General features: G+C 56.3%; 68 protein-coding genes and 1 pseudogene (1 of these 69 running past the window's edge). 26 read left to right on the forward strand and 43 right to left on the reverse strand.

The window, feature by feature from the left end; translation table 11 throughout:
- Positions 1-167: 167 nt before the first annotated feature.
- From J3U88_RS35420 to J3U88_RS25250, 4 genes and pseudogenes are all read right to left on the reverse strand, one after another.
- A pseudogene (locus J3U88_RS35420) lies at positions 168-296 on the reverse strand (transposase); the annotation flags it as partial.
- A gap of 202 nt (positions 297-498) precedes the next feature.
- Complete coding sequence (locus J3U88_RS25240) at positions 499-5,751, reverse strand: ATP-binding protein (protein WP_207861780.1); 5,253 nt, start codon at positions 5,749-5,751, stop codon at positions 499-501.
- A gap of 175 nt (positions 5,752-5,926) precedes the next feature.
- Positions 5,927-6,700 (reverse strand): NRDE family protein, encoded by a 774-nt coding sequence (locus tag J3U88_RS25245; RefSeq protein ID WP_207861781.1) that lies wholly within the window; start codon positions 6,698-6,700, stop codon positions 5,927-5,929.
- A 567-nt stretch (positions 6,701-7,267) separates the two neighbouring features.
- Positions 7,268-8,359, reverse strand: a complete 1,092-nt coding sequence (locus tag J3U88_RS25250; protein ID WP_207861782.1) for a PA0069 family radical SAM protein — start codon at positions 8,357-8,359, stop codon at positions 7,268-7,270.
- A gap of 620 nt (positions 8,360-8,979) precedes the next feature.
- On the opposite strand from J3U88_RS25250, the gene J3U88_RS25255 reads away from it, so the two are divergent.
- A complete protein-coding gene (locus tag J3U88_RS25255; protein ID WP_207861783.1) occupies positions 8,980-10,908 on the forward strand; it encodes a hypothetical protein in 1,929 nt (642 codons plus the stop codon).
- Positions 10,909-11,377: 469 nt separating this feature from the next.
- Here J3U88_RS25255 and J3U88_RS25260 read toward each other — a convergent pair whose 3' ends face one another.
- Both J3U88_RS25260 and J3U88_RS25265 read right to left on the reverse strand, forming a co-directional pair.
- A complete protein-coding gene (locus J3U88_RS25260) occupies positions 11,378-12,202 on the reverse strand; it encodes a hypothetical protein (protein WP_207861784.1) in 825 nt (274 codons plus the stop codon).
- 592 nt (positions 12,203-12,794) lie between these two features.
- Complete coding sequence (locus tag J3U88_RS25265; RefSeq protein WP_207861785.1) at positions 12,795-13,376, reverse strand: ECF-type sigma factor; 582 nt, start codon at positions 13,374-13,376, stop codon at positions 12,795-12,797.
- 695 nt (positions 13,377-14,071) lie between these two features.
- Between J3U88_RS25265 and J3U88_RS25270 the strand changes: the two genes are divergently transcribed.
- A complete protein-coding gene (locus J3U88_RS25270; RefSeq protein WP_207861786.1) occupies positions 14,072-17,401 on the forward strand; it encodes a serine/threonine-protein kinase in 3,330 nt (1,109 codons plus the stop codon).
- On the opposite strand, the gene J3U88_RS25275 is transcribed toward J3U88_RS25270, so the two are convergent.
- Both J3U88_RS25275 and J3U88_RS25280 read right to left on the reverse strand, forming a co-directional pair.
- Positions 17,398-19,695 (reverse strand): hypothetical protein, encoded by a 2,298-nt coding sequence (locus tag J3U88_RS25275; protein WP_207861787.1) that lies wholly within the window; start codon positions 19,693-19,695, stop codon positions 17,398-17,400. The genes J3U88_RS25270 and J3U88_RS25275 overlap by 4 nt on opposite strands.
- Before the next feature lie 194 nt (positions 19,696-19,889).
- A complete protein-coding gene (locus tag J3U88_RS25280; RefSeq protein ID WP_207861788.1) occupies positions 19,890-20,513 on the reverse strand; it encodes a DNA-3-methyladenine glycosylase family protein in 624 nt (207 codons plus the stop codon).
- A 332-nt stretch (positions 20,514-20,845) separates the two neighbouring features.
- On the opposite strand from J3U88_RS25280, the gene lon reads away from it, so the two are divergent.
- A complete protein-coding gene (lon, locus tag J3U88_RS25285; protein ID WP_207861789.1) occupies positions 20,846-23,278 on the forward strand; it encodes an endopeptidase La in 2,433 nt (810 codons plus the stop codon).
- Between the two features lie 47 nt (positions 23,279-23,325).
- Here lon and J3U88_RS25290 read toward each other — a convergent pair whose 3' ends face one another.
- Positions 23,326-24,819, reverse strand: a complete 1,494-nt coding sequence (locus J3U88_RS25290; RefSeq protein ID WP_207861790.1) for a pyridoxal phosphate-dependent decarboxylase family protein — start codon at positions 24,817-24,819, stop codon at positions 23,326-23,328.
- A gap of 1,212 nt (positions 24,820-26,031) precedes the next feature.
- Positions 26,032-26,412 (reverse strand): hypothetical protein, encoded by a 381-nt coding sequence (locus J3U88_RS25295; RefSeq protein ID WP_207861791.1) that lies wholly within the window; start codon positions 26,410-26,412, stop codon positions 26,032-26,034.
- Positions 26,413-26,933: 521 nt separating this feature from the next.
- On the opposite strand from J3U88_RS25295, the gene J3U88_RS25300 reads away from it, so the two are divergent.
- Positions 26,934-30,350: an ATP-binding protein gene (locus tag J3U88_RS25300; protein WP_207861792.1), complete on the forward strand. Its 3,417-nt coding sequence runs from the start codon at positions 26,934-26,936 to the stop codon at positions 30,348-30,350.
- Positions 30,351-30,432: 82 nt separating this feature from the next.
- Here the strand turns inward: J3U88_RS25300 and J3U88_RS25305 are convergent, their stop codons facing one another.
- The 3 genes from J3U88_RS25305 to J3U88_RS25315 all read right to left on the reverse strand — a co-directional run bounded on the left by J3U88_RS25305 (position 30,433) and on the right by J3U88_RS25315 (position 36,650).
- Complete coding sequence (locus J3U88_RS25305) at positions 30,433-30,822, reverse strand: hypothetical protein (protein WP_207861793.1); 390 nt, start codon at positions 30,820-30,822, stop codon at positions 30,433-30,435.
- Between the two features lie 8 nt (positions 30,823-30,830).
- A complete protein-coding gene (locus J3U88_RS25310) occupies positions 30,831-31,604 on the reverse strand; it encodes an RHS repeat-associated core domain-containing protein (protein ID WP_207861794.1) in 774 nt (257 codons plus the stop codon).
- Positions 31,605-32,087: 483 nt separating this feature from the next.
- Positions 32,088-36,650 (reverse strand): two-component regulator propeller domain-containing protein, encoded by a 4,563-nt coding sequence (locus tag J3U88_RS25315; RefSeq protein ID WP_207861795.1) that lies wholly within the window; start codon positions 36,648-36,650, stop codon positions 32,088-32,090.
- A 1,171-nt stretch (positions 36,651-37,821) separates the two neighbouring features.
- On the opposite strand from J3U88_RS25315, the gene J3U88_RS25320 reads away from it, so the two are divergent.
- On the forward strand, positions 37,822-40,812 hold the full coding sequence (locus J3U88_RS25320; protein ID WP_207861796.1) for a TonB-dependent receptor: 2,991 nt from the start codon (positions 37,822-37,824) through the stop codon (positions 40,810-40,812).
- A gap of 93 nt (positions 40,813-40,905) precedes the next feature.
- On the opposite strand, the gene J3U88_RS25325 is transcribed toward J3U88_RS25320, so the two are convergent.
- A complete protein-coding gene (locus J3U88_RS25325; protein ID WP_207861797.1) occupies positions 40,906-41,964 on the reverse strand; it encodes an ATP-binding protein in 1,059 nt (352 codons plus the stop codon).
- 216 nt (positions 41,965-42,180) lie between these two features.
- Between J3U88_RS25325 and J3U88_RS25330 the strand changes: the two genes are divergently transcribed.
- From J3U88_RS25330 to J3U88_RS25355, 6 genes are all read left to right on the forward strand, one after another.
- On the forward strand, positions 42,181-43,611 hold the full coding sequence (locus J3U88_RS25330; protein WP_207861798.1) for a M48 family metallopeptidase: 1,431 nt from the start codon (positions 42,181-42,183) through the stop codon (positions 43,609-43,611).
- A gap of 214 nt (positions 43,612-43,825) precedes the next feature.
- Positions 43,826-46,306 (forward strand): ATP-binding protein, encoded by a 2,481-nt coding sequence (locus tag J3U88_RS25335; protein WP_207861799.1) that lies wholly within the window; start codon positions 43,826-43,828, stop codon positions 46,304-46,306.
- A 551-nt stretch (positions 46,307-46,857) separates the two neighbouring features.
- Complete coding sequence (locus J3U88_RS25340) at positions 46,858-48,234, forward strand: hypothetical protein (protein WP_207861800.1); 1,377 nt, start codon at positions 46,858-46,860, stop codon at positions 48,232-48,234.
- 33 nt (positions 48,235-48,267) lie between these two features.
- On the forward strand, positions 48,268-59,217 hold the full coding sequence (locus tag J3U88_RS25345) for an Ig-like domain-containing protein (protein WP_207861801.1): 10,950 nt from the start codon (positions 48,268-48,270) through the stop codon (positions 59,215-59,217).
- Positions 59,218-59,321: 104 nt separating this feature from the next.
- Positions 59,322-60,035, forward strand: a complete 714-nt coding sequence (locus J3U88_RS25350) for a hypothetical protein (protein ID WP_207861802.1) — start codon at positions 59,322-59,324, stop codon at positions 60,033-60,035.
- A complete protein-coding gene (locus tag J3U88_RS25355; protein ID WP_207861803.1) occupies positions 60,028-60,678 on the forward strand; it encodes a hypothetical protein in 651 nt (216 codons plus the stop codon). The genes J3U88_RS25350 and J3U88_RS25355 overlap by 8 nt, the downstream gene beginning before the upstream one ends.
- A 198-nt stretch (positions 60,679-60,876) precedes the next feature.
- On the opposite strand, the gene J3U88_RS25360 is transcribed toward J3U88_RS25355, so the two are convergent.
- The 4 genes from J3U88_RS25360 to J3U88_RS25375 all read right to left on the reverse strand — a co-directional run bounded on the left by J3U88_RS25360 (position 60,877) and on the right by J3U88_RS25375 (position 65,993).
- The gene (locus tag J3U88_RS25360; protein ID WP_207861804.1) at positions 60,877-61,488 is read right to left on the reverse strand and encodes an integrase core domain-containing protein; all 612 of its coding nucleotides are present in this window, start codon (positions 61,486-61,488) and stop codon (positions 60,877-60,879) included.
- Positions 61,489-61,668: 180 nt separating this feature from the next.
- Positions 61,669-61,950 (reverse strand): hypothetical protein, encoded by a 282-nt coding sequence (locus J3U88_RS25365; RefSeq protein WP_207861805.1) that lies wholly within the window; start codon positions 61,948-61,950, stop codon positions 61,669-61,671.
- A 51-nt stretch (positions 61,951-62,001) separates the two neighbouring features.
- Complete coding sequence (locus J3U88_RS25370) at positions 62,002-62,214, reverse strand: hypothetical protein (RefSeq protein WP_207861806.1); 213 nt, start codon at positions 62,212-62,214, stop codon at positions 62,002-62,004.
- 125 nt (positions 62,215-62,339) lie between these two features.
- On the reverse strand, positions 62,340-65,993 hold the full coding sequence (locus tag J3U88_RS25375) for a WD40/YVTN/BNR-like repeat-containing protein (RefSeq protein WP_207861807.1): 3,654 nt from the start codon (positions 65,991-65,993) through the stop codon (positions 62,340-62,342).
- A 538-nt stretch (positions 65,994-66,531) separates the two neighbouring features.
- Here J3U88_RS25375 and J3U88_RS25380 point away from each other — a divergent pair.
- A complete protein-coding gene (locus J3U88_RS25380; RefSeq protein WP_207861808.1) occupies positions 66,532-68,715 on the forward strand; it encodes a VWA domain-containing protein in 2,184 nt (727 codons plus the stop codon).
- Between the two features lie 35 nt (positions 68,716-68,750).
- Here the strand turns inward: J3U88_RS25380 and J3U88_RS25385 are convergent, their stop codons facing one another.
- Positions 68,751-69,374: a class I SAM-dependent methyltransferase gene (locus tag J3U88_RS25385; protein ID WP_207861809.1), complete on the reverse strand. Its 624-nt coding sequence runs from the start codon at positions 69,372-69,374 to the stop codon at positions 68,751-68,753.
- Positions 69,375-69,532: 158 nt separating this feature from the next.
- Positions 69,533-69,970 carry a universal stress protein gene (locus J3U88_RS25390; RefSeq protein WP_207861810.1) on the reverse strand — a complete coding sequence of 146 codons (438 nt, stop codon included), beginning with the start codon at positions 69,968-69,970 and terminating at the stop codon, positions 69,533-69,535.
- A 130-nt stretch (positions 69,971-70,100) separates the two neighbouring features.
- On the opposite strand from J3U88_RS25390, the gene J3U88_RS25395 reads away from it, so the two are divergent.
- On the forward strand, positions 70,101-70,688 hold the full coding sequence (locus J3U88_RS25395) for an endonuclease dU (RefSeq protein WP_207861811.1): 588 nt from the start codon (positions 70,101-70,103) through the stop codon (positions 70,686-70,688).
- Between the two features lie 116 nt (positions 70,689-70,804).
- Here J3U88_RS25395 and J3U88_RS25400 read toward each other — a convergent pair whose 3' ends face one another.
- The 4 genes from J3U88_RS25400 to J3U88_RS25415 are packed head-to-tail and all read right to left on the reverse strand — an operon-like array spanning position 70,805 to position 73,948.
- Positions 70,805-71,116, reverse strand: a complete 312-nt coding sequence (locus J3U88_RS25400; RefSeq protein ID WP_207861812.1) for a hypothetical protein — start codon at positions 71,114-71,116, stop codon at positions 70,805-70,807.
- Positions 71,113-72,348, reverse strand: coding sequence for a hypothetical protein (locus tag J3U88_RS25405; RefSeq protein ID WP_207861813.1), 1,236 nt, complete (start codon positions 72,346-72,348; stop codon positions 71,113-71,115). The genes J3U88_RS25400 and J3U88_RS25405 overlap by 4 nt, the downstream gene beginning before the upstream one ends.
- Positions 72,345-72,773 (reverse strand): hypothetical protein, encoded by a 429-nt coding sequence (locus tag J3U88_RS25410; RefSeq protein ID WP_207861814.1) that lies wholly within the window; start codon positions 72,771-72,773, stop codon positions 72,345-72,347. The genes J3U88_RS25405 and J3U88_RS25410 overlap by 4 nt, the downstream gene beginning before the upstream one ends.
- The gene (locus J3U88_RS25415; RefSeq protein ID WP_207861815.1) at positions 72,770-73,948 is read right to left on the reverse strand and encodes a type II secretion system F family protein; all 1,179 of its coding nucleotides are present in this window, start codon (positions 73,946-73,948) and stop codon (positions 72,770-72,772) included. Before J3U88_RS25415 ends, J3U88_RS25410 begins: the two co-directional genes overlap by 4 nt.
- A 321-nt stretch (positions 73,949-74,269) precedes the next feature.
- Here J3U88_RS25415 and J3U88_RS25420 point away from each other — a divergent pair, with 321 nt between their 5' ends.
- Both J3U88_RS25420 and J3U88_RS25425 read left to right on the forward strand, forming a co-directional pair.
- A complete protein-coding gene (locus J3U88_RS25420; RefSeq protein WP_207861816.1) occupies positions 74,270-76,909 on the forward strand; it encodes a response regulator in 2,640 nt (879 codons plus the stop codon).
- Between the two features lie 624 nt (positions 76,910-77,533).
- Complete coding sequence (locus tag J3U88_RS25425) at positions 77,534-78,583, forward strand: DMT family transporter (protein WP_207861817.1); 1,050 nt, start codon at positions 77,534-77,536, stop codon at positions 78,581-78,583.
- Here J3U88_RS25425 and J3U88_RS25430 read toward each other — a convergent pair.
- From J3U88_RS25430 to J3U88_RS25465, 8 genes are all read right to left on the reverse strand, one after another.
- Entirely contained in the window at positions 78,580-79,707 is a 1,128-nt protein-coding gene (locus tag J3U88_RS25430; RefSeq protein WP_207861818.1) for a hybrid sensor histidine kinase/response regulator, read from the reverse strand. The two genes, J3U88_RS25425 and J3U88_RS25430, sit on opposite strands and share 4 nt — an antisense overlap.
- A gap of 136 nt (positions 79,708-79,843) precedes the next feature.
- Positions 79,844-82,972, reverse strand: a complete 3,129-nt coding sequence (locus J3U88_RS25435; protein ID WP_207861819.1) for a hybrid sensor histidine kinase/response regulator — start codon at positions 82,970-82,972, stop codon at positions 79,844-79,846.
- Positions 82,973-83,011: 39 nt separating this feature from the next.
- Positions 83,012-84,937, reverse strand: coding sequence for a TonB-dependent receptor plug domain-containing protein (locus tag J3U88_RS25440; protein ID WP_207861820.1), 1,926 nt, complete (start codon positions 84,935-84,937; stop codon positions 83,012-83,014).
- A 138-nt stretch (positions 84,938-85,075) separates the two neighbouring features.
- On the reverse strand, positions 85,076-85,642 hold the full coding sequence (locus J3U88_RS25445; RefSeq protein WP_207861821.1) for a YfiR family protein: 567 nt from the start codon (positions 85,640-85,642) through the stop codon (positions 85,076-85,078).
- Positions 85,639-86,577, reverse strand: coding sequence for a diguanylate cyclase (locus J3U88_RS25450; protein ID WP_207861822.1), 939 nt, complete (start codon positions 86,575-86,577; stop codon positions 85,639-85,641). The genes J3U88_RS25445 and J3U88_RS25450 overlap by 4 nt, the downstream gene beginning before the upstream one ends.
- Before the next feature lie 113 nt (positions 86,578-86,690).
- Complete coding sequence (locus J3U88_RS25455; protein WP_207861823.1) at positions 86,691-87,737, reverse strand: class I SAM-dependent methyltransferase; 1,047 nt, start codon at positions 87,735-87,737, stop codon at positions 86,691-86,693.
- A gap of 25 nt (positions 87,738-87,762) precedes the next feature.
- Entirely contained in the window at positions 87,763-89,622 is a 1,860-nt protein-coding gene (locus tag J3U88_RS25460) for an amino acid permease (RefSeq protein ID WP_207861824.1), read from the reverse strand.
- Positions 89,623-90,175: 553 nt separating this feature from the next.
- The gene (locus J3U88_RS25465) at positions 90,176-90,529 is read right to left on the reverse strand and encodes a VOC family protein (RefSeq protein WP_207861825.1); all 354 of its coding nucleotides are present in this window, start codon (positions 90,527-90,529) and stop codon (positions 90,176-90,178) included.
- Positions 90,530-90,604: 75 nt separating this feature from the next.
- Between J3U88_RS25465 and J3U88_RS25470 the strand changes: the two genes are divergently transcribed.
- Positions 90,605-90,973, forward strand: a complete 369-nt coding sequence (locus J3U88_RS25470; protein ID WP_207861826.1) for a nuclear transport factor 2 family protein — start codon at positions 90,605-90,607, stop codon at positions 90,971-90,973.
- Between the two features lie 55 nt (positions 90,974-91,028).
- Here the strand turns inward: J3U88_RS25470 and J3U88_RS25475 are convergent, their stop codons facing one another.
- The 3 genes from J3U88_RS25475 to J3U88_RS25485 form a co-directional block, all read right to left on the reverse strand.
- Complete coding sequence (locus tag J3U88_RS25475) at positions 91,029-92,939, reverse strand: DEAD/DEAH box helicase (RefSeq protein ID WP_207861827.1); 1,911 nt, start codon at positions 92,937-92,939, stop codon at positions 91,029-91,031.
- 248 nt (positions 92,940-93,187) lie between these two features.
- Positions 93,188-93,868 (reverse strand): hypothetical protein, encoded by a 681-nt coding sequence (locus J3U88_RS25480; RefSeq protein ID WP_207861828.1) that lies wholly within the window; start codon positions 93,866-93,868, stop codon positions 93,188-93,190.
- Positions 93,868-94,644 carry a hypothetical protein gene (locus J3U88_RS25485; RefSeq protein ID WP_207861829.1) on the reverse strand — a complete coding sequence of 259 codons (777 nt, stop codon included), beginning with the start codon at positions 94,642-94,644 and terminating at the stop codon, positions 93,868-93,870. The genes J3U88_RS25480 and J3U88_RS25485 overlap by 1 nt, the downstream gene beginning before the upstream one ends.
- Before the next feature lie 340 nt (positions 94,645-94,984).
- Here J3U88_RS25485 and J3U88_RS25490 point away from each other — a divergent pair, with 340 nt between their 5' ends.
- Complete coding sequence (locus J3U88_RS25490) at positions 94,985-95,914, forward strand: LysR substrate-binding domain-containing protein (protein WP_207861830.1); 930 nt, start codon at positions 94,985-94,987, stop codon at positions 95,912-95,914.
- Positions 95,915-95,957: 43 nt separating this feature from the next.
- On the opposite strand, the gene J3U88_RS25495 is transcribed toward J3U88_RS25490, so the two are convergent.
- Both J3U88_RS25495 and J3U88_RS25500 read right to left on the reverse strand, forming a co-directional pair.
- Entirely contained in the window at positions 95,958-96,542 is a 585-nt protein-coding gene (locus J3U88_RS25495) for a sigma-70 family RNA polymerase sigma factor (protein WP_207861831.1), read from the reverse strand.
- 13 nt (positions 96,543-96,555) lie between these two features.
- Complete coding sequence (locus J3U88_RS25500; RefSeq protein ID WP_207861832.1) at positions 96,556-96,909, reverse strand: hypothetical protein; 354 nt, start codon at positions 96,907-96,909, stop codon at positions 96,556-96,558.
- Between the two features lie 331 nt (positions 96,910-97,240).
- On the opposite strand from J3U88_RS25500, the gene J3U88_RS25505 reads away from it, so the two are divergent.
- The 3 genes from J3U88_RS25505 to J3U88_RS25515 are packed head-to-tail and all read left to right on the forward strand — an operon-like array spanning position 97,241 to position 101,795.
- A complete protein-coding gene (locus J3U88_RS25505) occupies positions 97,241-98,905 on the forward strand; it encodes a CHAT domain-containing protein (RefSeq protein ID WP_207861833.1) in 1,665 nt (554 codons plus the stop codon).
- 11 nt (positions 98,906-98,916) lie between these two features.
- Positions 98,917-100,125, forward strand: a complete 1,209-nt coding sequence (locus J3U88_RS25510) for a hypothetical protein (RefSeq protein WP_207861834.1) — start codon at positions 98,917-98,919, stop codon at positions 100,123-100,125.
- 38 nt (positions 100,126-100,163) lie between these two features.
- The gene (locus J3U88_RS25515) at positions 100,164-101,795 is read left to right on the forward strand and encodes a hypothetical protein (RefSeq protein ID WP_207861835.1); all 1,632 of its coding nucleotides are present in this window, start codon (positions 100,164-100,166) and stop codon (positions 101,793-101,795) included.
- A gap of 107 nt (positions 101,796-101,902) precedes the next feature.
- Here the strand turns inward: J3U88_RS25515 and J3U88_RS25520 are convergent, their stop codons facing one another.
- Positions 101,903-102,484, reverse strand: a complete 582-nt coding sequence (locus tag J3U88_RS25520; protein ID WP_207861836.1) for a hypothetical protein — start codon at positions 102,482-102,484, stop codon at positions 101,903-101,905.
- Positions 102,485-102,836: 352 nt separating this feature from the next.
- On the opposite strand from J3U88_RS25520, the gene J3U88_RS25525 reads away from it, so the two are divergent.
- Positions 102,837-103,283 (forward strand): SMI1/KNR4 family protein, encoded by a 447-nt coding sequence (locus J3U88_RS25525; protein WP_207861837.1) that lies wholly within the window; start codon positions 102,837-102,839, stop codon positions 103,281-103,283.
- A gap of 50 nt (positions 103,284-103,333) precedes the next feature.
- Here the strand turns inward: J3U88_RS25525 and J3U88_RS25530 are convergent, their stop codons facing one another.
- Together J3U88_RS25530 and J3U88_RS25535 are read right to left on the reverse strand one after the other, a co-directional pair.
- Entirely contained in the window at positions 103,334-103,672 is a 339-nt protein-coding gene (locus J3U88_RS25530) for a linear amide C-N hydrolase (protein ID WP_207861838.1), read from the reverse strand.
- Between the two features lie 40 nt (positions 103,673-103,712).
- Complete coding sequence (locus J3U88_RS25535) at positions 103,713-104,183, reverse strand: YybH family protein (RefSeq protein WP_207861839.1); 471 nt, start codon at positions 104,181-104,183, stop codon at positions 103,713-103,715.
- 568 nt (positions 104,184-104,751) lie between these two features.
- Between J3U88_RS25535 and J3U88_RS25540 the strand changes: the two genes are divergently transcribed.
- Positions 104,752-105,357 carry a gamma-glutamylcyclotransferase gene (locus J3U88_RS25540; RefSeq protein ID WP_207861840.1) on the forward strand — a complete coding sequence of 202 codons (606 nt, stop codon included), beginning with the start codon at positions 104,752-104,754 and terminating at the stop codon, positions 105,355-105,357.
- A 175-nt stretch (positions 105,358-105,532) separates the two neighbouring features.
- Here J3U88_RS25540 and J3U88_RS25545 read toward each other — a convergent pair whose 3' ends face one another.
- Positions 105,533-106,117: a SelL-related redox protein gene (locus J3U88_RS25545; RefSeq protein WP_207861841.1), complete on the reverse strand. Its 585-nt coding sequence runs from the start codon at positions 106,115-106,117 to the stop codon at positions 105,533-105,535.
- 228 nt (positions 106,118-106,345) lie between these two features.
- Here J3U88_RS25545 and J3U88_RS25550 point away from each other — a divergent pair, with 228 nt between their 5' ends.
- Positions 106,346-107,047, forward strand: coding sequence for a pirin family protein (locus J3U88_RS25550; protein ID WP_207861842.1), 702 nt, complete (start codon positions 106,346-106,348; stop codon positions 107,045-107,047).
- A gap of 319 nt (positions 107,048-107,366) precedes the next feature.
- On the opposite strand, the gene J3U88_RS25555 is transcribed toward J3U88_RS25550, so the two are convergent.
- The gene (locus tag J3U88_RS25555) at positions 107,367-108,755 is read right to left on the reverse strand and encodes an MFS transporter (protein ID WP_207861843.1); all 1,389 of its coding nucleotides are present in this window, start codon (positions 108,753-108,755) and stop codon (positions 107,367-107,369) included.
- A gap of 569 nt (positions 108,756-109,324) precedes the next feature.
- On the opposite strand from J3U88_RS25555, the gene nirB reads away from it, so the two are divergent.
- From nirB to J3U88_RS25570, 3 genes are read left to right on the forward strand one after another with little or no spacing between them, the layout of a single operon-like run.
- Entirely contained in the window at positions 109,325-111,787 is a 2,463-nt protein-coding gene (nirB, locus tag J3U88_RS25560; protein ID WP_207861844.1) for a nitrite reductase large subunit NirB, read from the forward strand.
- 22 nt (positions 111,788-111,809) lie between these two features.
- On the forward strand, positions 111,810-112,166 hold the full coding sequence (nirD, locus tag J3U88_RS25565; RefSeq protein ID WP_207861845.1) for a nitrite reductase small subunit NirD: 357 nt from the start codon (positions 111,810-111,812) through the stop codon (positions 112,164-112,166).
- The gene (locus tag J3U88_RS25570; protein ID WP_207861846.1) at positions 112,163-114,634 is read left to right on the forward strand and encodes a molybdopterin oxidoreductase family protein; all 2,472 of its coding nucleotides are present in this window, start codon (positions 112,163-112,165) and stop codon (positions 114,632-114,634) included. Before nirD ends, J3U88_RS25570 begins: the two co-directional genes overlap by 4 nt.
- A gap of 240 nt (positions 114,635-114,874) precedes the next feature.
- On the opposite strand, the gene J3U88_RS25575 is transcribed toward J3U88_RS25570, so the two are convergent.
- On the reverse strand, positions 114,875-115,343 hold the end of the coding sequence (locus tag J3U88_RS25575; protein ID WP_207861847.1) for an MFS transporter. 797 nt of this gene lie beyond the right edge of the window; only the last 469 of its 1,266 coding nucleotides appear in the window; its start codon lies beyond the right edge, outside the window — the gene reads right to left on this strand; it ends in the stop codon at positions 114,875-114,877.

Here is a 115,343-nt window from a genome sequence, read left to right on the forward strand (position 1 = left end):
TCAAGGATGCGCGGTGGTATTCCAACCTGGTAGCGATGGCACCAAACATTTGCCTCTGGGATTGACACCGCTCCCGCTGATCCTTATGCTCGCCTTCTGAAATTCCTGTTCACGCTTGGGCCACGCACCGTTTGCTTTCGGTCGTAACCTGTGTACTCAAAGCGATTTCAAAACCTCGCGACGAATTCTGGTAAGAAATGTGGGCTAACTCCCGCCCATGAGCCACACTGGCGGCCTGTCCTGAAGCGGCGAGGATCACCGGCGATGCTGAACACAATCGCCGCGGCCAAAAAACCGACACCGGGGTGATACCTCGGCCGTCTCCCCTGCCGCCTTCAGCACATTCCTCGTGGTTCCCGCGAGAAACAGCGAAACCCAAGGTTCGCTTGGTGCGTCAGGAGAAGGAGAATAGGCCGCACCCCGCCCTGGACGGGTTGTCCCAAAGGTGCCACCGCGCCGGGCCTTCACGACACGTTGAACAACGAGAAGGTGTTGCCTTTATTTGATTTCATCGGGTGGTGTGGCCGAAGCGCTCTCGACAATCTCGGTCTCCTGAGTCTCCGAGGGCATTGCCCGTGAAAAAGACAGCGTGACGGTGACCCCGTCCCCTTCGTTGTTGGCAATCGAAATTTTGCCACCACCGTCTTTCATGGCCGCCGCCGCATAATGCAACCCAAAACCCTCCCGGCCGGGTTTGGTGGAGTATCCTTGCTGGTAGACACGCTCGAGGGAATCTTGGTCGAGACCGACGCCGTTATCTTTTAGTTGGAAAACAACCCAATTCTCATCGGCCTGGGTAACCAAGGTGATGCGGCCACCGCTCTCGCCATGTTTAGAAACCACCGATTCGCGCGCATTCTCAAACAAGCACAACAGCGTGCGCAACGTCCGTGAGCGTTCGATGGCCACCTTGGGGACAGGATGAAGTTCACGTGCCACCGTGATCTGGTTTTTCTGGTAAAGATACCAATCCAAACCCAATGCTTCCTGCACCAAGACATTAAGGTCGGTCGATTCTTTTAACACGCGGGACCCCATTCGCTGCCACTGCTGGCGAATGGCGGCGTTAGTCTGGTCCACTTTCTCATTAATGGCGCGCGATTCTCGACCAATCACATCAAGCTGTTCTTCGGCGGCTTTCACCACGGCCTCCAGGCCGCCGATCAAACGCGCGGTACCGCCTTCCTCGGCCAAAAAGGCGGGTAGCCGTTCTTTTTCGCGACTAAGATTCTCCACCAGCCGCTGTAATCCCACCAGCCAACGCCGGTTACCGAGCCGTTCTTCAATCAGGTGACAAGAGACACTCAGCCCGTTGAGGTTGTTCCCCATGTTGTGCAGAACATAACGCGCCAATTCGGCCATCCCGGCTTGGTGTGCGTTGCGAATGACCGCGGTTTGGGCGTTCATGAGGTCGGTGAGGGTGCGCAGGCGGATCAGCGCGGTTAGAGTATGGTCACGGAACAAATTCAGGCGCTCCAAGTCCTTTTTGCTAAACGCCTTTTCGTTGGCCAGTGATTCCAGGAGCAAACCTCCGGCCAGGCGACCTTCCAGCCAGAGTGGCATGACCATAACGGCGCGTGGCGGCTGGAACGGCCACCAATCGAGCTCGCTTCGGTCAGGATCACCCAAAAAGACGGGCTCTTTGAGTTGTGCCGGATCTCGACTCAACAGGAGGGCAAAGCGCGTTTCATCCAAGGATTGACTGAAAATGGAAGCCGGGTAATGCAAGGCGGCGCTAACCGAAAACTCGTGAATGGCCCGGTCAAACAAAATAATCAGCGCGCGATCGACCCCGGAGAACATATTAAATACCTGATTTAACAATGTTTCCAAGACACGTTCGCTAGCGACCTCGCGGTTGATCGCCTGCACGATTTGGTTGAGGGATTCGAGTTCGCGGTACTTCTGATTAAGATCCAGGTTGCGCTGTTGCAGCGCGGCGGTGCGTTCACGAACCAAATTCTCGAGATTGCGGTTAATGTACATGAGATCGAGATGGGTGCGAATCCGCGCCAGCAACTCCGGTTTGGAGACGGGTTTCGAGAGGAAATCGTTGCCGCCAATCTTAAAAGCGCGAACAAGATCGTCGGGCTGGTTCTTGGCGGTCAAGAAAATGATGGGCAACTCTTGCATCGAAAACCGCTCGCGAATCTTGGCGCAGACATCGTACCCCGACAAATCCGGCATCATGATGTCCAGCAAGACAATATGAAAGTCTTGATTTTCTTCCAAGATTTTAAGCGCTTCTTTGCCGTCTTTTGCCTCGGTGAGGTTGAAGTTCCGCATCGACAGATGGTTAACCAGCACGGCCCGATTCACGTCATTGTCGTCTACCAATAAGATATTGGGCGAACCGGGCTGCATGGGCGATTGCAGCCCAATGGTGCGGGTCCCAAAGCTGAGGGTTTGCCCATCAGGTGTATGCGGGGGCAAATAGGTGTGCTGGGCCACGCGTTCGGTGGGCGCCTCACTGCTGGTTTCACCACCCTCGGCAAGGGCTAAGGTGAAGGAGAAGGTAGCCCCTCGCCCTAACTCGGAATCAACACTAATCACCCCACCGTGGAGTTCAACCAACTGCTTGGTGACGGCAAGCCCGATCCCGGTTCCGGTGTGGATACGGGCGGTATGGCCGTCGGCCTGCTGAAATGATTGAAAAATAACCTCTTGCTGGGAGGGATCAATCCCGCAACCAGTATCACTGACATGGACGATCACCCGCTCCCCATTCACCTGGGCATGAAGACGAATCACGCCTTGTTCCGTAAACTTCACCGAGTTCCCCAAAAGGTTGTAGAGAATTTGTTGAAGCCGGTTGGCATCGGCCAAAACGGGCGGGAAGTTATCGGGAATCTCGTTTTGCAACTCAAGCGGCTTCCCGCCGACAAGCCCTTTTACAATCGAGAAAACGGATTCAGCGGTGCGGTGTAGGTCGGTGGGGAACAACCGCAGTTCCAGGCCGTGCCGCTGTAAACGCGAATAATCGAGAATGTCATCCACGAGACGCGCCAAGCGTCGGCCACTGGAAATAATCATTTTAAGGTTCTTGCGCATAACGGTGTTGGGCTCGCCGGCCACGCCGTCGAGCAAAGATTCGGTCAAGCCGATAATGCCGTTCAACGGGGTGCGCAGCTCGTGGGACGTGTTGGCCAAAAATTGGTCCTTGAGCCGATCCATTTCGAGCAGGCGCGCCCGTAGTTGCTTTTCATTAATATAAGCACGGGAAGCATAAAGCGTGACGGAACCTACGAGACCAAGCAACAGCAACATGGCCAACAATCGGGTCACAACCGACTCGTACCAAAAGGGTAAAACCTGAATGGGTTTGCGGGTGACTTCACCCCAATCACCATTCCAGTTGGTGGCTTTGACTTCCATTTCGTACTCGCCGGGGGGAAGCTCGGCGTAAACGGCCTCACGGCGACTGGGATCGGCATAGATCCAGTCGGGATCGTATCCTTTTAAACGGTAGGCATAACGAATGTTGTCGGAACGAGAATAATAAAGCGCGGCGAAGGAAACGGCCAGATAGCGATCCTCGGGGTTCAACTGCCAAACGTCCTGATACTGGGCGATGGGGCGAAAGGCGCCGTTGCGTTCCGCTGAAGATAAGACGGGTCCGTTGCGCCACCAAGAGAAAACGGTGGGTTGGTGGGAGACGTCCTCCCGAACCTTGCTCGCGGCAAACTGGTTAAAACCGCCGGCACCGCCAAAGAAAATACTGCCGCCGGCATTGCGGTACCCACTCCCCACGGAAAACTCGTTGGCCTGCAAGCCGTCATACACATCGAAGGTACGGATGGTTTCCTGCTCCGGCTCAAACAAGACAATGCCCATATTGGTACTGATCCATAAATCGCCGCGTTGATCTTCCACCACGGCGTAAATGGTTTCGTTGGGAAAACCGTCGCGGCGGCCGTAATAACGAAACACGCCCTCGCGGGGATCCATCAGTTTGTTGAGCCCGGCGAGGGTGCCGACCCAGAGCGAACCGTCGCGGCCTTTATGGAACGCGGTAACGGTATTGTGGCTCAAACTGTTGGGGTTATGGATATCGTGAAAGAAGCGACGGACGCGACCGGTATGGGTATCCATCCGATTGAGGCCACGCACCGTTCCGACCCAAATACGACCCGGGCGATCATCCACCAGCGCGGTAATCATGCTATCGGAAAGGGTGAGATCGTCCTCCGCGTCATGGTGATAAACCTTGAAGTCATTGGTTTCCCGCTGATAGCGACTCAGCCCATGGCGGGTGCCGGCCCATACAACCCCCCCCTGATCAGCCAATAAAGCGAGGACGAAATCATGGCTCAAACTCGTGTCTTGCTCTGGGTCGTGGCGAAAGGTTTCAAAGCCTTGCTGTTGTGCACGGCGTAAACTAAGACCATTTCGCGTCCCCACCCAGAGGTTTTCCTCGGCGTCTCGCGCCAAACACCGCACCATTCCCTCCGCGATGGTGGTGGGATCATTGGGATCATGACTAAAATGTTCGACTCGGTAGGTAAATAAGTCAAAGTAGTCCAACCCGTCGCCGGTACCAACCCAAAGGTATCCGGGACGATCTTCCAAAAAACTCCACACAAAGGGATGAGAAAGGGACGCCGGGTCATTGGGATCGTGACTAAAGGTCGTAAACCGTTTTGATTGCTCCGAATACAGATAAAGCGCATTGAGGGTTCCCACCCAGAGGTTGCCGACACGATCCACCCAGAGACCGGTTAAACCGTCCTCGGAGAATTCGCGGCTACGATCTTCTTGCGAGCGAATACGCAACACCTGTTCCGAATTGGGATTGTATTGAAAAAGTGCGTTGGCGGAGCCCAGCCACAAAAAGTCGTCGTGATCCCAAGCCAGAAAACGGACCTCGGCAAGCCCCTCCAAATTGCGTTTTCGCTGTAGGCCGACCCCGAGGGAACCGGTGAGCGGCATTTCGTAGAGCCCACGGTCCGTGCCAATCCACAAAACCTCGTCGTTCTCTCGCTCTAAAGCCAGGACGGCGGCCGAAACGCCGTCATCGGTCGAGAGAGGGATCACGGTACTGTCGGTCAATTGTTCCCCGCTAAAGGAAAGTACCAACAACCCGTTTGGTCCCCCCAAGAACAGGCGCGATCCATCACCATGGATGGCGTTAAAACCGGCTGCAGTGCTTTCGAAAAGCGCCTGCTTTTGCGACTCGTTAAGTCCCCCGGTGAGGGTTGATAATTCGTGCCATGTCTGCCGACGCGTATCAAAATAGATCACACCATTCACGGATGCAATCCACAAGCGACCGGCATCGTCCATTTGAACCGAAGTTTGCTTCAGGCTGAGCGGAATGAGGGGCAGATCAGCGGGAAGCGCATGGTGGGTCACGGTTCCTTGCCGGGGATCCAAGCGATCCAAACCCGATTCGGGAACAACAACCCAGAGCATGCCGTCCTGATCTTGGGTCACCGCAATGACATAACTGCTGGTAAGTGAACCTTCGAGCCGCGGCTGATGGCGAAAAACCTGGAATTGGTAACCATCGAAAAGATTGAGGCCGTCCTCGGTGGCGATCCACAACAGCCCTTCAGAATCTTGATAAAGATCGAAAATGGTAAGTTGCGAAAGACCTTCGTTTTTCCCGAATCTTTGGAAGCGAATCAATTGCTGTTCTTTCGCGGCGACGGGCGCAAAACCGAAGAGAAGGGCGAGACACAGCGTTGCCCTGCAAGCCGCAATTAAGAACTGGGGCAAACGCTTGACGAATCTCGTGACGTTGTTGGTCATAGGTGCATCACGTAAAGGCAAGTTGAAACTGTCTCGAAACGGAAGGTTTACATCATTATAGAGGAAGCCCGTGAAAAGGTCCAAAGCAAAACAGCGCCATCGGCAGGGGCGGCGTGTTTGCGGGGGATTTCGAAGGCAATCCCGAATGGGAAGCCGCGGTATGACTGACGGTTGTTTACATGTTCGCCAATGAGACGGCCAGCTCAAACCGACGTGGCTCATGAGGGCCGTCACCGTTCCCATAGCTCCGTTCTTCTAGCGTGAGCCGACCGTTTTTCTCCCAAGTAAGCAGCGAACCGACACGACTGCCGTAGACGGGGCTTTCAATATAGAGAGAAGAAAGCAAGCGCTCCCACGCCATGGGGACACCGGTTCGCGGCAGGAGCGCATCGGGAAAGGTTTCTGAATCGGCAAGAAGATCAAATAAAACTTGACCTTGCTGCCCGGGTTGCCAACGACGCAAGCCGTCCATCCCCTTTCGAAGCTTGGGCCAGGGCGCATTGAGCAAGTGATTGCTGAGCCCGTGGTAGCCGGGCGTCAGCGGTTCAACGCCGCCTGCCTGTTGATTGGAAAAGTAAAACAAGGCGTCGAGGCGACCAAATATGAGGTTAAAGCCGGAGTACCGCGCACCTTCCGCGCAAAGTCGCTGGACAAAGGCGTCGTGGGACTGGTGGTGGGCGAGATAATCGCGAACAAGGAGCCCGCGCGAGGGCGCCTGCTCGAGGACGGCGGCTGGATCGCGGAAATTGGTCAAGGCGGCAAAACGGCCGTGCCTGGAAACACCCAACCAGGTGCCGCCCTGTTCCAAATCACGACCCGCGAGCAGGTCGGGGTGGTCATCCCAAAAGGCCAAACGCTGGGTGGGCCGTTTGTAAAATTCATCGCGATTGGCGGCGATGACGAGGGGTACCGCATCATGGACTTGATACGCGATGAGAAGGGTACACATGGGGCCTCCGTTCAGGGTGGCGTCATTATAGCTCGCATTTCTCACAAAGAATTCTGCTACGGGCAAGCCATGCGATGACGAGGGTTTGCCTTCCGCGGGGCGGCCGGCCGCCTTACTCGGTCGCGGCGCCTTCGCCACAGCTGCTAGGCCGAAAGGTCGGGCCCGCGAAAGGTCGGACCCCTGTTCCGTGGCTTGGTCGTCATCTTCGACCTCACAAGGCTTTCAGCTTCTCGCGAGGGATCCTTGCGAGAAATGCGGGCTAACACCAGGATAGCGAGAGAACGGCCTTGGTTGGTCGGCATTTCCGAAAAAGCCATCGATTGTTGCCTGCAGGTCGCCCAAAGATCGGCCGCCGGGGGCGCTTGTATAACCACGCGATCATTGGGTCGCGGCTTTTAGGGTTGATATGCTCTTTGGATAGACCCCTGATCGGTTGCGCACTATTGCATCAGAGAACGGGTCCGGCGTGTGTTCCAGGGGGATCCAGGGCAAGGCTGGGTTTAAACCTAGAAAGCACCATCGTTACTCGGTGGTGAGCACGCGTTAAGCGGGAAAAGGCCGGCAACCTCAGGTGAATAAGGCCATTTGGTCGCCCGCGCGTGGGGGCGGCTGAAAAAGATCGACGCGGAGTTCTCGTCGAACTTGGTTCAGCTTGAATCGCCGGCAAGCGAGTTTAAAGCGCTGCGACAGCAACTGGGCGTAGTTTCCCGTCCCACGCATCCGCTTGCCGAAGGTAGGGTCGTTGTTTTTACCACCACGCACGGATTGAACCAGGCTAAACACATGGTTGGCGCGATCTGGATAGTGGGTGTCCAGCCATTCACGGAATAAGTCTTGTAGCTCAAGCGGCAAACGCAACATGACGTAACCGGCAAATTCAGCGCCGTGACCAACAGCGGCTTCCAAAAGCGCCTCTAATTCATGGTCGTTGAGCGCGGGAATCATCGGCGCGGCCATAACCCCGGTCGGCACGCCGGCGGCGGCCAAGGCGGCGACAGCCTCTAAGCGCCGTTGCGGCGTGGCGGCCCGGGGTTCCATACGGCGCGCAAGCCGCGGGTCAAGCGTGGTCACGGAAACAAATACTTGGGCTAAACCGTCCGCGGCCATTTCGGCAAGTAAATCCAAGTCGCGCATCACCAACGCCGACTTGGTAATAAGGGCAACCGGATGCCGGTAAGCGTGAAAAACCGAAAGCAGGGATCGGGTTATTTGGTAACGGCGCTCAATGGGTTGATACGGGTCGGTGTTGGCGCCGATGGTGACAGCTTTACATTGGTAACCTGGCTTGCGAAGTTCCGCTTCCAATAATTCGGCGGCGTTTTCTTTCTTAAAGAGATGCACCTCAAAATCCAAGCCGGGTGAGTACCCCCAATAAGCATGGGTAGGTCGCGCATAACAATATATACAACCGTGCTCACAACCCCGATAGGGGTTTATCGACTGGTCGAACGGAATATCCGGGCTCTGATTTCGGTTGATGATTGTTTTAGTGGCATCGCGGTGAACCCGCGTCTGAATCGGCGGGGGTGAGAAAAGCGCATCCTCCAAGGTTCCCCAGCCATCGTCAAAAAGATGGTTTTGCTGTTTTTCGAACCGACCGTCGCGATTCGACAAAGCACCCCGGCCGTGGTGCTGTTGCAATACCTCTAAATCACCCATCGCCTCCCCTCCTCTTGTGCCGGTATCTATTCTAGAGGACTGGTGAGCGCAACACCACCTATTTTCCAATTGGTTCACAACTTATTTTTCACTTAACAACTTTTTAACACCACAACCTCCGCTCCGAGGAAAAACCCCACTAGCGGGCAGTGTTTACACAAGGCCGCCAACCGGAAAACGTGTCCTTTATCACAAAATCAACCGGCGTAAAATGAAATCACCTTACTTCTCAGGTGAAAAAACACCCCCAACGAGAAAATCCAGCCAAAGACAAGCTTCTGGCTTCTAAAGCCTTACTTAAGGTCTAGTTAGCAGCTGGTTAGACCAGAGAAACTATCGCTGAAATATCAATAACAGTTCGCTGAAACCACGTTGAAGTCTCGTTTTTCAGGCTGAAAGATCCCGATGGGTGACACCTTTTATTCTTTACTTCGTTTTACACAAGAATTACAATGAGCGCCAATTCATTTTTTACGCCTTGGACCGTTCACTGATCCGAGTTTGATGCAAACCCGATGTGTTTGCCCATCACTTCACTTCGATGCCCCTGTCTCTATGTTCAGGGCTCCTGTTTCCAAAGCACGGGACCCACGGTCCCCCAAGACGAGGAGTTATCTTACATGTTTTCAAATTGCTACCGCATTCTGGCAGCAGCCATGCTGCTCACGGCTTCCCTTTTTGCACACAGCCTGGTTCCGAAACAATTGGCCGGCGCGCCTGATTCGTTCCGCAACAAGCAACCCGAGCAAGCGACACTCGGCGAGCGCTCTTTCTCAGCCATTCTTCCCGTTGAATTGACCGAACACGTCCTTAATGGAAAACGGGCGTTCAGTTGGCACGGCCAATTACCGATCGACAGCCACCAAAACCTGAAAGTCCTCGTCCTCAACCAAGGTAACCCTTGGCAGATTAAAGCGTGGCAACCCGGTCAAAAACGGCCCATGCTGTTAGAAGATGTATCCGAGACGATGGAAACCGGCGACGTGGAAGTGCTCAACAACGGCATCCCCGGTGCCTTCTACCAAGTACCCGAGGCACCCGCGGGCGATTGGTTCTTCTCGATTGAAGCCGACAGCGCCATGGAAAAAGCGCCCAGCGATCCCCATGGTTACCTTTTGGTTACCACCGACAACAACTTCGGCATCCACACCTTCTGGAACAACCGCAACTTCTTGGTTGGCGAAACCCTCGAACTCAATGTTCGCAGCATCTTGCGTGATCAAGAGGTGGCGCTTTCGGCCAAACCGGCGGGCAGCTTAAGCGCGATTCAAGCGGAGATCGTTTCCCCCTCGGGTGAAAAGGTCGTCCTCGACATGACCCACCAAGATGCGGGTGCTGTCATCGGTGCATGGCAACCGGTTGAACCTGGCAAACACCGGGTCACCATCATCGCCCGCGGCCTGAACCATTTCGGTCAGCCGTTCATCCGCACCAGCTTAAGCGGCATTGAAGTGCTGAATCCTAGCCTGGACTGGCGCCCCGAGGCGGTGCAACTCACCAACAACCACGGCACGCGCCTGTCTGTTTGGCTGCCCGCCCAAGACTACTCCGGCGAAAACCGCCATTTCCGCGCTTATGCCGAGGTATGGGGCACGGGCAAAGACGGCGAATTGAAACCGGTGAACTGGATTGGCGGCATGGTCGCCATTCAAGACGGCATGATCGAGCTGGGTATGGACAGCCGTTGGTTGGCACGTGCCGGGGTCGTTTCCCCTCTGGTTCTGAAAAACATTCGCTTGGAAGATCCCAGCACCTACGTAACCTTGCTGGAACAAGACCAGGTCAACGTGGTCGAGAACGACATCGAATTTCCCGAGGCGGCGCGCTTCAAAGGGATCGACCGCGACATGTTGATGGGCCCCAAACCCGCGAGCCTGAACGAGAACAGCAACAAGGCGGGTGGGTTATTCCTGGTCCACGGATTCTGCGGCAGCAATAGCTGGCCGGGCAGTGACTTCACCAACTTCCAGCGCTTCAACGATCCCAAGCAAAACCGCTCTCACGATGCGTTCGCCCGCTTGATTGCAAGCCAGGGCTCCGGCATGTCTTCTTACGGCATTGTCGCCCACAGCCAAGGCGGCGCGGCGGCCTTGCACCTGTACACTTATTACTGGAGTGGTTTGGACAACGCAACCGGCAACCGTTTAATCCAAAGCGTCGGCACCCCGTACCAAGGCACGAGTTTGGCGGGTCTGATCGCGGCCATCGGCGACATTTTCGGCATCTCTTGCGGCACGAACCAAGACCTGACTTACGACGGCGCCCGCGCTTGGTTGTCCGGCATCCCCTCTTGGGCACGGCAAAAGGTCACCTACTTCACCACCTCCGAAACGGATAAATGGTGGCGCTGGGATTACTGCCACATCGCGGCTGAGTTCGTCCTGGACGATCCAGAGGACGGCACCACGGAACGCTGGGCGGGTCAATTGTCCGGCGCCAACAACGGCGGCCACAAAGAGGGCTGGTGCCACACGAGCGGCATGCGCGACGGTGCCCAAGTCAACGACAGCAGCCGAAACCGCGGCATGAACAGCAACGCGGCACGCTAAGCAACGTTTTATCCTGTCAGTCTCCCAAACGGGCCCGGCAAGCATGGTTCTCGAACCGGCTTGCCGGGTTTTTTCTTTCGAATCGCCGGCGATTGGATTTCGTCTGGATTTTTGCCCAAGCGCATAACGCGTGGCAAACGGGTTCGACAGGTGCCGACCCACCATTACTTGGTGATGTCGGAATCAAAAAGTGCGGAGATTGGATGGGCGCAAAAAATCAGAAAAAACACTTCCAAATGAGGGTGCTTTCAATGGTGGTGATGAACGGGGCGCCTCGACTTGCCCGGCCTTTCCTTGCGCCCCCCCCTCCCCTCTGGAAAAAGAGACGGCACAGGGCGCGGGGAAATGTGGCCGGCCGGATAGATCATCATTAATGTGTCGGCACGCCGACATTGACCGCCCCGAACAGCAGCCCGCGCGGACGCCCCCAACAACAGGTCAAGAAGCAGGCGCCTTGGGTTCATGGAGGTTAGGCCACGGCCCGCTCGCCGCCCAAACCTTCCAATAATTCACGGATGCGGGCGACAGCGGGTAGAAAACGAGGCTCGCCCGCCACCAGCTTGGCGGCCATGGACACCACGCAGCGCAACTGCAACACGACCAGTTGACATTCGCTCTGCGTTGTCGTTTCCTCAACCAAAGCGGCAATGCGTTCGGCCTCGGCAGTAAAGCGATGCATTTTGTCGGCAGCGGTCAAATCACTTTGACCGTTAAGGGCGTAACACCGATAAAAATGGCAATCCAATTTATCGGCGAAGGTTTCAGCTTGGCGCAAACGCAAACCAAGTGCGGCAAACATGCCGGAAAAAACCCGGTCTTTCAAAGCCTGACCCACGGCGTTTTTAACCAACTGAATTTGGAATTCGAGCAAATGGTTTAGCGCGAAGGCACGCTCTTCCGGCAGCGCATCAACCCGTACGGCAACCTTTTCCAGAAGCCGGGTGACCCGCAAACAACAAGCAACGACATAGGTTCGTTCGAGATGGTTCAGTTCAATTTGTTGCAGGACTTCAGCGGCCAATTTGAACCGATCACCATGGTTGCGCGATCGTGGTGACAAAGCGGCCGCCGCCAACTCGATCAGCATCGCATTGCGGTCCATCGGGGTCTCAGCCCATTGGGTCATGCGCAGGTAACCTTGAATGGATAGGGGCTGAGAAATGCCGCTGGTCGTAACCGGGGAGGGCAAAAGGGCCTTGGTTTTTTTGGGACGTCCTGAAACGGAGGCCGCGGGGGAAGCCTGGGTGTTAGCGGGTGTGATATCCGATACGATGGGGGAACGGGTCTGGAACATAAGCGATCTCCTGAATAAGGTCAATTGATACGAAATACGCGCGCCGACCAAAACCACATCCAAAACTATTAAATGGCTTACAGAAGGCAAGGTCGGCTGCCAACGTCCCGGCGAGGGGCGTTTCTACTCCCTAACACGCGACAGATCACACTTCGAGCGTGAGCAACGTCACACTCTCAAAAAGTCGCCCGCATCATTTTCAGACCGCCGCTTTTTTTCAGGAATCTTAGCCCGCTTTTCTCACAAGGAATCCTGCTACGGGGCAACCCATGCGATTACGAGGATTTGCCTTCCGCGGGGCGGCCATCCCCATGACTCGGTCGCGCCGCCTTCGCCTCAGCTGCTACGCCGAATGGTCGGCCCCGCAAACGCTCGGCCCCCTGTGCCGTGGCTTGGTCGTCATCTTCGTACGCACAAGGTTTTCAGCTTCTCGCGACGAATCCTATTGAGAAATGCGGGCTAAAAACGGACGGTTCTTGCATTCCGTCGCCCTGCCGCGGGGCGGCCTTGGCCACGGGTTTGGTTTCCTCGGTGCGCGATCAGAGTCACGCAATCAAAAAGGCCCAAAACCCTTCCTTGGACATGCCGCGGCTTATGCCGTGAGCTTGTGGCGAAGGAAGCCGAGCGCGGCTTTTAGTTCCAGAAAAACCTTGGAACGCCCCATGCCGGTTGCTTTGATGATGTTGTCGATGGTCGCGTCTTCAAAAAACCTGAGCTGAACAATCCGTGCTTGGACGGGATCAATTTCACCCAATAAATCCAGGGCACGCTGCAAACCCATGAGCTGCTCGGGGCCGAGGGGCGGACCGCCGTGGGGCAAACTGTCCTGGGGCACATCGACACCGTCAAAACGGGCGCCGTGACGGTGAGCGTATTTTTCGTGGTTCAACAAAACCCATAAAAGGATCTTTTTGGCCATCGCGTAGAACTCGCGACGGTTGCGCCAGGGCCGGTCCGGGTCGCCGCGGTATTCGCTCAGCTTGGGGAAGGCTTGGTGCAGGAGGTCGGTGGTGCAAAGGTCCACATGGCGATGGTTGTCAGAAACAAACTCGCGCAGCACCTTGCGAGACAACTTGCGCAACTCCTGAGCCACGGCGGGCCACAATTCATCCATGGTTCCGGTTTCGCCGTCTTGCCACTTTAATAGAAGTTGCGTAATTTCCTGTTGCCCCATAAAAACCTCACATGCCGAACCCGCCTTTTTTAACACAGATAAGTGTCGGCCGGCGACCCTTGTTCACGCTGATGCGCCGGCCGGCGAGGAAAATCACCGCGTAAAAAGCAAGGGTCAAAAACGTGAGCCACGCCACGTTTCTCCGGCATGGTCACCCGCGCGGCGCGGGCTTCCAAGCATTCCCTCCCCAAGCATCCCCCCCTAACGCGACACAAATCATCAAAAAGCCGGGCATGGCGTCGCCCCCTCTCCCCCGGCGCCTTACGGAGAATCTCCTGATGGATTGGGTGTGGAAGCTAGCCCGCATGTCTCACAAGGAATTCTGCCACGGGGCAATCCATGGGATTACGACGGGCGGCCTTTCGACATACTCGGTCGCGCCGCCTGCGCCTCAGCTGCTAGGCAGGAAGGTCGCCCCCGCAAACGGTCGGACCCCTGTGCCGTGGTTTGGTCGTCATCTTCGTACCCACAAGGCTTTCAGCTTCTCGCGACGAATCCTATTGAGAAATGCGGACTAGCAAGCGCGCCCCCCGCGAGAACAGTTGCGGTGAACGTGATCCGCGATACATCTATACGGAGTTGTTTTGCCGACCGATAAGCAGAAAGGCAAGATCAAACCCGTTCCCTTCTGAGCGCGCCCGCCACCTGGCGCGCGCATCACCGCGGCCGCAAACCAAATCAGGACCTTCACGCACATGGATATCCAACGCGAACGCCACATTCAAAACTTGGTCAAAGCCGTCATTGCCTTGCCACACGCGGAACGCGAGGCCTATTTAGTGCCACTCGCCGAACAGGACCCCGACCTGAGTCACGAGGTGAAGGCACGGGTCGAGGCCTCGGATGCGGTGATTGAAAATTTAACATTGCTAAGCGACGCGGGTACGCTCTCGGGTGTGCGCATCGGGCCGTACCAACTCCACCGCATGCTGGGCGAGGGCGGCATGGGCGACGTCTACCTGGCCAACCGCGAACACGAATTTTCGATGTGGGTGGCAATCAAATTCCTCAAAAAGGGGCTGGATCGCGGCGACGTGGTCGAGCGTTTCCAACGGGAACGCCAAATACTGGCCGACCTGAACCATCCCAACATCGCCGCCATTTTGGACGGCGGCACCAGCGACGGGGGTCGCCCCTATTTCGTGATGGAATACGTGGAGGGCATCCCGGTCGACGCCTATTGCCGTGAAAACCAGCTCGAACTGGAACAACGCCTGCGCCTGTTCCGCAAAATATGCAGCGCGGTTTCTTTCGCCCACGAAAACAATGTGTTACACCGCGACCTCAAACCGGCCAATATCCTGGTCAACGCCCACGGCGAACCCAAATTACTCGATTTCGGTATCGCCGGCTGGTTGGCGCGCGATCCAAACCGGGACCGCGGCGATTTCACCAGCCGCGGCATGACCCTGGACTACGCCTCACCCGAGCAGGTCGAAGGCAAACCGCTCACCCCAGCGTCAGACGTTTTTTCGCTCGGCGTCATTTTGTTCCAGCTTCTAACCGACAGCAAACCCTTTGACTTGCGTGATGTGCCGCTCATTGAAGCGATCCGACGTGTTTGCGACCTAGACCCTCCCAGGCCCAGCATCCAAGTCGCCCGCCTCAAAGAAGACCCCACCTTGTCCATCGACAGCACCGAAGACAAAGAGCCGGCGAATGAACCGCTGCCGACCCGCTGGCAAAAACGCCTGCAGGGCGATCTCGACACCATTGTGCTCAAAGCGCTCAACAAACAACCCCAGGATCGTTTCGCGACGGTCCAAGCGCTTCACGACGAGATCGGCCGGTTTTTGGTGGATCTCCCGCTCCAGTCTCGACCGCGCTCCCTCCTTTACGACGCAAAAAAATTCACGCGGCGCCATCGCGCGGCGGTGATGGTTTCGGGGGCGCTGCTTTCCCTGGTATTTGCGCTGATGTTCACCCTGGTGCAACAGCAACACCAACTTCGCCTAGAACGGGACCGCGCCCGCCTCGAACGGGACCACGCGCAGCACGAACAAGAACGGGCGCTGGCCGCCACCGACTTTCTCAAAGACCTCTTCAAGGGCGCCGACCCTCGGGTAACCGGGGGACACAAATTAACGGCGGCGGATCTGCTCAAAAAAGGGGTCGGTGACATCCAAAACCGTTTTCAAGACCAGCCGGTCTTGCGCGCGGAACTGCTGGAAACCTTGGCGGAAGTCCACCTCAGTTTGGGCTTGTACGAAACGGTGGAAAACCTGTTGCAAGAAGCAAGGGCGATCCAAGCGGTGCAAGGATCGCCCTTGGATTTAGCGCGGCTGGAATACCAAATGGCGAAATGCGCCCTGGCCCAAGCAAAATTTCACGGCGCGAAGACGCTGATAGCGCAAAGCAACGCGGCGCGTGCCGAGCACCTGGCGGCACCCCACCCGGATCGCGCGGCCGGGGTGCTGCTGCACGCCCGCATTCTCCGCGAACTCGGTATGTTCCAAGAGGCGGAGCCGCTTTACCAGGCGGCGCTAGACGAAATTGAAGCCTTCCGTCGCCTCCCCGCGGACGAGGCGGAGACCCGGGCGGCGGCTCTGCAGCACGCGTCAATGATTAACCACACCACGGACTTTTTACTGGCGCGCGGGCATTACCAACGCGCCGGGGCCCTGCAAACCCAAGCCCTAACCACCTTCGAAACCTACCTCAAGCCTCGTGAACCGGAGCGGGCCCAGGCAATGATCCAACTCGCCCTGATCCAAAGCGCGGAGGGCCGCTTCGAAGAAGCCGAGGCCCAATTCCGCACGGTGGAACAGCAACGCCGCGAATGGTTTGGGATCGATCATCCGCTGACCCTGGAAGCACGTGAACTCTTGGCGGTGCTTTACCAGGAATGGGGCCGCTTTCAGGTTGCCGGCGACATTCACAAGGCGGTCCTGATGCACCGCAAACAACGCTTTCAAGCCGATCATCCCGCCATCTGGAACAGCCGCAAACATTTGGCCCTGTTGGCGCAACGCAATGGCGATTACAAAACGGCGGCGGCCGAAATGGCCTTGGTTCTGGCCGCGGAGCGACGTAATTTCGGACTCATCCATCCCACGGTGGCCGAAACGTTGAACCTGATCGGCATCCTTGAATTCGAGCGCGGTCGCTACGAGGCGGCCGAACAGCACTACCGCAAATCCATCGAAATGAAACTGCATTTTTTCGGGGAAAACCATCCCACCACGGCCAGCTCGCTGGACAACCTCGGCGTGCTGTACCAAGAGCTGGATCAATGGGAACAGGCGGAGTCTCTCCATGTACGCGCCCTGGAGATGCGCCGTCGCCTGCTGGGCGACAACGATATCGACGTGGCCTACAGCCACGACAACCTGGGTTTGGTGAACAAAAACCGCGGCCGCTACGCGGTCGCCGAGGACCACTTCCGCGATGCCATGACGCTGTTCGCCACCATTGTCGGCGAGGATCACCCTGATTACCTCAGCACGGTCCACAACCTGGCTGTCACCTTGATCGATCAGCTTAAATACGAGGAAGCGGTACCCTTGCTGCGCACGGTGGTCGCCCTGGAACGCAAAATCTACCAAAGTCACCCAACCGTGGCGATCAGCATGAACAACTTGGCCTCGGCCCTAATCGATACCCGCCGTTATCACGAGGCGGGCATCCTGCTGGAAGAAGCCTCGGCGATTAACGCCCGCCACCTAGATCCAAACCATCCGGGTGTCGGCCAAACCCGCCTGATCCAAGCGCGTTACTTCCTGAAGATGCAAAAAACAGTCGAGGCGGAAGACCATGCGCGCCGTGCCCTGGCCATTTGCCGCCAACACTACCAAGCGGGCCACCAGATGACGGCACGCGCCCAAAAAGTGTTGGGCCAGGCCTTGTTGGACCAAGGCCGATACGCGGAGGCGGAACCGCTGCTGGTACAGGCCGAGGACATCCTCAACCGCGTGGCTGATTACCACCACCACGAAAAACGCGAACTCTGGTTGTTGTTGGTTCGGCTCTACCAGAAAACCGGTGACCAAACTCGGTTGGAAAAATACCAAGCCAAGCTCAATTAAGCATTAATCTGCTGGGTAATGCGATCCAGTTTACTCGGCCAGTTTTGATGGGCAATTTCAGCGAGTTTGTAAGAAGTGGTGAGTTTGCGGCCTGTTTGCGACTGGTGTCCCCGCAGTTCCCGGCGCACACCCACCAGGGTCTTTTTCAATTTACCCAAATCATTGATCGTTGTTTGGAATTCATCGCGTTTCCGCTCAAGTTGTTCCAATTGGATCTTGGCCTGGTTAACCGTCTCACGCAACTCCTGAAGTTGCGGCGTCTCCTTGGCCCGATTGAGTTTGATCAGATTCTCGTGGTTCTTGATCAAATTTTCGTTCAAGCGAATCTGCGCCTTAAGCCCGCGAATGGACGTGTTGGTTTTGGCCTTTGCCCGAGTCAGTCGGGTGACCTGGTGGTTCACGCCACTAATAACGCGCCTCAAATTCCCGCGCGTTCTTTGGAGATCGGACCTCATGACCCCCAACTCCTTTTGGAGCACGGTTTGAACATCACCCTGACGGTACTTTCGCGTCTCTTTGCGTAGCGTCTTGGATGCCTGAATTTCGTCTTTTGACTGGCGAATGAGAGAACGCTGTTCCTTTACCAAACTTTTGGTACGCTCGCGCAGCTCACTTTGGGTGCGCAGCACAATCGGCGGCGAATCATCATTTTTGGCCAAGTTCAACACATCGTCAAAGGGGGAAACCTTGGGCGGCATGGGTTCCCGCTTCAGGGACTCCAATTGTTGGCTGATCTGAGGCGGCATCAAATGATCCATGAAGGTCGTCTCTTTTTGGCTCTGGTGATGGGTGGTCGGGTTCGATTCCACCATCGTTTCGTGATCTTTGCGAATCTCTTTAAGCACATCAATACGCGGCCGGTCGACCTTGGTGGGATGGGTAACCACCACCTGGTGTTCGTCTTTCTGGGTTTCAATCGGCGAAGGGGTAACCCCTAAATTCTGGGGCGTTTGCCGTTTGGTGGGGTTTTGCGTCGGCGTCAGCGTGGGATAACTGATCTCATCATCCAACGTTTGCTTCGGCGTCACGGTCGTGCTGCGATCATCGCGCTGCCGCTGCCCGTAGCGCGTGCGCGGGTTTTCATCCTTTGACAAGGTTGGGTAACTTATATCGTCTTGCTCAAGCGGGACACTCGGGGTCTTCATGTCATAAATGGACTGATCCAGGGTTACCAGACTGGTTTCGGTAAATTGGGTGGGTGGTGGACCGTTACCCCGGTGCGGTGTCAGGCCGAACGCCTGTTCCAAAAACTGTTTGGGCGATTGTTTTACCTCGTTTTTGCCGTCAAAACGAACCCACTGGTTCTGTTGGTCACGGGTAAACACAAAACTTTTGTTGGTTTTGGTCGCCGGATCAAAACCGGTCATCAACACCTTAGCCGCGTTTTCGGTTTTGGAAGCAAACTGCGCCACGTCGGCGCGCAAGTTGCCGAGCCCGCCGATTTGGCTGGGAATACGATCAAACTTGGGGGCAATTTTGCCTTGCTGCTGCGCGCGTTTTTGCACCATGCGCTCAACCACCCCGGGATCGGAAACCACTTTTTCGGAGCGAGGATCGGGGCCGCGCGTCGAAAACAAACTGTTTTCGGGCACCTTCTGTTGGCCTTGGGGCATTTGCGAATAGTGGTTGACGGCGGTTTCGGCCAATTGATTTTTACTGATCTTTGGATCGCCCAGGAAGCGATTGAGCACATCCAGCGTCGGTGAGCCGCCAAAATGTTGCGGACTGGTTTGGGGCGTTTGAATTTTGTTCCCAAACACCAGGCGACCGCCGCGACCCATCAGGTCTTCGAGGGGCAAGGCGCGGGTATCCATCTCGGTGGGCACCCCGTTATCCATCATAAACAGACGAAGATCGGGATTGTTGAGATCGTCGGAGACGTTTTTGATCAAAAAGACGCCTTGCCCGTCGCCGTCAAAGCCATGGGCGATGGCGGCGAACTCACGACCGCGCATCATTTCCTTCATGCTATCGCCGTTAATGTCTTGGCGAATGTCGATTCCGTTTTTGCCGGCGGTTTGCGGGGTCAAGGTATTGCGCGTTTCGCTGCCCTGGAATTGGGTGTCAAAACCACCCAGGGCGCGCGCGAGTGTGAAATCGCCGACCTTTTGCTGTTGGGGGCCTTGTTTGGTGTTGATGTTGGCCAAACCCGCCATCAGCATCAGGTCGCGATCACCGAACTGCTGCAGCGATTGAGAACGCCGCTGCTGTTGCGGTTGCTGGGTGCGGACCTGAGGTACAAGACCTTGATTACGACCGACCCGCGACTGATAAGAATGCGGAAATGATGGCATAAATCCTCCCAAACGCGACCCAAATTCCGACGGGCCACAACCCGATGAAGCTAAACTAACGTCCCAATATGGAGAAAATAAGGTGAAGCGCCGCAAATCCAAAACAGCGCACAATGCCCACAATCACCCTAACAACCTTGGTCCAGTGAAGTTCTGAACCAAAACACGCTAATAGGGCCAAAATTACAAATGAGTTATGCTTCTTCTTTTTGAATTTTAGGTTGGTTATCGAGCCAGCGCCACAGATAAATACAGGCATAGCTGCGGTAAGGTCGCCAGCTTTCCGCAAGCGCGATACAAAGCTGACGGCGGTCTTTGCCGCGCTCTTCAATCTGATAAAGGCGCGTCATGGCATTGACCACCCCTTGATCGCCGGCGGGAAAGATATCGGCGCGGGCCAGGGAAAACATCAGGATCATCTGAGCCGTCCACTCGCCTACCCCTTTGATTTGGGTCATAAAAGCCAGCGCCTCGTCATCGCCCATGTTTTTGACCGTGGCCAAATCATGTTCGAGCGCAAAGGCGGCCACATTTTTGACGTACTTCGCTTTTTGCCCGGACAAACCGGCACCGCGCAGGGCCTCGGTTTCGATGGCTACCAGCGCCTTGGGGTCGGGGTACTCGCGGTCAAACAAGGCCAAAAAGCGGCCGCAGATGGTGTCGGCGGCTTTGACAGAAAGCTGCTGACCCACAATCGCGCGTACCAAATGGAAGTAAATATCGGCCCGCGGTTGTTGTTGGGGTAAAGGCGCATCGGGCAGGATCCGGGCAAGCACGGGATCGCGCTTGAGGAAATCATAAGCACTCTGGGCAATCAAACCCGCCTCCTTGAACGACAACCATCATTATTTGAGGAATGAAGCAACCATAACACAGCCATCCAAAGGGCGCGTCAAAGAAAAAAGCCAAAACCTTAGTGTAAGGGACTAAGGTTTTTAAAATCCACGAAAACGGTATCAAGCCCTAACCCAAAAAAAGAAGCAAAACCCTCGAGCCTGGGTTTATCTCACAAACCGCTGACTTCATTGAGCATAAGCAAACAAAGCACGATAAACACACACCAAAAAGAAGAAAAAAAGAACCATCCATCACTTGCGCCCGTATGTGTTTAGTGATTAAGTTGAACAAAATTTGAGCGAGGTGATATCACATGAACGAACAACATGAAGATCACATCCAAACAGCGGATTACCCGCTCCTTGCCATTCGCAATGTGGTTGTGTTTCCCGAAACACCCAAACGACTGTTTTTTAACCGACCCCAATCCTTAGAAGCCATTAAATTCGCCGCGCGCATGAAACGCCCTGTCGTGGTCGTCACGCTTCGCGGCCCCGAACGCGAGATTCGCGACCTTCACGACATCTACACCATGGGTGTCATGGGTACGATTTCCCAATTACAACGCCTTCCCAACGGCACCATCCAAGCTTTCTTCTCCCCTACGCAACGGGCTTCCATTCAAGGTCTCAACAAAGACGGCCCTTTCTATACGGTTAAAGCGGCGCCGGTCGCCTCGCGGGAATCGGCCGATCAGGAATTGCCGCGCCTGGTTCAGGCCCTAAAACAGGAATTCTTTAACCACGTTGATTTCGAAAAACGATCCGGCAATTTTCAATGGAGCGAGGAACTGGACCGCAACGATGTACCCGCGGGCCGCTTCGCCGACGCGGTCGCGCCGATGCTTAACGCCTCCCTCGATGAAATGCAGGAAGTCCTCGAGACCTTGGACACCCGTGAACGCGTGGAGAAGGTCTACACCTTGCTCTACAAAGAAATGAAGCAAAAAGAATTCGAGCGCGACCTCAAGGCCAAAGTCGAGGAAGCGGTCGGCAAACGCCAAAAAGAATACTTCCTCAACGAACAAATGCGCGCCATCCAAGAAGAAATGGGCGAATCGCCTGAGAACGACGAATTCGGCAGCATTCAGGAAGCCATTGATGCGGCCGAAATGCCCGAGCACGCCAAAGACACGGCCGAAAAGGAATTGGCCAAACTGCGGCGCATCGGCATGCAATCCCACGAGGCGACCCCGGTGCGCAACTACTTAGATTGGCTGGTAAGCCTGCCTTGGTCCAAAGCCACGGAGGACAATTTTGACGTGGCCCACGCTGAGGCAGTCCTCGACGAGGACCATTTCGGCCTGGAAAAACCGAAGGAACGCATTATCGAATTCATGGCGGTCTCCAAGGCGGTCGGCGAACTCAAAGGACCGATCATCTGCTTGTCGGGACCCCCGGGCGTCGGCAAAACCTCCCTGGCCAAGGGCATCGCCCGCGCGCTGGGTCGCGAATTCGCCCGCATCAGCATGGGGGGCGTCCGCGATGAAGCGGAAATTCGCGGTCACCGCCGCACCTACATCGGCGCCTTGCCCGGAAAAATCATTCAAACCATGAAAAAGGTCGCCCGCAACAACCCCGTGATTCTGTTGGATGAAATCGACAAAATCAGCAACTACTACGGCGGCGGTCCCACGGCGGCCTTGCTCGAGGTGCTCGACCCGGAACAAAACAACAGCTTTATGGACCATTACCTCGAGGTAGAGTACGACCTCTCGAAGGTGTTGTTCATTACCACGGCCAACGATTTGGCATCGATCCCCCTGCCCTTGCGCGACCGCATGGAAGTCATTGAGGTCAGCGGTTATACCGAATTGGAAAAAGTCCAAATCGCCAACCGCTACCTGCTCCCGAAACAGAAAAAAGAGAACGGCTTAACGGAAAACCAACTGCGCTTGCCACAAAAACAACTGCTCAAGGTGATCCGCGGCTATACCCGCGAGGCGGGCGTGCGCGGCCTGGAACGTACCTTGGCCAAACTGTGCCGCAAGGCGGTCACGGAACGTATCAAAGACGGCAAAAACACCGCGGTGCGCATGACAGACGCCAAGGTCACCAAATACTTGGGTCCACCTCGGTTCGTACGCGGCGAGCTGGAAGCCCAAAACCACGCGGGCATGGTTACGGGCCTGGCCTGGACCAGTGTCGGCGGCGAAACGCTTTCGATTGAAGTGGCAACGATGAAAGGCACGGGCAAGTTGTCGCTCACGGGAACCCTCGGCGACGTCATGAAAGAATCGGCGCAAGCGGCACTTTCTTACGTTCGCTCCCACGCCAATGATTTAGGGATTTATGCCAAAACCTTCAAGGACTTGGACCTCCACATCCACGTTCCCGCGGGTGGCACGCCCAAGGACGGCCCCTCGGCCGGCATCGCCTTAACCGGCGGCATTGTTTCAGCATTGACGGGGATTCCCATCAATTGGAACGTGGGCCTGACCGGCGAGGTCACCCTGCGCGGGAACGTCTTGCCGATCGGGGGCTTGAAAGAAAAACTGATGGCAGCGTTGCGCGCCCAGATTGAAACGGTGATCATTCCCGATCAAAACGCCAAAGATCTGGCCGAGGTGCCCGCCGAAATTCGTGATCGCTTGCGCATCGTGAAGGTCAAACACGTCAGTGAAATCTTCCCGATTCTGCTGGAACAACTCCCCTTGCCGGTGGTGGAACAAGACGAGCCGGTGACGGCCGACGACCTGCCGGCTCCCCAAAACAACGATTCGAATCCCATGCCCAGCATGGATTAAGTGAAAGGCCGGGCGGCAAGCCCGGCCTTTTGTTTTCTTAAGCTCGGTTAAATGGAGGCCGGCGGCTCGGTCACAACCCACTCGCGATAAAGCGTCTTGGCAATGTGATCGAGTTTTTCCAAGCACTGTTGAATCTCCGCATCCAAGGTGCGGGGATTGATGGTACACATACGGATCACGGTTTCCTCGTTGAGTTTGGTGTAGATCACCATGCCGTAACCGGTTTTGTTAAAGGTGTCGACAATCTCACGGTTAAGGGCGTCAAGCGTTTCTTGGTCCAGTCCCGGCGGCCGGAAGCGGAAGGTCACCACGGCCAATTGCGGCGGACTCACCAATTCCCACCAGCGTTGCTGAACCACGGTTTTGGCAACCGTTTCGGCCAGTTCAATACCGCGACACTGGGCCGCTTCGAAGGCGTCGGCGCCAAAAATTTTGAGGGAAAACCACAGCTTGAGCGCGCGGAAATCACGGGTGAGTTGAATGCCGTAATCGCAAAAATTGGGTTCGTCGGATTCTTCAATGAGTTTGAGGTATTCGGCCGAATAACTGAAGGTCCGTCGCAGGTCGTAGCCATTGCGAACCATGACACAACCGGCGGAATAGGGCTGGAACATCCACTTGTGGGGATCCAACCCGAGCGAATCGACCTTTTCAATCCCGGACAAAACCTTGCGGCCAGGTTCGCAAAAAATCGCCCCGGCACCGTAGGCACCGTCGGCATGTAGCCAAAGGTCTTCCCGCCGGCAAATTTCGGCAACCTCGTTGAGGGGATCCACGCTCCCGGTATTGGTGGTCCCGGCATTGACCACGACGCAAAACGGACGCAACCCCTTGGCGCGATCCCCCGCGATGCGGGCGGCCAACAATTCGGGCCGAAGCCGCCAGGTCTCGTCGCACGGCAGGCGAACAACCTGTTGCGGTTGAAAACCCAACAACCAGAGGTTGCGGTCGAGGGATTTATGGGTTTGATCGGAGCAGTAAACCACGGCGTTGGTGGGATCGTTGCCGAGTTTGACATTGCGCGCGGTGGCCATGGCGACCAGACCGGCCTCACTGCCACCGCTGAGAAACACGCCGCGCGCACCGGCGGGAAAACCAACCAAACGGCGCAACCACTCCAGTGTGATCAGTTCAATTTCTGAGGCCCCGGCCCCACCGATCCAGGTCCCGCAAAAGACGTTAAATCCATTGGTGAGCAATTCGGCAAGGGCACCCGCGTAGTTGCCCGGCCCGGGAACAAAAGCAAAAAATCGGGGGTGGTCGTGGTGGGTGATGTTTTGGAACACGTGCTGCTCCAGGTCACCGATAAGGGTGTCAAAAGCCTCGGGTTCGCGCGGCAGGGGTTGGCCGAGGACGCGTTGCAAATCGCGACCCGATTTGACATTTAGCACATGGTGTTGCCGAATCTGGGTGAGATGGTCGACGACGGCGTCAATCGCACGGTAACCCATGCGGCGCATGGTTTCGGCGTCAAGGGTGAGGGGTGCTTGAGAAGAAGAAGAGAACCTGGATCGTTTGGCTCGTGTCACGTCTAAAGCCATGGGGTGATGCCTCCAAGAAATAGGAAAGAGGGGCGGGAAAATCCCGTTGCGGTTGTCGCTAAGCACAAGCACACCCACCACGACGGTTTGGGAAGACCGCCGCAAAACCCCGGAAAACAGGCGTCGCCCAACGCATCCAAACACGACAGGCACGATCCTGTACTGAAAGCCGGATTTAAGCGGATGCGTGTTTGGGCAATATACTGCCCGCGCTTATCGGGGCAACATGCAACACACGACAAAAATACGGCCGTCACTACCGGCGTGGGTTCTACCCGAAGGGCTAATTGCCGGTGGGTATCCCTTCGTTTTCCGAACCATTACGCGTCCGATTCCCCCGCCGGTCAGGCGGCAGTTTTTTCGAAAAAGATAGGGGTTCACCGAGCAAGATATGCGTTCAGGACAGAATCGGTCTCCTCGCGAAGGGGGTTAGAGGAAACATAGGGACCACGGGCCGTAAAACCTAAGAGGCACTGAAGCGAGGAATTATCGCTAAAAATCTGAAGCGAAATGGTTTGTGAAAAGCGGACCGGGGTCGCGCACGACGCGCACCCGTTGGCCCTGAGCATTTTCACAGGCCGTTGCAACCCAGAGGTTTAGTAAAAATCCCCGCGAGTTCTCGCGCGTCTTTAGGTTGAGGAATAGGGCCGAAAAATCGCGACGCGCACGGTGAGGGGTGGCCAAGGCGCCGACCCAAGGCGATGGAGAAGAGCGGCTGTGCCGACCCCGGCACCTTGCGCTTATCCGTGTTCCATTGCAATGGGTTGGTGCGATGGGTGTCACCACGCATCGTACTTTAAGGTTGTATGTTGGGTACACGAGATGGGGAAACGCAAACATAATTTAATTCCAGAGGACAGGACATGTATTAGGTAACAAAGGGGTATCGGGGGCCGTGAATTACCCTTCATCTTGGTGCTTAAAATCAACCAAGTCAAAGAAATCGGTGAAAAATTTAAAAAAAATCACGAATATTTACTAGGAAACTAAATGTAGCCCGTCAGGGCAAATATGAAAAAGTCCGTTTTTCGCCCTTTCAAGGCCATTCCAGATTTCAATCATAGGCGGCTATCCATTTGGTTTGAATAGACCTAAAAAAATACTCACCGCACCCGGTGGATGCGGCGAGTATTTTCACAGGCCGTTGCAGCCCAGAGGTTTACCAAAAATTACCGCGCGTTATCGTGCTTCTTAGGTTTTAGCCTGTCGCCGTTATTCGTCGCAGTAATCGGTCACGCGGTCGATGCTGTCGACGAGGTTGTCCATGCGCGCCACGGCCGCCTCTAAAGAATCAGCCTCGGCAAGCGCCGCCATGCGCTTGCGCATCGTGGTGCCGAGGTTGGTTTCCCGTTGATTACCCAGGTCGATCAATGCATCCGCCAGAATATAAGTGTCTTCGGCTAGGTCGGTTACATATTGCTCGAACCGACGCAGGTCCCGATCACTGAAGTCGTCGTTTTCTTCCAACTCGCCGAGGAAGTTGGCAACCTCGTTCCAATCGTTGGAGAGATCATTAATATCCTCACAGATGTCCCCGGCAAACGCCATCGACATACTTAAAAACAAAAAAACGGTCATGAGACGAATCAACATCCCTTTCCTCCTGTGGATTACCGTAACTGCAAGGACGAGACCTTCAGTTCGCCGTGCTGACCGCAATATCTACCGTTCCGCGGACAGGGGTCAACACAAAAATGCGGGAACGGCCGTCGGCAAGCGCGCGAACGGCGCCGACGGCCGTCGGCGGGCTTGTCGGCGGGGACGCCGGTTTGCCCGGCATCGCCCGGCAAGCCGGCAGTCTGATTCAAGGGACGGCCGGTAAAAGCTGTGTTTGGTTGGGATATAAAGCCGACCCGGGAACCGCCACAACCCGTATCCGGCGAAAAGGAACATTCCCTTCCTAAGCTACCCACGTTAGAATTGGGACTCAGTCTTTTTGATGATTCAGCTTTCGTCGCCACCGGGCCGCTCGGTGGATCGATGCAAGGTTTGACGCCGGCCGCGTCCGGCGCTTCCAAAGATTAAGACCTCGACGCGCGGCGGGCACCATCCGACAAACGCGCGGGCCGGTCTTTCATGGAGCAAGGCGCGGGAATTCACCGCTTGGGGTGGTTATGCCCGCTTCGCAGTTTTCCACGTATTCGTTTCGCCTTGGTATCGCCGGATTCCTGCTTGGTTTGGTTTATTCGATGACCTTTGTGATCTTGGTCATCAAGGCGCCGGACCACGCCCGCGATTTTCAGCAGTTTCAAGCCCAGTTGTGGGTTCATCCCGATTGGCTGTTAAACCTGGCGGTTCCCATCATGCTGGCTGGGCTGGCGGTGTTGGTCGGACGCCATTTGGACTGGCGCGAAAACGTGCTCAAACAAATCCTCGAAAACGAGGCGCGCCTGCGGGAAAACTACACGGTCTGCAAAGCCAATCTCGACGAGGTGGCCGCCAAACACACCTTGCTCGAGCGCGATCTGGAAAAGAGCAAACGCCTTCAAAACGAACAGACCCGCACCATCGACGAACTGAACGAGGAGCTCACCAAGGAAATTCGCCGCGGCAACACGCAGCGAACCCAACTCACGCAACTCAATGACCGCTACCGCGATTCAGACCGCGAGCTGCACGGCCGCACCCAGCAATTCGACCGCATCAAAAAAGAGATGGAACACCAAATCCGCGAACGGGTTGAAATGGAAGAGCGCTTGCTGGAAAGCCAAACGCGACTCCAACTGATTAACAGCCTCTCGATTGGTTTGACCTCTGGAACCCCGGTCGACCAGGTCACCAAAACCGCGGTGAACCAAATCAAAAAGTTTTTTTCCGATTTGCGGGTGTATTACGCGGAAATCCAGGAACAATCGATTATGCGGGTCAAACACAGCCCGCACGCGGGCAACGACAGCGAGTTCAACACCAATCCCATCGACCTGCAGCGCGCGCCGGAATACCACGAAACCCTGACCAGCGGCGAGCCGATGATGGTTGAGGACATGACGGTGGACCCTCGCCTGCGCCCCTTGATGAGCAGCATTGGCTCGCGCGGGGTGTGCGGCATGCTTGAGGTCCCGATTATTTACAGCAACAAACTGACGGGTCTGGTGGGTTTTGCCTCGCGGGAGCCGCGCATCTGGTCGGCCCACGAAATCGAGACACTGAAGGAGATCGCGCAGTTCATGACGCTGGCGTTCCGCGAAATTGAGCTGGAACAGCACCGCATTGAAGCGGCCGAAGAACTGCTCCGCGCCAAGGAAGCGGCCGAGACGGCAACCCAATCCAAGTCCGACTTCTTGGCCACCATGAGCCACGAAATTCGCACCCCGCTTAACGGGATTATCGGCATGACCTCGCTGCTCATGGACGCCGAACTCACCGAGGAACAAAGCGAATACCTGCGCGTGGTGCACTCCTCCGGCGAAGTCTTGCTTGCCATCATCAACGACATCCTCGACTTCTCCAAAATCGAAGCGGGCAAGTTGGACCTGGAACACATTGAATTCGACCTGCGCGAGGTGGTCGAGCTGATTGGTGAAATGCTGGTGGGCAAAGCGGCCGAAAAAGGGCTTGAACTGTGGCAATCCATCCCACCCGCGAGCCCGACCATTCTGCAGGGCGACCCCGGTCGCCTGCGGCAAATTCTCATCAACCTTATGAACAACGCGATCAAGTTCACCGGCGAAGGCGAGGTGGTTACCTCGGTGGTGGTCATCGAACAGGAAGAAAACCTGGTGCTCCTGGAATTCCGCGTGACCGATACCGGCATCGGCATTCCCGCCAACCGCCTGCCCAACCTGTTCGAATCCTTTACCCAAGTCGACGCATCAACCACCCGCAAATACGGCGGCACCGGCCTCGGCCTTACCATTTCCAAACGCCTGGTCGAACTCATGGGTGGGGAAATCGGCGTCGAAAGCATCGAAGGCGAGGGCTCCACCTTCTGGTTCCGCATCCCCTTCCCCTACCGCATTGAAGATCAACCGGATTGGCGTTGCGACGATCTTAGCGGCACCACGGTTTTGGTGATCGAACGCAACCTGGGCTGGTCCCGCGTGCTGGAAACCTGTTTACGCGCGCTGGGTTCCCAGCCCTGGGTCTGCGGCGGCCTCGGTGACGCCATGAGTTTGTTAACCAGCGACGATCCCTCGGTTCCCGAACAGTTCGATCTCCTGCTGGTCGATGATCGCGCGCTCGGTGACAAAAAAGAGCGCGGCATCAAAGGTGCCCGCAGCTTGGCCCCCGACGTGCCTTTGGTGATCATGGCACCCCTGACCCGTAAAATGAGTTACCGAGAATTGCCCATCAACGAACTGATCACCAAACCCGTGCGGCTGGACAACCTGCGCAACGGGCTACGCCAAGCCCTCGGTTTGGTAAAAACCACCACCAAGGATTTGACGGAATCGTTCGAGGCCTCGGGCGTTCACCATCCCGGACGCATCCTGCTGGTTGACGACCACGCGGTCAACCGCAAGCTGGGCGAGGTCCTCCTCGAAAAAATGGGCTACCACTTTGACATGGCCGAAAACGGCCTGGAAGCGTTGCACGCCATGGATCAACGGCGCTACGATTTGGTTCTGATGGATTGTCGCATGCCCAAAATGGACGGCTTCGAGGCAACCCGCGAGGTGCGTCGCCGCGAGGGGGATACCCGTCACACACGGATTGTCGCCTTGACGGCCGGCGCCATGGAAGACGACCGCCGCGCCTGCGTTGAGGCGGGCATGGACGACTACCTCACCAAACCAATTTACATCAACAAACTCCAGGAAATTCTCGAAAAATACATGCCGAAAAACGAAGAAGACGCGGTCGGCATCGCCAACGAAGATGACCTCGAGGTCATCGAAAATCGCGCGCTTGACCGCGCGGTGCCCGCGGGTGAGATGACCTTCGACAGCATGCTCGAGGATTTGGCCAAAGAAGGTTTGGTCGAACCCGAGGCCGAGACACCAAGCGAACCACAGGCCGCGCCGGCGAGCGAACCGGAAGCGAACGCACCTTCCGAACCCGCAACCCCCTCGGCGGACACCGACGCGGAAGAAACGCCGGCACAACCAGCGCCCCGCGAAGCGGACGCCGCGGAGGAATCCGTCGACGACAGCCTAACCCGCGCCGAATTTGCCGCCATGGAGGCCTTGGCCCTGGCCCAGGCCCAAACCGAAACCAGTGAACCCGCGCAAGAACCACAGCCCGATGATGAACCCCGGGTCGAACTGTGGCGCCTGCGCGAGGCGACCGGCGGCGACCCCGACTTAATTCGCGAGATGACGGAGCTTTACCTTTCGGAAGCGGACCGCTTCCTCGGCCTGCTGCAACAGAGCCTTGAAGACGATGATGTCAAAAAAGTGAGGGAACACGCCCACGCGATTAAAGGCAGCGCGGCCAACATGGGCGCGGTCCGGGTGCTGGACCTCTCCGGCCAACTAGAGAATTTGGCCGAAAAAGGCAGCTTGGACGGTTCGGCCGGTTTATTCGACCAACTCAAAACCGAATCAGACGCGGACAAGGCCTACCTACACGATGAATTGGCCAAACTGTAGGCCCCGAAAGGCACGACCGGAAACACCCTAGGCCGGATGAAACAAAACCTCGTCTCCTTGCTGGGACGCTTTTCATTTCAAGCTAATCATAAGTAAACGGAACAAAACTTCGCTCAACAATAATCATCCCTTTTACATATGAAATACCAACATATTTGCCTTTGTCTTTGTCTATTAAAATCCGCCTCTTTTCTCCTGAAACCTCCAACAACAAAGACACGACCGCGGGCTTTTTAAGTTTACAGACATGTTCAATCGGTTTTTCACCGCCCAAGGGGTTAAAGAGAACCGAACCATTAAATACCTCAATTACTGCAGCGAGATCTAGTTCTTGATTCGAGTAGAGGGAAAAGGATTCCAGTATTAAACACTCTTCCAATTTTACGGTTACCGAATGATTTTGAAATCCCGCCTGAAAGTGGATTTCAAGTAATGGCTGTGGTGTTTTAAATGACATTAGGAAAACACTCAAAAAAAACATCATCGCTGCTGAGGCCCATTCAATTGATTTGCTTTGTAAGCACTTTCAATAGAGAGAATTTGATGCTCTGTCACCTTCAGCCCGGCATTTGATCGCCTCGTTTGGTGCATTAGGTTACCCGCATTGGTGTTGGTTACAGGGTGTCGAAGCTGCATCGAGTGGCCGATCTCATGGGTACCTGTTCGAGCCATGGTTCCACCGCCTTGAGCTGTACGGCCCGTTCCTGCATGAGGACCGGATTTAGCGGGGGTTCTACCAACAATCCCTCGATTTAGGTAAATAATTTTCTGGCCAAAAGGAGCACGTCCAAGGATCCCACGTCGCCTTCCGGTACCAGGAATAGCACCATTATCAACCACACGAAAGACATGATCATGTGGGGAAATTTTCTTTTCATCTGATGCAATCGATAGATGTAATTTGCCTTTGAAAATTATCTGGCTCCCTTTCCCCGAAAAGGTTTTCTTAAACTGCCTCACAATTTGCCGCTTGACTTTTCTCATTTCACGCTTGGTGAGCCCCCGACCGTTTGAACCCGGTGTGGTATCATCTTTTAATTTCCCATAAACGTTAATGGTGACAATATCTTTCTTTCCTTTTCGAACTTGCCGGTGAACCGACACCTGCTTACCGTCAGGGTCTATGAGGTTTAACGGATTATTCCCTGTATAACTATAAGAGTTCACGAACTCACGTTCTGGGTCAACCGCGGTAAAACGGGCCCACAAAAAACTCGCACACAAAAATGCACATGCAAACAGAAGCTGTTTCATTCGAATCTCTCTTGTTTTCACATAAATAGGTAACACATTTCCTCGGAAAACGGCATACATGCTTCCCGTAAATGGGGGCGATCATAACACGGATCCCTCGGTCGGCCAACGCCCGAACCTCGGCCTCACGGGTTTCGAACGCGTCCTTTTCATCAACAACAGCTTCTTCTCGGGGCGGACTTCAGGAGGCGCGGGCTCCTTTGCGCTGATCGCCCAGAGGATCACCCTCCGACCGCGGCCTAGCCCGAATCATTCATAATAATAGGGCTCTTTTCTTTGATCAGCCTCCATTCGTTTGGTTTCATAATCGAGGAGGAAATAGCTTCCTTTCTCAAGGTCAATCGGTACATTTCAAAAATAATAGGCGAAAAAAAAACAAAAACCAGAGAGGTTAAACCCTCTTACAGAGGCCCCATTCTAACATCTATTTTGGCCGGCCTCCAGAACGAGGCCCACACCCTCCACAACGGCCGTGCGGCGCATTTAATTCGGGGGGAGCCGGACCGGGAGTTCGATGATCATCTTGGTGGACCAGGTTCCGTCGCGTTCCGCCGGCGTGATGCGGCCACCCATGGCCCGGATCGTGTTACCACAGTAGTGCAACCCCTCGCCGCGATGCCCCGCCTTGGTGGTAAAACCGTCGCCGAACACTTTTAGCCGCAATTCCTCGGGGATTCCCGGCCCGGTATCGGCGAGTTCAATGCGCACCATCTCCCCTTCCCGCGCGGTGGCAATGTTGATCCGCCGCGCTTCGTCTTCCGCGACACCGGCCACGGCTTCGAAGGCGTTGTTCAGCAGGTGATCCAATACGCGAATTAACTTGTTCTGATTGGTTTGCAGCAGCGGCAACGCACCCGGCGCCAAGTTCAGATCAATGCCCAACTGTTCCGCTTGAATGCGGCGATGCGCCACCAGGTAATCGATCTCGGCATTGAGATCAACGGCGGTTAATCCCTGGCCTTGCTCCACCAACAGGCGGAAATTGGCCAAACTCTCTTCAACCCGCGCCACCTGACCCAAAAGTTCTTCAAATTCGCCATAACCCTCGTCCAAATACCGTGACACCTCGTTGACCAAGTGGGGCACGCTGCCAATTACCCGCGCGCCAACGGGATCCTCGGTCACAAAAGCGACTAAATCGTCCACATGCTTTTCAATGGTACCGGCAACTCTTTTTAAAAGCTGCATGGCACGGGAATCCCCGCCTCGGTTTGAATAAACCAGGTCGGCGGTGGTTTTGATGGAATTAATGCGGTTGCCGATTTGGTGCAACACCTCGCCCGCCAACTCGGCCATACCGGCACGGTGCGCCGCGACGGCCAATTCACGCTGGGTGTTCACCAAGGTTTCGTGGCGCTCGGTGAGTTCGGCGGTCCGCTGCGCCACCCGATGTTCCAATTGTTGGTTGAGATCGCTTAAGGAACGGCCGGCCATCAGCAGGTCGAGATGGGTTTTGATGCGTACCAACAACTCCTCTTTGTGGAAGGGTTTCACCATAAAATCGTTGCTGCCGGCGCGAAACCCGGCCACCAAATCTTCAGGCTGGTGTTTGGCGGTCAAAAAAATGATCGGCAATTCGCGGGCGGAGAATTGCTCACGAATACGCCGGCAAACCTCGTATCCCGACAGGCCCGGCATCATCACATCAAGCAAAATCAAATCATAGGGGTCCCGACCCAGTGCTTCCAAGGCGATAAAACCATCAGCGGCCTCGTGGGAAATAAAACCGGCAACTTTTAATTGGTTCTGAAGAACTTGGCGGTTGACGGGCTCATCATCAACGACCAGGATGCGAAACCGCCCCGCGTCATCAGCAAAGCCGGGGGGTGGTCCATCGTCCACGTCGGGCACGTCCTCCTCGGCAATGAGCAGCGGGTCGCGGCCGGATGCCGACGCGGTGCGCAGCGTGTTTTGCGCCTGCGTCCCCTCCCCTGCAAGCGGCACGGTAAAAGTAAAATGCGATCCCTTTCCGAGATCAGAGGTAACACTGATTTCGCCACCGTGGCGTTCCACCAATTTACGGGTAATTGCCAAGCCCAATCCTGTCCCCGCGTGTTGGCGCGTGATGGAACCGTCGATCTGCTGAAACGACGCGAAAAGGTCACCCAGGTGCTCACCGTCGATGCCAATCCCGGTATCGTGAACGTTCACCTGCAACATATTCTGGTCTGCAAGAACGATGGCCGAAACCCGGATCGAGCCTTTTTCGGTGAACTTTATCGCGTTGCCGATTAAGTTGTGAAAAATCTGCGAAAGGCGGTTTTCGTCGGCAAACACCAAAGGCAGGTTTTCGGCGAGATGGTTTTCCAGGGTCAACGTTTTGCGGCCGACGAGGGGGCGACACAAATGCAAAACCACATCACACAACGCGTTGATGTTCAGCGGCTTGCAGTCAAGAGGCAAGTCGGCATGCTGCATTTTGGAAAAGTCGAGAATGTCGTTCACCAACGCGGAGAGCCGGCGCCCGGAAGCCACGATCATTTCCAAATTGTTGTGCGCTTCGAAGGGTAGGTCGCCGGCAACACCGTCGACCAAGGATTCAGCGAGCCCGACCATGCCGTTCAGCGGGGTGCGTAACTCGTGGGAGGTATTGGCCAAAAACGCATCCTTGAGTTTGTCGAGCCGTTTCAACTTCCCGGCGATCTCGCGTTGCCGCACGAGTTTGCGGTAATTCAGCCAAAATGCACCGCCGATGAGTCCGACAAACAACAAGCCGTAGGCGGTGAACGCCGGCCCGGTACGCCACCAAGGCGGCACCACGCGGAAGGAAAAAGCGCGCTCCGCCGCGGCGGGTCGCCCGTAGGCATCCCAGCCCCGCACTTTCAACTGATAACGGCCGGCCGGTAAGTTGGTGAAGTTCACCTGGTTTTGGGTACCCAGGTCAATCCAATCGCTACCGGTCGGTTCTAACCGGTAGGCAAAGCGGTTGCGCCGAGGCCTTCTAAAATCCATCACCGCAAAAGAGAAGGACAAAAGCAGGTCTTTATGCGAGAAGTCGTGGTGTTCCAAAAAAACACTGTCCGGGGCGTCCCGAGGCGGGCCGTCCACGGTGGCAACACGGTTCATCACGAGGGCGGCGCCTTCGTGAGCAGGTTCTTCAAAGCTTGTATCTAAGGCATTTAACCCGTTATTACCGCCGATCCACAAACGCTGTTCAGAATCCATCAAAAAACCACTGGGAAACTGCTGGGCAACGAGATTTAGGTCGGAGTGGATGGGTTCGGCACGGCCTTTAACCCGATCAAAAACGGCCAAACCGAATCCGGTTAACACCCAAAAATGCTGGGAATCCTTGGGCGCAACGGCCAGAATGGAGTCGTCGTGAAACCCCTCCGCCCCCTTATAATTGCGCGCGGAATGGGTCAAAGTCTCGAAACGGCAAAAACCGCCGTCGGTGCCGATCCATAAAAGCGTGGAATCGGGTTCGGCATAAATCGCGTACACCGTATTGTCGGCCAGGGAATTCGATTTGCCTCGCTCCTGGGTAAATAGTTGGAAGGACCCTTTTGACGCGTCAAACTTCATCAAACCATTGCCCCCCGTACCCAACCACATGATCGAGCCGCGCCCCTGGTGGAAAACGTTGATGTGTTCACCTGGTTGTTTGCCGCCGGGAAGACTGTTCGGCGGCCACAGCGCAAGGGTTTCGGTGTCAGGTTCATAAACGGCAAAACCACGATCAAGGGTCCCGATCCAAAGTCGGCCGTCACGGTCGAAATGCAAGGCGGTCACATTGAGTTGGCTTTCCCTCAGCGCCCGTAAGGGAGACAGCGGCACACATCGCCCCTCCCCTGTTTGCGGATCAAAAACAGACAACCCGCGCGGGCTCCCCAGCCAAATGCGGCCGTCCGGCGCCTCGCACAAAACCTTGACCGAGGCACCGCAAAAGGCGCGCCCCTCACCCGGATTACGCGGAAACCGCGTGAAGGAAGCCGCTGCCCGTTTTTGGTTCAGTCCGGCGTCCGTACCAACCCACAGCGCGCCCTCACGGGACAGTAATAAACCGTGGACACGGTTATGGCTCAAACTGTCGGCGCGGTTACGGTTATGGCGAAACCTTTGCAACGGGCGTTCTTTTAGGTCGAGCCGGCTGAGTCCGCCGTTGGTCACCCCCAACCAAAGGATGCCGGTGCGATCTTCAAACAAATAACGAATGTCGTTGCCGGGCAATCCGACCCGATCATAATCGCTGAGAAAATAATGAAAGGCGTCGCGTTCCGGCAGGTAAAGGTGCAATCCACCCCAGGTCGCGATCCAGACGCGGCCCAAATGGTCCTCGTACAAATCGTTAATCAAGGGATGCAACAAGTGGCTGTCTTTATCTTGTCCCGCGTTGTAGCGACGCGCTTCACCGGTCAACACATTGAGCCGCCACAGCCCCTCGCGCGTACCCACCCACAAGTGATTGTTTCGGTCCAGCAACATCGTGCGCGTCTGAGGCACACCTTGCTCAAACATCTCGCGCGGGATATAGGCGGGCCGCACAAAACGGGCGTCAGCAAGGGTTTCGCCCTCTTCGAGCCTAAAAACCCCTTGGTTGCAGGCTACGAGAATGCGGCCCCCCGGGTCCTCCACAATATCCCAAATCCGCCACGGGACGAATTCACCCTCTGGCCCGTCGCGAGGAACAAAATTGTGAAACGCGTTTTTTTCGGGAAGCCAAAGGTGCAGCCCACCCGCCACGGTACCCACCCATAACCGACCGCGTCGATCTTTGTACAAGCTGTGAATGTAGTCGTTGGAAAGCGAGCCCGGCTTATTGGGATCGTGCTGAAAATAATCAAATCGCAGCGTTTTCAAATGAAGTCGATTGAGCCCACCCCCCCAGGTTCCGATCCAAAGGGTGTCGTTTTTCCCGCCGACGATCCTACCGGTATTTGGGATGGAGGGGCCGCGACCGTCGGGGGAAACGGGAAAAACCCGCATTTGGTAGCCGTCGTAACGAACCAGGCCGGCCTGGGTACCAATCCACAGAAAACCACGATCATCTTGATGCATCCCATACACATCGGGATGAGGCAGGGCGTTGTCACTGTTGGGCGGCAAAAAAACTTCGTTGGGGATTGGGGTTTCAGCGAGAAGGCAGGCCCCAACCAACAAGACCCAGCCTAGGACCCTTCGCCCAATCCACCGATTACGGTACGACACGCCCATTGTCATTCGCAGAACCACATTGTTTATTTTCTTAAAAAACCAACTTTATATCCCTTATTTATTCTCAAATAAGGAGCATTCCTCTCACCTTCAAACAGAGAACATAAGGTTGCGTTTTTTAGCGGGCGCGGCGACGGCCCATTCATTACGTCACCGCTTAGGATCGTTCTTTTTTGTTCTATCGGTTCAAGGCCGAAAAAACACAAATTACAACCCTTTTTCGCCGTCCCGAGATCCAGGTTTCCTCCCTTTTTTTGGAGAGCCACGGCGCTCCAGCCGTCCATTCACCAAAAAAAACCATCACGCAATTCTCACAAACCACTTTGACACAAACACTTAGCAAACCCAGTAAAAAATAATCGCGGTTCAGACAAAAAAAACTAGGTGACGGCCCACGTGGGTTCGTTTTAGGCTACTAGTGACGATTGTGGACACGACAAGCAGAACTAAATCGCTTCGAGCGCGTACACAGTCACGAGGGTGTCTCGTCAAAAAGACGGCTTGCCGTCAGGACCCGATCACACCGGCAAACACTGGGTCGTTTGCGGGTGTGCAAGGAATGGGATTGGACGAGACAAAGCACAAAGGTCGTTTTTGGGATTTCGCTGTATTCACCTACTGGTGTTGCTTCTCCGTCGTGGGCTAAGACGGGAGAACATTTGGACCCTTTAGGCGAATCCAAAGCGCTTCATGTTGTTCGGGCATGTTCTAGGTTTGCGGCCATTCGCGGTCCAAACCCCGTGCGTCGGTTTCGGCCGGCAAAAGGGTCACGGGGTGTACCGCAATAACCGCGCGCCACACTCGATACGAATGTCGCCACGGCCCCGGCTCCTGTTGGCTGTTAACGAACCCCCTGACCGGGTGGCGTACGACCTTCGTTTCTTTCTCGGCTATCCAGGCACCACGCACTTTTCCGAAAGCGCGCGGAAGGACTTCTCCTGCCTATGAATCGCTGCCGAGAAGCGCTTCTTATGGTCTCGTGCCGCATCGGCACGGTCCTATAGGTTCGACTTATCAGATTCGATATCCAACATGGAGGATCTCTAAGATCATGAACACAAGGATGTTAGCTGCATTGCGTGGCCTGTTAATCGCCTCGCTTTTCGTATTACCGGTATTTGCGCAACAAACCGGTTCCATCAATGGTTCGGTTTCAGATACCAATGGCGACCCCTTGCCGGGTGTTGTCATCAACATGGAATCTGAATCCTTACAAGGTAGCCGCTCCGCGGTCACCACCGACCAGGGTCAATTCCTGATGCGTCTGTTGCCCCCGGGCATCTACACGCTGACGGCAACCATGCCCGGCATGCGTACCCTCAAACAAGAAGTTCGTGTCTCCATCGGCACCGCCACCCGCCCCCGTATGGTCATGGAACCCGAGGGCACCACCGAGGTGGTTGTGGTTGTGGCCGACCGTGTCTTCGAATTGGACACCACCCAGGTAGCCAGCAACTTCGAAGGCGATTTTGTCGAAAAGCTGCCCCGTGCCCGCGATCTCGAGTCTGTTGCCACCCTGGCCCCCGGCGTGACGGTCGGTCAGTTCAACAGCGGCATCTCGGTTAACGGCGCGTCCTCCACGGAAAACGTGTTTATGCTGAACGGCGCCTTCATCAACGTCGACGGCATCCGCGGTTCGGCCGACAACCTCTTCATCGAGGATGACATCCAAGAGACGCAGGTCATCACCGGCAACGCCTCGGCTGAATTCGGTTTCTTCGCGGGCGGCATGGTTAACTCCATCACCAAGTCCGGGGGTAACGAGTTCCACGGCACCTTCCGTACCAGCCTGAGCAATGAAGATTGGACCGCACGCGATCCCATCGAGTTGCGTTCCGGTGTCGAAAAAATCGACAAAATCAACAAAGAATTCACCTTCACCTTCAACGGTCCCATCGTCAAAGATCGCTTGTGGTTCGCGGTTGCCGGTCGTAAATTCGACACCGAAACCAACGACCAACTGCGCCAGGGCACCCCGTTGAGCGACAGCCAAGCAGCCGCCCTCGGCCTGCCCGGCGGTCAAACCGCACCCGGCGCTGAAAGCTTCGTCGCCACGACCGAACGCCAACGGGTCCAGTTGAAATTGACCGGTACCATCGCTGAAGGCCACACGGTCGTTGCTTCTTACTTGGAAGAAGAAGTTGATGCGGTCAACAACCAAAGCTTCTCCGCGATTTCCTTCGCGGGTGTGGATCCCGCATCCAGCTTCCCTACCGACCTGCTCAGCTTGAACTACCGCGGCATCATCACCCCGGCGTTCACGGTTGACGCCAACTACGCTCAGCGCAACGGCGACCTGTCCTTCGGTCAAGCGACCTCGGACCGTATCGCCGGCACCACGATTCGCCACCGCGACCAAGCCAGCGCGTACACCAACGCCCCGTTCGGCGGCGGCGCGGTTAACTCCCGTAACAGTGAAAACTGGAACATCAAATTCTCTTACTTCCTCAACTCCAACAACCTCGGCTCACACGACATCACCTTTGGTGGTCAGTCCATCACCGAGGAGCGCAACGAAAACAACTTCCAGTCGGCTTCCGGTTGGCAGATGCGCCCCCGTTGGACCCGTTGGGAAAACGGTCAACCCATCCCCATCTTTGAAGGCAACGGTAACGCGGGTACTTCCGCTTGGATTATCTACTACCCCGTCACCAACTTGTCTCAAGGTAGTGATTTCACCACCACCGCGGCGTACATCAACGACGTGTGGACCTTGAACGAGCACTGGTACTTCAACTTGGGCTTGCGTTACGACAAAAACGACACCTCGGCGGAAGACGGTCAGGAACTGTCCTCTACCGACAACATGAGCCCGCGGATCACGGTGAACTACGACCTTCACGGCGACGGCGTTCACCAGTTCAGCGCCGGTTACAACGTGTACAGCTCCAAGCTGAACGATGCGGCCCAAGACGGTTCAACCGCCGGTTCCCCCGCGGTTTTCGCGTGGTCCTACGACGGTCCTCAGACGGAAAACCTGGCCGATATCTTCACATGGATCGACCAAACCTTCCCCGGCGGCATCGCCGGTGTTGAAAACATCGACCTGAACACCATTCAAAACCCTTACCTGTTCTTCCAAGACTACTCACCCGACACCTCTTTTGAATCTTTGTCCACCGTTCCCGCCGAGGGCGGCATCGACGGCCAAAGCGTTGAAGAGTTCACCGTTGGTTACAAGCACAAACTCGGCAACCGCGGTTTCGTGAAAGCCGATGTGATTGTTCGTGAGTACAGCGATTTCTTGACCGATTTCGTCAACCAGGAAACGGGCCAAACCTCAGCCGGCATCGACCGTACCGTGTTGAACAACAGCGACGACTACGAGCGCGATTACTTCGGTGTCAACCTCTCCGGTAACTACCGCTTCGAGGGTAACTGGAGCCTTGGTGGTAACTACGCCTACGCGAAAGCGGAAGGTAACATCGCCGGGGAAAACAGCGGCAGTGGCGCCATCTCTACCGCGACGACCACCACCTACCCCGAATTCAACCACCCTCGCATCAACCCCACCGGTTTGCTGAGCAACTACAGCGAGCACACCGTTCGCCTGTGGACGGGTTACGAACTGAACACCTCCTTGGGTGACTTCAGCTTCAACGCCTTGGGTAGCTACTTCTCCGGCACGCCTTACGGCATGGCCTACAGCGTCAACATCGCGGGTCAAGAAACCGCTTACGGTTTGCCCGATCCCGCGACGCTGCCTTACAGCAACCCCCCCACCACCCTCACCTACAACATCACCGATCCCGATGCCTTCAAATGGGACGGCTTCACCAGCATCGATCTGGGTGTGAACTACTCCCTGATGCTCAAGAGCCGTTACGAGCTGTTCGTTCAGTTCGACATCACCAACATCCTCAACAGCGACGCCCAAACCGCGGGTAACACCACGGTTAACGCGATTGACGGCGCACCTGCTTTCGATCTGTTCAACGAAACCCCGGTTGAAGGCGTTCACTACGAGCGCGGTCCCAACTTTGGCAACGCCACGGTTGGCAGCAGCTTCCAAGCGCCTCGCTCCGTAACCATCGACGTTGGTCTCAAATTCTAATTGCAGAGTTTTGGGAATTACGAGAAAGGCGGACCCTCGGGTCCGCCTTTTTTGATTAGAAAAAGCGTTTTCTTTGCTTCCAACCGAAACAGGTCACCTGCCGGCCAACAACCGGTTGAACCACGTGGGTTTCTCCGCGATCAATGTTTTTAACCTCGCGGACACCAGGTGGTCCATGACCTCCGCCACCTCGGGACTTTTTAAGTGATCACGCGTCGGGCCACCAAAACGCGGTTCGGCCATAAAGGCATGGATGACGGCATGAACATTTTGAGTCGGGTCAAACGCCGCGGGATCGCAACCCGCGGTTTCGGCCGCTTCGCCCAATTCGCGCCGCAGGCAATCTAGAAAACCCGAGACGTGCGTGCCGTGCGCCACGGTGACCGCATGATTGAGAAACGATAAAACCGATCCATCCCGCGGCCGCTCGCCTGGATACCATTGCCAAACACAAAACACGCGAATCCCCCGCGCTTCTCCCGCTACCGACAAAGGTTCCCCCAAGGGCGTCAGACCTTCGGTACCCTCATCAAGGAGTTCCAACAAGCCGCGCGGGCGCCGGATCGCTTCTCCCTGAAACCTAACCTGGTAGTCGGGATAAAAGGCGGCGAGGTGGCCTAATCGCTCCTTAACATGGTCAAGTGGATAGCTAATACATCCAAAAATAGCAGGATCGGGCGAAAAGGAAACGGTGGTGCCCCTGCCGGTGTCGGGGCCTTCGTCGATGAGATCGCCCTGGAGGTGGCCGTCCCGGCAATGAACCCGGTAGCGCGTCCCACCCCATACCGTTTGCAATTCGAATTCTTTGGACAAAAAAGAGACCGGTGCAAGCCCAAGACCGCTCGAACCGAACACCAAATGAACATGGGGGAAATGACCGTCGGCCGTGGCGGTATCTCTTATTTCGGTGATAAAAGGAATCAGTCGCGGACGGCCGTCTTCATAAAAAGGGGCGATGCCGGCGCCGTCGTCGCGAACCATGACTCGATTATCCTCAATACGTACCTGGACGGACGTTGCCAGTCCTTGCAAGTATTGATCAAAGGCATTGCCGACCACTTCCCACAAAATCTGCAACACACCGTCGCCGTTGTCGGTATTGCCGACGTACATCCCAGGTCGCTTGCGAACAGCCTCACGATCATGTTCCATCCCAAAACCCCTCCCCATGGTCTTTTCGAAAGGCCGCATCATCTCGGTTTCCCATGCCAACATTGGCCGCGGCGCCAAACCATACCGAATCTTAAACCCAAGCGTGCGCCCAATCGGGACTTTTCTCGCTTTTCTTATTTGGGTTTGGCGCCCCCGCCCGCAACCGATAAAATGAGGCCGTGAAATAGAATGCTGCTTGCAACGCGAGGTCGGGTGATGAAACAGAAAAGCTTGGTTTTAGGGATCTTGTTTTTGGTCGGCGCACCTCTTTTTGCCGCCGGTCGGGTCATGCCCAACTTGGAAATACAGGTGGAACCGGGCATCAAGGTCCCCGTGGAGGTCCGCTTGGCCCAGCGGCGCGGTTTTACCCTGAATTACAAAACCATCGCCGTCGGCCAAAGCGACCAACGCGGCAGGGTGTTTTTTCCATCGCAAAAATTGAAAAACGCCCGTTGGTTGGTGCTGACTTTTATCTGGCACCCGCCCGGCTTGGCCGAACGCGTCCTGGTTTACGAGATCGGCACCCGCAAAGGTGAAAAATCACCCCGCGGCCGTTTGCTGCGCACCGACAAACAGAAATCGGGTTACGTACTGGGTACCGGCCTCCCCCAGGGCGACTGCAACAACTTGTTCAGCATCGAAGAACAGGGCAACAGCGCGGACAAAACCTGGCGCATTCGCCTCAAACCGGCGCGCAGCTACAGCGATTGCCAAGAACTCGGCGACCCCATCGACCGCTACGCGGATATCGGCAAGCGCAACATCAATAAAGGCAACCTCAACCTCTACAAATTTGACGACGACGTGCGCATGGGCAAACAGTTTTTTCAACAGCTTGAAGCCACCCCGGAAAATCCGCCGCTCCGCGACCCATATATTAATGAATACATCGAGACCATGGTGCAACGCATCGGCAAGAACTCGGACATGCCCGATTTGGATTACACGGTAACCGTTATTGACGCCGACGTGCTCAACGCCTTCGCCGTGCCCGGCGGTTACGTGTTTGTCTACCGGGGTTTGTTGGAGGATGTGGAAACCGAGGCCGAGCTGGCCGGCGTGTTGGCCCACGAAATCGCCCATGTCACCGGACGACACGGCACCGAGGGCGTCACCTCGGCCATCGGCAAAGTCACGCTCGGCATGATCGCCGGCCAAGTCGTCGCCGAGCAAGCCAAGGACCAGGAAGCGCTGGTACAACAAGTGGTTGCCGGTTTAATCGGTGCCGGCACCCAGTTTTGGATCGTGGGCGGCACCCGCACCCGCGAAGCCGAGGCCGATAAACTGGGCGCCCAATACGCGGCGCGGGCCGGTTACGATCCACGCGGCATCGCCACCCTGTTCGACCGCTGGTCCAAGAAAAAAGGCAAACCGCAAACCCGCATCGATACCCTGTTCAGCGATCACCCCAGCGATGGGGAACGGGTGGCGGCGGTAACCCGCGATGTCGCTTACTTTATTCCGGTAACCGACGACATGGTGACCAGCAGCAAAGCCTTCCATGCCATGAAAAGGCGGCTCAAACAATTGCCCCCTAGCCAAGCACAGGGCCAAGCGGCGGGCAACGCCCTGTTCTCCACCTTCCAACGGGTTAACCAAGAAATTATTGGCCGAGAAATCGGCCTGCATTTTGAGCAACAGCAATAAACCCAAGAAGCGCGATAACGCACGGTGGTTTTGGCTAAACCTCTGGGCTACAACGGCCTGTAAAAATACTCCGTGCCGGCGGGTGCGGCTCCGCTTTTCCCAAACCATTTCACTCCAGATCTTTAGTGAAAATCCCTCACTCTTATCGCGCCTCTTAGGTTGGAGATTGACCGGAATCCAGATAAAATAGTCGGTATTCACCCTAGGAGTATCTATGTCAGCGAAGATTCTGGTTGTCGATGACGAAACCGATCTCGAGATTCTTATCTCGCAAAAATTTCGCCGCGAAATCAGAAAAAACGAGATTGCGTTCGTTTTTGCCCATAACGGGAAAGATGCGCTTGGCAAACTCAATGAACATCCCGACATTGACGTGGTGCTGACCGACATCAACATGCCGGAAATGGACGGCCTCTCCTTCTTGCAAAACCTGAAGGAATGGAACCGCATGGTGCAGGCAATCGTGGTTTCGGCCTACGGCGATATGGAAAACATTCGCGCCGCCATGAACCGCGGCGCCTACGACTTCCTGACCAAACCCATCGATTTCGACGATCTCAAAATCACCATTAAAAAAACGCTGGAACGGGTGGAAGAACTCAAATCGATGGAGCGAGTTCAGGAAGAGAAACGGCTGGCCCAAGAGAAAGCGCTGGATCAAGAACTCAAGGCCCAAGAAGCGCAACGCCGCCTGATTGAACAATTACGCAAACAAGACAAATTAAAAGACGAATTCCTGGCCAATACCTCCCACGAATTACGCACACCGCTCAACGGGATTATCGGGATCGTCGAATCGCTCTTCGACGGCGCCGCGGGTGAACTTAACGCCACCCTCAAGCACAACCTCAATATGGTGATTGGCAGCGGTCGCCGCCTCGCCGCCTTGGTCGACGACATTCTCGATTTCTCCAAAACCAAATCCGGCGGCGTCCAACTCCAGCGCTCGGCGGTCGGCCTGCATTTTGCCGTCGAGGATGTGCTCAAAATTTCCAAACCGCTGTTGGCCGGCAAAAAAATTGACTTGGTAAACGGCATCGATCCCGCCCTCCCCATGGTTAGCGCGGATCCTAACCGCCTGGATCAGATCCTCTACAATCTGGTGGGCAACGCGATTAAGTTCACGGAGAGCGGCACCATTACGGTCGAAGCCGCCGTCGAGAACGAACACATGAAAATCAGCGTGCGCGATACCGGCATCGGTATCCCCGAGGAGAAATTCGAGGACATCTTTAAAATGTTCGAACAGGTCGAGGTTTCCTCAACGCGCTCCGCGGGCGGGACCGGCCTGGGCCTCTCGATCACCAAAAACCTGGTTGAACTCCACGGCGGCACCATCAAGGTACAGGCCGAGGTCGGCCAAGGTTCCACCTTCACCTTCACACTCCCACTCAGCACGAGCGGCGAACCCGTCAGTAACCCGGAACGCGTGGTACGCATTAAACCGGTTTCCATTGCCGACGAATCCCTCGATTTCGCCAACATGGCCCTACAAGCCTTCACCGAGCGGGAATCGCGCATTCTCTGCGTGGACGATGAACCGGTCAACCAACAGGTTTTGGCCAACCACCTCACCCTACGCAACTACGAAGTGGTGCAAGCCATGAACGGGATCGACGCCTTGCGGCGCATTGAGGACGGCGAACATTTCGATTTGGTGATCCTCGACGTCATGATGCCGGGCATGTCCGGTTACGAGGTGGCCACCCGCATCCGCGACCAATACAATTTGGTCGAACTGCCGATCCTGATGCTCACCGCCAAAAACCAATCGGTCGACATGGTGAAGGGTTTTGAATGCGGCGTGAACGATTACCTCAGCAAACCCTTTGATCGCCGTGAGTTACTCGCTCGCGTCGATACCTTCCTGGCCCTCAAGCAGGCGATGGAACAGTATCGCGTCAAGCAAAATGAACTGGCCGATTTGGAAGAACGTCACGAGGAAGTAACCAAGTCGGAAGAAGCGGCCCAGCGTGCCGTTCGCAACAAAACCGATTTCTTGGCGATCATGAGCCACGAGTTGCGCACGCCGCTCAACGCCATCATCGGCTACAGTGAGATCTTGCACGAGGACTTGGAAAGCGATGATTTGAGTGGGTTCATACCCGACGTGGTCAAAATCCAATCCTCGGCCAAGCAGTTGTTGGGTTTGATCAACAACCTGCTCGACCTCACCAAAATCGAACGCGGCAAAATGGAGCTCTACGTCGAGCAATACAAACTGGCCTCGCTTATCGAGGAAGTGCGCACCACGGTGCGGCCGTTGGTCAGCAAAAACGGCAACAAACTCGATGTAGAACTGGGCCCCAACCTGTGCATGGTCATCGGCGACCTCACCAAAACCCGCCAAATCCTGCTCAACCTGCTCGGCAACGCCTGCAAGTTCACCCGTCGCGGTGCCATCACGCTGATCGCACAATGCGACAATGTCGATTGGATCACCTTGGCGGTGCGCGATACCGGCATCGGCATGACCGGCCAACAGATGGACCGCCTGTTCCAACCTTTTTCCCAGGGCGACGCCTCTACTTCCAAACACTACGGCGGCACGGGCCTCGGTTTGGTGATCACCAAAAAAATCACCGAAATGATGGGCGGCGAAATCTCGGTCACCAGCAAACTCGGCGAAGGCAGCACCTTCAAAGTCCGTCTCCCCAAAAGAGTAGAGCCCCCCCCACCCGACGACGAGGGGTAAAAAGGGTTCCAGGTTTCGTTCCCGCGTTCTTGGGTGAACGGGCCGGTGGTTTTACCGTGGTCACCCCCCAAGTCGCCAAGGATTGTTTCAGCGTTTCGCCAAAAACCTCAGCCCGGTCGTGAATGAGGTACGATCCCTCTTTCAGAAACCCGGGTCTTCATCAGTTTCATTGCGGGCGATCTGAACCAGCCACGCTTGCGTCGGCTCATCCACGATGCCGGCGACACGTATCCGTCTGGAGGCCAAATGCATCATCACCAGGTCCTGCTAAAGGGACCCGACGACACCAGCGCCCAAAGTTTTTACACCCATTACCATCCGCGCATGAATCGTTTTGGGTACCTACACGGCGCAAGCTGATTTTGTAAAAGTGACCATCTCGATCACCGGATTATCTTTAAAATTACGCGGGTAGTTGTAATCGTCCGTGTAGGTTGGCAGGAACCAGCATGCCGTTGATTTGATCAATCATGCATTTTTGGTTACCGGGCTTCGTTGGAAAACCGCCGATGCTCTAGACGATGCATTCCTTTATATGTGGGTGTGTTGTTATGGTTCGGTTTTGCTTTGCCTGGGTTTCGCTGTGCCTTGTTTTGTTATTCGCGCAGGCGGCGCCCACCGTGGTGCTTGAGCCTTCTCCCGCTTACACGCGCGATTCCGATGTCACCATCGCCGGGTCCGTCACACCCGCCGACAGCACCCTCACCCTCGGCGCCGTTACCGTGACCGTGCATCCCGACGGCTCTTTTTCGCAAAACCTCCCACTCCGCGACGGCGTCAACAACTTCTTTCTCACCGCGCGCCAACCAAATCCACCGCCCTTTCAGCGTACCGTCGCCGTCGTCCGCGATACCGAACCGCCCCGCTTGACCCTGACCCAACCCGCCCGCCCGCTTTTTGTCAACCGCACCCCCGTCGTGCTCGCCGGTCGCGTCGCCGACAACCTCGATGCCCAACTCACCTTGACCCGCGCCGGCAACCCCGTTCCCCTCGTCGACGGGCGCTTCGAAGAAACCGGGATCAGCCTGGAGCCGGGCGACAATACCTTTACCTATGTGGTTTCCGACCGTGCCGGCAACGTCGCCGAGGAAACCCTGACCCTCTCCTTTAACCAACAACCCCCGCAACCCACCATTACCGCGGCCAACCACCTCGCCCACGGCGACAGCTTCAACTTCCAGGTTACCTTTCCCGAACCCGAACACATCAAGCATTACCAGGTCCACCTCAACCAAACCCCCTTGCACGGTGCTGAAAACGGGGCGCCGTTCCAGCATCAACAGGTTGCCGACGGCGATACGGCGTCCTGGCGGATCGCCGTTCAGGCCGAGGACCTTTGGGGCAACCACGCCCGTGCCGAGCACCTTGTGCAGGTCGCTTTTCCCGCTTTTGGGTACGGCACCCTTTTGGATGATCGCGACAGCCGTCCCCTCGCCGGCGTCGCCCTGCGCGTCAGCAGCCCCTTGCAAAGCCAAGACCTCGTCAGCGGTCCCGACGGCGACTACCCATTCAACCTGACCGGTTCGCCCGTTCTGCTGGAGATTACCGACCCCCGTTACGTCACCGCCCGCCGCCGCATGGACACCCCCGCGGGCGGGGGTCGCCGCTTCAGCGATTGGCGCCTCACCCCGCGCGGTCCGCCCCAATCGCTGTCCGTGCCCTTTGAAACCGACATGTTGGACCTGCGCCTCAGTGGTTTTGCCGGTACGCCGCGCGTCTCGCCCTTCTCCCAACAGGCGCTCCCCGCCCCACTCGCGCTCGGCTGGACCCCGCTCGCCGGCTTTGAACTCGCCGAGGTCACCGGACCTGGCCGCATCGAGGCCGCCTTCCGCCGCCTACCCTATGCCGTTCCCGCCGGCGCCACCCTTTACCTGTTCCGTGCCGAGGCCGTCGGCTGGCGCCTCGCCGCCGTTTTGAGCGGCAGCTAAAGCGTCGCGCTCGACACCGAGGCCGGCGCTTTCTTGCTCGCCGCCGCCCAGCCCGGCACCCGCGCGCCCAACACCGGCGACCTTCTCCAACGGTCCGACGCCTACTACCTCAGCCACGCCCAACTCAGCACTTTGTCCATCGATCCCCCCGCCGTCTCCCTCCTCAAAACACCCCAAACCGAGGTCACCGTGACCGCCGCGCCCACCGCGCCCTCCGGTGCCTGGGCCCGCGTTCATGCACGCGAACGCCATCAGCACGTCGGCGGCACCGTCACCCTGCCCGAACACAGCCTCGACCTGTTGCTCTACCGCGATCCCTTCGACCCCGCCGCGCCCATGCGCGGCACCTTACCCGTCCACACCCGCCGCGATATTCAATCCGGGCAAACCCGAAGCGCCGTCGTGTTGTTCACCGGCGTCGCCTACCCGCCGCCCACCGGCAACTTCCGCTTCCAAAACCAAATCACCCTCGAAAACCTGACCCTGCAGCTCCCCGGCGACATCGCCCAACCCGTCAACGCCTTCGCCGACGCCCCCACCGACCTGCCCCTCATGAACGGCGCCGACCTGGCTTTTGGCTTCCAGTGGCACCTCGGCGCCGGCGCCCCGGCGCCCCGCCTGCGTTTCGAGCATCCCGCCCGAACCACGATGATCCTGCTGCGTCGCGACAGCGCGGATCGCTGGCTGTTCGTCGGCGCCCTGCAAAACGACGGCGGCGTCTGGCACAACAACGACGGCAGCTGCGAACTGGATCAAAACGGCTTTTACGCCTTGGTTTCACTGGATTTCGCCATCGGTCGTTTCAGTGGGCAAACCCTGTACGACAACCAAGCCCATCCCGAGGTTCTGCTTGCCACGCCTTCCCATCCATGGCGCGCATGGAGCGGCAGCGACGGTGGCTACCACTTTTTCCTGCCCGTTTGGGACCAAGCCCAAACCGTGACCGCCCACCAAAGCATCACCGGTTTCCACGCCACCCGCGCTTTTCCCAGCGTGGATCCCACCACCCAAACCGGCGTCGCTTTTAACCTCGGCCGCACCAACCTTCTGCTCGTGGCCCACACGCCCGAAGCGGGCGCGGTCGCGGTCCCGCCCTGGCGTTTCATCGACCTCGATTTCAGCCAACCCCTGCGCTGGGAGTCCGCCGATCTTGCCCAACACATCCGCCTCACCGGGCCGGAGGGCGCGATCCCGCTCGACTTCACCCGCCGCTTCAGCACCAGCAGCGTGCGTCTGCGCGCGCGCCAAGCCTTGAACCAAGCAACCACCTACACCGTCGACCTTGACCCCGCGTTACAGGCCGAGTCCGGCGATCTGCTCGGCAACCCCGTCCAATTCCAGTTCACCACCCACGCCCGCGCCGAGGAAACCCAACTGGACCTCGACGCCTGGTACCTCGCCCAAGAAAATGACAACCTCGTGCTGCACGCACCCGCCGACCGTTTCCCCAGCCGAAGCAAACTCACCGTGCTCAACCTCGACACCGCCTGGAGCAGCAGCGAAACCCTCGCCGCCGGCCCCCTCGCACGGATCATTGCCGGCAATCCCGGCCACCGCATCAGCGTTTCCGTCACCACGCCCGGCGGGCAAACCGGCACCCGCGTGTTGGACAACGTGCGGCTTGGCGACGACCGCGTCTTGCTCGGCAGCTTGCCGTTCCAGGTTCCTGTTGGTGACGGCTTAACCCTTGCCGTCGACCAAGTGGTGACCGGGGTCGGCCGCGAGCTGCGGTGGCGTGACCTTGACCCCGCCGAGGACACGCGTCTGCAAGGTCAATTGCCCGCGAGCCAGGCCAATCTCGGCACCGCCGTCACCGGTTTCATTTTGGAAAGCAGCGACGGCGGACCCGTTCCTCAAATCAAAGGCCGTTTGCTCGCCGACCTGAGCGCCCACGCCGCTTTGCTTGAAAGCAACCCGCAACAGTTCCTCGCCTTGCAAGGGATTACCGAAGGCGTGCAGGCACCCGCCGATCCCCGTCAACCCGATGTGCTTGCCGAGCACACCGTCGCCGTCTTCCAGGATGCCGTGCCTGTCAGCACCGCCGCTTCCGGCAAAACGGCCGCGACCTCCGGCAAACGGGGCGCCTTGCTTTATGCCTCGTTCCAGATGGGGACCCTCACCACCCATACCGCCTTCGCCCTCGCGCTGCGTTTGGCCGAACCCGAAACCTACGCCGCCGTGCTGACCAGCCTGCGCGACATCGTCACCCCGCCCGACGCCGCCGGGATCGATGAAGACGAACTCTTGTGGGCCGAGCCCCAAACCCTGCGACAGCGTGGTGGCGTAACCTATGCCACCATCAGTGGCGCACCCGTCTACGAGGTCGTCGGCAGCGGCGATGCCACCGCGCTGCGTTACGTCGGCAGTACCGGACGTGCTGGGGAAACACGGATTCTTTCGGGCGCCTTCACCGGGCGACCCAGCTACTTCGTGATGGACCCCGTCACCCAAGCCTTGACGAGCATGACCCCCGAAAGCCAGGGGCCCGTGATCGCCGGGATGCAGAGCATGCGCGCTTACGGTTACCTTAACTGGCCCGATCCGGGTAGCGTCGGCACCGTCAACCAAGACGTCGCCTTTGAATACGCTGTTGTCGACCTCAAAACCATCGAAGGCCGCACGCAACCCGAGGTGACCGTCAACACGAATGAAACCAGGCGCCTGGAGAAACTCGGCAAAGTCAAACTCGCCGAGAACCGCGCCGTACGGGTCACCCTCCGCGCCGCCAACAACCCTTTTACCGAGGTTCGTTTTGAGGCCGATTACCAGGACGGTGTGTCGGTGCCGCCCAACCAGTCCGGCACCGAGGTGGTGTACCGCTACGAAAACCTGCCGCGCGACCGCCCCTTCATCGACCTGACCATCCGCTTTGCAACCGATGTCAGCCAGGCCCGCGAACTGGAACGGCGCATTTGGTTGATTGGCGAAACCGGCACCATTGCCGACGATCCCGCCAACCCGCCCACTGTCACCGGCTCACTTCCTGCCGACGGGGATCGCGCCGTGCCCCTCTTTGATCCCATCCAAATCAACTTCAGTGAACCCGTCACCGGCGTTTCCGAGGCAAACATCGAACTCCGCGAAGAAGGGGGCGCCGCGGTCACCCTGGTGTTCGAAGACTTGGCCGGCGATCCCATCGACGACACCGACCTCGTCCACGAGGTGTACGTTCGCCCCGAGAAGGTCCTCAAGCTCGGCCACCGCTACACCCTGATCGTCAGCGGCGTGCGTGACCAAGCGCGCAACGCCTTGGTGGTTCACCGTGATGACGGGGTTTCGGATCGCTACACCGCCGTCTTTGCCACCCAGCCCATCGAACCCAAGCGCATCGATCAAGACGAAAGCAGCCAACGTGGCTACACCCAGTACCGCAACCTGTTGGTACAGGTCAGCCGGCGCGGTGGGTCGCGTGATCAGCGCGAGGGCCTGACCATCGAGGTGATTGAGCCTGGCAACGACCAAAAAACTTGGCAGGTGGTCGCCCGCCACGAACTCATCGCGCCCAGCCCGTTTTTCCCAAAACCCGCGCTGGTGACCCAGCAGGCCCTGGCGACCCCGGCAGGCGACGAACTCGCCGCGGTTGAGGGACCTTCCCGCAAGGCCGTCAAACAGTTACCCGCCGGCAGCGTTTTGGCCGTGACCTACTGGGACGGTAACCAAGCCCTCAACCGCATCTTCCTGCTGCGTTGGAGCGGGGCCTCCTTCGAAGCCATTGGCCACCACGCGCTGCCCTCGCCCGGCATCATCAACGACGTCATCGGGCACGGCCCCTTTTTGGTGTTCGGCCACAACGCCTTTGAATCCATCGGTACCCAAATCGGGCGCATTGAGGTGCGCGACCTGCGCGCCTACTTCGACAAGCTGGACCAACTCAAGGAACAGCAGGTCCACACCAACCTCAGCCCGCACCAACGGGCCCGTGCTTTTGCCGAGGCCGGCCTCGCCGCCCAATTCTTTTACCCGCGCGGCGTTTTCGACCTCGCGCCCTTCGTTCACACCGACACCCAACGCCAGGTGCTCGCCTTTAGCGCCGCCGCCGCCACCTTTCCCGCCGTCGGCCGGCTCGTGCCCGGTGACAACCGCTTCATCGCACCCAGAGACACCTGGTACGACCAACGGCTGTTGTTCCGGTGCCATTACCCCGTAATCGACGGCGTCACCCGGCCCGCGGAAGCCGGTAAACCCGGCCGTCCCGGCGGGTTCCGCCTGCGCACCGCCGTCCTGCCCCAAATCGGCCTGGTCGACCAGGGCAACGCCAAGGTCGTTGACCTGACCCTGTTCGCCGAGAACTTCGGCAGCGCGGATCGCGGGGATGCCAAGGCCTTGTTGCATTTTCTCGAAGTTCCCAAGGACCAGGACGGAAAGGACCGCGCAGAACCCACCCTGCCGCGGGTCAGCCTCGTGTTTGACGGGCGCATCGGCAACCTCGCCGCCGACCCGGATAGCGGCCTGATCGCCGTCACCTTCCAGGAGAACCAAAACACACCCGAACCCCTCAACGTGATGTTGCTCGACCCCCGCGCCGTCTACGCCGCCCTCCAGGACGATCCTCAAGAACCCATCGCCGTCACCGCCGACGCGCCTTTCGTGACCGCCGTGTTCGGGGCCGAGCTGGACAACGCCGTGGGCGACGCCTTGTTCTTCCATGAAGGCCACCTCTACTGGACCAACGGCAAAACCGATTTGGTGCGCCAACCCGTCAGCGCCACCCTGCGCCGTGAATTGGGTTGGTTGAGCTACGACATGACCGTTTGGAACAGCGACCCCCAGCAGCGCAACGCCGTGGCCGACACCTGGCAGCGCCAGGCCACCGTGGTGCTGCACGCCGCCGACATCGCCGCCGCCGAGGACGATCCCAGCCAAGGCCAAAGCGAGGCCGTCACCCGCGCCTTCACCACCGAGGTCGGCACCTTCCAGGTACAACTCTTTCCCGGCGAAGCCCTGGAACTGACCATGAAGTGTTTGGATCCCGATTGGGAACAAAGCTTTGAGGTCAAGCCGCTGAACCAGCCGCGTTTGATCAGCCTCAACACCCGCGAGCTCAGCACCTGGCTACAGGGACAACAGGAGATCCTGAAAACGCGCGGCATCTTGGCCTTTGAAATCGACCTCAGGATCACCTTGAACGGCCGAAGCAACCTCGCCAAGCAATTCCCCTTCGTGGTGCGTTACATCAACCCACCGGGCAACGATCCCTACCGCACCCACGGCGCCCTCGACCTGCTCAGCCGCACCCCGAGCGAGTTCGCCGTGGACGACGCCGTTTCCTCCGTTGACAGCCGCATCGACCTCAGCACCATGCGCTACCACCACGGGGATTTGCTCGGTTCCGTGGGCACCTTCGGCGTCGGCATGCGCGACAGCGGCGCCTTGCATTTGGGTTCCGCCGTTTGGTTCCGCGCGAAGGATTTGCCCACCCACATCACCGAGGACCGCCTCAAAGCCGATCAACGTATCCTCCTGGGGCAGCCAGGCTTGTGGCGGATTGAGGGAGATCTGAAGGAAGGTGGGGAACGGGTCGCCGTGCGTGACGACGCCCTCAGTAAACTCACCTACCAACAGAAAAAATGGACGCTCACCCATCGGGAAACCATGACGTCCACCTGGTACAGCAGCCAACCCTTGCCCGCCTACGAACCCATCTTCCGAAGCCTGAACAAAGCCGAGGACGAGGCCGATCCAAGCGCCGGCGGCATCGACAAAAAAGACCGCATCATTTATCCCTTGATGCGTTACCAAGCCGCGAGCGGCACACCCGGCGCCTTGTTCGGTCGGGTCATCGAGCGCGAGCGCAAAGATGTTCCTTGGTACAACCAATTCAAACGCGGTGATTTAGACCAAGGCGTCACCGATTTACCCACGACGCTGAGCGACCGGCCCAACGACGGCGGCGCGCAACGGCGCGTCGACCGCACCTACCGACCGCACCGCTTCGGCAACCTGCTGGAAGTCGTAGATCGGGCCGGTGGTTTGGTTGAATACGAATACGACAGCGACGCCTACCTGGTGTTGGTCCGGCAGAGCGCGCCGGACGGTCAAAACCGTGTCACGCGTTACCGTTGGGAAGACTCCGGCATCAAGGCCGGCGACCTCCCCATCAAACGCCTGATCGCCGTCGAACAAGATACCAATGACGGTCCCTTTGTGGTCGGTGCTTGGCAATATGCACACGCCAAAGGGATGACCGTGTCGGCCTTTCGCGATCCTTTCTGCAGCACCGACACCCCGTACACCTTTGAATTGGCCGGCGGCGAAACCGCGCGCGTGACCGTGCCTTCCTGCGACGGTGTCACCCCGGATTGGGTCGTCACCTTCGATGCGAGCACCCAACAGCGCCTCAGCAAGACGTGGTCACGGGGCGCCGCCGCGGGGACCTTGACCTGGGCGCGCTTGGCTTTTGACGGGCTGATCGAGGGGCGAACGGTGTACGAGCAGCGTTTGGTCGCCGACAGCTTCCGCGCGCAAAGTTTTGTCTACAACAACCGTGGTTTTGTCGCTGAATCCACCGGCGACGGCCTGCGCCAACGCACCACCTACCACACCACCGCCGGTTATCAGCATGTTCCGGCCACCTTTGACGTGGAACCGGGACAGGATCAAGCCGCCGTGAGCCTAAGCTATGCCATTGGGCCGGATAACCGGGTCACCATCACCGATAACGTCTCGCCAGGCCGACCCACGGTGGTGCAGCATTTTTCTTCAAGCGGCGTTCCGACGCGCGCCGAGGATGTCACCGGCATCGCAACCGGGCCCACCGATAGTTTGGGTTATTATCCGCGCGGCGGGCTGATTGCCGGGTCGGATGCAACCCATCTCGCGCTGAAGCTGACCCCGAACAAGGGGATGGTTTCGGAAACCCGCTTCAACATCTGGGGCGAACCGGTCGGCGGCAAAAGCTTGGGCGCGGAGACCACCCTGACCTACGACCGACTGGGCCGCTTGACACAGGAACGCCGGGGTTTGGGCGAGGTTGCCCGCCGGCGCGATTACGCGTACCGCTACGAGGACGGGCGGCGGATCGTCACCTTGGTGGACAGCGCCGACGGCAGCACCACCACGCTGAACACCGATCAACGCGGGCTCTTGCGTGCCGTGGTTGTGGTGGGCGGGCCCGCGCCGGGTTCGCGTACCTTCGTTTACGACGACCACGGCCGCTTAACCGAAAGCAGCGACGGCGACGACGCGAGCGACAAAACCACCTACCGCTACCACGGCGATACCGATGTGCTCACCAACGTCACCACGCCCGCCGGCTCCCTGGCCTACACCGTCCGCGCCGGTGCCGGTGTCTTTGTCGACGGCTTAACCGCCACGCCGGTCGTGGGCCAACCCGACAACGTGCCGCTCAAAGTCGACGCCCTCGGGCGCGTGGTTAAAACGCGGATGGACGGGGTCGGCACCGTGCGTTTGGTCTCTGATGCGTTTGGCAACCCGCTGAGTTTGCAAGGCGAGGCCGGCGGCACGGGTAGCGGCGGCGGTGTTGGCAAAGCCACCGGCCCGCGCAAAAACCAACGGATCTTGGTTGCTTGGACGTACCGCCCGGGCGCCGTCCAGGTCGCCGACAACCTCAACCAACGGGAAACCCTGACCAGGGCCGTCGACGGCTCTTGGCTGGATGTGGACATCACCGAAACGCTGAAACCCTTTGCGTTCGCGTTCAATACCCAATCCAAAAAAGGCAGCCTGCCCGTTCCCCATTTGGGCAACCTCGTGACCCAGATTCACCACCAGGTGCGCACCGAACTGGACGGCAACATCCTCGCACGGCGGTCACTGAATACCACCAGCGGCATCCAGCGGTGGACCGGTTTCGACGGCTTGGGCCGGGTGACCGGCTTTGAAAGTGGGAACCGCGGCCTGACCGCGAGCAATCCCGATACCGCAACCGACGGTGCGTTTCGGACCTGGACCGGCAGCGACGGGCGCGTCCTCGAGTTCACCCGCAACGCCGCCACCCAAACCACCAAAACCACGTTTGGCGGTCTCGAATCGGCCTACGGCTACGACGCGCGGGGCCGCCTCAACCAGAGCACCTCGCCACGCAAACTTATTCTGAACTACAGCTACCAAGGCGCAGGCGGGGTCATCGACAAAGTCGAAACCCAACATGCCAACCGCGCCGACGGACCTTTGATCGAAACCGATCCGGTCGCCGGCGTGAGCAGCGCCAACCGAACCCACCGCACCTGGCTGGGCGACGCGGTGAAGGTCGCACGGGACACGGAAACGCTCGGGGTGACCACCCTGACCCGCGGCGAGGCCACCGCGCGGATCGTCACCGACACCGATACCGGCTTGCCCGCCTCCTTCGCCACCTTCTCCGGCGAAACCAACCACATCTCCTGGCAAGCAGACAACCACCAGATGCTGCTGCAAGCACCCGACGGCACCACCGCCCAAAGTTTTTACAACCACTATGGCCTGCTGATCGGCCGCGGGGTCAACGACACCGCCGGCAACTTCACCCCGACGCTGGAGATCGTGCGCGACAGCGAGCAGCGCATCACCGAACTGTTCACCGCCACCGAGCAGCTCAGCTTCAGCTACGACGGTTGGAACCTGATCGGAGTTGAAAGCAGCGACGGCACGCGGGTGACCTACGCCTACGCGACCGGTCAAACACGACCCCACACCATCACCACGGAAAACGAGGGCAAGCAGTTGCAGGAAGTGGTGCTGACCTACCACGACAACGGCCAAGCCAAATGTGTCACCGTCAAACCCGCGGGCCGGGCCCCGGAAAGTTTCCATTACAACGCCCAGGGTGACCTGATCCGCCATCAACGACCGCATCAGGGATCAACCACCGTGTCTTTTAACGCCTGGGGTGCGCCGCAATCGCTGACCAACGCCGGTGAAACCTTCCAACTATTTGAGGAAGGCAACAGCAATCAATTGGCGTTCCCCAACAACGTTTCGGTGATGATCAACGAACGCGGTCTCACCGAATCGGTGGCGTATCCGGGCTTGGCGGCCAAGCGGTTCATCTATGACGCCGACGGCCGTTTGACCGGGTTATTCGAGGGCGCCGAACACCAGGCGCGTGCGCTCGAATGGGCGGACGGCCGCGTCGCGCGCATCACCACGACCCCGCCGGTATCGGACGTGACCGCGGCGGAATTGCCGGGGATCGGTAGCGAAACCATGGTTCCCGAGTACGACGGCAACGGCCGTGTCGTCGCTTTGGCCCGAACTCAGGATTCGGGTGTTGGGGCGTCGTCGCGGGAGGTGTTTACCTACGATCCTAGCTCCGGGGACCTGGGCCGCCTACAAAGTTACCAGGACGGCAACGGGGTGGTTCAGACTTATAGCTACGACCGGAACCATCGCTTAAACGGGATTTGGTTGGACGAGGGGCCCAGCTTCTATTTCGGTTACGACGACGCGGGTAACATGACCGATGTCGCCGCGGCGGGCATGCAGGTGGCATTTGGCGACTGGCAAAACGGGTACCCCACGGCCATGACCTGGGGCGACGGCACCAGCTTCTCGATGCGCTTGGAGGGGAGCAACCGCTTGGCGACGGTCCAATCGGCGGACGGCGGTTTTGCGCTTGAGCTGGGTTATGACGGGAGCGCCCAAATCGACGGATGCGACAGCGCGGCCGATTACATCGGCGGCAAAATCAGCCGGGTGACGCGGGCGGGCCCAGACCTGCGCGAGATTCTGACCCCGACCTACAACAGCAACCACACTTTGGCAAGCGTGGCCGTGGAACGGCACATCGGCGAGCGGGGTCCGCCGGGGCAAGAAGGCGAACCGGCGCCGGAGTCCGGCTACGAAACGCTGCGCTTCGATGAAACCTACGGCAACGGCGACAAGCAACTGCTGCAAAACCTGACCTTGGTCTTGCGGGACCAGGCCTTGGGCGATGGGACGCAACGGGGCGACATCCAACTGCGCCGACGGGTGACCACGGATCAAGCGGGCCCACGTATCGCGGCCCAAAGCGAAGCGCAAGCGCGGGTGCTCGGCCAGGCTGAGACGCCGGAGGTAACGCGCGGTCGGACCATGACCTACGCCGCCGCCAACGGCAACCTGGAACGCATCGAAGAAACGGACGGCACGGACACTTATTTCGTGTGGGACGGCGAACGCCGCCTGCGCGCGATGAGGAAGGACGGCCGACTGTTCACCTACGAATACGACAGCCGTCACCGCCGCATCCGCGCGACGAGCGCGGCACAAGCGTACCCGTTGGTATTTTCCTACCACGGCTCGAAGCTGATCGCGGTGGGTTTGGACCTGGGCCCAAAAATCGAGTGGACCCACGCCGTCGGGCACGGCCCCTTGGGACCGGCCTTCATCGTGGACTTGCGAGACGCGGCCAACAGCTACTACCTGTTCAACGACCACCTGGGCACCCCCTTCGCGTACAAGCGGGTGGGCGACGGAAAAGTTTTTTACACGCCATACAGCCCCCACGGCGAAAGCTGGTGGGACAGCATTCAAGCCAGGGACGCTACCGGAAGCGAAACCATGGCCGGCAACCAAGCCGCGACGGCCACCAGCTACGATCTCGGCAAGGGCTACGAGCGCCCAGCCCTCGGCATCTTCACAGAACCCTTCCTCGGCCTAAGCGGCCACAAGCGCGACGCCGACACCGGCCTAACCTACATGCACCACCGGTTTTACGACCCACAACTAGGCCACTTCCTAAACCCCGACTTCCGCGCCCCCAACATCTACGACCCCAGCACCTTCACCGAACCGTATGCGTTTGCCACCGGTAATCCGATGATGTTCTGGGATCCGAATGGGTTGATATCTGTTTCCCAAAGAGCCCAGATAACTGCCGGGGTTCTATGGGGTCTTACATATGACAATGCCGTTGGCACATTAAACATGATTAACTTTATGTTTAGATATGCATATATGTCACGCCAAGTTCGGTTGTACAAAAACTGGGGAAAAAGAAGAGCAGTTTTGAACAAACCACCCTTGCTGAATATAACCAGATTAACAAAGCGATTGATGATCTGATAGAAAAAGGAATCCTTAACGAAATAATTTCTGGTTTAGAAAGAAATATTAAAGAAGGTGCAATTAATGTTGACCAAGGGAAGTATTTTGAGGGAGGGCGAAAAGTGGCCCCGATTGTTGAAATATTAACAGGAGGTCTAGCTGTAGCTAAATCGGGAGCGAAACTCACAAAAGGGTTAGTTAAGAATGTTGATGATACTAGATTGATTTTTTCTGGGACAGCGCGAGAGTTCACATACCGAAGCATGTGGAAAACCAATCCAGGAGGAAGAGTGCGCAGCCTGGAAGAAGTTGAAGATTTAATTTCAAATGCAGGTGTAGTCAAACCAGACTATATTAGGTTCGAGATTGCTGACAATTTGCCATCCGATATATATGCAAAATACACACATCTTGAAATATCCACACGCGGCAGTTCTACAAAGGCAATTGTAGATGGCACTCCATATAACTCAAAAACACCTTTTGATTTAGAGCAACTAATGGATGAAAATGGCCAAATTTTAGTCCGGTTAAATAGAGAAATTCTGGATAGTGATGACAAAATACTTTCAGTTGTAATTCATGAGTTGCATGAAATTGTTTTTCTTGATAATAATTACTTCGACTCTCTCGAAAACCTCCGGTTTCAGTTCGTATGGAGGCAAAAGAGGTCGTCTGCCCATACAAAAGCAAATCAGATGGCAAGTGCATATTTTGAGATGCTAAAGGGTTTGAAACCAAGAATCGTGCTTGGCGATGAATTCTATTTTAACCCAGATATTTTCCCTCTTTTTCACAAAAGAGCAGGTCAAGCAACATGGAAGCCTTATGAGTGATTTTTCAGGAATATTGCAAACCAAAGGTAAATCTTATGATGTGGCAATTGAATTCAAACCATCTGTTGTGTCTGTTTCCTCGAGGAGGTTTATTTTAGAAGGTCGCGGTATAGAACGCCTAAGATTAGTTTTTAAGGATAGCGACTTTCATGGCTTGGATATTCACAAAGGCTGGTTGCAAAATTTTAACATCTTTTTTGTTTCTTTACTGACCTTTGTTTTTAATGGTGAAGCTGAAGAATTAGATCTGAAAGTGATGTATGAATTTGGCCGATATATTGGTGGCGGAATTATGAACAAGGAAGCTTTAAAACTTGGGATAATACTGAATGGAAATGAATATTCATCTTCAGGATCAACGCCATCGTTTTTGGCCGAGTTGCGCGAGCTTGAGAATGCGTTAAAACTACAAGGAAATGTTAATGCTTGTTTCAATTGCAGGCTGTCTGGTGTGAACCCTTTTACAGAGGATTACTCAGGTTCGATTCTATGTTTTAGAGCAATAAAGTCCACGTACTATTGCATTCAAGACGAAGGGAGTTATATCGAAGCTACTGATTTTTCAAAAAGAGTGTATGAAAACTTCCTTTGCAATGAATACGAGAGGCTTACATCTGAAGACAAGCGTTTTTTTGACGAATGAATCCTTAAAAACACTCGTAGTGCCTCAAAAATAGCGAGACCGACATTTCACGCTGAAATCCGCGCCATGGAAGGGGCGTCAGTCGTTCGCTTCGGTGAAACATGGCGAAAATTTTTTCGGGGAATGGGCTGTTTTTAATGCAAGGGATTCATTTGGACGCACTTCGGCCCTGGGCATCGGAACGAATAGACCTTGTTCCTAACCTGAAACGCGATGATAAAAGCTGAGCAGGCCGCCCAGCCGGGTTCGTCGCCGGATTTTGCCTTGTGATTGGCCCTGCTCGCCGGCGATCAGCCGGTTACCGAGGCCTTGATGGAGGCGTTCCTCATAGTAGTGGATCACGTATTCACGCAAAAGGTACTCAAGTTGTCCCTTGGAGAAAATCACGAAACGGTCCAGGCATTCTTCGCGGATGCTGCGAATCACGCGTTCCATGAGGGCGTTCAGGTTGGGTGAACGGGCCGGCAGTTTTACCGTGGTCACACCCGACGCCGCCAAGGTTTGTTTCAGCTTTTCGCCGATCACCGCCGCCCGGTCGTGGATTAGGTACGATCCCTCTTTTAGAAACCCGTGGTCTTCATCGGTTTCATTACGGGAGATCTGAACCAGCCACGCTTGCGTCGGCTCATCCACGATTCCGGCGATGTGGATTCGTCGTGTCGCCAGATGCATCATTACCAAGACATGCACGCGCTGGATGCCCCAGCCACGGGTCAGTTCCACCGTAAAGAAGTCCGCGGCAACCATACTCGACCAATGCTGCTCCAGGAAATGACGCCATGATCCAGCGCGTTTTGGGGCGGGGTTCAAACCGCCGTCCTCCAAAATCCGCGCCACGGTGTTTTTCGAAAGCGAAACGCCGACCTGCTTCAATGCCCCAAGGATCCTGCGATATCCCCAGCTTGGATTTTCCTCGGCCAAACGCCGCACTAAGGCGACGGTCTCTGGTGCAGTGCCCGGCTGACCTTGTCGTCGCTTGGAATCGGTTTTCTATTTTTGATGCACCAGCTTTTTATACCAACGCAAAAAGGTGTTCGGGCTGTAACTTAAGGTCGCGATGTCTTGCAAAAAATCATTCGGCACCGCCCGCGCGAGGATCGCAAGTCGCCGCCGCTGTTGGTCGGTCAAACGTTTGTTCATACCTTTATTTAATGAACGAATCGTTTCACGCTGAACCTGAATCAGACCCAGAAGAAAATCGAGGACGGCCTTCTGACGCGTTTCGACCTTCCCCAAAAACAATACCAACCACAAAATGTTCAGCCAGGACATGGGTACTCCTTGTGTTCACATCAAGGTGCATTTTTCTAAGTTGATTGACAACTAAAGGCAGTAAAAACAAGCCCGAAACCAACGCGGGGTGTTGCGGCGGGGTGTTGCGGCGGGGTGTTGCGGCGGGGTGTTGCGGCGGGGTGTTGCGGCGGGGTGTTGCGGCGGGGTGTTGCGGCGGGGTGTTGCGGCGGCGCGCAGCGGCGGGGTGTTGCGGCGGCGCGCAGCGGCGGCGCGCAGCGGCGCGTCGACCGCACCTACCGACATGGTTATGTAGCCGCTGAAATCCGCCTCACGATGCTTCTGACGGCTTTACAATTACAAATTGGCCGGCCCCAGAAAGCCAACCCGGTTTTCACCGCAATCAAAACCTACCGCGACGCAAATCAAACCTAAGGTTCCCTCAAAGGCACCGCATTTAGCCCGGCCAAGAACCGACGCGTCTCACCGTTGTGGTCACCCCACAGCAGGAAACCGGCGAGTTGGTTTTGGTCGCCCTCGATGATCAGTGAACCCGCTTCGGCCGTATGATCCGGGAACAAGGTTCCCAACAAAACCGTGGTTTTAGAGGCCGGCGCCAGGATCGCTAGGTTTTGCGTTGCCAGCAACGCGCCCGCATCGTCGTACAACCTCGCGGTCGCTGCTACCGGCGTCTCCCCGGTGTTTACCACAACCAAACCGGTCCACGCGTTTTCATTGGCGCGCAGGCGCGGGTACAACAAGCGGACCGCGCTTTGGTCGTCGCTTTGAATGCCGGCGAACAGCTCGTTGCCACTGGTCGTCGGTGCGCCGAACAGCTCATAACCGATCAAGGGTTGGGATGAACGGACCCGCACCCAAGCGGTGCCTGGTGGATATCGGTCGGGATTACCAAGCATGTTGGTACGGTCGAACAGCAAGGTTTCTTTTTGACGCGCGCCCAGGGACAACAGTTGCGTTTTCAGCAGGTTCCCCGCCGCATCGTAGTGTTCCTCGGTGATGTTCGCCGTCCCCTCCCCCACGTTGATGTACACCAGCCCGGTCCAAAACAAATCGGTATCGGCGGCGACGTGAAGGAAATGGAGGGTTTCAGAAGTTGTTCCGCGCAAAGCCATCGCCGCGCTTTCTTTTTCTGCCGGCACCCGGCTAAAACGTTCAACGGCGGTCAGGGGCACCTCGCTGACCAGCAAACCCCAATCGGTATTGCTCAAGTCGGCACCGAAAAGATCGGCCATTTCAAGCGCCTTGCCGTGGAGCCCTTGACCCAAGCCGTCGGCCTGGACAGCGACCCCGGCGGGAAAACCAGTCAGCCGGGTTTCGCCCGCGGCGGTCGCGGGGTTCAGCGCAAAAAGTGCGGTACGGAACTGGGCGGTATCTTTGGCGATATGGGGCATGTAGGTGGTGGTTGCGGGCGGTTGCGCCAACCAGGCCGAACGTGTTTCAGCATCGGACCGTTCGGCGAAAGCGACCAAGGGCAGATCGCTTTCGATGCGCACCCAACGCACGGCGGAGGGGGCCTGATCGAACCATTGGTCCATGGCTAATTCAACGCGTGCACCGGATGCCAACCGCGTCACCCGGGTACTGCTCTCAACCAAGGCCCCGGACGCGGTGAAGCCGTGCAGGCGCAGCTCCGTCTCAGTTTCGCCGGGATTGTGCACACCCAAGCGGGTGACGACACCGGCGCCGTGCCGCAAATCGCCCAGCAAGGCAACCTGTTCAGCGGTCGCATCCCCGCCGGCGGGCAACGGTTCGAGCAAGGGACGCAGGAACACGCCGTTCCCATGGGTGGCCAGCAACAGCATGCGGGTTTCGGGGTCGATGTTGAGATCGCCGACCAAAACCGCCTCGGGCAAACCGGCGGTGAGCGAAAACCAGGAAAAACCGTCGTCAAGGCTGACAAAAACACCCAGGTCGTTCCCTATATAAATGTGTTCGGGAAATGCAGGATCCAACACCACGGCGGTGGTGGGCAGATCCGGCAACAAGCCGCCGTCCAGGGCGACCCAGGTCGCGCCACCGTCGCGGCTTCGGTAGACATGGTCGGCGCCAAACCCTGACAAAACAAGGGTAAAGACGCGGTCATCGCGTGGGTCTACCGCGATATCCATCACATAGCGGTCAGGGAGGTTCGCGGTGATTTCGGCCCAGGTCTCGCCCCCGTCGCGGCTGGTAAACAGACGCATGCGCTCGCGGTCGGGCGCGGTCGCCGTGACCACAACATCGGCATTCCCCGGCGCAACCGCCAAGGCCAACAAGGGATCACGTCCTAAGGGCGAACCACCGTTACCCGCGCGCCAATTTTGGCCCCAATTGTCACTGACCCATACCGTGTTGCGCCCGGCGTACAAACGGCCCGGCTGAAGCGACGGCATCACCACCGGCGCGTTAAAGCTGGTGGTGGCGGCCGGCGCTTCCGGGTCACAGTCGGTGTCGTTGGGTGCACAAATCGGAGGCGCTTGAGCGATACCGCCGTCGAGAAAGGTCATAAAAGGCCCGCCGACCAGGACGCGTTCGGGGTTGCTGGGATCCAAAACCACATAGCCGGCCTCGTGGCCGACAAAACGCTGTTCCATCCGGCCGCCGTTTTCATCCTCAACCACCCAAAAAGAACCGTAGTGGTCTTGAACGGTGCCCACCAACTGGTTGGCACCCACGGCCGCAACCGAGGTGCCGTTGTAGAACTGTAGGGTTTGGTAACCGGCGTAGGCGGAAACCCAGTGGTTCCCGCCGTCACGGGTCATGACAATGCCTTGATCCGCGGCCACCACCATGAAGTTGGGGTCATGGGGCGAGGTAGCCATGGCGTGGAAATCGGCAAAGGAGCTTAGGCCGTTGTCAGGCGGTAAAAAATCAATGTTGGCGCCGTTGTCGCGGCTGATTTGCATGAACAAACCGCCCACCCACACATGATCGGGCCGGCTTGCGTCAACATGGGCGAAATGCGAATACCAACCCTGGTGACCCGAGTAGTCTTCCTCATTCACGACGGTCCAGGTGGCGCCCGCATCGGTCGAACGGCAAAGCCAAGTGGCGTTTTGGGCCGAGCCGTGAACACCGGCGACCCGGTAATCGTTGCCGATGGATGCAAAAACCAAATCGGGCTGTTGCGGGGCGGCGTGGAGGATGGCCTTGCCACCAAAAGATTCGGGCACGCCGTCGCGAATTTTTTGCCAGGAGCGACCGCCGTCCGTGCCGAGGTAAAGGCCGTGGTCGGCGCTGGCGAAACCGCCGCAAGCCGCGACAATGCGGCCCGCGTGATTGGGGAACACGACCAGGCTGGTGGCCATGGGCACGTCCAAACTGAGCGACCATTGACGCCCGCCGTCGTCAGACCGAAACACGCCCTCGGTGGTCGCGGCCCAAACGCGATCAGCAACCACGGGGTCATAGGCGATGTCTTGCACGCCGCGACCCTGCGCCTCGCGCCAGTCCAAAACCGGCCGCCAGGTTTCCCCGCCGTCACGTGATTGGAGAATGCCGATGCCGTAGCTGCCGCGGGTTTCCCGATGGGCCACACCGGGAAAGGTTTCTTTGTAGCCGTAAACTTCGCCGGTTCCGATCAGGATGTGGTCGGGTTGGTTGGGGTTGACGGCAATTGCGGCAACACCGAGCACGGGATAGCCGGTAGTCACCCGGCGCCACACGGGTTGGGTATCGGCGGTTTCGGTAACCCACAAACCGCCGGAGGCGGAGCCGGCATACAGAATATTGGGTTTCGTGGGATGAAATTCCAGGGCCAGGGTACGGCCGGCACGGAGGGCGGGCACGGATTGCCAAAGGGTCTCTCTTTTGTGTAACACCTCGGCGGCGGAAAGGTTTCGCCGCGCCGCTTGATACGCGCGATGGAAGCCTTGCTTGGGAAAAACCGGGTGAGGCCAGGCGCGTTGCCGGCTCCACGCGGAGAGGCCGTTGTAAGAGCCGGGCGTGCGCGGCCGCAAGGGCTCGGCTTGTTGGGCGGTTTCCGTTGCCGTTGGCGGAGACAGCAGCGCGGAACCGGAGAAAATCAACACGGCGGCGAAAATCAATGCAAAAAACAGCAGCATGGGACGAGATAGAGAAACCATAAAGAGAACCTTTCCAAGCGATCAAATAGCTTACAAAAAACTTCTTTAGCAAGTTCGAAGCCAACCGATGCGAGGATCGGTGTTCACCGGCTGCTCGGCGGAGGCCCCAAAAACAGGGACAACCGGGGGCGCGGCCTGGACAGGTGCTCGGTTACCAAAAACCAACTTATTCGGAAAAAAAATTAGGGAAATCCAACCCGCCGGCCGTTTGTATAGTCTAGGTGTTCCCGTTTGGCGGCGACGCAAAGAATACACGTCCTCATTCTTGCCAAAGTGTTCTACAATGGGGTAACGCATTCACAAAAATCGAATGATTGATCGATCTCGAGATCGCGGCATTCGAACCATCCCTCGCCAGATAAACCACCGGCTTCACCTGAACCACATCATCCTTTCTCGACACGGGCAGAGATTCTGATTGTGTTTTTTATCGATTGCGGAACGGTTGCTGACCGTTCATCGGTTGTTTTCCTTACCCCGTGTGCGCGCTTGAGCCCTGGGTCACTCAAACGCGGACGTCCTCGATCTCGGAGATTTCATGATCCATACGTTGTCAAGACGCCCCGTCTTTCTGCTGTTGCTGCTTGCCCCGCTTGCTTTTCTTTCGGCGCAATCCGACGCGCCGCCGCGCAGCCTCTACTTTATTTCCTTGGAGACCAAAACAACCAAAAAAGAGTTGGTGGTCTCCCCCAAACTCACCCCCTATTTTGGTCACGATCTGCTGAACAAGGAGCCCTACGGCTTCTCGCCCAGCCTGCGTGACAGCCTGCTGGACGGTTCCATGCGGCGCGTTTGGTCGGTGCTGCGCCACATCGACAACCACCGCGCTTCCGTTTTTGAAGGGAAAAAGATCGACAAACCGGTGGTGTTTTACCGGATGGTGGTGGGAACCACCTTGCGCAATACCAAAGGGAAAGCGCTACAACGGCGTGCCCACCGCCTGCGTATCGGTATCGCGGCCGAGGTGGGCAAGATGTTCGTACAAACCCCGGAAGACCAACACCTGGTTGCCTTTGACGGGGGCGAGGCGGCCTACCGCGAGCTGCTGGAATTTCTGTTTTACCCCAAGAAGGAACTGCGCTTTCGCATTCCCAAGGATCCCGAGTTTCTGATCGACCTGCACTTCCTGCATCCAACCACGCCGCTCGGCGAGAAATACGACCTATTGGTCGCGGTTGGCGGTCACAAGGCGGTTTGGCGCCGCGACGATCACGACCGCTTTCCGGTTCACATGGGCACGGTGGCCTTTGAAAAAACAGACGCGGGACTGCTGCAGGTCAACAACCACCATCTCAACTATTACCTGAACAGCCAGAATTTGTACAAGGCGGCGCTGCAAGCCCAAGAATCCGGCGATTACCCAACGGCGGAAAAACGATTTACCGAGTATTTAGAACTCTGTCCTTCCGATCCCCAGGCGCTGGCGGCGCTGGGCCGCAACCTGCTGGCGCAAAACCGCCTCCTCGACGCGCAAGATTTGCTCGAAAAGAACCGCGTCTTTCTCAACCATCACCCCGAGGCGCGCGCCTTCATGGCCAAAACGGAGCGATTGATGGCGGGCGAAAGCGAGAAACTGCTGGGCGAACGGGACAGCTTCGCCAAAATCGACGACGCCGATTTTAAATTCGTGGCCCCGATCAGCAACGACACGGTGGGTGGCGAAATCGACATCGAACTGGCGGCGTTTCAAACGACCAGCCCGATCCTGCGCCTCGACATGCACCTCAACGGCAAGAAACTTACCTCGCTGTACGGTCCCCCCTACACGGTCAAACACGAGTTCTCCGACCGCGGTCGCCAACAACTTGAAGCAACGGCGTGGTTTTACGACCGCACCTATCGCCAAACGACGGCCCGTTTCAAAACGGTTGATTTGGGCGCGGAGGAAGCGGTCAACTTGGTAACGGTGCGCGCGGTGGTCACCCAGAACAACCGTAAATTTTTGCGCAATTTGGAGAAAAACGATTTTCAGGTGATCGAGCGGGGCGTGGCGCGGCCGATTGTGCGGTTTACCCAAAACCAAGCACCGCTGAATGTCGCCATTCTGGTGGATACCTCGGGGTCGATGGGCGGCGAAAAAATTTACAGCACCCAATACGCGGTAAGCGGGTTCCTCGACCAATTGGAACCCCGCGACAGTGCGGCGATCTACACCTTTGACCAAAAGGTCCTGCGCCATTCGCATTTCACCAACCAATACGACCAACTCAGCCGCAACCTCAACACCTTGAGCGCCCAATCGGTGACCTCGCTGTACGATGCGATCATGACGGCCCACAAGGATTTGATGACCCAAAAGGGGACCAAGGCGATTATCGTGGTCTCGGACGGGCGCGACACCAATTCATCGGTGCGTTTCTCCCAACTCAAATACATGCTGGGCGATTCACCGGTGTTGCTGTACCCGATTTACTTCACCGACAGCAAAGATCCCGAATGGGCCAAGGCCCACTTTGAGACCTTGGTCGAGCTGGCGGACGCCACCGGTTGCTTCGCGAGCGCGGTGGATACCACGCTGCACCTGGACCAACGCTTCCAAAACATTTACCAGGAACTCAAATCCTATTACCTGCTCAACTTCTACACCCGCGCGCAGAACTTACACGCGGGTTCGCTGGACCTGTTGGTCAAAAAGTTCAACGCGCGTGCCCGTTTCCGCCCGTTCCACGGCAAGCTGGACGAGCTGTTTGACGCGAGCGAAACCTCGGGCGACGCGGACTAACGCGCGCGCGGCTGACGCATCGGTGGACCGGTGCGTTAGCGCGCGGGTTTTTTGGCTTCGACGTACAGACTTTCGTGGGAACGCTCGTGAAGGTTGAGCGGTCCGGGGTTGGGGATGGCGGTCTCGCCCGCGGCAAGCGCTTTGGCTTCAACAAAACCCTGGGCTTCAATCAGTGCACACAGGGATTGGGCGTCGTACTGCCATTGGTGGCGCCGTTCACCAACGATGAGGTAAAACAAGCGCTTGCGAAAACTGTTGGGCTTGTCGTTAACCATGTTGAGTTTTTCAACAAACTGATCGGCATTGCCGGAAGCCAGGTATTCATCGACCAGAATGCGCAGGTCGGGCACGGCAATGCGCAAAATGCCGCCGGGTTTCAGCACCCGAAAGGCTTCCTGTAAAAAACGCTCCGCTTTGGTCGGCACCAGGTGTTCCAGCATGTGACAAGAATAAAGTACCTGAACACAATCGGCGCCGAGCGGGAGGCGGTTGGTTGCATCAGCAAAGTTGATTTCATTTTCCCGCACGAAGGCGATAAATTTCTTCTGGCTCGCGCCAACCAAACCCACGCCGCTCAAGAGCCGAAACAGAAGCGGATGTTTTGCCAGACGCACACTGGGTGAATTATCAAAATTGCGCCAGCCTGGCGTGGGTGTCATGCCACACCCAACATTAATGCACAATTGATCCATGGATGCTCCCGTGTCTTCACACTATTTCAAGCATGGGTAGTTTCAATGATTTCTTAAAATCTTAGGCGAAGTATAAGCCGTTTGGCATGGTGCGACAAGACCCAACCATCGCGGGCCCGCGGCCGTTATTTTTGGGTTGGAACGAGCAGCACGGGCACATGCGCCTCGCGGATCACACCTTCGCTCACGTTGCCCATCAGCAACTTGTACAGCTTGCCGTGACCGTGCGTGCCCATGACGACATATTCGATGTCGTGTTTCTTGATGGTTTCGAGCAAGGTACTTACGGTCGGCCCCTGCACCAACAGAGCGGTGGCCTCAAGGCCCTGAGCCCGCAAACCTTCGGCCCAGGCTTGCAAGCGGCGGTGCTCCTCACGCAATTCGTGGGCGCGGTTGTCGCGCACGTGTTGCGGCCCGGCCTCGTAGCCGACAAAATCGGGATCGGGCGCGGCAACGTGAATCAGCCATAATTTGTCCCCAAAAGCTTTGCCTAACTTGCCGGCCTCGGCGACAACGCGATCACTGACATCGGAGAAATCAAGGGCGACCAGGATTTGGCTCATAACGACTCCTTATGCTTGTCTGATGGTTTGATACCAGGTAGCATGCTGGAAAAAACGCTTTGATGCAACCGTTCACCGGTGAATCCGCTAAAGTAAGGCGATCATGCCTTTTGCACGCGAGGTTGAAACCATGAAATCGTTGCAAACCCTCTTGGAACGCCCCAAAAACATTCGTGTCCTCGGCCTGGATGACGCGCCTTTTGATCACGAACGCGGCACCCCGGTCCACTTCGCCGGCATTGTCTGCGAGACCACCCGCATGGAAGGCATGCTTTGGGGCGAAATCACCAAGGACGGCAGCGACGCCACAGAGGTACTGATCCAGACGGTGAAGCAAAGCAAGTTCTACGATCAGATCCACGTGGTGCTGACGGACGGCATCGCCATGGGCGGTTTTAACGTAGTCGATCTACCGCGCTTGAACCGCGAATTGGGCCGCCCCTGTATCGCGGTGATGCGCAAGCAGCCCGATTTCGACCGCATTTTTCAAGCGCTGGCGCACTTTGAAGACGGTGACACGCGCCGCGAAACCATATTGGCCGCCGGCAGGGTGCACCATCAGGATCCGTTTTTCTTTCAGGTCCAAGGTTGCGACAGCGCGGTGGCGGGCAAGGTGCTCCAACGCCTAACCGACACGGGCAAGGTCCCGGAAGCCTTGCGCTTGGCGCACTTGATCGGCGGCGCGGTCAAAACCGGTGAAAGCGGAAAGCGGGCTTAATCAACATAGCGTGTCGGGAGATGATGTTCGGGAATTGAAGCTGCCGCGCGTTTTTTGATCGGTCGTTAACGAAATAGGTCACGCTGTTTCAGCGGCAAATTTCGGTGAGCCTTTCTTTATTCAGAATCCGTTTGCGGTGCCGACCAGGCCGGCGGCACCTCCGCCGGGGCGTAGACATAATATTGATAGGGTCCGTCGCGCAAGATCCATTCCCGCGGCCGGCGCTGTTCCAAATCAGCCACACCCTGATCCGGGGGCGGATCGCCCAGGCTTAGCCGCCACGCGGCGTGGCGCAACTGATTGCGGGCCTCCCCTGTTTGGTAGAGCCGCTGTTCCAACTGATGGTTGAAGCGAAAAATCACGGTTAAGGCCAACAGCAGCAACACCAAGGCACCCAGCACATCCAACAAGGCAAATGCCTTTCTCATCGCAACCCCCAACGTGCCTTAACGCGACCCGGATCCTCGCGGCCCAACCACGGCGACCACAGGCCACCCACCTCAAGAATCTCGAGGTTTTCCAGCCTGCCGACAAATTGGCTCCCGCTTTTGGCGTATACCCAGCGGCGTCCCAACAGCCTGCCGCGGTGTTTGCCCTGAACCTGGAGATCACCGCCGGACCAAACCAAACCTTGGGTGTCTAATGCGGCGCCGATCTGAACGACGACCCGTCCCCCACCCTGTTCGGCCAAGGCCAGCAAGGCGCCCTCGAAGGAACCGCGGGCGTTCAGGGTTAACACGGCGGGTTGACGCGCGTTCGCTTGAAACGGCAACGCAATCATGCTGGCGCGCGTCAGAGCGACGGCACCGTCCACGGCCACCGAGCCGGCGGCGACATGCACTTCTTGCCCGGAGAGGCCGCCGCGCAGGCGAACGATCCCCCGCGAAACCAGCCACACCCGTTTGAGTTGGGCCGGCGCGCGTAACACCACATCGCCCTCGGCCAAAATGAGCAACGGGCGATCTCCCGCCCAGTCCCCAACGATTTGCGCCGATTGGGTGCAGCGCACGATGACCAAACCGGCGCCGGGCGCGGCCGCCGCGATTTCATCCAGCGCCACGCGATCCCCGCTTTGGTGCTGGTAGGCGTCGGGTACCACCTCGGTTAAGGCAGCACGCCATTCGCTGGAGAACTGGCGCTGTAAATGGCGCTGGATATGGGCGACGGACACCCCGGGAAAAGGCGCGGGCACGGCACGGTTAAAAAGAGGATGGTCCCGATCCTCGCCGCGGCGTTGTACGGCCAAACGGCCGTCGAGCGTCACCGCTTCACCGGCATGGAGGTTGTCCAAGGGTTGATCGAGGTGGAGCGCGGGTCCGTCCGGCCAGGCGCTCCCGACCAATTGCCAAGCAGCGGCCTGGGTGCCGTCGGCGAAACCGTCCGTGCGCAATAACCAGAAGGCGCCGAACGGCACGGCACGATAGGTAAAACCGACATCGCTCACAAAGGTAAACGCGCCCCGCGTTTGGGGCCGCGCCCCGGCGAAATCAGTCATAAACGCATTGACGGCGCCTTGGCAATTCAATACGGCTTGTTCATGACGCCACCACGCGTGCTCCACCGCACTTTGGTGGTGCAGGCGCCCCAGCAGCAAGGTGGTCAGCAAGGTGAGGGTCAGCAGCACACCCAAGCTCAAGGCATAGGAAAACCCGCGCCTCACGGCGACCACCAGGGCGGCAAACGGTAAACCAGAATCAGGTCGCGATCCCGGCCGCCGTATTGCGCGCGCAAGCGACAGCGCAGGTCACTACCGCTCACGGTAAAATCCGAAAACACGGGCTGAACGGCCGCGGCAAACAAGGCCGACGTGCCGTGATGAATGCCCTCAGCGTCGAAGATCCAGGTTTCCCCGTCACGCACACAGACCAAACGGTTTTCGGTGATTTCACCTGATTCGGCGGCGGTTAACAACCATTGCAAAGTCGCGTCGGCGCGCTGCACGGCGGCCTGCAAGCGTTCTTCCGCCGCAACCCGCACCTGGCGCTCCCATTCGTAAAACAACAACAAACCGGCAAGGGAGGCCACCACGACGCCGAGAAACAACGCGGCCTGGAGTTCGAGCAGTGTAAAGGCGGGCCGCCTCATCGCCGCAATCCGCTGCCGCCGAGGATGTCAAACAACGGCACATACAAAGCAGTCAAAATAAAACCGATGAACAAGGCGAGGAACACAATCAAAATGGGCTCGAATAAGGCGGTAAAGCGGGTGATGAGCCGCTCCAGGCGGTTTTCGTGCTGCTTGGCCAAAAAGGCAAATTGGCTTGCCAGATCGCCGGACGCCTCACCAATGCGGATCAGGGCGCATTCCCGTGCGCCAAACAATCCGCCGTCGGCGAGCACCACCGAAAGCGCCTCGCCCTTGGTCACCCGCCGCGCGGCTTGACGCAACCAAGCATCCACGCGTGGGTCGCGCACCAAACCGGCGAGCAAAGCAACGGCATCGTGGATGCGCACCTCGGCACGCAGCAAATTGGCCAAACTCTGGGTAATGGTCAGCAAACGCAGCAGTTTCAGGAACGGGCCGATCACGGGCAAGAGGTCGAGGAAGCGATACCAGGCGGCGCCGCGAAACCAACCGACGCGAACACCCACCCAGCCGAGCAGCACGGTGACCACGGCCACCAGCCAACCCCAATCGACGACGAAGTCACTGACGGCGATCAGAACCAGGGTCATCCACGGCAAGCTGAGTTGGTAGCGGGCAAACATGGATAAAAACATGGGGATGACATAAGTGGTGAGCACCACCACGGCAACGCAGGTAACGACCATGACCAAGGCGGGGTACATCAACGCCGAGGTCACCCGCGTGCGGATGCGGTTCAAGACGCCGTAATAACGGGCAATCTGGCGAACCCCGGCGGCCAAGGCTCCGGCGGCTTCCCCAACCTCAAGCATCTTGACAATAATCGGGTCGTTGGTGGCGCGTAGCTCGGCGGCACAGCGGGACAGCGGCAAACCCGACTCAATGCCCGTGAGCCAATGCTGGAGGACGGCCCGTTCGGCGGGTTTTTCGGTGGAAACCAAACGCAGCGCTTCAACCAAGGGCAAATCGGCCTCGAGCAAGGCGGCGATTTCGTCGAACAAGCGCTCCTTTTCCAAGGTGCCGAGTCCACCGCCGGGCCCCACGCTTTCAGCGGTCACCAGCATCCGCCCCCGGCGCCGCAGCGTGGCGCGCAGTGCATCCTCACCGCGAAACAGGCTGTATCCCGAAACGGTGCGACCCTGTTGGTCCAGGGCCCGATAACGCAAGAAGGGCATTTCGACTCACTTTCACGGGGGGATTGGTTGGCAACGACCCCTCGATTGTAACGGGAATTTCAGGCGATACAAACGGGGCGCGAACAAAAGCACGGCGCAAACCACGGATAATACCCAAGCAAGCTATAAAAAAATTCCGAATCAATTTTTAAGCCGCCTCCAAAATCCCCTAAACGCTAAACCATTTACGCCAAACTACGATAGGTAAAACATGGTTGCCGGGGCGCCCCTAGGGGTCGCGGAAAACCGAAGCTTACCGAAACACCACCATGCAGTACGGACGAATCGCCGAAAACGCCCCGGGCAGGAACACGAGCAATCATGGAAGCAGGTTCCCTCTCTCACAAACTCATGGAGCTGATCAAACAGGGTGAAGATCAAACCCTGCAACTGCTGCTGAAAAAAATCCTCAGTGATTTTCGCGATACGGCGTTGCTCGAAATCGCCGACCTGCTCAGCAAAGTAGAAGGCAAGGTGCGCCTGAAAATTCTGTCCTACCTGATCGAAGACGGCGGTGTCGATCTAATTCCGCTTTTTGCCCAACGCATTCGCGAAGAACGCAACACCCTGTACGCCAAGTCGATGATCACCCTATTCGGGAATTTCAAGCAGAAGGAAGCGTTGCGCGCGCTGGAAGAGTTAGAACCCAACCTACACCCCGATTTAAAAAGTACCTACCAGCGCATTATCGGCCGTTTTCGCGGTATCTTTCGCGAAGCCTTTTACATGGATGAATTTGTCTCGGGCAACAACAAACGCATGAAGTTCGCGGCCAACACCATGATCCGCGAGCCCAATCCCGAGTACATCCCCTTCCTCAACGAAAAACTCTTGGACGGCTTGGATACCAACCTCCAGCTGGAAGCGGTGCGGGTCCTTGCCGAAATCGGCGATCAAAGCACCCTTGAGGCTTGCTTTACGGTTCTTGAACAACTGCGCGACCAATTCAACCACCGCACCCGTTACGTTTCCTTTCTGCAACGCGCGGAGGCGGCCAAGCTGGAAGAACGCGAAATGCTGACGCTGATCGCCAAAGCGATGGACCACGACAGCGAAGACACCATTTTGGCGTTATGGTACCAAGCCAAGGAAGCGCGAAAACCCGCGATTGTTCCCGACGCGATTAACCAACATTTTATGTTCCAGTCAAAACTGATCGCGGATGAGAACCGTTCCTTTTGGAAAAGCCTCGTGCTCGGTTCCCCCATGGGCCGCGGTGATTTGTCCAAAATGGACAATGCGCTTTCAATGTACGGGGAACAACTGGCGCATTTGCAGCGGGACACGCTGGCGGCCATGGGCCAAATCGCCCTCAAACATCAGGTCGATAACCTGATTGAACGATTGGACGGCTTGCTGCCCGAGTCCGGCGAAAACCGCGATCGGCTCATGATCGCGGTGCTCAGCGGACACCGCTCGGAAGAATCCAAAGCCAAGCTGATGGCGTACAGTGCCGGAACCTACCCCATCGATATTTTGGAAAAAGTGATCACGGCGCTCTCCTTCTACACCTTCGACAGCATGCCCGAGGGGCTAAAAACCATCGCGGTAAGCCACGACCACACGCCTTTGCGCCGCCAAACCCAAGTCTTGCTCGGCGATAAAGGTTACGCCGGCGCGGTCGCCCAAGCCCTGCTCGGTTCGGAGAAACTGCTGCTGCGCTCCGAGGCGATCGGTTTGATTGGCGAATATAAAATTCAGGAGGGTTTCGACGCGCTGATCAAACTCCTCCAACAAAAGTTGCCGGACAGCCTGCGGATCGAGGTATTTAAATCACTGGAGGTATTCCCCGCGTCAGCCACGGGCGACGCGGTCGAACCCTTCATCGGCCCCCAAAACACGATGAGCTTGCGGGAGGCGGCCCTTCAGTGCATGATCCTGGCCGGCGGCCCGGCACGACTGGGCAAAATCGCCGCCATGATGGACAGCCTGAACGACAAAAAGTTCCTGGAAGTGTGTGAGCCCCTGCTCAACCTGTTGCTGAACCTTGAGATCGACAGCTTCGAAAGCGCCTTTTACGAGGAACGCCCGCTCTGGTGCAACATATTGAGCAAAGAAGCCACCCGCGTGCGCGAAAAGCTGCTGCAACTCTTCGAAAAGTTGCACTGGTCCACCCGCGAGCCCCAGCAGTGGATCAGCGACATCCAAGCCGCGATTCACAACAAAAAAGCGGATTTCTCAAGCCTCGATGAACGCCGCCTACGCGCGGTCATTGCCAAACTCAATGCCAAACTGCTGAGCTTGAACAAATCGGGCCAAAAACAAAAGGTGCTGATCGACGTCCTCGAAAATTACCAAAAGGCGGACCACAACGCCAAGGTCCAGTCGATGCGCAAGCTTAACGTGGTCTACAAAGCCGACCTGATCGACCCGGACAGCGACGTCCTTCCCCGCTTGGTGTCGATGGTGCTCAACTTCATCGACACCACCATCGGCGAATCGGCCTTAACCGCCCTGGGCGTCACCGTTGCCGGCCGTATCGGGCACCCGCAACTCAAGGAACGGGCGGAACACTTCCTCAAACACGAGGATCCCCTGATTGCCAAGGCGGCCCACAAAGCGCTCAACCTCGAATTTGTGGATGCGGCAACGATGATCCGCACCATCTACATCGTCGACGACAGCCGCTACATCACCAAGCAACTGAGTTCGGTGCTGAGCAAGGCGGGTTACGAAGTATCCGCGGAGAACAAGCCGCCGGCGGCATTGGAAACGCTCGGTCGACAAAAGTTCGATGTGCTCATTCTCGACTTGCACATGCCCGAGTTGGACGGCATCACCCTCCTCAAAAAGATTCAAGCCGCCAAACGGGTCCCACCCCACGTGCTTATCATTACCGCCTCACGGGATCGCACGGAGTTGGCGACGGTGGTGGCGGCGGGCATTGAAGGATTGCTGTTAAAACCCTTCCCGATGGCGGACCTGCTCAACAAAATCAAAATCATGGATGTCGAGAAATAGGATCGCTGGGTGTGCCGCAAGGATGTGCTGCAAGGATTTGCCTCCTCCCTGGCAAGGATGTTCCTGATTCGCCGCGAGGATGTGCCGGATCGACATGGCTTGGGACTCTTTTTTCTCAGGATCGGAGGATCAGTTTGTGGATGGCGGATTATATCGTTTCCCCTTTCTAACCCCTTCCCGACGCGGATGAAGCCGTCACTTCGAGAGGCACAACGCCTGTTTGGCGTTCAATCCAAAGGTTTGATCAAAGCGACGGCACCATCCGCGTCGGGTACCTGCCAAAAAGGGCCGTTTTCCCCATCCGCATCCTCATTCCATCCTGGATTCCTTATAAAAAATAGAACCCAGGCCAACACCAAAACCACGCGCGGAACATCCACCCATCTTTTCCCAAAATGGTTCATTTTTGTAGCAAACCGGATCTTCATCACATTTTTACACATCACCACACCCCAGCCCCCCTAACACGCCCCTTTCACACCGCAATTACTTCTATTACTTTCAGTAACTTACATAGCATCACACCAGCGCCCAAACCATCCCATTTTCCTTTAAGCAAATAGACTGAAACACTTAAGTTAATCATATTTCCAGACTCCGTTTTTTTTGCTAGGCTTGGCCGGTATGCTGCAACAATGGTTTTCCTCCAGATTTTTAAAAGGTTGGCTCCTCGCATCCACGGCACTGCTCTTTTGGGCGGTTCTGCCGATAGCGCTCAAGGTGTGCCTGGAAGTCGCCGACACGGTGACCATCACTTGGTTCCGTTTCCTTTTCGCCCTCGTTGTGGTGGTCGGTGTGCAATTTTACCGCGGGAAATTGCGTGAGTTTCGCAAACTCAACACCAAACAATGGCTGATGATGACGGCGGCCGGAACATTCCTCATCGGTAATTACCTTATGTATCTCAAAGGGTTGGCTTATGTTTCCGCCGGGCCCGCTCAATTGTTTTTTCAGGTGGCCCCGCTGTTTCTCGCCATTGGCGGCGTGCTCTTTTTTAAAGAGACCCTCAACCTGTTGCAAATCGTCTGTTTCCCCATATTGTTCGCCGGCATGTTGGTTTTTTTCCTGCTAGGTTCCAACGTCTCCTTCGCCGAGGCCAGCCTACAAGCGACCTCGAGCGGCCATGAAGGTTCGTTCTGGCTCGGCCTCATCCTCATTATGAGTTCCGCATTATCTTGGACCTTTTACGCGCTGGTCCAAAAAAAGCTGGTCAAGGATCTTTCCTCGGTTAACATCCTCGTTTTTATTTATGCGCTCGCTTGTGTGGCACTTTTCCCCAGCAGCGCACCCACCACCTTGAACAACCTCAGCACCAAAGAATGGCTTGTGTTGATTTTCTGCGCGATTAACACCCTGGTCGCCTATGGCTCCTTCGCGGAATCCCTGAAATATTGGTCCGCGATCACCACCGCCGCCTACTTTTCCTTGATCCCACCCACCACCTTCATCATGACCGGCATCGCCTTCCAAATTTGGCCGGATCACGTGAATTACCATCCCACCAACCTCGTCGGTGTGGTCGGCATTGTGATTGTCTTAATCGCCGCATTGGGGATTCAATGTGGGGGGTTTTTAATGGATTGGCGCCAACAAAGAACGGCCAAACCCGGTGAAGTGCCCACCAAAAAAAACGCTGACGTCACCTCGCCGGTGGGCGATACCGCTGAAATCTAGGGAACCAGCCCCGCGGCAGGCACAAATCGCGGCAGACGAATGACTATTTCGGTCCCTTTTTCATCCGAGGTTTCAAAGCCCATATCACCCTTCATGGTGCGCGCGATCAACCGTGCCGAGTAGGTTCCCAAACCGGTACCGCCTTCTTTGCCGTAGGTACTGTACTTTTCGAAAAAGACCGGGCGCGCGGCCGCGGGAATCACCCCGAGATTGTGGATGGACAGACAATGGGTTGGATCCGGTAAGAACGATAAAGTCACCGCGGAACCGCGCGGCGAGGCCTCAATGGCGTTTTTGACCAAATTCGCGGTCATCGAATAACAGAGTAGCTCTTCGCCGGTAATAAACAGTTCGGCCAAGGGCGCGCCCGGCCAATGGGTCACGAGTTGAACCTCGTTGGCGGCGGCATGGGTGCGAAGATCGGCGACAACCTTGCGCACCACCCCGACCAAATCGACGGCGATGGGTTTGAGGTCGTACGTGCCCTGCTCCATCTTAACCAAATCCAGCGACATATCGATCATGCTCAACATGCGGTAACCGGCGCGCAGAATGGTATCCAAACAGCCGCGGGTCTCCTCGTCGAGTTCGAGTTCGTCATCTTCCAACAACATCTGTGGCAAGTTGATGACGACGTTGAGCGGGGTACGCAAGTCGTGACGCGAGATGCGTTCCATGTCCTCACGCATGCGCGCATAGGCTTGCAACATGTGGTTTTGCCGCTGAAGTTCGCCCTGGGCTCGCTTGTAATCCAGATGGTTCTTGACCCGCGCGCGAATGATCGAGGGCGAAAAAGGTTTGGTCACGTAATCCACCGCCCCTAACTCCAGACCCTTGGTTTCTTCGCCGGCCTCGGACAGCGCGGTCACAAAAATGATGGGGATATCGCGGGACAGGGGGTTTTCTTTGAGGCGGCGACACACCTCGTAACCGTCCATTTCGGGCATGACGATATCCAACAAAATCAAATCGGGGGTTTGGCGATCCCAAATCATATGCAACGCCTGGGCGCCGCTGGTCGCCACCGACACCTCGTAGCGGTCGCGCAGGCATTGCCCCAAGATTTTAAGGTTGGCCGGGGTATCATCTACCAAAAGTATTTTTTGCCGCTCGTTATCGCTCATGGCCGCTTCCAGAAATGAAGGTTCCCTATGAGTATTATCGTTGCTTCGTTCATTTGCAATGAAAAGAACCCAAGCCGTTTGAAAGGTGCCACTCAACCGATTACCAATTAACCGGCTGTCCTAAAAAATGGTGGGTTTAAGGTTCACATTCCTGAAGCGTGGCAACCATCTTGCCTAAAATCGGGCGCGCACCGTCAAAGTCAAACTGGTTTAAGCGTTCACCCAGGTCTTGGTAGAGGTCGGCCACCAGGGGCCGCCAGGGTTCGTCTTTCATCGCCGCCAAGGCCTCGTCAACATCAAGGCTGCGTGCTTCAATCAGGCGCGCCATGTTGTCGAGTGACGCGGTTGCCGCCGCCATGTCAAATTCTTGCACAGGCCGCGGCTCGGATAGATGGACACCGCCTAACTCGGTACGCAACATGCGCTGCAGGGCGGCGGCTTGTTTGAGGAGTTCGGGCAAGTGCTTCTCGACGGCGGCGCGATTTTTTTGTTTCAAATCGCGCTCCACGGCGACAACGGCATCGAACAGACCGGTTCCGCCCAAGTTACCAACCACGCCTTTGTGGCCGTGAATCAAACGCTGGGCCTCGTTCCAATGATTCGTTTCGATCAAACGTTGAATCTGAGGAAGGTTGTTAAAAAAGTCTTCACCGAAATTGCGCAACAGATCGAGGTATAGGTTTTCATTGCCGGCCACCTTACGCAAACCCTCGGCGGTATCAATGCCAAGCGGCAGCAGTAGGTGGTGCAACATACTCAGCGGTCCGCTCTCGCGTTTCAGCGCGGCGGACTCACGGCGCGCGGACAAGGGCGCCGTGATGTCGGATTCCCAGTCCTCGGGCAACCAACGTTCCAGGGTTTTGAGTAAGCGATCGGGATCAATGGGTTTGGCGGTGTGATCGTTCATCCCCGCCGCCAGACACTTCTCGCGGTCACCGCTCATGGTATGGGCGGTCATGGCGATAATCGGAATGCTTTGGTAGCTGGGCGGCCGCGTCTCTTCCCAGGCGCGAATTTCACGGGTGGCGCTGTACCCGTCGAGCACGGGCATCTGCACATCCATTAACACCAAATCGTACCCGTGGCGGTTGCGTTTCACCTCGTCCACGGCTTTGAGGCCGTTTTCGGCGATGGTCAGCCGCAAACCGGCCGCCCGCAAGAACTCGCCGGCGACCTGCTGGTTGGTCAGGTTGTCTTCCACCAACAAAACGCGGATCCCGTTTAGACGCGGCGGTGCCTCGGTCTGGACGGCGGGTTTTTTAACCGCCACGGGGTCTTGTTTCTCGTGGAAGATCGACATAATGGCATCGAGCAGGAGCGACGGGCGCACCGGTTTTACCAAAAATCCGTCGATCCCAATCTGCTGGGCTTGTTGCAGCACGGATTCGCGGCCGTGGGCGGTCACCATCAAAATCGCCGGCCTTTTCTTGTCCTCGGTGAGGCTGTGAATTTTGCGAATGGTTTCGATGCCGTCCATGCCGGGCATGTGCCAGTCCATGATCACCAGGTCGTAGGGTACCTCGTCACCTTTAAAATCTGCGACCGCCTCGCCGCCCGAGGCAACCGTGGTGGTTTTGAAACTAAAGTGGACCAAGGTTTTTTCCAAAATTTCCCGCGCCATGGGATGGTCGTCGACCACCAACACCCGCAACCCTTTTAAATCGCGCGGGGCCTGAATCAGTTTTTGGTGTTCCGGCGCGGTCAGCCCGAATTCGGCGGTGAAACTGAAGCGACTCCCCTTCCCCAGCTCACTTTCAACGGAAATCTCGCCGCCCATCATCTCCACCAACTGACGGGATATGGCCAAACCCAAACCGGTCCCACCGTAGTTGCGGGTGGTCGAGCCGTCGGCCTGAATAAAGGCGTCAAACAGCTGGCTCTGCTTGTGCCGGGCAATGCCGATGCCGGTATCGATCACGGTAAACCGCAGCACGGTGCGGCTTTTGTCGAGGCGCGCCGCGCCATCCTCCACGTAGGTTTTGGCGTCCCGCCCGATCATCACCACAATGTCCCCGGTTTCGGTGAACTTCACGGCATTGCTGGTGAGGTTGGTCAACACCTGGCCGAGCCGCAGCGGATCACCCTCCAACTGAAGCGGCACGTCCGGCGCCATAAAAAACAACAACTCCAGGCCTTTCTCGTTGGCGCGCACATTCATCATGTTGACGAGGTTTTCCATCACGGTATCAAGATTAAAAGACACCGTTTCCAGCATCAGCTTGCCGGCCTCGATTTTGGAAAAATCCAAAATATCGTTGAGAATTTCGAGCAACGAGCGCGAGGCGTTTTTGACCTTGCTCAGGTAGTCCCGCTGTTGGTGGGTCAGATCGGTGCGCAACGCCAACTCGGTCATCCCCATAATCGCGTTCATCGGCGTGCGAATTTCGTGGCTGGTATTGGCCAAAAAGTCGCTTTTGGCGCGGTTGGCGTCCTCGGCCCGATCCTTGGCCGATTGCAGTTCCTGGTTCAATTTCATCAGCTCGGCGGTGCGCGCCGCCACCTGTTCTTCCAGTTGATCCTGCTGCCGCTCCAAGGCTTCTTCGCGCTTCTGGATTTCGTCCAACATGTTGTTAAAACCCTCGGTCAAACGACCGATCTCGTCCTCGCCGAACTTAAACGCCCGCGTGGTCATCCCCTGATCTTGGCGCGCCACTTTGACGGAGGTATCCAAGAGGTGCAGGATGGGGCCGGTAATCAACTGCTGGAAGCGGATCGCCAACATCCAGGCGATGACGGTGGAAAACAGGGCAATGCTGACCACCGCCAAACCGTAGGAGCGCAGGCTGGCATAGAGGCCGCGTAAGTCCGACGCCACGTAACAGGAACCGATAATGCTGTTCTCGAGTACCACGGGTTTGATGACGTGGAGGTAACCCCCGTCGAAGTTCACCAGCCGGGGTGGATCCGGCAGCGGCGGCACACTCAGGGTTTTGTTGGGATCGCGTTGGTAATGGGCAAACACCTTGCCGTCGGGGGTGTAGATACGCGCTTGAACGATGTGCCGGTTGGCCCGCAGCGCTTTGAGGTTTTCTTCGGCGCTTTCAACATCTTGAAAAATGATGGCGGCCTGGCTGTTCACGGCGGTGATTTCGGCCTGAATCGAAAGGTCTTGCATCATTTTGGTGCGAAAGTTCATGAACTCAATCATCAAAAAGGAAGCACCGGCCAATACCGAAACCACCACGTTGATGGTTACCACCAAAATGATGAGCTTGCCCTTGATTGACTGTTTCGCAAATGGAATGTTGCGCTTGAACGGGTTCATGACGCGGCGCCCCGACGGGAAAGAGGTTTGTTTCACAATCTAGAACCAAAATTTGAAGTCAATGTGGAGCTGGGGCTCATGTTCGAAAAACGAGAGTTCCCGATGTTCTCCCAACAGATCGCGACCAACCAACTCAGCGCGAAAGCCCCGCGGTAGCTGCCAAGCGACATGGACATCCAAATTTTCGTAGGAAGGAAAGGTTTGCCGCGGCGGCGCGGCGGGGTTGGCCAAAGCAGCCTGACGCACCGCGCCAAGATAGCGCCAATGCAGGTCCAGGGTCAGACCCCGCGCGAGATTAACATAGGAACGCAGGTTCCACTGACGAGAAGGGCTTTGTCCCTCGTAAAAAGACGCGAGGGGCCGACGTGGACGGGGCCCGGGAAGAACGGTGAAATCGGCCTCGAGTACGGTAAAAGAAGCCGCGAAGCGCAACCAGGGTTTCGGCCGGTATTCAAGTGAACCGTCCATTCCATAGGTCTCCGCTTCCATCCCGTTGACGCGAATAAATTGGTTGGGCGGGCCGGTGGCTTCAAAAGCGATTTCGTTGGCGTAATCATTAAAAAAGAAGGCGGTATCCAACCAAAATTTCGAACCCAAGCGCGACCGCAAACCGAGTTCGTAGGCGGTCACGTAGGAGATGTCGAGATCGGGATTCCCGAGCACCCGCGGCAAAGGCGGGCCGGGCCGGGGCAAGGTATCGCCGTCACGCTCCAAGCGCGAGGGCACATGGACCGCGCGTGAAGCAGCGGCCCAAAGGTTCAGCGCGGCGGGCCCCGGCGGCGCCCAGTGAAGCCGAACATTCGGTTGAAACTCGCTGTCGGTAAAGTCGTTGAACTCCAACTTATAACCCATGGTCAACGACCAATTCTCGCGAAAATCGATGCGATCTTGCACGAAGAGGTTTCCGATCTTCTCATTGCTCATTTGCGGGGCAAAGGTGAGTCCACCGGCCAAGCCGCGAGTTACATTGTCGTCAATGGTGCGGAAGCCGACACCATAAACCAAATGGTGTCTGCCGAGCTGCCGCTGTTCCTTAAAATCGAGATCCCAAACATGCCAGCGAAACTCACCTTCCCGACTGGCCGAATCCGCATAAAGCTGGACCGAGCGCTTTACCGAACGGGCATCGGTATGCTCAAACCGGGCCTGCACAAACCAGCCGTTGTCATCGAGCTGAAAATCGGCAGGTAGGCTAGGTCGTCGCATAAAGTTGCGAAAGTAATTGCCCTGAACCAAAAGGGATGCGCGGTTGTTAAAGCGATGGTCAAGGCGCATGCTGACCCGCCCGTCCTGCATCCGTTCGTCGGACAACAGGTTCGGACCTAGCCGCACATCCTCCATTTCCCGTTCGGCAAAACCATAGTTCACCCGAGCCGTGGTTTGGGGCCCCAGCCTGAACCCGTAACGGGCGTCGCCGAACGCCTTTTCTTGGTGACCCGTACCCAAACCGACAAAAACGCCCTGAGCATCCTCGGAGGTGCGGCTGATGATGTTGATAATGCCGTTAACGGCGTTGGCACCCCATAAGGTGGAACCGGGCCCGCGAATCACCTCGATGCGTTCAATTTCGTCCGTGCTCATTTCGAACATCGGCCAAAAAACACCGGAGAAGAGGTGGTTGTAAATCGGTCGGCCGTCAATCATGACCAGCAGTTTGTTGGCATGCAATTCGTTAAAACCGCGAATGCTGACGGCCCAGACGTTAACCGACAACCGGGCAACCTGAACGCCCGGAACAAAACGCAACAGCTCGGCCAATTGGGTGGTGCCGGAACGTTCAATATCCTCGCGGGAAACCACGAACACGGCCGCCGCGCTCTCGGGATAGGCGCGCTCCGTTTTCTCAGCGGACACCACCTTAAGGCTAATAAGCTCTTCAATGCTGAGCTGGGCCAGGCGGTCCATCCGGTCGGGATCCAGGCTTAACATCAACCAAGGAAGGAGGAACGAACTCAGCAACACCATGGCTCCCCACCCTCCAAGACACAGGACCTAGATAACAAAAGATAACCCTCGAGCAAACAAGCGGTTTCTCCTGCCTTTCGTATCCTGACCGGCTGTACTTTAGTTTTACGGCCCGCGCGCCTATTCACAACAACCTCCTCACTTCACGATCCGTGAGAGTTTTAGCAACTGAGCACCAATGCGAATCCCGGACGCCCGCGTGCTTTGGGGATTGATCTCAAACCGGACGCTCTCTTCGCTTTCAAAAAAGTTAATCATCACACCACGCGCACCCCAACCCGCTTGATCAGAGACGGTAAGGATCGGTTTACCGTCTAAACCGGCCAACAAGGCATCCAATTGGTCGGCCATCGAAGCACTGATAAACACCATGTCGCAGGCGGGTAGCGGTTCCTCACTGGTGACGCGGAAATCGGGAACACGCACGATCTTCAGCGGCCGCCCGCGAATGGATTGCCCTTCAAAGTGATCGATGACCGGTCCAAATGGATCTTGGCCCACGATCAGAAAAATGAAATGGTCGGCTTGCACCGTTTTTGGTTTGGGCCATCGCACAAAGGGCACGAACTTAAACAGAAGCGTTGCTTTAATTTCGGCGTCGGTCACCGGCTGGGCCGCGACCCGAGGAATCGCCCCACCCCACGGCAACAGGATCAGCACCGCCGCGAGGTAAACGCGTTTAAAGGACCCCGCGCGGGTCTTCATGGCGGGGCATCCTTATGGGGACCTCCCACCATCGACCAAACCGTGTTGCGCCCGCCTTCCTTGGCGCGGTACAAGCATTCATCGGCCAATAACAGGAGCTCGGTAGACGATTGCCCCGCGACGGCAATCGCCGCCGCCGCGCCCACGCTGATGGTGACATGATCAACCACGGAACTTTTCTCGTGGGGCAGGTTCATCGCATCGACGGCTTGACAGAGACGCCGACCGACGGCAACGGTGCCGTCCACGTCGGTATCCGGCAGAACCAGCACAAATTCTTCGCCACCGTAGCGGGCCACCAAATCTTGGGAACGGGGAATTTCGCGAGCCAGGCAGTGGGCTACCGCTTTAAGGCACTCGTCGCCTTGCGCGTGGCCGTAAAAATCGTTGTATTTCTTAAACTCATCGATGTCGATCATGATCAGACCGATAGGGTGACCGCCACGTTGCGAGCGCTGCCATTCAAAAGCCAGCCGTTCTTCAAACTGACGACGGTTGGGAATTTCGGTAAGCGCATCAATTTTGGCCAATTCTTCCAACAAATCGGACTGCAGTTTCAAACGCAAATGGGTATTGATGCGCGCCAGCACAATCGGTAGGTGAAAGGGTTTGGTGATGTAATCCACGGCGCCCAATTCCAAACCCAGTGTCTCGTCCTCCAACTCGTCCTTGGAGGTCACAAAAATAATGGGAATGTCCTTGGTACGCGAGTCGTCCTTCAGGCGACGGCAGGTTTCGTAACCGTCCATATCGGGCATCAAGATGTCGAGCAGAATGAGGTCGGGCGGGTCGTTAAAGGCGAGGTTCAGCGCTTGGCGGCCGTTGGTGGCAACGGAAACCTCGTGACGGCCGCGAATGGCCTGCCCCAAAATTTTGATGTTGGCGGGCATGTCGTCCACCACCAGTATGCGTTGTTTTCTATCGGCCCGAATCATAAAGTGCCACACTTTCCTGCATTGCCATGCGCTTGCCAAAGAAGCGCTCCTAGCATCAACAATCGTCCCAACCGGAGATTAACCTTAACAAAGCGCACCCGCCAACTTGGGATTTATTGTGTCTGAGGTCGCCGATAAATCCCAAAAACCTTATAACCCAGGCCTTCATCGTTGATCCAATCCTGATGAAGCGCTTGAAAGGGATCGAGGTGAGGGTGGGATGCTTTCAAAAGGGATGCAATGAGGTTGGGATCGTAACTGCGACATTTACCGAGTTCGGAGAGAAAGGTAAAGGTGTGAACCTTTTCCAGGCCGGCGACCTCGGCCATTTGGTCCAAACTCTTGGGATCGAAGTAATTCACATGGATCAGCCCGTTGTAAATTTGGTTGGTGTAGCCCTCAATGCGCGTGATGAGGGCCGCCGCGTTGGGCACCTGGATGCCGACCAGGCCTCCCGGCTTCAGAAGTTTGCGGATCTCCAGCAAAAATTCGACCGGCTCGGCGATGTGTTCGAGTACGTCCAATGACATGGCGATATCAAAGTGATCCTGCTGCAAGCCGGGCATTGGAAAAAAGGCGTGGTGCACCTCGGCGCCCGTTTGTTTGGCCAGGGCAAAGGCTTCCGCGTCCGGTTCGATGCCAACCGGGGTGAGGCCGTAATCACGGGCCACGGTAAGCCCAATACCGACGGATGCGCCGATTTCAATAAAATGTTCGGGCGGGGCGGCGTCGGGAACATGACGCAACAGGTGTTGCAGTTCGAATTCAAAACGTAACGCCGCACAACGCCGGTAAAATTCCCGCGTAATGAAGGCGAGATGATCGACCGACAACGCCGCGTGCCACGCCTTGCCGGCTTCGGTATGGGCAAATGCCGGCGAGAGGATCGGCCGGATGAATTCGAAACCGCAGATCCCACAAGCCTGAATCGAAAAACCATAGGACCCATGACGGTGGTGCGATTCAATCTCCCCACACAAGGGACAGTTTCGATCTTCAAGAATGGTGGGATCAATGGCGCCACCGTCTCGAGGCAAGCGTTTCGACGCCTCGCTAAAGCGCTTCTCCAATTCATCGCGGCCCGTGCGGCGCGCATAGGCTTGCGGGTCGGCCCCCAGCGATTGGTCCAGTTCATCGCGATGAATCGGCTTTTTGTCCAAGGTCTTTTCCTTTCCGGGGCCGCGGCTATTTGTTTTTCTTGCGGTTTGGACGCGACAGCAACACGACATCGCGCAACTGCTCCACGCCGCGCGCTTGGTTCCAGCGCGCCTCAAATTCGGATTCGGAAATCAGGTGGGCGATGTGCATCAAAGCGCGCAGGTGGAAATTGCGCTCGTCCATGGTACCGATTAGGGCGAATACGGTATGGACCGGGCGGTTCAGTTCCGAGAAGGTGATACCTTCCTTACAGCGCAGCACCAGCATGTCGAAACGGCCTTCCCCGTCGATGACCACGTGGGGAATCGCCAGGCCGGGTTTGATCACCGTGCTCGATTCTTTTTCGCGGGCCAAGAACTTCTCGTACAACTCGTCCGCGTTGAGATCAAGCCGTTCGGATAATTCCTGCGACATGCGTTCAAAGAGTTGTTTGGCGGTAATGCCTTCCTCAATGTCGATAAACTTCGCGTCGTTGACCAGGTGGTCAAAGCGATCCATTTCAACGCCCGACCGCTCCAGCGAAATTTGGCGCAGTTCATCTTCCAAGTCGGAGCGGCCCATGGCGTCCGAGGTAATCGATTTGACCACGTAAACAAAGGCCGATTCCCGTTCGATTTTGCGCCACACGTAAAAAACGTACCAAATGGTTGCCAAAATACCGAAGCCGGCGGTGAGCAACAAAGGCACCTTACCCATCTCAAAAATCAGGAAGCTGTAAATAATGACGGCGCTGATTTGCAACCAGGGGTAAAACGGGGATTTAAACTCGGGCCGGTAGCTTTGCAGCTTGCTCTGGCGCAGGATGATGACCGCCACGTTAACCAACATGAACATCAACAGCATCATGGTGGACGCGGTTTTCACCAGTTCTTCAACGGTCAGGAACACAATCACGGCGATGATAAAACCCGAGGTCAGAAAAATCGCCACATAAGGCGTACTAAACTTGGCGCTGGTTTTGGCAAGCACGCTGGGTAACAAGCCGTCGCGACTCATGGCCATGGGCGAGCGTGAGGCGGAAAGGATGCCGGCGTTGGCGGTGGTGATAAAGGCCAGCAACGCGGCCACATCAACCATAATCATGCCGAACTTGCCCATGGACGTGTGGGCACTCAGGGAAATCGGCACCAATGAGCCGGAAAGCGCTTCGGCTTCGACCGTACCCACGGTAACAAAAATCATCGCGACGTAAAGCAGACTAACCACGCCGGAGGCGATGAACATACCCAGCGGCAAATTGCGGCCAGGGTTTGTCACTTCCTCGCCGACGCTGGCCACCTTGGTCAAACCGCCGTAGGAAACGAACACCATACCGGCAACGGCCAAAATGGTTTCCCAATCGGCCCCTTCTTTCATAAAAGGAACGTAGTGGGTCTCATCGGTGGCGGAAAAACCGGCCAAAAGGGTGGCACCCACAATCGCCAACAGACCAAAAACCAAGTAGATCTGCATCTTGCCAACGCTTTTCACGCTCACCAGGTTAATGAGGGTGAAGAAGGCGCAAAAGGACACGGCGACAATCACCATGCCGCCATCACCGATTTGCGGGAAAAATTGCATGGCGACCGCGCCGATGCCAATCAGGGCGAAGGCCGTTTTTAAGGCAATCGAGAGCCAGTTCAACAAACCGGCCATGGTACCCGCGAAGGGGCCCAGGCTGCGCTCGATAAAAAAGTAACTGCCGCCCGCCTTGGGCATGGCCGCGGCTAATTCGGCCTGGGAAAACATCGACGGCACAATAAACACACTGGCCAGGGCGTATGACAAAATCATCGCCGGGCCGACTTTTTCAAAGGCAATACCTGGCAAAACAAACAAACCCGAACTGATCATGGCACCCGTGGCCAAACAGAACACGTCCGTTAATCCCAACTGTTTCTTTAGCAAGCTCGCCTCCGCGTCAACAATCCATCAAAAAATCAAAGTACATGGGACCCATCAACCATTCATGCCGCCGAAACCTGGTTCCTTCAACGGTGGGCGTTTAATAAAGTCGGCCAACGCCTCGGGCAACACTGAGGCGAAAACATCGTGCGTCCGCAATCTTTACTAGGATCCGTCGCGGGAAGCAGAAACAGCGCGTACCAAAGTTATGACCGCACACAACCGAAAAGGGTGCAGCGCCGCCCTGAGGGTGGTTTTGCCGAGTAAGTGGCGTAATCGCATGTGTTTCAGTTTCGTAGCAGAAATCCTTTTAAGCATTGCGGACTTAAACCTTTTTTAACACTTTTTATAAGGACCACAAAGTTATGATTTTAGCCGCCGCGGCAAAAGAAGCGTCTTTTTCCCTTCGAGAACACGGGGCGATGGAAGGGACACTTGTCTCAATGCGGCAAGGCAACCCCTTGGGTTGCACCTGGATTCGTAGCTTGTCACAACGATCCGACCCGCCTCAAGAGCGGGTCGGATCCCTGTTCATTCTGTACTGGACAAACCCGTATTATGCCGGTGTCCAAACCGCCAATTGGTTGCCGTTGGGATCGGTAAAATGGAAACGGCGCCCACCGGGGAACCCGTATGGTTCACGAACCACCTTGCCGCCGGCGGCTTCAACTGCTTTTTGGGTCGCTTCCAAGTCATCGGCAAACAAAATCACCAGCACGCCGGGATTGCCAGGTGCGACACCTTCCTCACGGTTAAATCCACCCTCGACCCCGGCCCCACTAAAACTGAGGTAATCCGGGCCCCATTCTTGAAAGGTCCAGCCGAAGGCCTGCTGGTAGAAGGCCATGGTTTGCTCGCGTGCGACAAGCGGAAACTCAATGTAATTGATGCTGTTATTCACATTTTTCATGGTGTGATCCCTCGGATTCGAAGTAAATTGGCCAAAACCATGCTCGTTCAAACTTTGTTGCGCTGTGAGGGTACCATGACCGATGTTTCACCACGTGCCTTAATTCAAAATTGGGTCGACCTTTTCAACCAAGGCGACGCCGACGGACTCGCCGCTTTGTACGCGAAGGACGCGGTCAATTTCCAAGTCTGCCTCGCGCCCATTGAGGGACGCGAAAACATTCGCGCGATGTTCGCGGGGGAATTCGCCAAAGCCGAAATGACCTGCATCGTCGAACAAATCCTAGCCGACGGCGATTGGGGCGCACTCGAATGGCGCGACCCGCTCGGCCTGCGCGGTTGCGGTTTTTTCCAAATCAAAAACGGGCTGATCCAATACCAACGCGGGTATTGGGATCAGCTTAGCTTTTTGCGGCAGCAAGGTTTGCCCCTGCCGACCGAGTAACCGATACCTTGAATTGCTCACAAGGTCTGCTGCGAAGCCTTGTAAGCAATTCGGGTTAGGGCCGGTTTTTACCTTTGGGTTTACGCGGTTGGCGTCGGTCCAAGGAACGTTTACCTCGACCCGGCGGTCGCGCACCGTCCATGCGGGGCCGCCCCTGCCGCGGCGGCGGACCACCCTCGTAACGGCTAATACGCAAGGCCTGGCCCGCGACATTCACCTTTTTGAGGTGACGCAACACATCGCGCGGCATCTGCTCGGGAAGGTCCACCGTGCTGAAGTCGTTAAAAATATCGATGTTGCCGATGTAGGCGCTGTCCAAGCCGATTTCGTTGGCAATGGCGCCGACGATTTGGCCCGGCTTTACGCCGTGCGCGTGACCGACCATGATTTTGTAACGGGCCATGCCCACTTCCGGTCCACGCGAACGACGCCCGCGCGGGCCACGCCCCTCTCGGGGCGGGGGTAAATCAGGCAGATCGAAGCGGGCGGCGGCGCGATCTGCTTCCAACAAGAGCGGCCGGTCACCGTGAACCATGTGCGCCAGCGCCGCGGCCACATCGAGCAAGGATATCTCGGCAGGTTTTTGTACCTCGTCGGCTTCCCCGAGATCCGGGTCGGCGAATTCGCCCTCCCTCGTTTCAGCATCCTCCGCGTCACCTTCGTGCGCCTCGGTTTCTTCAAGGTCGGGTTCAACCGGGGCTGTCGCTTTGCGGTTGTTCTCTTCGACAAACTTGGTCAATATCTCGCGCAACTGATCCAGATCTGCATCCGCGAGGGTTTCGGCAATTTTATCGGTGAATCTTTCGACGCGTTTGTCGTTAACCGCCTCGGTGGTCGGCATTTTCATACGGTCGATTTGTTTGCGGGTGGCGCGTTCAATCGCGCGCAGCAGATGGCGCTCGCGTGGCGAAACAAAAAGGATCGCCTCACCCTTCCGGCCCGCGCGACCGGTGCGGCCGATGCGGTGGACGTAGGCCTCGGTGTCGTGGGGAATATCGTAGTTGATCACGTGACTGATGCGGTCGACGTCCAAACCACGCGCGGCCACATCGGTGGCCACAACAATGTCCAATTGACCCGATTTGAGCCGTTCCACGCGGCGCTCCCGCTCTTTTTGGGGGATATCGCCGTTGAGAGCCGAGGCCGCAAAACCACGCGCCTGAAGCTTTTCAGCGATTTCGGTGGCCGCCGTTTTGGTACGCACAAACACCATCATTCCGTCGAAAGTTTCCACCTCGAGAATCCGCGTCAACGCGTCCAATTTATGCAGGCCGCTCACCACCCAGTAACGCTGGCGAATGGTTTCCGCCGTCGCGGTTTTCACCTTGATGGTAATTTCTTCCGGGTCTTTGAGGTGTTTGGTGGCAATGGTGCGAATCTCGCGCGGCATGGTCGCGGAGAATAGGGCGATTTGGCGCGTTTCCGGCGTTTGTTCAAGGATCCAGGTGACATCGTCGATGAAACCCATGCGCAGCATTTCGTCCGCTTCATCCAGTACCAAACTACTGAGGCGCGAAACATCCAAGGTGCCGCGACGCATGTGGTCCATCACCCGACCCGGTGTACCGACCACCACGTGGACACCACGTTTTAAGTGGCGCAATTGGCCTTCATAGGCCTGCCCGCCGTAAATGGGCAATACCTGAAAACCTTTCATGTTAATCGCGTAGCGGTGAAAAGCTTCCGCCACCTGAATGGCCAGCTCGCGTGTCGGCGCCAGCACCAGAACCTGGGGATACTTGGCGCTGAGGTCGAGGTTCGACAGAACCGGCAACGCGAAAGCCGCCGTTTTGCCTGTCCCGGTTTGCGCTTGGCCGATTACATCTTTTCCGGCCGTCACGTAGGGAATAATTTTCGCTTGAATGGGTGAGGGCGTTTCATACCCAACCGCATCCAATGCCTTTAATAATTGTGTGTCCAGTCCTAGGTCGGCAAAAGTAACGGCTTTCTCTTGTTGTTCGTTCATCGATTGTCCTGATTCCAAAAGCGGTCTCCGTGCAAAGGCAAGAGCATAACACAGCGGGGAACCCCGAGGAAGAGCGGAGACGAAGTCGCCTCAAACGGGTTATCTATCACGGTTCCCTCGAGGTCTGCCTCACCTTTCCCTCTTTTTCATAAAGTTTGCGATTCAGGTGGATGCCGTCACGCGGGTTATACCCGGGGACATTTCCCCGAAGCCGGCGCGCGGGCCGCCAACCATCGCTCACTTTAGGTTTAATCGTTCTCCAGTTTTTGGTTCATGAAAAACAACACCTCGTCGAGGCGTGCTTCCAAAGCTCCCGTGGTTTTGATGCGGGTCAGTTGGGCGCGATCTTCGGGGCGAACCGTTTTGGCCAGTTCGATCAGTTCAGCGGGCGTTTGCGCCCCCACCATCCCGTCCAAGGTTAATAAAAAAAGGCCGAGGTGAAAGTCGGCCAGAGGACCCAGAAAGCCCTCTTTACCGGAAAAGTGCATCAGGTCTAACACGAATTGGCGTTTGATTTGCGCGCGCAGCAACTGGTTTTGCGCGGCGGGTGTGGTGCCAAACCAGTCGCCGTCGCCGAAGGTACGCACCGTTTCGCCGAAACAGGTGTCCAGCAAGGGATACCAAGGGCTACACAAGGAGGGTCGCGTGGTTAAGAAAATGAACTCGGTTCGCCGTTTGTTGCCGTAAGCGCAATCGTCTAGGTAGGCGCGCGGGAAGAAGCTGCCGCCCTGGAAGCGGAACTGGTCGTGGCGCAAGCGCCGGTTGAGGTCGTTGAGGTAATCGTAATTAAGATCGTCCACCGCCCAAAAAGAAAGACCGCAGGGCGGCAGGTTCAATGAGCGGCAGAACTTGCGCAGGTTATAACGCCGTATGGCACGCACCCGACCGCTTTCCGTAAGGCTCTGGCAGAGCGTGGTGACATGAATCATCACCCCTCCCCTTGCGGCTGCATTTCGCACAGATGAAGGCCGAGGCGAATGCTGTTACGCGAGCAGTTTTGCCAATCCTCGCGACGAAAGGCGCCTTCTTGCTCACGCAACGCCTGCCATTCTTCCGGGATGGTCAGCAATGCCGGCTGAAAACGGGCGGGCATCAGGGCGACCAATTCTTCGTAGGTTTCCAAGCGGAAGTAGCCACAGGCCAGGTTAACCACGCGCCAAAAAGCCGCTTCGAAGTAACGGACTTGGCTCAGGTGACGAAATTCGCTGGACACAAAAAACTGACAAAAGGTAAACACCTCATCCAGCACATGTTGCCATTCCAGATCTTGCTGGTATTGGAGCCATTTGGGCAGTTCCGTTTCCTGGGTCTCGGGATCTTCCAGCAACTTGGCCACCAGTAATTTGTTGGCCAAATGGTCTTTTTCGTTTTCCAGCAGGAACAGTTGCAGCACAAATTGATAGCCGTCATTGAGTGGCGCCAACCAATCGTCGTGGCCGATGTGCCCGCTACAGCGGTAGCCTTGCCCGGTGAAACGCTTGCACAGGTCGTCCAAGGTTTGCCGCAAACCGAGCAGGTTGGCGGCGGGGCACGCGGCATCCAAGGCAATGACAAAACGCAGGACTTTGAACTGGGTATCACCCACGTCCACGCCGCGATCCATCGCCCAAAAATAGGTGAGCCATTGCGCAAAACAACGCTCACATTCGGACGCCATGGCGCGATTGATCTCTTCGACCATCTTTTCCAGGTAAAAACGTTCCATGAACGATGCCGCCTGCATGGTTGCTGAATTGGGTTAAACCTAAGAGGCGCTGAAGCGCGGGATTTTCGCTAAAGATCTGGAGCGAAATGGCATGGAAAAAGCGAACCGGGGTCGCGCCCGACGCGCACCCACCGGTGCGGTGAGTAATTTTACAGGCCGTTGTAGCCCAGAGGTTTAGCGAAAATCACCGGAATCGCGCTTCTTAGGTTAAAGGGTTGGATCCCCCTCAGATTACCCAAAAGCCGGTTGTCGAACAAGCACTTTCAAGTATTTGACTTAGCCCTTTGCGTCGCGCAGAATCGAAGGGTTTATCCATCCCCGTCCCCTTCAGGAGGTTGCGGTGGTCGACCGTTACGCCAACATGGAAGCTTTTGTCCATGTGGCTGAACTCAACAGCTTTTCAGCCGCCGCGCGCCGACTCGGTCTCTCCAAATCGGTCGTCAGCAAACGCGTCGATCAACTCGAAACCCATCTGGGCGTGCAACTTTTGCGGCGCACCACGCGCGTCGTCCACACGACCGAAGCCGGCCGCCGCTACCATCTGTTCTGCCGCGACATCTTGGATCAAATCGCCGCCGCCGACAACGCCCTCAAACGCGAGGACGACGAACCCGAGGGCCACCTGCGCATCAGTTGCCCCACCGCGCTTGGCAGCCGCATCATCGGCCCTATTGCCTGCGATTACCAGGAACGCTACCCCCGCGTACGCCTCTCGCTGTTGCTCCTCGACCGCAACCCCAACCCCATTGAGGAAGGGTTCGACATCAGCATTTGGGACCAACCCGGCGCGCGCGGCAACCTCGCCCACCGCCGCCTGGCCCCCCTCAACCGCGTTCTGGTCGCGGCCCCCGATTACCTGGCCAAATTTGAACCGATTACCCACCCCAACCAGTTGTACGCCCACCAAACCATTCATTACCAATACCTGGGCGAAGGCCGCGACTGGCGCCTGGAGCACCCCCGCCACGGCCGCAGCTTGGCCCGCATCCAGCCGAGCTTCGTGACCAACAACGGCATGCTGATGCGCGACGTGGCACTGGCCGGGAAAGGCATCGCCATTTTGCCGATGTTCCTGATCGAACGCGAGTTAGCCACCCAGAAGCTGGCGGTGGTACTTCCGGATTGGCGTCCCCCGGCCTACCACATCCTGGCCCTCTACGCGGCAGGCCGGCAAACCGCGACCAAAACCCGCTGCTTCCTCGAAATGTTACAAGGCGCCTTCCAAACCCAAGGCGCCGCGGCGCTTACTTCACCGCGACAAAAAAGTTAACCGGCCGCTTGGTCAGCAGGCCGAGTGGCCCAGCGCAAATAAGTTAAGGACCCAGGACACCACCCAAAAACTTTGGCTCGCATCCATACCGCGTAAGAATACCGGCCTTGAAACGTTCACGAAAAGCGTGGATCTTCTCTATCCGGTAATGAACTCCCGATGTTGTCAAACCAACTTCCGACGCAACTTTTTTCAGCGAGTACCCCTCTAAAAATCGTAACAAAAAAATATCATGTCCCTTGGGATCTTCTTGTTCAAGCTCGGTCAAGAAATCTTTGAGAATCGCAAGGTATTGATGCCGCAGCCGCGGCCTACTTAAAGAGAGCAACAAATGATCCTCAACTTCATTCCGTTTACAGATAAATCGTTCCAAAGGCGGTAGTTGTTGATCGTTCAATTCCTGATAGCGATATAATTCATCAACCTGAAACAAAACATAGATCAAGAAACGAATCTTACGAACAAGAGAAAGATCATCGGATAACATTCGACCCGAGAGACAAGCCATAAAAGTTTTCCTAAACACCACGCTGGGTGGGGAATGTTGGCGACCTTCACGGAAGGTAATGAGCCAGTTGAGTATTTCAGGCACATCGTGTGGGTGATTCGCTAAAATTTGGGAAAACACAGCAACCGCCTCCTTAATCCATGCGAAATTCGCTGAGTGAAACCGTTGGTTTACAACGTCTTAAAGCATCAACTGCAACATCACGAAGTTTGATTTTCGCCAATCCAAGAAAACGTTCGAACGAAGTATCGTGGTGCCGCCCTCGTAGCACCGCCCCGTTTAAGCTAAGGAAAGCATCATTAATCAATCCTTCCGCACAACCTTGCACATCTTCTTGGGGAAAGTAGCGACGCGCAAGATATTTGGCCGTCGGCAAAAGCAAAGGCACCATTCGTTCATAAATCTCGTAAAAGGATTCAGGGGTAACACGACCAGCGGATAACTCAGGGTTATTTTCAATAAGGATTGCTGAATCTTCTCTCTTCACAATCAACCTCCAATTGGCCCTCAATATCAAACCGAGTGATGCTTTTATTTTTTCAGATTTTTTTTTGATTTTGTTTTAAACTTTTCGTACTTCCCTGATGAATAGGTCCAAAGTTCCTCGATTAACCTGAGTCATTTCGGCTAAAGATCTAGTGCGAATGTGCTTAGAAATGTTAGCCGAGATCGCAAGTCCTGACCCGTTCGATCTCACGACATACTCCGTAGACCTTTTGAATCTTTTGGTTTTCCCACGGCCATCCTATTCCATCCGGCTTTTTGAAAAAGCGCCTGCACCCAACCGCAAACCTCCTCCATTCACAAAGGAGCGCTTCATGGCGAAACACGATCTAGCACTGCTGGTCGAAGAGAGGGAACAGCAGAAACCTTACACCCTCACCTTCCGTGTTCTCGATCCAGACAGTCCCCATGAAATGCTCGAAGCAATGCAAACCTACCATGAAAAGCCGCACGCTTTTTTCACCAACTACTTGGCCGAACTTCAAGACATCGCACGGGCCGGTTACCAAACTAAAAACCAGAGCCAACCTATCCGTGATCAACAAAAAGCCTACTTAGAAGCGGTGACTGCTGATCGAGGTCGGCAGCTTTTTAAAGAGCTGTTACCACCTAGCTTAGCAAGCTTCTTCTGGGAAAACCGGGATTCGATTGAACATTTAAATATCATCTCCGACGAAACCTGGATTCCATGGGAATTGTTGCGCCTTTTTGGTCCTGTGGACGAGGGTTATGAAGACGGTCCCTTTTTCTGTGAAGCATTTGCCCTGGCACGCTGGCAAAAAGGAAAGAATCAGCCGGTCGAGACGTTTTCCTTAAAAAGACCTGTGCTCATCAGCCCAGATGATTGCCTAAATTACCAAGAAGTGGTGACTGAAACCCTTCAATCTCTCAATCCCAACACCATCCAACTTCGCGACCTCGACTACCGCGCATTGATCAAGTTATTTTCGGGTGGGGAGCATGATCTAATATACCTCGCCGGTCACGCAACTTTTAATCAATCGAACCCTGGCGCTTCAGGCTTCTGCCTCAAAGCGAACCTTAACCTGACACCCGGCTCTCTATCCGGTCCCTGCCAAAACTTAGGAAAAAACAGACCCTTCATTATCATGAACGCATGTGCATCGGCCCGCACCGGCGATGCATTGGCGGGCACCGCCGGTTGGGTCGCGAGTTACCTAGACGCCGGGGCGGGTGCGTTCCTCGGTTGTCATTGGAACATAGCCGAAAGCAGTGCCTCTGAATTTATGGTTCACCTCTTCGAGCACTGGGCCGCGGGTCAAAGCCTAGCCCAAGCGGTTCGTGCAGCGCGGCGACACATTCGAGATATCGATCCGACCACATGGCTGGCTTTTACCTTATTCGGCAAGGCACAGGCCGAAATGCAACGAAAGCAACCAACCACCGAGGCAGAGACCACTCATTCAAGGCAGCCAACCGCCAAACCCAGGATGAAACCACGACAGTACAAACAGGCGACAAGAGCACTTACCTACTCGCGAACCGGCATCTTTTTAGGTGTTCTCGGACTGTTCATACTCGGTGTTTCCTTGCCACCAGTCGGATCTATCAACCTTTCTACCGAAACGCCGGATTACAAAGGTCCAGAACCATTGTTACCTACCACCACTCCGCCGAAGGATCAAGCATCCGGCGCCCAGGAATCAAAAGACACCAACAGACACGTAGACCAGGATACGGGTTCTCAATCGTCACAACGCCCCACCTTGGAAACCAACCGAGAAGCTCCGAAACCTACCTGGTCCGTAACCTTTTTACTTCCAAAACACATGTACTACCCTTCGGTGCTGATTAACGGTCAAAAGGCCGTAATCATCCAACACCTGGGGATGCATACAAAAATCCAGCTTCCCGGAGCGGCCGGTTCCTATCACGTGCTTCTAAAAAAAGAAGACATAACTTGCTCGGGCACCTATTCAATCTCTTCAGATGATCAACTACTAATCCCTTGTGATTGAGGTTATAGAACATGTTGCTTATACTCCTGGAAATGACCTTTTTTGGATGGCAAACAAGCCATGAACCTGATCCTTCTGTCCCAGTCCTTTATGTAAAAGATTTTACGGCACCGATCAACCCAGAACTAGAGGTATATACGTATATACTGCGACAAGACTTTGAAGCTTCGCTAAGCGAAGAAAACTGTGTGCGTATCGTTTCCCGAAATGAAATGGATGAGTCTGCAAAAGATCAGCTTAACGAAGCCGAACTTCAGAGGAGGAGTGGCAATCCCAATGTAAAGGCTGAGCCGGCCCTCCAGCCCATTACCCGTGCACAAGGCGTTATTAAAGGAGAAATCACACGCCTTGAAAAGGGTTCCGAATATATCATTTCCGCACGGATTACTTTTTTCAACACCACGCTTCGTTCTATTGCTCAGGAGAAATTTACAATAGAGGCGCTTTATTCAAGTGACGGGCGTAAAGCCTTATTAAAAAAACTCGTTAAACAACTTTGTAAACCTCTTGCTGGAGATCAAAATCGCCTTGAACCAGAAAAGCCTTCCTCTAAACTTAAGGGCCGAATTCGAAAAGCAATTAAACTTCATCATCAAGAAAAATACCAAACCGCGTTAATTGAGTTTACGGATCTTGCCGCGGGTGGAACTATTGAACTTGGCGAGGAAGCATTCAAACTCGTTCGCTCTTACCTGTACAGCTGTTATTTGAACTACGCAGCCCAGTTTCATAAAGGCAAACCAAGCCCATTTTACTGTGACATTATTCAACAAGGCATAGATTTGGGAGAGCCTAGATCCCCAGAAGGACTTGATCGAACGTATGGGCAATTACTCATTCAAAAAGCCGCTTGCTTAGTTAATGAAAAAAAACTCGAAGAAGCGGAGGTTCAACTGCAGATAGCTAAGACATTTTTTAAAAGCATGACAATTGATCCTGAGGTGAACTTCTACATCGAAAGTATCGACAATGCGCGAGCAGAATTAAAGCGGGGCGTTATCTCGCCGGGAGATTGTATTACCAACAGCAGAGGCCTTCAGGGTTGGATTGGAACGGTTCTTGGCCGAGAACTCAACACCCTCACGGTTGAGATTAAATGCGCCAACGATATTTCGAAGCATCCGGCAGGCAGCACTGTTTCCATGAACCTAAACGACGTAGAGAGAACCAAAAGTGTCTCAATGAGTCTGTACCTATGCTCGCTAAGATTCTGCAACTAAATAACTAGCCATGGAACCACATCCAAAGGAGTTCAGTTTTGAAGTGCTTTTTGTGTTTGACATCGTTTCTTTTTGTCCTTCTTACTTTAGCGGGTACCGGTGACAGGCGGCTTAATAAAGGACTAAAGCTAATCGAAAGAAACAAGCTCGCCCGAGCGGAAATCAAAATAAACCAGGCAATTATTGTTCTCAAAAAGAAAAAAAAGCACGACAAGCTAACCATTGCGTATCTGGCACTTGGCGATATAGCAAGATTAAAAAAACAGTTCCCTCAATCATTTGTATACTATGATCTAGCACGTGCATCCGCATCCCCCCAAATCCGCGGCCAGGTAAATGAAAAACTTCGTAAGGTTGAAACGGAGTATTGGAACATCGAAACTGCTTTTGCGGGCAAAAACTGGTCGACTCATCAGAGATTTCTTGAACAAAATCCTGGACTATTAATCGCGGACACGATCCAGAAGCACATCGATTCACAACAACTCCAGGAAATTGTTCAAAAGGACGTACTCGCCGAGTACATCGCTTTTATAAAAGCCTTCCCTAACAATCGTTATAAACACCGTATAAAAGAAAAAGTTTACGATTACTGGCGACAAGGCTTTGATGCAGAAGATCATGCGAGCGCGTACCTTTTTTTCAAGGCCTTCCAAAAACAATTTCCCAACAGTTCATTATGGCATGAGGCGAAAACATGCGCCCTTTATCATCTTGCTCTAGGGACTCAGGAACCGGAGATATTCAAAGCCTTTTATCAAAGGCTTCTCGAATATCCTACGCCGTTCCTTAGCCGCCAGGGCACCGACATACTCCTTCAAACCCTTGGGCAGATTGCCGCTAGGAAAAATGACGCAACGGCGTTCTACCTCCTTTACGAACAGACAGGAAAAACACATTATCGCGACTTGGCCCATAAATATGTCAAAAATGCTGAAGAGGAGGCCCTTTTCATTTTGGAACAACCAGAATTTTTTTTTAAAATGCTACCGCCACAGGCCAAAGCTCTTGAAGGACAGCATTACCGAGCACAGGATCATGTGTCACAGGCCTTTGACCACACCTCTGAAGGTGTAGGCCGGGCCCTGATCGCGGCTTACTCCCCACGCACGATCACCAGTGCTATCCCTGTTTTTGACGTTCCACTCTTCTCAAAATCGAAATTTGGAAGCTATCGGGTTACCATTGAATTTACCCTTCGACTCCGTGCAAAACAAGAAACCTCTGGTGCGTTAAGCAAACTCGCGAAGATGCTCGACCCGGCTAAGGCTCAGGAAATGACGCGAACGTGGTTTGAAAGAAAAACACATATCGCGGAAATCGACCTGTCGCCCGGGGTGGTCACCCCCTACCAGTGCACTTTCGAGGCCATTGATGCTGAAGACAAACAGAGTTTGGCTGGATTAATCAGTTTGGCCACCCTAAGAAAGCCGGTCGCTTTCACCCATCGAGTTGTGGAGGCAACACTTATCTCCTCGCATCTTAAACCAATGACCAATCCCGTGATTACAGATCAGTTTTTCGACAAAACGGTTTCCTTTGATGGGTTTAGCGAAGATGTCTCACGGTTCCGAGATCGAGTTATTGATCGCCTTGAAGAAGGCGTCGAGGAAGGACTCGTCAATATTTTGCTTTACGGTCAACCCGAGGGGCCGGTCCGAAAGCAATAATTTACCTGGGCAAGGAGAAGATCATTACATCCAACACGTCGACTTCAACCGAACCAGTTCTGTTTTGTGAGAGATCGCTTAGTACAGGATGAGGGGCGCCGCGGCGCTTACTTCACCGCGACAAAAAAGTTACCCGGCCGCTTGGTCAGCAGGCCTCGCTCGGATTCTTTGGCCTTTTCCAAGGCGTCATTCACCGAATCTTCTTTTTCGGCCGTCTCCATGGCCGAGGATACGTCCATTTCCAACAGGGAAAAAAGGTCGGCCTCGTCCGTCACTTCTTCGCGTAACGACGACAGCAACGCATCGTTGTCCATTGGGATCGCGGCCAGGTAAATGCCCCCGCGTTTCGGTTTCTCTTTCCCCTTGAGAACCCGGTACTTAAACACGCCCATCTGGCCGTTGCCGCGATAGAGCCGGAAATTTTCTTTGAGGAAATAAAACAACTGCGCGCGGTCGTCCTTGCTCAGGCGCAGTTCCTCCTGAAATTGGCCGTCGACAATGAGCACCCGCTTGAATTGAACCTTGACAACGGGACGCCCCTCGCGATCCTCCATCCATTTATCCATCCAAAAAACATAGGGCCGCACTTCTTTAGCGATGGGACCCGCTTTCACCGTAACTTGATCCTGGGCGGCCAGGAACGGAACGAACAAGAGCGCAAGCAACACCAAATACCATCGGGAAAACATAAACCACCTCCCAGAACCGAAAAGAAGGGAAAAGCCGACGGCAGCAAAGGTTTGGATAAAACCGCACAGGAACCGCAAACCTAAGTGACCGGGCAAATTCTCCGCCGCTCAAGCAAAAACACGACATACCAGACAGCGAAGGCCCAATCAAAACCATACCGCTCTCAAGAAAAGACGCATCTCTGCAAGAAACACTGAATAACCCATCGACGCTGCAGGAAATTAAGTTAAAAATTGGCTTCACGCCCTATTCTAGGCCGGCAAAACACAATCCAAGGCGGCCCCAAACCTGGCAACCCATCGCGGTGATGCTACACTGCTCTGTCCGCCAATTACGCCTTAGGATGAACCCATGAATCAAGACGCCCTCCAACGAATGATCCAATACAATCCAGACATCGTCACCTTTCGAGATCCTCGCGAGGGCGTCCCCGATACCTGGATTCAAAAAGCAGAACAAGCCATCGGCATCGAATTATCCAGGTCCTATAAGTGGTGGCTGAAAAACTACGGCAGTGGTCGTGTCGGCAAAGAACCCATTTACAGCATCAACGATCCTGAGGCGGACCCGACAAAGAGCGTCGATATCCTGAGCATGTTTCACCTCTACAAACTTCCCAACCGAAGAATTCCTATTTGTCACAGCGATGTTGAGGGCGTGTTCAGCCTGGCCCCGGACGAAGTCACGGCACCAGGCGAATACGCGGTGTACTCAGAAGCGTTAAAAGGCGTCTATGCGCTTACCTTCTCGGATTTTTTAGAAAAAAGAATCAAAGCCTACCTGGTCCACGATCGCTAAACCGAGACACGCTTTTCCAAAGGCGCATAAGGGAACCTGTCCCCCCTCACCTATTCGGTCATGGCTTGGCCGGAATCCGTGAGTTCTTGGTACCTGGGGGCTTGTTTCATGGAAAATGCGAGCGGCGTGTTGACGGTTCCCAATTTCATGAGGTCGACAAAGCGGATGTCTAGGTTGTCGTAGTCGCGGAAATAATAGCGACGCCGTCCCAAATCACTCACCGAGACCCATTGGGTGTAGTCCAGTTCATCGGGGTGTTCGGTTGAAACAGCCGCGCCGATAGGAATATTGATGTTGGCAATGATATTCCACGCGAGGTTAACCGCGCCGTCGTGATCCGTGGGGTAGTGATCGCCGCCAAAACGTGCCGCCGCCTGGGAAAGCGCCACCGCCCTAAACCACCCTCCTAATACTCAGGGATGGCAAACCTCACTCCGGCGAAGGAAAACCACCGTCCACCTTGATTTTCCAGGATCCGTCCGGTTGTTTCTTGAGGATCAGCAGAAAAAGGCCACTGTAACTCCATGGTTTGGCATCATCTTCTTTGCGACGCAAGGTGTAGCTAAAGCGGCCCCGCGCATAAGCCGTGCCGCCGTCGATGTCGAGCCGGTCGGTAAAAATGGCGCCGCGCACGAGGTCCACCTGGCTAAGATTTTGCGCGCGGGTGTGGCGAATGGCGTCAATGCCGAACAGCGGTTTTTGACCGGGAAAGTAGACCTCGGCATCCCGCGCGTACAACGCCATGTGTGCATCCAGGTCACCGGCTTTTAAGGTAGCCAAAAAGGCTTTGTTGACCGCCCGAATACGGGCTTCATCATCCTGTACCGACGGCGATTGAGCCCAGGCAAACACGCCCACCAAACAGATTGCGAACCATAACCCTTTGACGTTGCTCATCATTTCCCCGCTCCTCGCCTGCCTTGTGGTTCCGCCCCATCCTACGTGGTGAGACGGCAAAGGTCGAATCATTCTGTAAAAAATCCGTAAGAAGTCCTCTAGAGGCTGCTCTTAGCGTGCGAGGCGGCGGTCACGACGAAACTCCTTGAAACGAATCAGACCGTCCCTCTTGGTGACACCTTTCCGGTCGACTATACGACTAAGGGCAGCCCTGCTGCCCTTCTTTTTTTGCGCCAACCGTGCGGGAACCCTCACATTTTGCGATTGTTACGCCCGCCCCATCATTTTTTCCCAACTTTCCCCTTGATTTGCCGCGACGGTCCACTGTATTTTGAAAAGGACTTTATTGCGAAGGATGATTAGAAACATCATGTTATCCCATCGTGAAATGAACGCCATTGAGCTGCAGGCCGGTTGTTGTTGTCGCAACCTCTGTTGTTGCTGTTGTTGTAGCTGTTAGGCATTCCAGTAGTTCATTTCACCGTTTCCGGCCCACCGGATAACATCCCAAGTACATTCGTTTCTTCCCTTCCCCCGAAACACCAACCGTTCCCCCTTTGGAGGATTTGTGATGCTGGAGCATTCCCCCACCGTTCGGACTTTGGTTCCCCCCATCCCCCCCGTGACCGTTAACCCCGATGAAGTTTGGGTCTTTGGTTACGGCTCAATTATATGGCGCCCCGATTTTGCCTTCACCGAACAGCGCGTCGGATTTGTTCGGGGCTGGAAACGCCGCTTTTACCAAGGCTCCACCGACCACCGCGGCGTGCCCGGCAAACCTGGCCGCGTCGCGACCTTGCTACCCGAAAAAGATACCCACTGCTGGGGCGTCGCGTTCCGGCTCGACAAACAAGAAGCGCAGAAAGTCATCGCGGCCTTGGATAAACGCGAGCAAACCGGCTACGAGCGTTATTGGGAGCCGTTCCAGTGCCGCGACGGCCGCATCATCAACGTGTTGGTGTACGTGGCCGCATCAGACAATCCCCACTACCTCGGCCCCGACAGTGTTGCCGGGATGGCCACCCAGATTGCCACCTCACACGGCTTCAGCGGTCCCAACACGGAATATTTGCTGCGGCTAGCCGAAAGCTTGCGCCACATGAATCTCCACGACGACCATGTCTTTGATTTGGAACGGGCGGTGCGCAATCTGCTGTCTGTCGAACACGTGGCTTAAACCTAAGAGGCGCGATAAGAGCCAGGGATTTTGGCTAAAGATCTGGAGCGAAATGGCTTGAAAAAAGCGGACCGGGGTCGCGCACGATGCGCACCCACTGGGTGCGGTGCGTATTTTTTCAGGCCGTTGCAGCCCAGAGGTTTAGCTAAAATCCCCGCGTCAGCGCTTCTTTAGGTTAAACCGAGGTACTCATCTCCAGGTTATAGGCCGTCGCCGCCTCCTTCATGGTGGTTGGCAACTGCTGCAGCGCGGGATGATCGCCCGCGTGGCGAAAGGCGTGTAGCCAGGCGATGCGCGAGCCCTCAATAAGGAAGATGCCGGGCATCATCCAGGGATCACCGATCACCTTTCCCGGTCGAAACCCTTTACTGATGGCGCGTATACCGGAGGCCCACACGCGCGCGCCGAACATTTGCGAGAAGGAACCGCGCTTGAGGTGGAACCCTTTGTAAAAGGTGGTCGACAGATCGGCAATAGCCCGAGCAGTCGGCCATTTTTTTTGGAAAAACTGTTCTCCCTGTTCGGTAGTGCCTTGATAGAAAATGATGACCGGCGGAAAATCACTTCTTTGTTCCGTGGTCAGACGCAATTCATCGACCAACTGGCGACAAAAAACACAGCCCAAATGCCGTAAAAAAACCGCGTAGGTGGGTTCCGCGCCAAGTTCATCGGCAAAGGTGGGACCTTTGATGTTAATCCCCGCAACGGGATGGCGAAGAACTTCCTCAGGAATGGTGCCGGCACATTTACTGTAGTCCATAAGCAACTCCATCGAACACGGGGCGGTTTTGGTGCATTCATTATATAAAAGGCGGAGGAGTGTCCATCATCCCATCCAGCGGCCGATGATTCAACCCCAACCCTTCGGCTTTGTTTTCATTTCACGAACAATACGTTCCTTCTTCGCTGTATTGTCTCCTCAAGCCCACGAGTGTAGTTTAAAGCCATCAACACGGGGCGGCCGAAACCGCCCACCAGGGAGGAACACATGATTACCGTTCGCAAAGCTGAAGACCGCGGTCCCAGCAAACTCAACTGGCTCGACTCCAAACACACGTTTTCCTTCGCGGGTTACTTCGACCCCAACCACATGGGTTTTGAATCGCTGCGGGTCATCAACGACGACCGCGTCACGCCGGGCGCCGGTTTCGGCACCCATCCGCACAACAACATGGAAATCATCACCTATGTTCTCTACGGCGCCTTGGAGCACAAGGACAGCATGGGCAACGGTTCGATAATTCGTCCGGGAGACATCCAACGCATGAGTGCCGGAACCGGGGTGTTGCACAGCGAATACAACCACAGCAAAACCAAGGGTGTGCACTTCCTGCAGATTTGGATTTTGCCGGAGAAAAACGGCATTCAGCCCTCCTACGACCAAAAGTTTTTTGGCGAAGAAAGCAAACGCGGCCGGTTGGCCTTGCTGGCCTCCCGCGAGGCACGCGGCGAATCCATCGCACTGAACCAAGACGCCGACCTGTACGCGGGATTGTTCGACGGCGAGGAGCAGGCAACCCACAAATTCGCGCCTGGCCGTTCCGGCTGGTTACACGTGGCGCGCGGCGAGGTCACGCTCAACGACGGCATGCACCTCAAAGCCGGCGACGGTGTCGCCATTCGCAACGAAACCAGCATCAACCTGAGCCAAGGCAAAAACGCCGAAGTTTTGCTTTTTGATCTCGCTTAACAAAGATCACCTACCAAAAAAGGCCTCGCATCCGTGCGAGGCCTTTTTTGGTTTACCGACTTGCTTGGACATGGAAAACAAACGGCCAAAAAATCGTACTTCGCAACCTTACTCAAAGGAACATCTGCCGATTGCTCCGCCGTCACAAACAACCCTGGCGCACATGGCAACGTTCGTGCACCCAAACCACGCAATGTCACCGAAGGGTTCCATTCAGCAAAAAGGGGTTGAATCGATGCGAATCAACCACCTTCTCACGTGGGATGGATCATCGTAGGCGCCTTTCAGGTAACCAAAAGGCCCAACCCAGGGAAATACCCTAATCGGCACCAAGCGGTTTGGCGAGGACCGGTTCAACACCCCTATCCGCCAAAGGCGACGGATTTTCAAATTGTGCACGTCGTTCCAACGCCGCACGCATAACCCGCGCTTCTTTTTCCTCGTTTTCTTCAGAGAAACGAATCAGCGGGCCGGCAAGTGCCAAAACAACAATCACCATACCCATAATTGAAAACGCCTCGGAATAAGACAAAGACTCGCTTCGCAACAGGAAACCGGCGAGGACCGCGCCGGCATTACCGCCCGCGCCAACCAGGCCGGCAACCAAGCCAAGCGACTTGCGGTTGATAAAGGGAACCACGGAAAAGGTAGCCCCTTCCGCCATTTGCACGAACAAGCTAAACACCAGCATGGTCATCACCGCCAACGGAAGCAGGTCCATTCGCGAAAAAACCATGAGAATCAGGCCTTCGATCATCAGGACAATCCATAAAAACCTGACGCGCCCTTTTAAACCATAGTGAATCCCTGCTTTGTCGGCCAGAAAGCCGCCAAGACTGCGGGCAAAAATATTCATCAGCCCGAAGAGACCCGCGATCATCCCGGCATGAACCAAACTCAACGAAAACCGGTCGGCGTAATAAAGCGCGGCCACATTGTTGATGGTGAGTTCAATACCGAAACAGGCCCCGTAAAACAAAAACAACAACCAAACGCGGTAATCCCGACCTACTTCCATCAAGTCATGCCAAGAAAATTTTGGTTTTTCCTCATCGGAAAGGTCGAGTTCGTCGACATTCCCCTCTGGATAATCTTTGGTGAAAAAGAAATAGGCCACCGCACAAACCAATAAGGCAACCCCGGGAACGATCATACTGAGCCGCCACGCCATAAACGAGGTAAAACCCGCGTCGATAAACATTTCGTAAATACGCGGCATCACCATCAAGGTCACGCCGCCGCCGAGATTGCCCCAGCCCGCGGTCGTTGCATTGGCTGTACCAACCACATTCGGCGCGAACATCACGCTGGTGTGGTACTGGGTGATGACGAAGCCTGCACCGATGGCCCCAATCAGAAGACGAAAAACCAGAAAGGTTTCGTAATCTTGCGAGAGTCCAATACCCATGACCAACAATGCGCCAACCGACAACAGGCCTACGTACACGCGACGGGGACCGAATCGATCACAAACCCATCCCAGAGCCACACGAACAAACACGGTCATGGCCACGGAAGCAATAATGATGTTTCCGATTTGGGATTTACTAAGACTGAATTCATCGCGAATGACGACCATCAAGGGCGCAATCCCGAACCACCCAAAAAAACACATAAAAAAGGACAACCAGGTCAGATGAAAGGTACGCATCGGAACGGTTTTCAGGTCTAAGAAATCAATTTTGACAGCTTTTTTGCTTACATCCATTTCGGTTTCTCCCATTTCAAGCATGAATTTGATCTAAGTGGGTTCATCCTGGTCGTGGGACGGTTATCAGAAGAACAACATCTATGCCATCGCGCGGCATTTCTTCAGAAGACCTCAGCATTCATCAAACTAAACACATCTATAAACAGGACTTACACCACCCAATCAAACATAGCCTCGGGCCGAAAACAGAATCTCAAGCCGGGAAGGTACGGTAGATTTCCTCCCAGACCCGGCCGCGATCCTACACATAGGTGGTTTTGGTTCATAAGTAGGCACGGTGCGGCATGACGTATACAAATCACCAAAACACAAATCCTTAAACACAACAAAACAAACAATTTACAAACTTATATGCAAATATATCTACATATATGTAGGCATTTATTCTTTTTCCTACATCCTGGTAGGAAAAAGAATCAAACGGCCCAAGCCAACCGCCGACCGTCGAACCAAACTACATGTTAAACAGTTCATTTTATTCAACTTATGTAAACCGAAAAACAACTTGGCACCCGCCCTGCAAAAGGTTCGGCGTCCTAACAGCGTTAATCTAGCGGGTGAGGATCATGGCAAAAAAAGAAAAACTCGTCCTAATAGGGAACGGCCCGGCGAATATAAAAGCGCTGGAGCACTTGCTGGCGCTTGCACCTGACCGTTATGACATTCGCATTTTTGGCGCGGAACAGCACGCCCCCTACGACCGTGTTCAACTGTCGGCGGTTTTGGCCGCGGAAAAAACCAAGGAAGCGATCAGGCTTCAAGAGCCGGCTTGGTTTGATCAGCATAAAATCACCATGCACCTTGGTACCCGAATCGCGGATGTCGACCGTGTGCGCCGATTGGTTTTCGACGAAAATCAAAGGTCCTATGCGTATGATCGATTGCTTTTAGGCTGCGGCTCAAACCCCATCATGCTTGATTTACCGGGAAAGGACCTCGGAGGCGTCTTGCCTTTCCGAACACTAACCGACATCGAGCGCATGCTGGCTTCCCCGGTTGCAGGCCGGAAGGCGGTTGTCATCGGCGGCGGTTTGCTCGGCTTGGAGGCCGCCCACGGGCTGGAAATTCAGGGGTTTGACGTTACCCTGGTGCATTTATGTGAAACCTTGATGGAAATGCAATTGGACCCGGTTGCCGGAGCGATGTTGCGCGGCGCAATGGAATCCAGAAAGATCAAGGTACTTACGCAAGCATCAACCACGGAAGTGCTGCATGACGGGCAAGGCCGCGTCGCCGGGATTCGCCTTAAAGACGGCCGTCAGGTTCCAGCCGACCTGGTGGTCATGTCGGTCGGGATTCGCCCCAATATCGAGCTCGCTCAAAAAATCGGCCTGGCCTGCAAGCGCGGGATCCTTGTCGATGATTACATGGGCACCTCGGATCCCCACATTGACGCCCTGGGCGAGTGCGCCGAACATCGCGGAAAAACCTTTGGCTTGGTTGCCCCCCTGTTCGAAATGGGAAAGGTATGGGCAGGCGCGATAACCCAACATCCCGACGCCAAACCGTTCGAAGGCACCACAACCGCGACCCGTCTGAAAGTTTCCGGGATTGATCTGTTTTCCATGGGACGCTTCAACGGCGGGCCGGAATGCGAGGAGTTGGTGCTGCGCGACAGCTCGCTCGGCATTTACAAGAAACTGGTTCTCAAGAAAAACACCATCGTGGGTGGAATCCTTTACGGCGATGTTTTCGACGCGGCTTGGTACCGGCAACTGATGTTGGAAAAACGCGATATCGGTCCCATCCGTGACGCTTTGCTGTTCGGCCCTTCGTTTGCGCAGGAAGGCGCGGACACGGTTAACCCCATGGCGGCGATGCCGGCGGAAATGGAAGTGTGCGGTTGTAACGGGGTTTGCAAAGGAAGCATTGAAAAAACCATCCTCGAGAAAGGCCTCACCTCTCTCGACGAGGTCCGTGCGCACACCAAAGCTTCGGCCTCATGTGGCAGCTGCACACCCCAGGTCAGCCAAATTCTGGAATGGGTTCTGGGCGAGGATGCCGCGACGAAGGCGCCGGCCGTCGAAACTTTATGCGGCTGCACCAGCCTAAGTCAGGACGCGATCAGACAACGATTGACCGAGCTGGAACCGATGGGCATGAGCGAAGCCATGGCGGCCCTGGGCTGGAACACCTTGGACGGCTGTAAAAAATGCCGCCCCGCCCTTAATTACTTCTTGCTGTGCGCCTTTCCCGACGCCTACCGCGACGATATTCGCTCGCGTTTTGTCAACGAACGCGTCCATGCCAACATCCAAAAAGACGGTACTTTTTCCGTCGTCCCCAGGATCTTCGGTGGGATGACCAACCCCGACCAACTTCGCGCCATTGCCGACGTCGCCGATAAATTTTCCATCCCCACGGTCAAAATTACCGGCGGTCAGCGGATCGATCTCCTCGGCGTGGCCAAACAGGACCTACCCGCGGTTTGGGCCGACCTCAACGCGGCCGGTATGGTTTCGGGTCACGCCTATGGCAAAGCGGTTCGGACGGTAAAAACCTGTGTCGGGTCCGAGTGGTGCCGTTTCGGCGTCCAAGACTCAACGGGGATGGGCGTCGCCTTGGAACACCAAACCTGGGGCTCCTGGACACCCCACAAGGTCAAACTCGCCGTATCCGGCTGCCCGCGCAATTGTGCCGAGGCCACCATCAAGGATATCGGGGTGGTCGCGGTGGATTCCGGTTGGGAAATTTACGTGGGCGGAAACGGCGGCATGAAGGTCCGCGTGGCCGATTTCCTGGTAAAGGCGGCTACCCCTGAAGCGGTGATGGAAACCTGCTGCGCTTTTCTCCAACTGTATCGTGAAGAAGCGCGTTATTTGGAACGAACCGCGCCTTGGATTGAGCGGGTCGGCATGCCTTATGTAACCGAACGGATTGTTTCCGACGCCGCCGGTCGCGCCGCGTTATTTCAGCGATTCCGCGAAACACTGGACCAAACCGACCCATGGTCCAAGCAGGGCGTTACCGCCGAGGCACCCGGTGAATTTCGTCCGGTAGAGGCCACGCCCTATCCTATGAATGTTTAGAAAAACGGCTGTGAGGTTCACAATGGTATATTGGTTTTCCTTAGGTAGTTTGGACCATTTTCCCAGGCAAGGCGCCCGTGTTTTAAGCCTTCCTGAAGTAAAAGTCGCTGTCTTTCGAACCCACGATGACGGTTTGTTCGCCCTCGAAGATCGGTGCCCCCACCGAGGCGGCCCCCTTTCCGAGGGTATGATTCACGGGATGCGGGTTCATTGCCCGCTCCACGGGCAGGCGGTGGCCTTGGATACCGGCACCATGGTTTACCCTGACGAGGGTTGTGTCCGAACGTTTCCGGTCAAGGTGGTCGACGGGAATGTGTTGATTGAATTACCCACGGCCCCGGTTTCTTCGCAAGCAACAACAGCGGTGAGCGCGGTATGACCGGGCATCGCCGCACCACATGCGCCTATTGCGGCGTCGGTTGCGGGTTAATCGTGGAACAGCGGGAAAACGGCCGTGTTCAAGTCGCGGCCGACCCCGACCATCCGGCCAACTTTGGGCGGATCTGCCTAAAAGGCGCCTCACTGGGGGAAAGCTTGAGCACGGCGCGCCGCGCCACCGTCCCCCGAGTGTTCGGCGAATCCGTGAGCTGGGACCACGCCGCGGCGACCGTCGCGGATCGATTCCGTGCAACCATTAAAAACCACGGCCCCGAATCAGTGGCATTTTACGTTTCAGGCCAGTTGCTCACCGAGGATTATTACGTCGCCAACAAATTGATGAAGGGTTTTATCGGCGCCGCCAACATCGACACCAACTCGCGCTTGTGTATGTCCTCCAGCGTCTCGGCCATGAGCCGCGCATTCGGCTCGGATACGGTGCCCGGCTGTTATGAGGACCTGGAGGCCGCGGATCTGATTGTCTTGGTCGGATCCAACGCGGCCTGGTGTCATCCTGTTTTGTTCCAACGTTTTTACGATCCTCACCGAGCGAACAACCCAAACATGGTCGTGATCGACCCGCGGCGAACAGAAACCGCCACGAAGGCCGATCTCCACCTGTCGCTTCGCCCGGGAAGCGACGCGGCCCTTTTCAACGGTCTGCTTCACCACCTGCGCAAATCCGACAAATTGGATTTCCAATTCTTGGAAGAACATACACGCGGCTTTAGCGCGACCCTGACAGCGGCGCAACCTTTTTCCATCCCCCACACAGCGTCCGAATGCGGCGTACCGGAAAAAGATATCGCGCGGTTCTTTAACCTTTTCGCGCGAACCCCCAAGGTGGTAACCCTTTTCTCCCAGGGCGTGAACCAATCGAGCAGCGGCACCGACAAAGTAAACGCGGTTCTCAATTGCCACCTTGCCACGGGCCGAATCGGCAAGCCGGGCATGGGTCCCTTCTCCCTGACCGGCCAGGGCAATGCCATGGGCGGGCGGGAGGTCGGCGGGCTGTCCACCGTTTTGGCGGCCCATATGAGCTTTACCCCGGAAGATTGTGATCGGGTCGAACGCTTCTGGCATGCACCTTCCCTCGCCCGGAAACCTGGACTAAAAGCGGTGGAACTGTTTGAAGCGATTCATCGCGGGGAGGTGCGCGCCCTCTGGGTGATGTGTACCAACCCGGCGGTCAGTTTACCGAACAGTGAGCGGGTTCACGAAGCCTTGCAGCGAATCCCGTTCCTGGTTGTTTCCGAGTGTGAAGCGGAAACCGAAACCACCCGTTTTGCGGATGTCCACCTGCCGGCGCAAACGTGGGGCGAAAAAAACGGAACCGTCACCAACTCGGAGCGGCGCATTTCCCGTCGGCGCGCCTTTCTAGAGCCGCCCGGCGAGGCGCGACCGGACTGGTGGATCATTAGCAGGGTCGCCTGTGAAATGGGTTTTATGCAAGCCTTCAGTTACACGGGCCCCGCCGACATTTTTCGCGAGCACGCGGCGCTATCGGGGTTTGAGAACACCACCCGCGATTTTGATATCTCGGCTCTCGCGGAACTAAGTAACCGCGAATACGAGGACCTGGCCCCGATCCAGTGGCCGGTGAACGCGCGCTACCCACGCGGCCGCGCGCGGTTGTTTGAAACGGGCCGTTTTTTCCACAACGATACCCGCGCCCGCATGATTCCTATCCAACCACGCCCCCCGAAAAACCCGGTATGCGATACTTTTCCGTTCGCCTTAAACACCGGACGGGTGCGCGACCAATGGCACAGTATGAGCCGGACGGGAAAGGTCCCTCGTTTATTTGGACATACGCCTGAACCGATGCTGGCCATTCACCCCGAGGATGCCGCGGCAAACGGCTTGGATCAAAACCCTTCGGGTTTGGTCATGGTACGCAGCAAGTGGGGCGGCCTGGTGGCCCGAATCGCCCCGACTCGTGACCAACCGCGAGGAACCCTGTTTCTTCCCTTCCACTGGAACGGCCGCTTTGCTCAGGCGGCCCGCGCAAACAGGCTGGTCAATCCCGCGACCGATCCTTTATCGGGCCAACCCGAGCTAAAACACACCCCCGTTGCGGTCACCGTTTTGGTGCCGCGATGGTTTGGTTTCTTGCTGACCCAGGAGCAGGAAGTTCCACCAATCAACGACCTGTGTTACCAGGTCAGTGTTCCGCGCCAAGGTTTTTGGCGCCATGAGTTGGCGGGAACCCGGCCGATTCAGGATTACGCGCGTTGGCTTGAAAAGCATTGGGGTTTACGGCCCCGCGAGGAAAATTGGCTCGAGTATGCGGTAGGTGGCGGCGGTTCCTATCGTGCGGCGCAAATCGTAGAAGGCAGGCTGAACACCTGCTTCTATCTGACGGAAAAAGCGGTTTTACCGGATCGCACCTGGCTCGAAACGGTTTTTGCCAAAAAACAACTTGAGGCTCGTGAACGCCGTTCACTCTTGGCCGGCAGTTTGATCTAAGTGGGTCGGGAAGGCCGGGGTTCGGTCCATGACCGGAACCCGTGTCTTCCCACTCCCCTTCAGCCTCTTTTTTTCGTCGATCAAACAATACAAACAGTCATCGTTGGTGGGACTGCCGAGCACCCCTTATCGTCTGACGGCCCAATCTGGTCACGAAAGGGATCGCAGGTCCCTTTAGCTTAAATTGAGCGATTCTGGCGGCGCACTTGCCCAATCTGTTGGGCTGCAAGGTGCCGTAAATTAGTCTTCTGTATGGTTTAGCCCGGATGGGTCGTGGCTACGCGGGTCTAACTCCAGGATCGCCGGCGACGTTTTGGGCATGGAAACGAAGGATTCATGGGTCGCCGCGGGAATCGCACGCCCTTGAAGAAGTTGTTTGTACGCGAATAACGCAAGCGCCACATTAATGGAGCCAATGAAAACAAACAACCCGGAACCACCGAGAAGCGTCATCATAAACGAGGCACAGGTTGGACCGACAATGGCACCAATCGCATGAAACCCCAACAGGCCGGCGCTTGCTTTGACTGCCTGGTGCGGCTCTAGAAAGTCGTTGGCAAGGGCTATGTAGAGAGAGTAAAGCGTATAACCAAACCCACCAAAGAGGAACGCCACCAACATCAGAAAGGGTGTGATCCCAATGATCTGGTTGCCAATGAAGAGGACGAAACACAGGCAAATGAAACTGGATCCAAAGAGGACGACGGTG

It is taken from the genome of Acanthopleuribacter pedis (assembly GCF_017377855.1).
Lineage (GTDB): Bacteria > Acidobacteriota > Holophagae > Acanthopleuribacterales > Acanthopleuribacteraceae > Acanthopleuribacter > Acanthopleuribacter pedis.

Coding starts and splice junctions, on each gene's coding strand:
- J3U88_RS25240 (WP_207861780.1), bottom strand. CDS start 5,751: ATGACCAACAACGTCACGAGATTCGTCAAGCGTTTGCCCCAGTTCTTA.
- J3U88_RS25245 (WP_207861781.1), bottom strand. CDS start 6,700: ATGTGTACCCTTCTCATCGCGTATCAAGTCCATGATGCGGTACCCCTC.
- J3U88_RS25250 (WP_207861782.1), bottom strand. CDS start 8,359: ATGGGTGATTTAGAGGTATTGCAACAGCACCACGGCCGGGGTGCTTTG.
- J3U88_RS25255 (WP_207861783.1), top strand. CDS start 8,980: ATGTTTTCAAATTGCTACCGCATTCTGGCAGCAGCCATGCTGCTCACG.
- J3U88_RS25260 (WP_207861784.1), bottom strand. CDS start 12,202: ATGTTCCAGACCCGTTCCCCCATCGTATCGGATATCACACCCGCTAAC.
- J3U88_RS25265 (WP_207861785.1), bottom strand. CDS start 13,376: ATGGGGCAACAGGAAATTACGCAACTTCTATTAAAGTGGCAAGACGGC.
- J3U88_RS25270 (WP_207861786.1), top strand. CDS start 14,072: ATGGATATCCAACGCGAACGCCACATTCAAAACTTGGTCAAAGCCGTC.
- J3U88_RS25275 (WP_207861787.1), bottom strand. CDS start 19,695: ATGCCATCATTTCCGCATTCTTATCAGTCGCGGGTCGGTCGTAATCAA.
- lon (WP_207861789.1), top strand. CDS start 20,846: ATGAACGAACAACATGAAGATCACATCCAAACAGCGGATTACCCGCTC.
- J3U88_RS25290 (WP_207861790.1), bottom strand. CDS start 24,819: ATGGCTTTAGACGTGACACGAGCCAAACGATCCAGGTTCTCTTCTTCT.
- J3U88_RS25295 (WP_207861791.1), bottom strand. CDS start 26,412: ATGTTGATTCGTCTCATGACCGTTTTTTTGTTTTTAAGTATGTCGATG.
- J3U88_RS25300 (WP_207861792.1), top strand. CDS start 26,934: ATGCCCGCTTCGCAGTTTTCCACGTATTCGTTTCGCCTTGGTATCGCC.
- J3U88_RS25310 (WP_207861794.1), bottom strand. CDS start 31,604: ATGAAACAGCTTCTGTTTGCATGTGCATTTTTGTGTGCGAGTTTTTTG.
- J3U88_RS25320 (WP_207861796.1), top strand. CDS start 37,822: ATGTTAGCTGCATTGCGTGGCCTGTTAATCGCCTCGCTTTTCGTATTA.
- J3U88_RS25325 (WP_207861797.1), bottom strand. CDS start 41,964: ATGGAACATGATCGTGAGGCTGTTCGCAAGCGACCTGGGATGTACGTC.
- J3U88_RS25330 (WP_207861798.1), top strand. CDS start 42,181: ATGAAACAGAAAAGCTTGGTTTTAGGGATCTTGTTTTTGGTCGGCGCA.
- J3U88_RS25335 (WP_207861799.1), top strand. CDS start 43,826: ATGTCAGCGAAGATTCTGGTTGTCGATGACGAAACCGATCTCGAGATT.
- J3U88_RS25340 (WP_207861800.1), top strand. CDS start 46,858: ATGGTTCGGTTTTGCTTTGCCTGGGTTTCGCTGTGCCTTGTTTTGTTA.
- J3U88_RS25355 (WP_207861803.1), top strand. CDS start 60,028: ATGAGTGATTTTTCAGGAATATTGCAAACCAAAGGTAAATCTTATGAT.
- J3U88_RS25365 (WP_207861805.1), bottom strand. CDS start 61,950: ATGTCCTGGCTGAACATTTTGTGGTTGGTATTGTTTTTGGGGAAGGTC.
- J3U88_RS25370 (WP_207861806.1), bottom strand. CDS start 62,214: ATGTCGGTAGGTGCGGTCGACGCGCCGCTGCGCGCCGCCGCTGCGCGC.
- J3U88_RS25375 (WP_207861807.1), bottom strand. CDS start 65,993: ATGGTTTCTCTATCTCGTCCCATGCTGCTGTTTTTTGCATTGATTTTC.
- J3U88_RS25380 (WP_207861808.1), top strand. CDS start 66,532: ATGATCCATACGTTGTCAAGACGCCCCGTCTTTCTGCTGTTGCTGCTT.
- J3U88_RS25385 (WP_207861809.1), bottom strand. CDS start 69,374: ATGACACCCACGCCAGGCTGGCGCAATTTTGATAATTCACCCAGTGTG.
- J3U88_RS25390 (WP_207861810.1), bottom strand. CDS start 69,970: ATGAGCCAAATCCTGGTCGCCCTTGATTTCTCCGATGTCAGTGATCGC.
- J3U88_RS25395 (WP_207861811.1), top strand. CDS start 70,101: ATGAAATCGTTGCAAACCCTCTTGGAACGCCCCAAAAACATTCGTGTC.
- J3U88_RS25400 (WP_207861812.1), bottom strand. CDS start 71,116: ATGAGAAAGGCATTTGCCTTGTTGGATGTGCTGGGTGCCTTGGTGTTG.
- J3U88_RS25410 (WP_207861814.1), bottom strand. CDS start 72,773: ATGAGGCGGCCCGCCTTTACACTGCTCGAACTCCAGGCCGCGTTGTTT.
- J3U88_RS25415 (WP_207861815.1), bottom strand. CDS start 73,948: ATGCCCTTCTTGCGTTATCGGGCCCTGGACCAACAGGGTCGCACCGTT.
- J3U88_RS25420 (WP_207861816.1), top strand. CDS start 74,270: ATGGAAGCAGGTTCCCTCTCTCACAAACTCATGGAGCTGATCAAACAG.
- J3U88_RS25425 (WP_207861817.1), top strand. CDS start 77,534: ATGCTGCAACAATGGTTTTCCTCCAGATTTTTAAAAGGTTGGCTCCTC.
- J3U88_RS25430 (WP_207861818.1), bottom strand. CDS start 79,707: ATGAGCGATAACGAGCGGCAAAAAATACTTTTGGTAGATGATACCCCG.
- J3U88_RS25435 (WP_207861819.1), bottom strand. CDS start 82,972: ATGAACCCGTTCAAGCGCAACATTCCATTTGCGAAACAGTCAATCAAG.
- J3U88_RS25440 (WP_207861820.1), bottom strand. CDS start 84,937: ATGGTGTTGCTGAGTTCGTTCCTCCTTCCTTGGTTGATGTTAAGCCTG.
- J3U88_RS25445 (WP_207861821.1), bottom strand. CDS start 85,642: ATGAAGACCCGCGCGGGGTCCTTTAAACGCGTTTACCTCGCGGCGGTG.
- J3U88_RS25450 (WP_207861822.1), bottom strand. CDS start 86,577: ATGATTCGGGCCGATAGAAAACAACGCATACTGGTGGTGGACGACATG.
- J3U88_RS25465 (WP_207861825.1), bottom strand. CDS start 90,529: ATGAAAAATGTGAATAACAGCATCAATTACATTGAGTTTCCGCTTGTC.
- J3U88_RS25470 (WP_207861826.1), top strand. CDS start 90,605: ATGACCGATGTTTCACCACGTGCCTTAATTCAAAATTGGGTCGACCTT.
- J3U88_RS25475 (WP_207861827.1), bottom strand. CDS start 92,939: ATGAACGAACAACAAGAGAAAGCCGTTACTTTTGCCGACCTAGGACTG.
- J3U88_RS25480 (WP_207861828.1), bottom strand. CDS start 93,868: ATGATTCATGTCACCACGCTCTGCCAGAGCCTTACGGAAAGCGGTCGG.
- J3U88_RS25485 (WP_207861829.1), bottom strand. CDS start 94,644: ATGGAACGTTTTTACCTGGAAAAGATGGTCGAAGAGATCAATCGCGCC.
- J3U88_RS25505 (WP_207861833.1), top strand. CDS start 97,241: ATGGCGAAACACGATCTAGCACTGCTGGTCGAAGAGAGGGAACAGCAG.
- J3U88_RS25510 (WP_207861834.1), top strand. CDS start 98,917: ATGTTGCTTATACTCCTGGAAATGACCTTTTTTGGATGGCAAACAAGC.
- J3U88_RS25520 (WP_207861836.1), bottom strand. CDS start 102,484: ATGTTTTCCCGATGGTATTTGGTGTTGCTTGCGCTCTTGTTCGTTCCG.
- J3U88_RS25525 (WP_207861837.1), top strand. CDS start 102,837: ATGAATCAAGACGCCCTCCAACGAATGATCCAATACAATCCAGACATC.
- J3U88_RS25535 (WP_207861839.1), bottom strand. CDS start 104,183: ATGATGAGCAACGTCAAAGGGTTATGGTTCGCAATCTGTTTGGTGGGC.
- J3U88_RS25540 (WP_207861840.1), top strand. CDS start 104,752: ATGCTGGAGCATTCCCCCACCGTTCGGACTTTGGTTCCCCCCATCCCC.
- J3U88_RS25545 (WP_207861841.1), bottom strand. CDS start 106,117: ATGGACTACAGTAAATGTGCCGGCACCATTCCTGAGGAAGTTCTTCGC.
- J3U88_RS25550 (WP_207861842.1), top strand. CDS start 106,346: ATGATTACCGTTCGCAAAGCTGAAGACCGCGGTCCCAGCAAACTCAAC.
- J3U88_RS25555 (WP_207861843.1), bottom strand. CDS start 108,755: ATGGATGTAAGCAAAAAAGCTGTCAAAATTGATTTCTTAGACCTGAAA.
- nirB (WP_207861844.1), top strand. CDS start 109,325: ATGGCAAAAAAAGAAAAACTCGTCCTAATAGGGAACGGCCCGGCGAAT.
- nirD (WP_207861845.1), top strand. CDS start 111,810: ATGGTATATTGGTTTTCCTTAGGTAGTTTGGACCATTTTCCCAGGCAA.
- J3U88_RS25570 (WP_207861846.1), top strand. CDS start 112,163: ATGACCGGGCATCGCCGCACCACATGCGCCTATTGCGGCGTCGGTTGC.